Origin of the sequence: Rahnella variigena (assembly GCF_003610915.1) — a bacterium.
GTDB classification, from domain to species: Bacteria; Pseudomonadota; Gammaproteobacteria; order Enterobacterales; family Enterobacteriaceae; genus Rahnella; species Rahnella variigena.
The window spans coordinates 1-115,343 of the sequence record NZ_NSDJ01000001.1 but is presented as its reverse complement, the minus strand read 5'-3'; the positions used below and the strand labels follow the sequence as shown (position 1 = coordinate 115,343).

General features: G+C 51.9%; 101 protein-coding genes, 1 tRNA gene, 6 pseudogenes and 1 riboswitch (1 of these 109 running past the window's edge). Of the genes and pseudogenes, 76 read left to right on the top strand and 32 right to left on the bottom strand.

The features are described from left to right. The 5 genes from CKQ54_RS00530 to gdhA all read left to right on the top strand — a co-directional run. A protein-coding gene (locus tag CKQ54_RS00530) for an AraC family transcriptional regulator (protein WP_120163277.1) crosses the window boundary here: on the top strand, positions 1-798 show its 3' portion. It extends 42 nt beyond the left edge of the window; the window shows 798 of its 840 coding nt (coding positions 43-840); its start codon lies off the left edge, out of view; it ends in the stop codon at positions 796-798. 51 nt (positions 799-849) lie between these two features. Continuing rightward, complete coding sequence (locus CKQ54_RS00525; RefSeq protein WP_113877155.1) at positions 850-1,287, top strand: DUF2000 domain-containing protein; 438 nt, start codon at positions 850-852, stop codon at positions 1,285-1,287. 70 nt (positions 1,288-1,357) lie between these two features. Beyond that, entirely contained in the window at positions 1,358-2,056 is a 699-nt protein-coding gene (locus CKQ54_RS00520) for an acid phosphatase (RefSeq protein ID WP_120163276.1), read from the top strand. Positions 2,057-2,118: 62 nt separating this feature from the next. Continuing rightward, the gene (locus tag CKQ54_RS00515) at positions 2,119-2,604 is read left to right on the top strand and encodes a methylated-DNA--[protein]-cysteine S-methyltransferase (RefSeq protein ID WP_113877157.1); all 486 of its coding nucleotides are present in this window, start codon (positions 2,119-2,121) and stop codon (positions 2,602-2,604) included. Positions 2,605-2,718: 114 nt separating this feature from the next. Then, a complete protein-coding gene (gdhA, locus tag CKQ54_RS00510) occupies positions 2,719-4,062 on the top strand; it encodes an NADP-specific glutamate dehydrogenase (RefSeq protein WP_120163275.1) in 1,344 nt (447 codons plus the stop codon). A gap of 93 nt (positions 4,063-4,155) precedes the next feature. On the opposite strand, the gene CKQ54_RS00505 is transcribed toward gdhA, so the two are convergent. After that, positions 4,156-4,232 (bottom strand) — tRNA-Ile (locus CKQ54_RS00505). Between the two features lie 142 nt (positions 4,233-4,374). Between CKQ54_RS00505 and mug the strand changes: the two genes are divergently transcribed. Beyond that, complete coding sequence (mug, locus tag CKQ54_RS00500; protein WP_120163274.1) at positions 4,375-4,872, top strand: G/U mismatch-specific DNA glycosylase; 498 nt, start codon at positions 4,375-4,377, stop codon at positions 4,870-4,872. 81 nt (positions 4,873-4,953) lie between these two features. On the opposite strand, the gene rpoD is transcribed toward mug, so the two are convergent. The 3 genes from rpoD to rpsU form a co-directional block, all read right to left on the bottom strand. After that, positions 4,954-6,792: an RNA polymerase sigma factor RpoD gene (gene rpoD, locus CKQ54_RS00495; RefSeq protein WP_095923569.1), complete on the bottom strand. Its 1,839-nt coding sequence runs from the start codon at positions 6,790-6,792 to the stop codon at positions 4,954-4,956. Positions 6,793-7,038: 246 nt separating this feature from the next. Continuing rightward, on the bottom strand, positions 7,039-8,787 hold the full coding sequence (gene dnaG / locus CKQ54_RS00490) for a DNA primase (RefSeq protein WP_112286729.1): 1,749 nt from the start codon (positions 8,785-8,787) through the stop codon (positions 7,039-7,041). Between the two features lie 135 nt (positions 8,788-8,922). Further along, positions 8,923-9,138, bottom strand: a complete 216-nt coding sequence (gene rpsU, locus CKQ54_RS00485) for a 30S ribosomal protein S21 (RefSeq protein ID WP_001144069.1) — start codon at positions 9,136-9,138, stop codon at positions 8,923-8,925. 316 nt (positions 9,139-9,454) lie between these two features. Between rpsU and tsaD the strand changes: the two genes are divergently transcribed. Then, positions 9,455-10,468, top strand: coding sequence for a tRNA (adenosine(37)-N6)-threonylcarbamoyltransferase complex transferase subunit TsaD (gene tsaD, locus CKQ54_RS00480; protein ID WP_120163273.1), 1,014 nt, complete (start codon positions 9,455-9,457; stop codon positions 10,466-10,468). A gap of 174 nt (positions 10,469-10,642) precedes the next feature. On the opposite strand, the gene plsY is transcribed toward tsaD, so the two are convergent. Continuing rightward, positions 10,643-11,272, bottom strand: a complete 630-nt coding sequence (plsY, locus tag CKQ54_RS00475; RefSeq protein ID WP_120163272.1) for a glycerol-3-phosphate 1-O-acyltransferase PlsY — start codon at positions 11,270-11,272, stop codon at positions 10,643-10,645. Positions 11,273-11,379: 107 nt separating this feature from the next. Here plsY and folB point away from each other — a divergent pair, with 107 nt between their 5' ends. Continuing rightward, positions 11,380-11,736: a bifunctional dihydroneopterin aldolase/7,8-dihydroneopterin epimerase gene (folB, locus tag CKQ54_RS00470; RefSeq protein ID WP_112286726.1), complete on the top strand. Its 357-nt coding sequence runs from the start codon at positions 11,380-11,382 to the stop codon at positions 11,734-11,736. 186 nt (positions 11,737-11,922) lie between these two features. Further along, positions 11,923-12,747: an undecaprenyl-diphosphate phosphatase gene (gene bacA, locus CKQ54_RS00465; RefSeq protein ID WP_112286837.1), complete on the top strand. Its 825-nt coding sequence runs from the start codon at positions 11,923-11,925 to the stop codon at positions 12,745-12,747. A gap of 88 nt (positions 12,748-12,835) precedes the next feature. Here the strand turns inward: bacA and CKQ54_RS00460 are convergent, their stop codons facing one another. Together CKQ54_RS00460 and CKQ54_RS00455 are read right to left on the bottom strand one after the other, a co-directional pair. Then, positions 12,836-14,071 carry a multifunctional CCA addition/repair protein gene (locus CKQ54_RS00460; protein WP_120163271.1) on the bottom strand — a complete coding sequence of 412 codons (1,236 nt, stop codon included), beginning with the start codon at positions 14,069-14,071 and terminating at the stop codon, positions 12,836-12,838. Positions 14,072-14,202: 131 nt separating this feature from the next. Then, the gene (locus CKQ54_RS00455) at positions 14,203-14,823 is read right to left on the bottom strand and encodes a TIGR04211 family SH3 domain-containing protein (protein ID WP_112286724.1); all 621 of its coding nucleotides are present in this window, start codon (positions 14,821-14,823) and stop codon (positions 14,203-14,205) included. Between the two features lie 299 nt (positions 14,824-15,122). On the opposite strand from CKQ54_RS00455, the gene CKQ54_RS00450 reads away from it, so the two are divergent. From CKQ54_RS00450 to yjeH, 4 genes are all read left to right on the top strand, one after another. After that, positions 15,123-16,430, top strand: coding sequence for a CYTH and CHAD domain-containing protein (locus tag CKQ54_RS00450; RefSeq protein WP_120163270.1), 1,308 nt, complete (start codon positions 15,123-15,125; stop codon positions 16,428-16,430). A 57-nt stretch (positions 16,431-16,487) separates the two neighbouring features. Continuing rightward, a complete protein-coding gene (gene glnE, locus CKQ54_RS00445; protein WP_120163269.1) occupies positions 16,488-19,325 on the top strand; it encodes a bifunctional [glutamate--ammonia ligase]-adenylyl-L-tyrosine phosphorylase/[glutamate--ammonia-ligase] adenylyltransferase in 2,838 nt (945 codons plus the stop codon). An 87-nt stretch (positions 19,326-19,412) separates the two neighbouring features. Beyond that, a complete protein-coding gene (gene hldE, locus CKQ54_RS00440; protein ID WP_112286721.1) occupies positions 19,413-20,840 on the top strand; it encodes a bifunctional D-glycero-beta-D-manno-heptose-7-phosphate kinase/D-glycero-beta-D-manno-heptose 1-phosphate adenylyltransferase HldE in 1,428 nt (475 codons plus the stop codon). 113 nt (positions 20,841-20,953) lie between these two features. Beyond that, positions 20,954-22,204 carry an L-methionine/branched-chain amino acid transporter gene (yjeH, locus tag CKQ54_RS00435; RefSeq protein ID WP_120163268.1) on the top strand — a complete coding sequence of 417 codons (1,251 nt, stop codon included), beginning with the start codon at positions 20,954-20,956 and terminating at the stop codon, positions 22,202-22,204. Between the two features lie 80 nt (positions 22,205-22,284). On the opposite strand, the gene ubiK is transcribed toward yjeH, so the two are convergent. Further along, the gene (gene ubiK, locus CKQ54_RS00430) at positions 22,285-22,557 is read right to left on the bottom strand and encodes a ubiquinone biosynthesis accessory factor UbiK (RefSeq protein WP_101078416.1); all 273 of its coding nucleotides are present in this window, start codon (positions 22,555-22,557) and stop codon (positions 22,285-22,287) included. A 132-nt stretch (positions 22,558-22,689) separates the two neighbouring features. Further along, positions 22,690-22,865: riboswitch (FMN riboswitch) on the top strand. Between the two features lie 134 nt (positions 22,866-22,999). Here ubiK and ribB point away from each other — a divergent pair. Together ribB and ygiD are read left to right on the top strand one after the other, a co-directional pair. Next, complete coding sequence (gene ribB / locus CKQ54_RS00425) at positions 23,000-23,653, top strand: 3,4-dihydroxy-2-butanone-4-phosphate synthase (protein ID WP_113877376.1); 654 nt, start codon at positions 23,000-23,002, stop codon at positions 23,651-23,653. Positions 23,654-23,891: 238 nt separating this feature from the next. Beyond that, the gene (ygiD, locus tag CKQ54_RS00415; protein WP_120163267.1) at positions 23,892-24,680 is read left to right on the top strand and encodes a 4,5-DOPA-extradiol-dioxygenase; all 789 of its coding nucleotides are present in this window, start codon (positions 23,892-23,894) and stop codon (positions 24,678-24,680) included. A 53-nt stretch (positions 24,681-24,733) separates the two neighbouring features. On the opposite strand, the gene CKQ54_RS00410 is transcribed toward ygiD, so the two are convergent. From CKQ54_RS00410 to tolC, 3 genes are all read right to left on the bottom strand, one after another. Then, positions 24,734-25,894 carry a glutathionylspermidine synthase family protein gene (locus tag CKQ54_RS00410; RefSeq protein WP_112286716.1) on the bottom strand — a complete coding sequence of 387 codons (1,161 nt, stop codon included), beginning with the start codon at positions 25,892-25,894 and terminating at the stop codon, positions 24,734-24,736. A 9-nt stretch (positions 25,895-25,903) separates the two neighbouring features. Next, entirely contained in the window at positions 25,904-26,575 is a 672-nt protein-coding gene (locus CKQ54_RS00405; RefSeq protein ID WP_120163266.1) for a DUF1190 family protein, read from the bottom strand. A gap of 185 nt (positions 26,576-26,760) precedes the next feature. Further along, positions 26,761-28,260, bottom strand: a complete 1,500-nt coding sequence (gene tolC, locus CKQ54_RS00400) for an outer membrane channel protein TolC (RefSeq protein ID WP_276320306.1) — start codon at positions 28,258-28,260, stop codon at positions 26,761-26,763. Between the two features lie 224 nt (positions 28,261-28,484). Between tolC and nudF the strand changes: the two genes are divergently transcribed. From nudF to parE, 5 genes are all read left to right on the top strand, one after another. Beyond that, complete coding sequence (nudF, locus tag CKQ54_RS00395; RefSeq protein ID WP_112286713.1) at positions 28,485-29,117, top strand: ADP-ribose diphosphatase; 633 nt, start codon at positions 28,485-28,487, stop codon at positions 29,115-29,117. Continuing rightward, positions 29,117-29,542 carry a DUF1249 family protein gene (locus tag CKQ54_RS00390; RefSeq protein WP_095923552.1) on the top strand — a complete coding sequence of 142 codons (426 nt, stop codon included), beginning with the start codon at positions 29,117-29,119 and terminating at the stop codon, positions 29,540-29,542. Before nudF ends, CKQ54_RS00390 begins: the two co-directional genes overlap by 1 nt. Positions 29,543-29,569: 27 nt before the next feature. Further along, on the top strand, positions 29,570-30,400 hold the full coding sequence (gene cpdA / locus CKQ54_RS00385) for a 3',5'-cyclic-AMP phosphodiesterase (RefSeq protein ID WP_120163265.1): 831 nt from the start codon (positions 29,570-29,572) through the stop codon (positions 30,398-30,400). Beyond that, on the top strand, positions 30,397-30,978 hold the full coding sequence (gene yqiA / locus CKQ54_RS00380; protein ID WP_120163264.1) for an esterase YqiA: 582 nt from the start codon (positions 30,397-30,399) through the stop codon (positions 30,976-30,978). The genes cpdA and yqiA overlap by 4 nt, the downstream gene beginning before the upstream one ends. Before the next feature lie 115 nt (positions 30,979-31,093). Then, on the top strand, positions 31,094-32,989 hold the full coding sequence (gene parE, locus CKQ54_RS00375) for a DNA topoisomerase IV subunit B (RefSeq protein ID WP_112286710.1): 1,896 nt from the start codon (positions 31,094-31,096) through the stop codon (positions 32,987-32,989). An 87-nt stretch (positions 32,990-33,076) separates the two neighbouring features. On the opposite strand, the gene CKQ54_RS00370 is transcribed toward parE, so the two are convergent. Continuing rightward, a complete protein-coding gene (locus CKQ54_RS00370) occupies positions 33,077-33,382 on the bottom strand; it encodes a putative quinol monooxygenase (protein WP_113877380.1) in 306 nt (101 codons plus the stop codon). A gap of 30 nt (positions 33,383-33,412) precedes the next feature. Further along, entirely contained in the window at positions 33,413-34,000 is a 588-nt protein-coding gene (locus CKQ54_RS00365) for an NAD(P)H-dependent oxidoreductase (protein ID WP_112286708.1), read from the bottom strand. Between the two features lie 325 nt (positions 34,001-34,325). On the opposite strand from CKQ54_RS00365, the gene parC reads away from it, so the two are divergent. The 3 genes from parC to ftsP all read left to right on the top strand — a co-directional run bounded on the left by parC (position 34,326) and on the right by ftsP (position 39,054). Then, positions 34,326-36,599 carry a DNA topoisomerase IV subunit A gene (gene parC / locus CKQ54_RS00360; RefSeq protein ID WP_112286707.1) on the top strand — a complete coding sequence of 758 codons (2,274 nt, stop codon included), beginning with the start codon at positions 34,326-34,328 and terminating at the stop codon, positions 36,597-36,599. A gap of 218 nt (positions 36,600-36,817) precedes the next feature. After that, on the top strand, positions 36,818-37,555 hold the full coding sequence (locus CKQ54_RS00355; RefSeq protein WP_112286706.1) for a 1-acylglycerol-3-phosphate O-acyltransferase: 738 nt from the start codon (positions 36,818-36,820) through the stop codon (positions 37,553-37,555). 83 nt (positions 37,556-37,638) lie between these two features. Beyond that, positions 37,639-39,054, top strand: a complete 1,416-nt coding sequence (gene ftsP, locus CKQ54_RS00350) for a cell division protein FtsP (RefSeq protein WP_113877383.1) — start codon at positions 37,639-37,641, stop codon at positions 39,052-39,054. Between the two features lie 64 nt (positions 39,055-39,118). Here ftsP and dkgA read toward each other — a convergent pair whose 3' ends face one another. Further along, positions 39,119-39,943 carry a 2,5-didehydrogluconate reductase DkgA gene (dkgA, locus tag CKQ54_RS00345; RefSeq protein WP_112287747.1) on the bottom strand — a complete coding sequence of 275 codons (825 nt, stop codon included), beginning with the start codon at positions 39,941-39,943 and terminating at the stop codon, positions 39,119-39,121. 127 nt (positions 39,944-40,070) lie between these two features. After that, positions 40,071-41,111, bottom strand: coding sequence for an NADPH-dependent aldehyde reductase Ahr (gene ahr, locus CKQ54_RS00340; RefSeq protein ID WP_113877384.1), 1,041 nt, complete (start codon positions 41,109-41,111; stop codon positions 40,071-40,073). Between the two features lie 305 nt (positions 41,112-41,416). Here ahr and CKQ54_RS00335 point away from each other — a divergent pair, with 305 nt between their 5' ends. Next, positions 41,417-42,352 carry an AraC family transcriptional regulator gene (locus tag CKQ54_RS00335; protein WP_113877385.1) on the top strand — a complete coding sequence of 312 codons (936 nt, stop codon included), beginning with the start codon at positions 41,417-41,419 and terminating at the stop codon, positions 42,350-42,352. Positions 42,353-42,385: 33 nt separating this feature from the next. On the opposite strand, the gene CKQ54_RS00330 is transcribed toward CKQ54_RS00335, so the two are convergent. From CKQ54_RS00330 to CKQ54_RS00310, 5 genes are all read right to left on the bottom strand, one after another. Next, complete coding sequence (locus tag CKQ54_RS00330; RefSeq protein ID WP_112287744.1) at positions 42,386-43,045, bottom strand: DedA family protein; 660 nt, start codon at positions 43,043-43,045, stop codon at positions 42,386-42,388. Positions 43,046-43,259: 214 nt separating this feature from the next. Further along, positions 43,260-44,453 carry a cystathionine beta-lyase gene (gene metC / locus CKQ54_RS00325; protein WP_120163263.1) on the bottom strand — a complete coding sequence of 398 codons (1,194 nt, stop codon included), beginning with the start codon at positions 44,451-44,453 and terminating at the stop codon, positions 43,260-43,262. 190 nt (positions 44,454-44,643) lie between these two features. Beyond that, complete coding sequence (locus CKQ54_RS00320) at positions 44,644-45,936, bottom strand: TRAP transporter large permease (RefSeq protein ID WP_112287742.1); 1,293 nt, start codon at positions 45,934-45,936, stop codon at positions 44,644-44,646. Positions 45,937-45,948: 12 nt separating this feature from the next. Beyond that, entirely contained in the window at positions 45,949-46,461 is a 513-nt protein-coding gene (locus CKQ54_RS00315) for a TRAP transporter small permease (protein WP_120163262.1), read from the bottom strand. 56 nt (positions 46,462-46,517) lie between these two features. Then, positions 46,518-47,495: a TRAP transporter substrate-binding protein gene (locus CKQ54_RS00310; protein WP_120163261.1), complete on the bottom strand. Its 978-nt coding sequence runs from the start codon at positions 47,493-47,495 to the stop codon at positions 46,518-46,520. Positions 47,496-48,016: 521 nt separating this feature from the next. Between CKQ54_RS00310 and exbB the strand changes: the two genes are divergently transcribed. Next, positions 48,017-48,943: a tol-pal system-associated acyl-CoA thioesterase gene (gene exbB / locus CKQ54_RS00305; protein WP_244220245.1), complete on the top strand. Its 927-nt coding sequence runs from the start codon at positions 48,017-48,019 to the stop codon at positions 48,941-48,943. A gap of 9 nt (positions 48,944-48,952) precedes the next feature. Further along, entirely contained in the window at positions 48,953-49,387 is a 435-nt protein-coding gene (exbD, locus tag CKQ54_RS00300) for a TonB system transport protein ExbD (RefSeq protein ID WP_120163259.1), read from the top strand. 71 nt (positions 49,388-49,458) lie between these two features. On the opposite strand, the gene garD is transcribed toward exbD, so the two are convergent. Further along, the gene (garD, locus tag CKQ54_RS00295) at positions 49,459-51,030 is read right to left on the bottom strand and encodes a galactarate dehydratase (RefSeq protein WP_120163258.1); all 1,572 of its coding nucleotides are present in this window, start codon (positions 51,028-51,030) and stop codon (positions 49,459-49,461) included. A 563-nt stretch (positions 51,031-51,593) separates the two neighbouring features. Here garD and CKQ54_RS00290 point away from each other — a divergent pair. The 5 genes and pseudogenes from CKQ54_RS00290 (at position 51,594) to CKQ54_RS00270 (ending at position 57,378) form a co-directional block, all read left to right on the top strand. Further along, positions 51,594-52,940 carry an MFS transporter gene (locus tag CKQ54_RS00290; RefSeq protein ID WP_112287756.1) on the top strand — a complete coding sequence of 449 codons (1,347 nt, stop codon included), beginning with the start codon at positions 51,594-51,596 and terminating at the stop codon, positions 52,938-52,940. A 61-nt stretch (positions 52,941-53,001) separates the two neighbouring features. Then, the gene (gene garL, locus CKQ54_RS00285; RefSeq protein WP_120163257.1) at positions 53,002-53,772 is read left to right on the top strand and encodes a 2-dehydro-3-deoxyglucarate aldolase; all 771 of its coding nucleotides are present in this window, start codon (positions 53,002-53,004) and stop codon (positions 53,770-53,772) included. A 27-nt stretch (positions 53,773-53,799) separates the two neighbouring features. After that, positions 53,800-54,693, top strand: a pseudogene (garR, locus tag CKQ54_RS00280) (2-hydroxy-3-oxopropionate reductase); the annotation flags it as partial. Positions 54,694-54,813: 120 nt separating this feature from the next. Next, the gene (locus CKQ54_RS00275; RefSeq protein ID WP_120163256.1) at positions 54,814-55,953 is read left to right on the top strand and encodes a glycerate kinase; all 1,140 of its coding nucleotides are present in this window, start codon (positions 54,814-54,816) and stop codon (positions 55,951-55,953) included. A gap of 117 nt (positions 55,954-56,070) precedes the next feature. After that, positions 56,071-57,378: an amino acid deaminase gene (locus CKQ54_RS00270; protein ID WP_120163255.1), complete on the top strand. Its 1,308-nt coding sequence runs from the start codon at positions 56,071-56,073 to the stop codon at positions 57,376-57,378. A 54-nt stretch (positions 57,379-57,432) separates the two neighbouring features. On the opposite strand, the pseudogene barA reads toward CKQ54_RS00270, so the two are convergent. Then, positions 57,433-60,158, bottom strand: a pseudogene (barA, locus tag CKQ54_RS00265) (two-component sensor histidine kinase BarA). Between the two features lie 64 nt (positions 60,159-60,222). Here barA and rlmD point away from each other — a divergent pair. From rlmD to eno, 5 genes are all read left to right on the top strand, one after another. Then, positions 60,223-61,593, top strand: coding sequence for a 23S rRNA (uracil(1939)-C(5))-methyltransferase RlmD (gene rlmD / locus CKQ54_RS00260; protein WP_120163254.1), 1,371 nt, complete (start codon positions 60,223-60,225; stop codon positions 61,591-61,593). A gap of 9 nt (positions 61,594-61,602) precedes the next feature. Then, positions 61,603-63,840, top strand: coding sequence for a GTP diphosphokinase (relA, locus tag CKQ54_RS00255; RefSeq protein WP_112287730.1), 2,238 nt, complete (start codon positions 61,603-61,605; stop codon positions 63,838-63,840). 78 nt (positions 63,841-63,918) lie between these two features. Next, positions 63,919-64,722: a nucleoside triphosphate pyrophosphohydrolase gene (gene mazG / locus CKQ54_RS00250; RefSeq protein ID WP_120163253.1), complete on the top strand. Its 804-nt coding sequence runs from the start codon at positions 63,919-63,921 to the stop codon at positions 64,720-64,722. Positions 64,723-65,070: 348 nt separating this feature from the next. Next, positions 65,071-66,708, top strand: coding sequence for a glutamine hydrolyzing CTP synthase (pyrG, locus tag CKQ54_RS00245; RefSeq protein WP_120163252.1), 1,638 nt, complete (start codon positions 65,071-65,073; stop codon positions 66,706-66,708). A 75-nt stretch (positions 66,709-66,783) separates the two neighbouring features. After that, a complete protein-coding gene (gene eno, locus CKQ54_RS00240; protein WP_112287728.1) occupies positions 66,784-68,088 on the top strand; it encodes a phosphopyruvate hydratase in 1,305 nt (434 codons plus the stop codon). Positions 68,089-68,175: 87 nt separating this feature from the next. On the opposite strand, the gene CKQ54_RS00235 is transcribed toward eno, so the two are convergent. Continuing rightward, positions 68,176-68,976 carry a MurR/RpiR family transcriptional regulator gene (locus CKQ54_RS00235; protein WP_208644598.1) on the bottom strand — a complete coding sequence of 267 codons (801 nt, stop codon included), beginning with the start codon at positions 68,974-68,976 and terminating at the stop codon, positions 68,176-68,178. 204 nt (positions 68,977-69,180) lie between these two features. On the opposite strand from CKQ54_RS00235, the gene CKQ54_RS00230 reads away from it, so the two are divergent. The 3 genes from CKQ54_RS00230 (at position 69,181) to queE (ending at position 72,202) form a co-directional block, all read left to right on the top strand. Next, entirely contained in the window at positions 69,181-70,734 is a 1,554-nt protein-coding gene (locus CKQ54_RS00230) for a PTS transporter subunit EIIC (RefSeq protein WP_120163250.1), read from the top strand. Positions 70,735-70,742: 8 nt separating this feature from the next. Beyond that, on the top strand, positions 70,743-71,432 hold the full coding sequence (locus tag CKQ54_RS00225; protein WP_208644597.1) for an N-acetylmannosamine-6-phosphate 2-epimerase: 690 nt from the start codon (positions 70,743-70,745) through the stop codon (positions 71,430-71,432). Between the two features lie 98 nt (positions 71,433-71,530). Continuing rightward, positions 71,531-72,202, top strand: coding sequence for a 7-carboxy-7-deazaguanine synthase QueE (gene queE, locus CKQ54_RS00220; protein WP_120163248.1), 672 nt, complete (start codon positions 71,531-71,533; stop codon positions 72,200-72,202). A 13-nt stretch (positions 72,203-72,215) separates the two neighbouring features. Here the strand turns inward: queE and queD are convergent, their stop codons facing one another. Continuing rightward, positions 72,216-72,575, bottom strand: coding sequence for a 6-carboxytetrahydropterin synthase QueD (queD, locus tag CKQ54_RS00215; protein WP_113877448.1), 360 nt, complete (start codon positions 72,573-72,575; stop codon positions 72,216-72,218). 168 nt (positions 72,576-72,743) lie between these two features. Between queD and CKQ54_RS00210 the strand changes: the two genes are divergently transcribed. From CKQ54_RS00210 to CKQ54_RS00195, 4 genes are all read left to right on the top strand, one after another. Then, positions 72,744-73,751, top strand: a complete 1,008-nt coding sequence (locus tag CKQ54_RS00210) for a hypothetical protein (RefSeq protein ID WP_120163247.1) — start codon at positions 72,744-72,746, stop codon at positions 73,749-73,751. Positions 73,752-74,095: 344 nt separating this feature from the next. After that, positions 74,096-75,898, top strand: coding sequence for an NADPH-dependent assimilatory sulfite reductase flavoprotein subunit (cysJ, locus tag CKQ54_RS00205; RefSeq protein WP_120163246.1), 1,803 nt, complete (start codon positions 74,096-74,098; stop codon positions 75,896-75,898). Positions 75,899-76,043: 145 nt separating this feature from the next. After that, positions 76,044-77,780, top strand: coding sequence for an assimilatory sulfite reductase (NADPH) hemoprotein subunit (cysI, locus tag CKQ54_RS00200; protein WP_120163279.1), 1,737 nt, complete (start codon positions 76,044-76,046; stop codon positions 77,778-77,780). Between the two features lie 24 nt (positions 77,781-77,804). Further along, the gene (locus CKQ54_RS00195; RefSeq protein ID WP_013574005.1) at positions 77,805-78,542 is read left to right on the top strand and encodes a phosphoadenylyl-sulfate reductase; all 738 of its coding nucleotides are present in this window, start codon (positions 77,805-77,807) and stop codon (positions 78,540-78,542) included. A gap of 158 nt (positions 78,543-78,700) precedes the next feature. Here the strand turns inward: CKQ54_RS00195 and CKQ54_RS00190 are convergent, their stop codons facing one another. Next, a complete protein-coding gene (locus CKQ54_RS00190) occupies positions 78,701-79,738 on the bottom strand; it encodes an aminopeptidase (RefSeq protein WP_120163245.1) in 1,038 nt (345 codons plus the stop codon). 251 nt (positions 79,739-79,989) lie between these two features. Here CKQ54_RS00190 and cysG point away from each other — a divergent pair, with 251 nt between their 5' ends. The 13 genes and pseudogenes from cysG to rpoS all read left to right on the top strand — a co-directional run bounded on the left by cysG (position 79,990) and on the right by rpoS (position 91,255). Further along, a complete protein-coding gene (gene cysG / locus CKQ54_RS00185; protein WP_120163244.1) occupies positions 79,990-81,414 on the top strand; it encodes a siroheme synthase CysG in 1,425 nt (474 codons plus the stop codon). A 10-nt stretch (positions 81,415-81,424) separates the two neighbouring features. Beyond that, on the top strand, positions 81,425-82,333 hold the full coding sequence (gene cysD, locus CKQ54_RS00180; RefSeq protein ID WP_112287719.1) for a sulfate adenylyltransferase subunit CysD: 909 nt from the start codon (positions 81,425-81,427) through the stop codon (positions 82,331-82,333). 13 nt (positions 82,334-82,346) lie between these two features. Continuing rightward, positions 82,347-83,774, top strand: coding sequence for a sulfate adenylyltransferase subunit CysN (cysN, locus tag CKQ54_RS00175; protein WP_120163243.1), 1,428 nt, complete (start codon positions 82,347-82,349; stop codon positions 83,772-83,774). 1 nt (position 83,775) lies between these two features. Then, positions 83,776-84,399 carry an adenylyl-sulfate kinase gene (gene cysC, locus CKQ54_RS00170; protein ID WP_113877408.1) on the top strand — a complete coding sequence of 208 codons (624 nt, stop codon included), beginning with the start codon at positions 83,776-83,778 and terminating at the stop codon, positions 84,397-84,399. Between the two features lie 59 nt (positions 84,400-84,458). Next, complete coding sequence (locus CKQ54_RS00165; RefSeq protein ID WP_120163242.1) at positions 84,459-84,839, top strand: DUF3561 family protein; 381 nt, start codon at positions 84,459-84,461, stop codon at positions 84,837-84,839. Positions 84,840-85,006: 167 nt separating this feature from the next. Beyond that, positions 85,007-85,327 carry a cell division protein FtsB gene (gene ftsB / locus CKQ54_RS00160; protein ID WP_112287715.1) on the top strand — a complete coding sequence of 107 codons (321 nt, stop codon included), beginning with the start codon at positions 85,007-85,009 and terminating at the stop codon, positions 85,325-85,327. Positions 85,328-85,329: 2 nt separating this feature from the next. Further along, positions 85,330-86,049, top strand: a complete 720-nt coding sequence (gene ispD / locus CKQ54_RS00155) for a 2-C-methyl-D-erythritol 4-phosphate cytidylyltransferase (RefSeq protein WP_120163241.1) — start codon at positions 85,330-85,332, stop codon at positions 86,047-86,049. Continuing rightward, positions 86,049-86,522 carry a 2-C-methyl-D-erythritol 2,4-cyclodiphosphate synthase gene (gene ispF, locus CKQ54_RS00150; RefSeq protein ID WP_015695903.1) on the top strand — a complete coding sequence of 158 codons (474 nt, stop codon included), beginning with the start codon at positions 86,049-86,051 and terminating at the stop codon, positions 86,520-86,522. The genes ispD and ispF overlap by 1 nt, the downstream gene beginning before the upstream one ends. A 22-nt stretch (positions 86,523-86,544) precedes the next feature. Then, positions 86,545-87,591: a tRNA pseudouridine(13) synthase TruD gene (gene truD / locus CKQ54_RS00145; RefSeq protein WP_165353181.1), complete on the top strand. Its 1,047-nt coding sequence runs from the start codon at positions 86,545-86,547 to the stop codon at positions 87,589-87,591. Continuing rightward, positions 87,572-88,336: a 5'/3'-nucleotidase SurE gene (gene surE, locus CKQ54_RS00140; RefSeq protein WP_166654458.1), complete on the top strand. Its 765-nt coding sequence runs from the start codon at positions 87,572-87,574 to the stop codon at positions 88,334-88,336. The genes truD and surE overlap by 20 nt, the downstream gene beginning before the upstream one ends. Continuing rightward, the gene (locus CKQ54_RS00135) at positions 88,326-88,952 is read left to right on the top strand and encodes a protein-L-isoaspartate(D-aspartate) O-methyltransferase (protein WP_120134251.1); all 627 of its coding nucleotides are present in this window, start codon (positions 88,326-88,328) and stop codon (positions 88,950-88,952) included. The genes surE and CKQ54_RS00135 overlap by 11 nt, the downstream gene beginning before the upstream one ends. A gap of 242 nt (positions 88,953-89,194) precedes the next feature. Then, entirely contained in the window at positions 89,195-90,217 is a 1,023-nt protein-coding gene (nlpD, locus tag CKQ54_RS00130; RefSeq protein WP_120163240.1) for a murein hydrolase activator NlpD, read from the top strand. Positions 90,218-90,268: 51 nt separating this feature from the next. Then, positions 90,269-91,255: pseudogene (gene rpoS, locus CKQ54_RS00125) on the top strand (RNA polymerase sigma factor RpoS). A 111-nt stretch (positions 91,256-91,366) separates the two neighbouring features. Here the strand turns inward: rpoS and mutS are convergent. Then, positions 91,367-93,922, bottom strand: a complete 2,556-nt coding sequence (gene mutS, locus CKQ54_RS00120; protein WP_120163278.1) for a DNA mismatch repair protein MutS — start codon at positions 93,920-93,922, stop codon at positions 91,367-91,369. A gap of 239 nt (positions 93,923-94,161) precedes the next feature. On the opposite strand from mutS, the gene CKQ54_RS00115 reads away from it, so the two are divergent. Continuing rightward, a complete protein-coding gene (locus tag CKQ54_RS00115; protein WP_120163239.1) occupies positions 94,162-95,448 on the top strand; it encodes a tyrosine-type recombinase/integrase in 1,287 nt (428 codons plus the stop codon). Positions 95,449-96,292: 844 nt separating this feature from the next. Here CKQ54_RS00115 and CKQ54_RS00110 read toward each other — a convergent pair. Beyond that, positions 96,293-97,225: a hypothetical protein gene (locus tag CKQ54_RS00110; protein WP_120349655.1), complete on the bottom strand. Its 933-nt coding sequence runs from the start codon at positions 97,223-97,225 to the stop codon at positions 96,293-96,295. A gap of 309 nt (positions 97,226-97,534) precedes the next feature. On the opposite strand from CKQ54_RS00110, the pseudogene CKQ54_RS00105 reads away from it, so the two are divergent. From CKQ54_RS00105 to CKQ54_RS00085, 5 genes and pseudogenes are all read left to right on the top strand, one after another. Next, positions 97,535-98,320: pseudogene (locus tag CKQ54_RS00105) on the top strand (transposase); the annotation flags it as partial. A 304-nt stretch (positions 98,321-98,624) separates the two neighbouring features. Further along, a complete protein-coding gene (locus CKQ54_RS00100) occupies positions 98,625-98,831 on the top strand; it encodes a hypothetical protein (RefSeq protein ID WP_131063905.1) in 207 nt (68 codons plus the stop codon). After that, the gene (locus CKQ54_RS00095) at positions 98,822-99,481 is read left to right on the top strand and encodes a hypothetical protein (protein WP_120163740.1); all 660 of its coding nucleotides are present in this window, start codon (positions 98,822-98,824) and stop codon (positions 99,479-99,481) included. The genes CKQ54_RS00100 and CKQ54_RS00095 overlap by 10 nt, the downstream gene beginning before the upstream one ends. Beyond that, positions 99,478-100,905, top strand: a complete 1,428-nt coding sequence (locus CKQ54_RS00090) for a retron St85 family RNA-directed DNA polymerase (RefSeq protein ID WP_120163741.1) — start codon at positions 99,478-99,480, stop codon at positions 100,903-100,905. Before CKQ54_RS00095 ends, CKQ54_RS00090 begins: the two co-directional genes overlap by 4 nt. A gap of 37 nt (positions 100,906-100,942) precedes the next feature. Continuing rightward, the gene (locus tag CKQ54_RS00085) at positions 100,943-101,578 is read left to right on the top strand and encodes a hypothetical protein (RefSeq protein ID WP_120163742.1); all 636 of its coding nucleotides are present in this window, start codon (positions 100,943-100,945) and stop codon (positions 101,576-101,578) included. 78 nt (positions 101,579-101,656) lie between these two features. Here CKQ54_RS00085 and CKQ54_RS00080 read toward each other — a convergent pair whose 3' ends face one another. Genes CKQ54_RS00080 through CKQ54_RS00070 form a run of 3 tightly spaced genes read right to left on the bottom strand, consistent with a single transcriptional unit; the run spans position 101,657 to position 102,925 of the window. Next, positions 101,657-101,992 (bottom strand): hypothetical protein, encoded by a 336-nt coding sequence (locus tag CKQ54_RS00080; RefSeq protein WP_120163743.1) that lies wholly within the window; start codon positions 101,990-101,992, stop codon positions 101,657-101,659. Positions 101,993-102,023: 31 nt separating this feature from the next. Beyond that, entirely contained in the window at positions 102,024-102,383 is a 360-nt protein-coding gene (locus CKQ54_RS00075; protein ID WP_120163744.1) for an acyl-CoA dehydrogenase, read from the bottom strand. Positions 102,384-102,397: 14 nt separating this feature from the next. Continuing rightward, on the bottom strand, positions 102,398-102,925 hold the full coding sequence (locus CKQ54_RS00070) for a hypothetical protein (RefSeq protein ID WP_120163745.1): 528 nt from the start codon (positions 102,923-102,925) through the stop codon (positions 102,398-102,400). 192 nt (positions 102,926-103,117) lie between these two features. On the opposite strand from CKQ54_RS00070, the gene CKQ54_RS00065 reads away from it, so the two are divergent. The 5 genes from CKQ54_RS00065 to CKQ54_RS00045 all read left to right on the top strand — a co-directional run bounded on the left by CKQ54_RS00065 (position 103,118) and on the right by CKQ54_RS00045 (position 106,164). Continuing rightward, positions 103,118-103,492: a helix-turn-helix domain-containing protein gene (locus CKQ54_RS00065; RefSeq protein WP_120163775.1), complete on the top strand. Its 375-nt coding sequence runs from the start codon at positions 103,118-103,120 to the stop codon at positions 103,490-103,492. 268 nt (positions 103,493-103,760) lie between these two features. After that, positions 103,761-104,153, top strand: coding sequence for a DUF2787 family protein (locus CKQ54_RS00060; RefSeq protein WP_120163746.1), 393 nt, complete (start codon positions 103,761-103,763; stop codon positions 104,151-104,153). A 119-nt stretch (positions 104,154-104,272) separates the two neighbouring features. After that, a complete protein-coding gene (locus CKQ54_RS00055) occupies positions 104,273-104,734 on the top strand; it encodes a hypothetical protein (protein ID WP_120163776.1) in 462 nt (153 codons plus the stop codon). A 1-nt stretch (position 104,735) separates the two neighbouring features. Then, a complete protein-coding gene (gene radC / locus CKQ54_RS00050) occupies positions 104,736-105,188 on the top strand; it encodes a RadC family protein (RefSeq protein ID WP_120163747.1) in 453 nt (150 codons plus the stop codon). A gap of 46 nt (positions 105,189-105,234) precedes the next feature. Beyond that, the gene (locus CKQ54_RS00045; RefSeq protein ID WP_120163748.1) at positions 105,235-106,164 is read left to right on the top strand and encodes a tyrosine-type recombinase/integrase; all 930 of its coding nucleotides are present in this window, start codon (positions 105,235-105,237) and stop codon (positions 106,162-106,164) included. Between the two features lie 42 nt (positions 106,165-106,206). Here the strand turns inward: CKQ54_RS00045 and CKQ54_RS00040 are convergent, their stop codons facing one another. Continuing rightward, the gene (locus CKQ54_RS00040; protein WP_120163749.1) at positions 106,207-106,746 is read right to left on the bottom strand and encodes a hypothetical protein; all 540 of its coding nucleotides are present in this window, start codon (positions 106,744-106,746) and stop codon (positions 106,207-106,209) included. Positions 106,747-107,056: 310 nt separating this feature from the next. Here CKQ54_RS00040 and CKQ54_RS00035 point away from each other — a divergent pair, with 310 nt between their 5' ends. The 4 genes from CKQ54_RS00035 to CKQ54_RS25475 all read left to right on the top strand — a co-directional run bounded on the left by CKQ54_RS00035 (position 107,057) and on the right by CKQ54_RS25475 (position 110,581). Then, positions 107,057-107,257, top strand: coding sequence for a helix-turn-helix transcriptional regulator (locus CKQ54_RS00035; RefSeq protein ID WP_120163750.1), 201 nt, complete (start codon positions 107,057-107,059; stop codon positions 107,255-107,257). A gap of 106 nt (positions 107,258-107,363) precedes the next feature. Continuing rightward, positions 107,364-108,467, top strand: a complete 1,104-nt coding sequence (locus CKQ54_RS00030; protein WP_120163751.1) for a hypothetical protein — start codon at positions 107,364-107,366, stop codon at positions 108,465-108,467. Between the two features lie 691 nt (positions 108,468-109,158). Next, entirely contained in the window at positions 109,159-109,563 is a 405-nt protein-coding gene (locus tag CKQ54_RS25420; RefSeq protein ID WP_147412528.1) for a hypothetical protein, read from the top strand. After that, complete coding sequence (locus tag CKQ54_RS25475; RefSeq protein WP_167459609.1) at positions 109,511-110,581, top strand: hypothetical protein; 1,071 nt, start codon at positions 109,511-109,513, stop codon at positions 110,579-110,581. Before CKQ54_RS25420 ends, CKQ54_RS25475 begins: the two co-directional genes overlap by 53 nt. A gap of 282 nt (positions 110,582-110,863) precedes the next feature. On the opposite strand, the pseudogene CKQ54_RS26030 reads toward CKQ54_RS25475, so the two are convergent. Beyond that, positions 110,864-112,756 (bottom strand): annotated as a pseudogene (locus tag CKQ54_RS26030) (DUF262 domain-containing protein). 28 nt (positions 112,757-112,784) lie between these two features. On the opposite strand from CKQ54_RS26030, the pseudogene CKQ54_RS26070 reads away from it, so the two are divergent. The 5 genes and pseudogenes from CKQ54_RS26070 to CKQ54_RS25705 all read left to right on the top strand — a co-directional run. Next, positions 112,785-113,116, top strand: a pseudogene (locus tag CKQ54_RS26070) (transposase); the annotation flags it as partial. Positions 113,117-113,526: 410 nt separating this feature from the next. Further along, positions 113,527-113,838, top strand: coding sequence for a type I restriction endonuclease (locus CKQ54_RS00010; RefSeq protein WP_167459611.1), 312 nt, complete (start codon positions 113,527-113,529; stop codon positions 113,836-113,838). Between the two features lie 28 nt (positions 113,839-113,866). Further along, on the top strand, positions 113,867-114,760 hold the full coding sequence (locus CKQ54_RS25955) for a DEAD/DEAH box helicase family protein (protein WP_279630487.1): 894 nt from the start codon (positions 113,867-113,869) through the stop codon (positions 114,758-114,760). Further along, positions 114,748-114,906: a hypothetical protein gene (locus CKQ54_RS25950; RefSeq protein ID WP_341868560.1), complete on the top strand. Its 159-nt coding sequence runs from the start codon at positions 114,748-114,750 to the stop codon at positions 114,904-114,906. The genes CKQ54_RS25955 and CKQ54_RS25950 overlap by 13 nt, the downstream gene beginning before the upstream one ends. 226 nt (positions 114,907-115,132) lie before the next feature. Then, on the top strand, positions 115,133-115,343 hold a 211-nt coding region (locus tag CKQ54_RS25705; RefSeq protein WP_244220151.1), incomplete at its 3' end, for a hypothetical protein.

Sequence of the window (115,343 nt, the reverse complement as noted above, 5' to 3'; positions counted from 1 at the left end):
AGCGGGATCGAGACGATCCACGCCCATTTCGAAGGCCATGCTTACGATCCTCACTGGCACGACAGCTATCTGGTCGGCGTTACGCAATACGGATTGCAGCAGTTCAGCTGCCGGCGCCAGAAGCACCAGAGCCTGCCGGGTAAAGTGTTTATGCTCGAACCGGGCGAAATCCACGATGGTGATGCCGTGCAGCCCGGCGGTTTTACTTACCACATGCTGTATCTCGATCCGCAATGGCTGAGCCGCGAACTGGCGGCGCGGCGTGATTCTCTGTCGTCTGCCGGTGATCCGAGTTTCGAAAATACCTTAGCGCAGGATCCGCAGCTGGCGCAGGCGACGTCGCTGGCGTTTCAGGCGTTGCATGGCAAAGAACTGCGCATTGTGCGGCAGACCGCGCTCGACGGATTACTCAGCGCACTGGGCGGACATCTCACCTGGCAACCGCCACGTTTGCAGGGCGAAGCGCCGTGGTCACGTGTGGCGCATCAGGCGCGGGAATATCTGCACGCCCATCTGCACGAGGACATTGGCCTCGAACAACTGGCGGCGGCGACCGGCGAAAGCCGCTTTGTGGTCAGCCGTGCGTTTAAAGCCGAATTTGGATTGCCGCCTCACGCTTATCTTATTCAGCTGAAACTGACCCGCGCCCGCGAAGGGTTAGGGCTGGGGCGCACGCCGGCAGCGGTGGCAGCAGATTTAGGTTTTGCCGATCAGAGTCATCTCGGGCGCTGGTTCCGCCGTGCGTATCAGCTCACGCCCGCGAATTACCGACGTCTGTGCACAAATCTTCCAGATTGAGAAAAAGTGACGGGTTAAGCTCAGATTTCAACTGAACCGGAGCCTGTCACCATGAATACCCCTGCCACAATTTTGCCCTCATCCCCTGAACGCTGCGTTATCGTGATCAACCAGCAACTGGCCGCCGGACACGCCGCCAATGCTGCCGCGGTACTGGCGCTGACGCTCGGACAGCGCCATCCGTCTCTGGTGGGCGCGCCGCTAATTGATGCCGATAACCGGGAACATCCGGGGCTGATCCCGATTGGTATCAGTGTGTTAGTGGCCGATGCTCAGCAACTCACACAACTTCATCAGCATCTGCTTAATGATGATGAAATGGACGGCATTATTTTCCCGGTGGAAGGGCAGCAAACCACTGACTACGCGGCATTTCGTGAAGCGGTATCGGTTGTGCCGACCGACAACCTGCAACTGCTCGGCATCGCGCTGGCGGGGAATAAAAAAGTGGTGCGTAAGCTGACCGGCAAACTGGGATTACTGGGCTGATGCCTGTCATTTAACCGTCACATTTCTTCTCTATTCTCCTGATATTCAAACTAATATCAGGAGTTTCACCGTGCGTAAGTCTCTCGTCGCTCTGCTGCTTTTTACTCTGGGTTCCACCTTTGCTGTTCAGGCTGCCGAAGAAGCCAAGCCGTTTATCACCAGTCAGGAACTGGATCTGACTCAATATCTGCCAGCGCCACCGGCGGATGATTCGGCACAGACCAAAGCTGAACTGAAAGAATTGCTGGAAATTCAGGCCACCCGTACGCCTGAGCAAGAGAAAGCCGCAATTGCCGATGCCGAAGAAAATGTCTGGCGTTTTGCCGATGTGATGGGCCCGGATTTTGATGCCGCGAAACTGCCGAAAACCGCCGCGCTGTTTGAGCGCATTGTGGCGACAGAAGACGTGGTGGACGATCACGCCAAGAAAGCGTTTAACCGTCCGCGTCCTTACATGCTGGATGAACAAATTCATCCGTTGCTGAAAAAATCTAAATCCGGTTCATGGCCTTCCGGTCATTCCACCATCGGTTATCTGATGGCGACGGTGCTGGGTGAAATGGTGCCGGAAAAACGTAACGCGCTGTTCACCCGCGCGGCGGGTTACGCTGAAAATCGTCTGGTGGCCGGTTTCCATTACCGTTCTGATACCGTGATGAGCCGCACCGGCGCGGCGCTGATTGCCCAGAAAATGGCAGAGCAGCCTGATTTCAAGACCGAATTTGACGCGGCAAAAGCCGAACTGCGTACGCAGCTGGGTCTGAAATAATTGTCGTCAGTTCCTGCCTTTCCGGTAAAGTGTGGGCGTAAAACTCGCAAAGGAAGGGACTGATGGAATACAGATTCAAGCGAATGGCATCACCGGTCGGGCTGCTGACGCTGGCGGCAAAAGGCGACAAACTGACCGCCATTTTGTGGGAATGTGAAATCGACGGGCGTGTGCCGTTGGGCGATATGATTGAAGACCCGTCGTTTCCGATCCTGCTGAAAACCGAGCAACAGCTGAACGAATATTTCGCAGGCGAACGTACGTGCTTTGAGCTGGAACTGGATTTCACCGGCACGGAATTTCAGAAAGAAGTCTGGGCGGCGTTGCTGGAAATTCCATTTGGTGAGACGCGCAGTTATGGCGATATTGCCCGCCGTATTGGCCGCCCGAAAGCCGTCCGCGCCGTCGGTGCCGCCAATGGTCGTAACCCGATTTCCATTGTGGCGCCTTGCCATCGTGTCATCGGTGCTTCCGGTAAGTTAACCGGCTTTGCTGGCGGTCTCGATAACAAAGCGTTATTACTCAAGCTGGAAGGGCGCAAATCCTAGGGTTTTAATCGGGTAAATAAATCACTTGATGTCCGCTTGTCAGTCGATGCATAGTCAAAAAATAAGCAGTAAATAAAAAAAGACAACATCACTTACAGACGGAGTTTTAAATCAATGGATCAGATTCAATCCCTCGAACAGTTCTTATCCTCAGTACAACAACGCGACCCGCATCAGGTCGAATTCTCCCAGGCCGTACGTGAAGTTATGACCACGCTATGGCCTTTCCTCGAACAAAATCCGCAATACCGCCGTTCTGCTTTACTCGAACGTCTGGTAGAGCCGGAGCGTGTCATTCAGTTCCGCATCGCGTGGGTGGATGACAAAAATCAGGTGCAGGTGAACCGTGGCTGGCGCGTGCAGTTCAGCTCGGCGATTGGCCCGTATAAAGGCGGCATGCGTTTCCATCCGTCGGTCAATTTATCAATCCTCAAATTCCTCGGTTTTGAGCAGACCTTTAAAAATGCCCTGACCACGTTGCCAATGGGCGGCGGAAAGGGCGGCAGTGATTTCAATCCGAAAGGCAAAAGCGAAGGCGAAATCATGCGTTTCTGTCAGGCGCTGATGCTGGAACTGTACCGTCATCTCGGGCCGGATACCGATGTGCCTGCGGGTGATATCGGCGTCGGCGGGCGTGAAGTCGGGTATATGGCGGGGATGATGAAAAAACTCTCCAACAACACCGCCAGTGTGTTCACCGGCAAAGGGTTGTCGTTTGGCGGCAGTCTGATCCGCCCGGAAGCCACAGGTTATGGCCTGATCTATTTCACTGAATCGATGCTCAAACGCCACGGTCTGGATTTCGAAGGCATGCGCGTGGCGGTATCCGGCTCCGGTAACGTCGCGCAATACGCGATTGAAAAAGCCATGTCACTGGGCGCCCGGGTGATTACGGCGTCAGATTCTAACGGTACTGTCGTCGATGAAGCCGGTTTCACCCCTGAGAAACTGGCGTTGCTGACCGAAATCAAAGCCAGCCGCGACGGGCGTGTGGCCGATTACGCAGAAAAACTCGGGCTGACCTATCTCGAAGGCCAGCAACCGTGGAACGTGCCGGTGGATATCGCGCTGCCTTGCGCCACACAAAATGAACTGGATGCCGATGCGGCACGCGTGCTGATTGCCAATGGCGTGAAAGCCGTCGCCGAAGGCGCGAACATGCCAACCACGATTGAAGCGACCGACTTGTTCACCGACGCGGGCGTGCTTTTCGCGCCGGGCAAAGCGGCGAACGCCGGTGGCGTGGCGACGTCAGGTCTGGAAATGGCGCAGAACGCGGCACGTCTGAGCTGGAAAGCCGAAGAAGTCGATGCGCGTTTACGTCACATCATGCTGGATATCCATCACTCTTGCGTGGAGTACGGCGGTGAAGGTAAACAGACACAGTATGTACGTGGCGCCAATATCGCCGGTTTCGTGAAAGTCGCCGATGCCATGCTGGCGCAGGGCGTGCTCTGATTTTAGTGAGCCACTTTTGAGGCAATTAATTTAGCCAACAAAAAAGCCACTTCTTGCGAAGTGGCTTAATCGACTGAATCTGAAACTAAAATTTGGTGGCCCTTGCTGGACTTGAACCAGCGACCAAGCGATTATGAGTCGCGTGCTCTAACCAACTGAGCTAAAGGGCCGAGGTGCGGGATTATACGGTAAACTCTGCTTACAGGTCTATATGTGTTCGGTTTGTATGCGCGTTTTGTGTGCAGTTCTGGCATGTTGTATTCGCAGACTTTTTTACCGATAACTCCGGTTAATACATCTCAGGAAAGAATAATGATTACAGATATTATCGCCAGGGATCTTTCTGTCGTTTTTTGCGGCATCAATCCTGGTCTATCTACCGCTCATCATGGTTTTCATTTTGCTAATGCCAATAATCGCTTCTGGAAGGTCATCTATCAGGCCGGTTTTACCGCGCGCTTGCTAAAGCCCGAAGAAGAGCAATATTTGCTGGATACGGGTTGTGGCATCACGATGCTGGTTGAGCGCCCGACCGTTGAAGCAACCGAACTGGTACGCGATGAGTTGCGTGAGGGCGGGGCTGTTTTGACGGAGAAAATCGAACGCTATCAGCCGCGCGCACTGGCCGTTTTGGGTAAGCAGGCGTTCAGTAAAGCGTTTGGGATCAGCAAAGTGAACTGGGGGCGTCAGGCGCTGAAAATCGGTGACACAGAGGTCTGGGTGCTGCCTAACCCCAGCGGACTGAACCGTGCGACGTTAGAGGAACTGACCGCCTCTTACCGCGAACTTTACGATGCGCTGAATTCCTGAGCCTAAACTTCAAACAATAAAAAAGCCCCGCCATTTCCAGAGAAAGGCGGGGCTTTTTATTGGCTGACAGCCTGAGGACGATTAATCGTCCAGGAAGCTACGCAGCACTTCGGAGCGGCTTGGGTGGCGCAGTTTACGCAACGCTTTCGCTTCGATCTGACGGATACGTTCACGGGTAACGTCGAACTGTTTGCCCACTTCTTCCAGAGTGTGGTCAGTGTTCATATCGATACCGAAACGCATACGCAGAACTTTCGCTTCACGTGCGGTCAGGCCAGCCAGAACGTCATGCGTCGCAGAACGCAGGCTTTCAGACGTTGCAGAATCCAGTGGCAGCTCGAGGGTTGTATCCTCGATGAAATCGCCCAGATGCGAATCTTCATCGTCGCCGATTGGCGTTTCCATGGAGATTGGCTCTTTAGCAATTTTCAGCACTTTACGGATTTTGTCTTCCGGCATCAGCATACGCTCAGCCAGCTCTTCCGGTGTTGGCTCACGGCCCATCTCTTGCAGCATCTGACGGGAGATACGGTTGAGTTTGTTGATAGTCTCAATCATATGCACCGGGATACGGATGGTACGTGCCTGGTCGGCGATGGAGCGGGTAATAGCCTGACGGATCCACCAGGTCGCATAAGTTGAGAACTTATAACCACGGCGATATTCAAACTTATCAACGGCTTTCATCAGGCCGATGTTACCTTCCTGGATCAGGTCAAGGAATTGCAGACCACGGTTGGTGTATTTCTTGGCGATAGAAATAACCAGACGTAAGTTTGCTTCAACCATCTCTTTCTTCGCGCGACGGGCTTTCGCTTCGCCGATCGACATGCGACGGTTGATGTCTTTAACCTGCTCGATAGTCAGGCCAGTTTCTTCTTCGATCTGACGCAGTTTCATCAGGCCGCGCTGCACGTCTTCGGTGACTTCCTTCAGCTTCTCAGACCATGGTTTACCCATTGCCAGAGCCGCATCGAACCAGGTATCGCTGGTTTCGTTACCGGCGAACAGATTGACGAAGTTTTTCTTCGGCATTTTGCACTGTTCAACGCACACTTTCATGATCAGACGTTCCTGAGCACGTACGCGATCCATCATGGAACGCATGCTGTTAACCAGGAAATCGAACTGTTTTGGCACTAAACGGAACTGTTTGAACACATCGGACAGCTTCAGGATTTCTTCTGCTGCGCTCTTGTGACTACGGCCGTTTTTCTTGATGACCAGACGTGTCGCTTCATGCTGTTCACGCAGTTCGGTGAACTTCTGGCGAGCCAGTTCAGGGTCGATGCTGTTGTCATCTTCAGCGTCGTCGTCTTCATCTTCGTCTTCGTCGTCATCATTCTGCTCTTCAGTGGTCAGTTCAGAACCCACATGAGTCGCAGTTGGTGCGATTTCTTCTTCGGCGTTCGGATCAACAAAACCGGTGATCAGGTCAGACAGACGTACTTCGCCTGCTTCCACACGGTCATATTGCTCTAACAAATAAGTGATAGCTTCAGGATATTCAGCAACGGAGCACTGGACCTGATTGATACCGTCTTCGATACGTTTGGCGATGTCGATTTCGCCTTCACGGGTCAGCAATTCAACGGTACCCATCTCGCGCATATACATACGCACTGGGTCGGTGGTACGGCCAATTTCGGATTCAACGCTGGAAAGTACCTGCGCCGCCGCTTCTGCAGCGTCTTCGTCGGTATCTGGGCGATTTTCGGCCAGCATCAAATCATCGGCGTCCGGAGCTTCTTCAAGAACCTGGATGCCCATGTCGTTAATCATCTGGATGATGTCTTCGATCTGGTCGGAATCGACGATATCTTCCGGCAGATGGTCATTGACCTCAGCATAGGTCAGATAGCCTTGCTCCTTACCACGGGTGACAAGTAGCTTAAGCTGTGACTGCGGGTTTTGCTCCATAAGACGGTATCCACACTTCAGAGTATTTGGGTTGGTGTCGGTCGGGTAACATCGCCAACAATAACGTTAGGGGCGTTTATTGTGCCGCGGCCCACCAGGGCGGCTCTGCGCAGGGCCGTGCCCCGCTTTTTATCGGCACTTAAGCCGTGTTCTGTTTTACCCGTCATACTTCGAGCCGCAGGTGCGTTAGCTGCCTTCCCGTCACTCGAGTTATCCGGGTAAATATATGTTCTTGTTATTAAATTTTTAACTCTTTCTCGCTAACACCTGATTCAGGGAACTCACTTCGGTGCGTTCCTCTGGACTCAGGCCATGCGTCCTGGCTTTTGCAATCAAAGTTTCAAGCCGTTGCTCTAAAATCGAGTCATACAGGCTGGCTAGCGTGGCACGAAATTCCTCTTCGACCATGTCCTCTACGATCATGTGGTTCCATGTCGCCAGAGTTTCAAGTTGTTGGTAGAACTTATTATCGCGATAAAGTTCCAGTAACTGGCCTGTTGTCAGGCCCGGCTGGGCTAAGCAAGTGGTGACTAACTCGCTGAAAAGATCCAGTCCTGGTTGCTTCGCTTGCTCCAAACCTTGCAGCGAGGGTATAAGTGTAGCCAGTTGTGGATTTTGTACCAGTAACCCTATAAGTATACGCATGGTTGTGCGTTTTAGCTGGGGCGCCTGATAGACATTGCTATTTTCTGCCTGTTTAGGCATCAGCTTTTCCAGCTGGCTGTCATCCAAAATCCCGAGCTTATTCCCTAACTGCTGACGCAAATACATCCGTAACGTTTCACCGGGTACCTGGCGGATCAGCGGCAATGCCAGCATGCTCAATTTGGTGCGCCCGTCAGGGCTGCTCAAATCAACCTGCGGCATCAGCGAATCAAACAGGAAAGTGGACAGCGGCATCGCCTGCTCCATTCTTTGTTCGAACGCTTCTTTGCCTTCTTTTCGCACCAGCGTGTCTGGATCTTCGCCGTCGGGTAAAAACATAAAACGCAGCTGGCGACCATCATTAAGATAGGGCAGTGCTGTTTCCAGCGCGCGCCATGCAGCTTCACGTCCCGCCCGGTCGCCGTCGTAACAACAAACGACGTTATCGGTGCTGCGGAACATCAGCTGAATGTGGTCAGCCGTCGTGGACGTACCCAGTGAGGCCACGGCGTAATCAATGCCGAACTGCGCCAGCGCGACAACGTCCATATACCCTTCAACAACCAGCAAACGCGCCGGCGTCGGGTGCTTTAACTGTGCTTCATACAGGCCATACAACTGGCGGCCTTTATGGAAAATTTCGGTTTCCGGCGAGTTGAGGTATTTCGGCGTACCGTCACCCAAAACCCTGCCGCCAAAGGCAATCACGCGGCCACGTTTATCACGAATAGGGAACATCACCCGTTCGCGGAAACGGTCATAGCTGCGGCCATTGTCATTGGTGACTAACATGCCGGCGTCAATCAAAGACGCTTTATCATCGGCATTTTTGCCGAAACGCTTTAATGCGTTGTCCCAGCCCGGAGGGGCGAAACCAATAGCGAAGTGACTGATGACGTCTTCACTCAAACCGCGTCGGGCAAGATATTCCCGTGCGGGGGCACCTGCAGGCTGTTTAAGTGATTGCTGATAGAACTCGCTAAGCGGTGCCATCAACTGGTAGAGGCTTTGACGCTGATGACGCTCCATCTGGCTTGGACCGGTGCCTGCTTCGTACGGCACTTCCAAACCCTGCATTGTCGCCAGTTCCTCAATGCTTTCGACAAACTCAAGCCTGTCATAGTTCATCAGGAAATCGACGGCATTGCCGTGGGCACCACAGCCGAAACAGTGATAAAACTGCTTATCGCCATTTACGGTAAATGAGGGTGTTTTCTCATGGTGGAAAGGGCAGCACGCGTGATAATTTTTACCCTGTTTCTTGAGCTTTACACGTGCGTCGATCAAATCGACGATATCGATGCGAGCCAGCAAGTCATTGATAAATACGCGCGGAATTCTCCCAGCCATAAGCCCCTTACTCACTAGCCTATAAACGAGAACAAGCCGCGCATTCCTTTCGGAAAGCACGGCCTTCGTATGCTACTACGCAGTCTGCGCGTTCTTAATATTGCAAATCACGCGATTTGGGGTTGCCCCCGAAGATTAATACAGACGAGTGCGGCGTGCGTTTTCGCGAGCCAGTTTCTTGGCGTGGCGTTTTACTGCAGATGCTTTAGCGCGTTTACGTTCGGTAGTCGGTTTTTCATAGAATTCACGACGACGAACTTCTGCCAGAACACCTGCTTTTTCGCAGGAACGCTTGAAGCGACGCAGAGCTACGTCGAACGGCTCGTTTTCACGTACTTTAATTACAGGCATGTGCCTCTCACCTCGATAAAATCGGTTTGTTTGCTGATGTTGTACCAGCACATTTCAAAATGGTGCGGAATTTTACTCCAATTCGCCTCGTCTTGTAAAGCATAACGGCAAATTGAAACAGGTGCGTTCAGCAACCCTTCTGCAACATCGTGCGCTCGCTTTTGCGTCGGGCGGCGATTATATACCAATCAATCGAAATTGCTCGACATTAATTGGCTCAGGAAGCAAGGAATTCCCACTCCGGTGCAGCACCCGCTAAGGCTTGTGTGCTAAACTGCGCGCCGCGAGTTAGCGCCAAACTATGATGGAAAGAGTGATGCGAGTACTGGGTATTGAAACGTCCTGCGATGAAACCGGAATTGCAGTTTATGACAGCGAAGCCGGTTTGTTAGCCAACCAACTGTATAGTCAGGTAAAACTGCATGCAGATTACGGCGGCGTGGTGCCAGAACTGGCCTCGCGTGACCATGTGCGCAAAACAATCCCTTTGATTCAGGCCGCGCTGAAAGAAGCCGGGCTGACCGCACAGGACATCGACGGCGTGGCGTATACCGCCGGTCCCGGTCTGGTCGGCGCGTTGCTGGTCGGCGCAACTATCGGCCGTTCTCTGGCGTTTGCCTGGGATGTGCCTGCGGTGCCGGTTCATCATATGGAAGGCCATTTGCTGGCACCGATGCTTGAAGATAATCCGCCTGATTTCCCGTTTGTCGCGCTGCTGGTTTCCGGCGGTCATACGCAGTTAATCAGCGTAACCGGTATTGGCGAATATACCTTACTGGGCGAGTCTATTGATGACGCTGCCGGTGAAGCCTTTGATAAAACGGCAAAATTGCTGGGTCTGGATTATCCGGGTGGCCCGCTGCTGTCAAAAATGGCGGCTCAGGGTGTGGCCGGGCACTTTACATTCCCGCGTCCGATGACCGATCGTCCGGGGCTGGATTTCAGCTTCTCCGGTCTCAAAACGTTCGCCGCCAATACCATTCGTGGCAATGAAAGCGATCCGCAGACGCACGCCGATATCGCCCGCGCTTTTGAAGATGCCGTGGTCGATACGCTGGCGATTAAATGCAAACGCGCGCTGGATCAGACCGGTTTTAAACAGCTCGTCATGGCAGGTGGCGTCAGCGCGAACCGCACATTACGCGCCAAACTTGAAGACGTGATGACCAACCGTGGCGGTAAGGTATTTTATGCCCGACCTGAATTCTGTACCGACAACGGCGCGATGATTGCTTATGCCGGTATGGTGCGGTTGAAAACCGGAGCAACCCCTGATCTTGGCGTGACGGTACGCCCGCGCTGGCCTCTTGCGGAGCTTCCGCCAGTCTGAGCGGGGCTGCGACTGCGTTGCTGCGTCGACCCGAAATGCTCACATACTTGAGTATGCTGCGCTTTCAGGTCTCCTGACGCCTTGTCTCGCTCGCGCTCAGGCTGGCTGAGGCTGAGAAAAACAATAAAAAAACGACCCGCATGAGGTCGTTTTTTTATGTCTGGAATGTACCGGTTATTCGGTCTTATCTTCTTTCGCCGCTTTACGTTTCTTCTTCAGCTTATCCCAGATTTTTCCTTCCTGACCCCGCCACAGACGCTGGATGTTATCGTGATGACGCAACAATATCAGACAGGAAAGCATAGCGACCGGGAAGGTAAATTCTGGCTTGAACCACCAGACGTAAAAAGGTGCGATCAGCGCACTGACAATCGCGCCAAGCGAAGAGTATCCGCTCAGCAGCACGGTCAGCAGCCATGTCCCCATCATCAGCCCGGTTAAGTCCCAGCCGATAGGCGCAATGGCACCGAAAGCAGTTGCCACGCCTTTACCGCCTTTGAAGCGGAAGAATACCGGATAGATGTGACCCAGACAGGCTGCGATAGCGGTCAGCCCAAGGTACATCGGCGGAATATTCAGGCGATAGGCCAGCCAGACAGGCAACATGCCTTTCAGAACATCGAAGATGAGAACAGACGCCGCGGCAAGCCGACCACCCAGCCGCAAGACATTTGTGGCACCGGGATTGCCAGAGCCCGCTGTGCGCGGATCGGGTAACCGGGCTACCCGGCAGACCAGAATCGCACTGGAAATCGAGCCGCAGAGGTAGGCGAAAATAATCATTCCAAGCGCGGTAGCACTCATAAAGCAGTTCCGTCTAATAAGGGTCGTTTTAATCGCAACATCCATGGATAATACGCATTTTCTGCTGGAAGTGGTATCCGGCTGGGTCAAAAACAGAGAATCACGTGATGGATATCGTATTTATTGAGCAACTAAATGTAATCACCACGATTGGCGCTTACGACTGGGAACAGACGATTAAACAGAAACTGGTGTTCGATATCGAAATGGCCTGGGATAACCGAAAATCCGCTGCCAGCGATGATGTGAATGACTGTTTAAGCTATGCGGACGTCAGTGATGCGGTGATTGAACATGTGGCATCGCAAAATTTTGCGCTGGTAGAGCGTGTGGCCGAAGAAGTGGCGACATTGCTGCTGACCCGTTTTAACTCGCCATGGGTGCGGATTAAGCTCAGTAAACCCGGCGCGGTGGCTCAGGCGGCCAATGTCGGCGTGATTATTGAGCGCGGAAAACGAATTTAGTCCGGTTACGGATACAATTTAAAAAATGCTTGTCTATTTAATGTCATATAGAAGCGTTAAAAGGAAAGTCCGGACTACCGGGCTTCCTTTAATGAAGCGGCTCAGCGTGATGCCGCTTTTTTGTTGTCTGTACTTTGAGCTGGTTTCCCCATCCGGGGATATTTTATAGGGTAGGGTGCGATAATGATCGTTGAAAGTCATTCTTTGCTTGTAGCAGCAATTTTGGGTGTTGTTGAAGGGTTGACTGAGTTCTTACCGGTTTCATCTACCGGCCATCTGATCATCGCGGGAAATCTTCTGGGCTTTACCGGTGATACCTCGAAATCATTTGAAGTGGTTATCCAGTTAGGGTCCATTCTGGCCGTGGTAGTGATGTTCTGGCGTCGTTTGTTTGGCATGATTGGCCTGCACTTTGGCAAGCCGCCTGTTCATGAAGGCACGGGTAACCGCCGTCTGAATTTATTGCATATTATTTTAGGGATGATCCCGGCAACGATCCTGGGCTTGCTGCTGCACTCGCAGATTAAGTCCTTGTTTGAGCCGAAATTTGTGATGATTGCACTGGTCGTCGGTGGTGTTTTGCTGATTGCAGCCGAACTGCTGAAACCGAAAAAACCGCGTGCAGAAGGGGTGGATGACATCACTTACCTGCAGGCATTTATGATTGGTGTTTTCCAGTGTCTGGCGCTCTGGCCGGGATTCTCCCGTTCGGGTGCGACCATCAGCGGCGGGATGTTAATGGGCATCAGCCGTTTTGCGGCATCTGAGTTCTCTTTCCTGCTGGCGGTGCCGATGATGATGGGCGCGACAGCGCTGGATCTGTATAAGAGCTACAGCTTCCTGACGCTGGCTGATTTACCGATGTTCGCTACCGGTTTTATCAGCGCATTTATCGTTGCCCTGATTGCTATCAAAACCTTCCTGGCGGTGATTAAACGTATTTCGTTTATTCCGTTCGCCATCTATCGCTTCTTTGTAGCGATCGCGGTGTACTTCGTCTTTATCGCCTGATTTTCGGTTTATTGGCGACAAGAAATACTGGTGAGAAAAAAAGCCCCGGCGCAAAACGCACGGGGCTTTTTTTAATCGTTGATGCGGTCTAAATCGCCGCTTCCTGCGTTTGTTTCCAGTCTGCCAGAGCTTGTGTTCGACGCTTTTTCAGCTCATCGCGGATTTCAATTCCCTGAAAACCTGCATCCAGCACTTCTTTATTGGTAATGCTGTTCGCCACGTTGAAAGCCTCACGGAGATAATCACCTTGCGGATAAGGGTTGTTTTCAAAGGTGGTACGCCCGCGGGCGTCGGCTTCACTGGTCATAATCATCTGCTCAAGCCGCTGTGGTTTACGCCACACGTCGATGGTGTCGAACAGTTTTAACAGGGTTTCCGGACGCAGCTTGTTCACGGTATGGATCAGGTCATGGAACTCTGCGACCAGTTTGGCTAAATCTCTTATATGCGTCGGGACTTTCAGGCGCTGACAAATATTTTCCACCAGTTTCACACCTGCCGGACCGTGGCCGTGATGCGCCGGCCAGAATTGCGGCGGGGTCAGCGCCTTGCCCAAATCATGGCAAAGTGCTGAGAAACGCACATCCACTTCAGGCGTCAGCGTGCTGGCGATTTTCAGCGTCATCAGCGTATGAATACCGGTATCAATTTCCGGATGCCATTTTTCCGGTGCCGGAACGCCAAACAGCGCATCGATTTCAGGGAACAGCACTTTGAGCGCGCCGCAGTCACGCAGCACCTGGAAATAGACCTGGGGATCCTGCGTCTGCAAGGCTTTTTCGGTTTCTTTCCACACACGTTCTGGTGTCAGCGCTTCCAGTTCACCGCTTTCTGCCATTTGCTGCATCAGCGCCTGCGTTTCCGGAGCGACCGTGAAACCTAAATGAGCAAATCGCGCGGCAAAACGGGCGACACGCAACACACGTAGCGGATCTTCACCGAAGGCATCCGAAACGTGACGCAACAGGCGTTGTTCGATATCGCGCTGTCCGTGATAGGGATCGACAAGTTCGCCATCTTTGCTTTTGGCGATCGCATTAATGGTAAGATCACGCCGCATCAGATCCTGTTCCAGCGTGACGTCCGGCGCGGCATAACAGGTGAAACCGTTATAACCGGAACCTGATTTTCGCTCTGTGCGGGCCAGGGCATATTCATCACGAGTGCGGGGGTGCAGGAACACCGGGAAATCTTTCCCGACCTGCTGATAGCCGTTTTCCAGCATGTATTCAGGCGTTGCGCCGACCACTACCCAATCGTGTTCAGACACAGGCAGGTTTAATAAGCTGTCTCGGACTGCGCCGCCGACCAGGTAAATCTCCACGCGATAACTCCTGAAATAGGCCAAAGGGACTCTTTGTTCATCATAGCAAAGTTGGGCTGAAGATTTCCTGATTGATGGAAACACGAAAAGGCACCGAAGTGCCTTATGGAGTTAATCAGGATGTTGAGCTTTTAGCTCATCCAGCGATCTTTCTTCCTGCGACGTGGGATCAGATGTGGCAACAGCAGACCCAGAACCAGACCGACACCCGCGACACCGCCGCCGTACATAAACCATTGCAGAATAATGGTTCTTTGTTTGTCGTCGAGCTGGACATTGACCGCGTCAACTTTCTTCTTCGCCACGATCAGCTGATTTTTCAAATCCTGATTTTCTTTCTTCAGGCCATTGATAATGCCATCGCTGGAAGACACCTTGCTCTGCATTTCCGCAGTGCGCTGGTTCCAGCTGGAATCAATGTTGGTCAGTTTGTCAGTCAGCGTTTTCACCTGTTGTTCCAGATCCGGAACGCGGGTACGCAGGCTCGGCACATTGCTTAACTGATCCAGTGGGATCCAGGCCGTTTTGCCCTTTGAATCAACAATCTCACCATATTTAGTACTGTCGTTAACGCTGCGCAGGGTGACTTCTTCACCGGCATTCAGGGTGCCAACAATGCGATACTGATTACCCGGACCGCTGTGGATATAGGTGATCAAATCGTCGGAGATATAGCGCTTCTCATCAGCGTGAGCGCCCCATGTGATGCTTAAACCAAGCAAAGCGAAACCAATTAGGCGTAATTTCTGCATTATTTCATCGTTTCTTTGTGAATTTAGGGAACGTGAAGTGTGCATCCGTTTAATCAGGATACGTCTTCTGGCAACCGCCTCTGTTGGCCATTGCACTAATTCAGAGTCCAAAAGTTGGTTTCATAGACCAAAAGTTGGGTGACCGATAGTAAGGGCAACAGTGTGACGACGCAATGTATAAACCGGAATGAGAACTATCTTACAATCCCGCAACATGCGGCTTGCGCGCTGTGCTTATGATAGAATTGCAGCGACGCGTTTATCCCTTTTGGCAGCAAAGAATCGGTGTGAAGACTCCTATGACCGTAGAAATAGAATTAAAATTTATCGCCACCCCGGCAGCAATCGCCGAATTACCTTCGCAACTCGCTGGATTTAACTGCGAGCACACCGCGCCTTCGAAACTGACCAACATCTATTTTGAGACTGCGGAAAACTATTTACGTTCGCACGATATTGGCCTGCGTATCCGTGGTTTCGACGATCAGTACGAAATGACCATCAAAACCGGCGGGAAAGTAGTGGGCGGTCTGCATCAGCGCCCTGAATACAATGTCGAGTTGAAAAAACCGGTGCTGAAACTCAGCGCGTTCCCGAAAGATATCTGGCCGGAAGGCTGCAAACCTGCCGCGCTGCAAAAAGAACTGGCACCGTTGTTCCGTACCGATTTCACCCGTGAGAAGTGGGTGATCACTTACGGCGAAAGCGAGATTGAGCTGGGTCTGGATCAGGGTGAAGTGGTGGCCGGTGAGCTTTCTGAAGCACTGGCAGAAATTGAACTGGAACTGAAAAAAGGCAACACCACCGATCTGCTGGCTCTGGCCGCTGAGATTGGCGCGCATGGCGGTTTACGTCAGGGCGGATTCAGCAAAGCCGCTCGGGGTTATCATCTGGCGAAAGGCAATCCGGCGCGTGAAATCAAACCGTTGCCGGTTTTTAAAGCTCAGCCGAAAGCGACCGTGGAACAGGCGATGTCCGCTATGTTCGAGCTGGCACTGGATCACTGGCAATATCATGAAGAGTTGTGGGTGCGTGGCGATAAAACTGCGCGTCTGACCGTGCTACAGGCCGTGGAAACAGTGCGTCAGGTGCTGGTGTTGTTTGGCGGGCTGGTGCCGCGTAAAGCCTCGTCTGAACTGCGTACGCTGCTGACCGATCTGGTTCCTGTGCTGGAGCAGAAATCTGCCGATGCGCAGGAAATCTGTTACAGCGCCAGCTACCTGAAATGCAAGTTAGTGCTTACTTCCTGGCTGGCAACCTCAGGCTGGACGCCTTTCATTGATGACAAATCGGCGAAAAAACTGGAAGGTTCTTTCAAACGCTTTGCCGACATCATGCTGGGCCGTACCGCTGCTGATCTGAAAGAGGCGTTTGCACAGCCGCTGACCGAAGAAGGCTATCGCGACCAGCTGGCGCGTCTGAAGCGTCAGATCATCACCTTCCATTTGCTGGGCGGTGCTTATCCTGAAAAAGACGTTGCCGCGTACATTGCCGGCTGGGCCGATCTGCAACAGGCCATCGTGCAGCAGCAACACGCCTGGGAGGATTCCGCCCGTTCTCATGCGGTAATGATGGATGCATTCTGGTTAAACGGACAACCTCGTTAATAGACTGATAAGCCTGGGCAAATAGCCCGGGCTTTTTTTTGCAAGGAATCTGATTTCATGTTGCCACTTTCTTCTGTTTTGCAAAGTCATGCTCAGAGTCTGCTTGAGCGCTGGCGTGAACATCCTGAAAACCTCCCGCTTCCCGATGATCAACAACTGGCCGTTTTAACCAGCAGTGAATTCGTCACGGACAGTTTGCTGGCGTTTGGGCAGTGGTGGCATGAAATCAATGAAACACCGCCTCAGTCCCAGGAGTGGCAGCTTTATCGCCCGTGGCTGGAAGAAGCACTGACCGGTGTGACGGATGAAAACGGGCTGATGAAAGCACTGCGACTGTTCCGTCGCCGTATTCTCACCCGTATCGCCTGGTCGCAATCGGCGCAAACCAGCGAAGCGAAAGACACGCTGCATCAGCTGAGTGAACTGGCTGAACTGCTGATCGTCAGCGCCCGCGACTGGCTTTACGACGCTTGCTGTCGGGAGTTTGGTACGCCGGTTAATGCTGCTGGAGAACCGCAAAGAATGCTGATCCTCGGGATGGGCAAGCTGGGCGGCGGGGAGCTGAATTTCTCTTCCGATATCGACCTGATTTTTGCCTACCCGGAAAACGGTCAGACCCGCGGCGGGCGACGCGAACTGGATAATGCTCAGTTCTTTACCCGCCTTGGACAGCGGCTGATCAAAGCGCTGGATCAGCCGACCATCGACGGTTTTGTTTACCGTGTCGATATGCGTCTGCGTCCGTTTGGTGACAGCGGCCCGCTGGTGATGAGTTTCCCGGCGCTGGAAGATTATTATCAGGAACAGGGGCGTGACTGGGAACGTTACGCGATGGTGAAGGCACGGCTGATGGGCGGCGCGGAGGATATCAGCAGTCAGGAACTGCGCAAAATGTTGATGCCTTTTGTGTTCCGCCGTTACATCGATTTCAGCGTCATCCAGTCATTACGTAATATGAAAGGGATGATCGCCCGCGAAGTCCGCCGCCGGGGGTTGAAAGACAACATTAAACTCGGCGCAGGCGGCATCCGCGAAATTGAATTTATCGTACAGGTTTTCCAGCTTATCCGCGGCGGGCGTGAACCGGCATTGCAGCAGCGTGCATTGCTGCCGACGTTGCAGGCGCTGGAAAATCTGAGCATCCTGCCGGTCGAGCAGGTGTTGCAACTGCGCAACAGTTATCTTTTTCTGCGTCGTCTGGAAAACCTGTTGCAGGCAATTTCCGATGAACAGACGCAGACTTTGCCTTCCGATCAACTGAATCAGGCGCGTCTGGCCTGGGGAATGGATTACGCCGACTGGTCACAGCTTCTGGATGCAGTGAATGCTCACATGCAGGCCGTGCGTGCGGTGTTTAACGATCTGATTGGAGATGACACGCCTGACTCTGAAGACGATCAGCAACAGGCTCAGTTCAGCAGTTTGTGGATTGATTTGCTGGAGCCTGCCGAACTGGCGCCTCTGGTTCCACTGCTCGATGAAAACGCGCAGCGTCATGTTTTGCAGCAGATTGCCGAGTTTCGTCGTGATGTCGATAAGCGCACTATCGGACCGCGCGGACGCGAGCAACTCGATTTACTGATGCCGCGTCTGCTGGCGCAGGTGTGCACCTATAAAAATGCCGATGTGACACTTCAGCGCCTGATGCAACTGCTGCTCAATATCGTCACGCGGACCACTTATATCGAGCTGCTGGTGGAATATCCCGGTGCGCTCAAACAGTTAATCCGCCTGTGTGCCGCGTCACCGATGGTGGCAACGCAGCTGGCCCGTCATCCGTTACTGCTTGATGAGTTACTCGATCCGCGCACGTTGTATCAGCCGATTGAACTGACCGCCTATCGCGATGAACTGCGTCAGTATCTGATGCGCGTGCCGACAGAAGACGAAGAGCAGCAGCTTGAAGCCGTGCGGCAGTTCAAGCAGGCGCAGCATCTGCGTATCGCCGCCGGGGATATTTCCGGGGCGTTGCCAGTGATGAAAGTCAGCGACCATTTAACCTATCTTGCCGAAGCTATCCTCGACGTGGTGGTGCAGCAGGCGTGGGAACAGATGGTCGCGAAATACGGTCAGCCGACGCATCTTCAGCACCGTGAAGGCCGTGGTTTTGCCGTGATTGGTTACGGAAAACTCGGCGGCTGGGAGCTGGGTTACAGTTCCGATCTGGATCTGGTCTTCCTGCTCGACTGTGCGCCGGAAGTCATGACCGACGGCGAGCGCGTCATCGACGGCCGTCAGTTTTATCTGCGGCTGGCGCAACGCATTATGCATTTATTCAGCACGCGCACATCGTCGGGCATTCTTTATGAAGTTGATGCGCGTCTGCGGCCTTCCGGTGCGTCCGGTATGCTGGTCAGCACCATCGAAGCGTTTGCCGATTATCAGGCCAATGAAGCCTGGACGTGGGAACATCAGGCGCTGGTGCGCGCTCGCGTGGTTTACGGCGATCCGCAACTGACGCAGCAATTTAACGCCACGCGCCGCGATATTTTATGTCGCCAGCGTGATGACGACGGGTTGCGCAAAGAAGTGCGCGAGATGCGCGAGAAAATGTATGCCCATCTCGGCAGTAAAAAGGCTGACCAGTTTGATCTGAAAGCCGATCCGGGTGGCATCACTGATATTGAATTCATTGCACAATATCTGGTCTTACGCTTTGCTCATGACGAGCCAAAGCTGACCCGCTGGTCCGATAATGTGAGGATTTTTGAGCTGATGGCGCAACACGACATCATGCCGGAAGAAGAGGCACGAAATCTGACGCAGGCTTATGTCACGCTGCGCGACGAAATTCATCACCTCGCGTTACAGGAACATAGCGGAAAAGTGGCCGCAGACAGCTTTGCGGCGGAGCGCGCACAAATCCGCGCCAGCTGGGCGAAGTGGCTGGGCTGAGGGTTTTTATTCGGGTAACAGGCGCTTGTGATATTATCCGGCGCATTGAGTTTACCCGATTTGATTTATCTGTTTTGGAGTCTTGGGATGAAAGTGACTTTGCCTGATTTCCACCGTGCCGGCGTGCTGGTGGTCGGTGACGTAATGTTAGACCGCTACTGGTATGGCCCGACCAACCGTATTTCTCCGGAAGCGCCGGTACCGGTCGTGAAGGTGAATACTATTGAGGAACGTCCCGGCGGCGCGGCAAACGTGGCGATGAACATTTCGTCTCTCGGTGCTTCTTCGCGTCTGATCGGCCTGACCGGCGTTGATGACGCGGCACGTGCGCTGAGCGAACGTCTGGCGGAAGTGAAAGTAAACTGCGATTTCGTGGCGTTGCCCTCGCATCCGACTATCACTAAATTGCGTATATTGTCCCGTAACCAGCAGCTGATCCGCCTCGACTTTGAAGAAGGTTTTGAAGGCGTAGATCTCCAGCCGATGCTGACCAAAATCGAACAAGCCTTGCCGCAAAGTGGCGCGCTGGTGCTGTCTGACTACGCCAAAGGCGCGCTGACGGAAGTGCAGAAAATGATCCAGCTGGCGAGAAAAGCCGGCGTGCCGGTGCTGGTGGATCCTAAAGGCTCTGATTTCGAACGTTATCGCGGTGCGACATTGCTGACGCCAAATCTTTCCGAATTCGAAGCCGTTGTCGGCCGTTGCAAAAACGAAGATGAAATCGTCACGCGCGGTATGCAACTGATTGCTGATTTCGAGCTTTCTGCGTTGCTGGTGACCCGTTCTGAGCACGGTATGACGCTGTTGCAGCCGGGCAAAGCGCCTTTCCATATGCCAACGCAGGCGCAGGAAGTGTATGACGTGACCGGTGCCGGTGACACGGTGATCGGTACGCTGGCCGCGGCGCTTGCCGCCGGGAATACGCTGGAAGAATCCTGCTTCCTGGCCAACGCCGCCGCCGGTGTGGTGGTCGGTAAACTCGGTACGTCTACCGTTTCTCCGGTTGAGCTGGAAAATGCTATCGGCGGGCGTTCAGACGTCGGCTTCGGCGTGATGAATGAAGAGCAACTGAAAGCGGCTGTGGCAATGGCCCGTCAGCGCGGCGAAAAAGTTGTAATGACCAATGGCATCTTTGACATCCTCCACGCGGGACATGTTTCTTATCTGGCGAATGCCCGCAAACTCGGCGACCGTCTGATTGTTGCCGTTAACAGCGATGCCTCGACTAAGCGTCTGAAAGGCGAAACCCGTCCGGTGAATGCGCTGCAAAACCGCATGATCGTGCTGGGCGCGCTGGGTGCGGTCGACTGGGTGGTTTCTTTTGATGAAGACACGCCGCAGCGTTTGATCGCCGGGATCTTGCCTGATCTGCTGGTGAAAGGCGGTGACTATAAGCCTGAGCAAATCGCCGGTTGTCAGGAAGTCTGGGCGAATGGCGGCGAAGTGCGCGTGCTGAATTTTGAAGATGGTTTATCTACCACTAAAATCATCAATCAGATTAAAGCTCAGGACTGATTTCCCCATCGTTTATTTGCATGAAAGGGCTTATCTGATAAGCCCTTTTTCTTTTTGATGATGTCGTCAATAACACTAAACGGAAGTGACTTTGCTGTGGGCGGATTAACGTTGTGAGCGGATTAAAACAGGAGTTAAGCCTGGCACAGGGCGTCGGGCTGTTATCTACGTCGCTGCTGGGAACGGGTGTTTTCGCGGTGCCCGCGCTGGCGGCGCAACTGGCGCAAAATGACAGCCTGTGGGCGTGGCCGGTGCTTATCCTGCTGGTGTTTCCTATTGCCATCGGTTTTGCCGCACTCGGACGCCATTTCCCCAGCGCAGGCGGAGCGGCGCATTTTGTCGGCAAAGCTTTCGGTCCCCATATGGCGCGCGTCACCGGCTGGTTATTCCTGTCGGTGATCCCGGTCGGCTTACCCGCCGCGCTGCATATCGCGGCCGGGTTCTGGCAGGCGGCATTTGGCTGGAGCAGTGAAAATCTTCTGCTGGTTCAGCTCGGTACGTTGCTGGTTATCTGGTTTCTCGGTACCCGCAGCGCAGGTTCGAGCGCCAACATCCAGACGCTGATCGCTTTGCTGGTCATCGCGCTGGTGATTGCTATCTGGTGGAAAGGGGGGATTTCCCTGCCTGAAATCCCGTTGCCTGCGATACGTGAGGTTTCACCCGCAAACCTGTTCGATGCACTGGCAGTAATGTTCTGGTGCTTTGTCGGGCTGGAAGCGTTTGCCCATCTGGCGACAGAATTTCGCAATCCGGAACGGGATTTTCCGCGCGCGCTGCTGATTGGCATGCTGGTGGCGGGCGCCGTGTACTGGGGTTGTACGGTCGCTGTGCTGAAATTCCATGCCTGGGGAGAAGGGCGGGAAGCGGGCGCTTCTCTGCCCGGCATCGTCGTGCAACTGTTCGGGCAAAAAGCGCTGTGGGTGGCCTGCATCATTGGCTATCTGGCATGTTTTGCCAGCGTGAATATTTATACCCAAAGCTTTGCCCGGCTGGTGTGGTCGCAGGCTCAGCTCAAGCCGCAAAGTAAGCTGGCGCAGCTTTCTTCTCAGCAGGTGCCGGTCGCGGCGCTCAATCTGGTGGTCGGCAGTTGTATGCTGTTTACCCTGCTGATTTACTGGCTGCATCTGCCATTGGGCGCGCTGATCACTTATGCCAACGGGATTTTCATCCTGATATACCTGCTCTGTATGCTGGCGGGTACGCGACTTTTGAAAGGGCGTTCAAAATGGATGGCGGTGCTGGGTGCCGTGTTGTGCTGCGGATTACTGGCGATGGTCGGCTGGAAAGCATTGTATGCCGTGGTGGTATTTGCTGCGCTTTCGCTGTTATTGCCCCGCGCAAAAACGGTACTCAATACACAATAAGCCGTACCGTACACAGTAAAAAGGCCTGCTTAGCAGGCCTTTTCTGTTACTACTTCAGCAATCCGCGTAACTCGTGCAAATCAGGCCGGATCTTGCGGTTTTTCCGCTTCAGCTTGTTTGCTTTCCAGCGCCGCAAGACGTTGTTCCAGTACGGCCAGCTTTTCGCGGGTGCGCAGTAAAACTTGCGTCTGCACGTCAAACTCTTCGCGATTGACTAAATCCATACGGCTGAACTGCGCCTGTAATACCTGGCGGATTTTCTTTTCGGCATCTTCACCAAACTCACGGATCCCTTTAGGCATAGATTCGTGAACCTGGCGGGCAATTTGTTCAATTTTTTTCGGGTCAATCATGATTATTCCTTTTCTCGAAGGAGGTGCTTTTCCTTAGTGTAATCGCTGACGCCGTTTCTATAAACCTTCAGGGGCACTAATTGGCCAATCCGCAGGATTGCCCTGTACATTTATTGGCGCTATAGTTGTTTTGCTTATTCTCAGGGCGGGGTGAAAGTCCCCACCGGCGGTAAACCACGGAATATCGGAAGGATCATAATCCCTTCCATGTGGAAGCCCGCGAGCGCTCAATCCTTCGGGGTTAGAGGTCAGCAGATCCGGTGTGATTCCGGGGCCGACGGTTAAAGTCCGGATGGGAGAGAGTAACGATTCAAGCCGGGCACAGTATTGCCCGCTGCGTTATTTTTTATAACTGTAGCACGCCATACAGCTGCTTCAGCTAGCCTCCTCAAGACGCCCTGATTCTGGTAATCCACATACAGAACATGAGGTTATTTTTACCATGAATCAGACCCTACTTTCCGAATTCGGTACATCAACTGAACGTGTTGAGCGTGCTCTTGACGCCATGCGTAACGGCGTTGGTGTGTTAGTACTGGATGACGAAGATCGTGAAAACGAAGGCGATTTAATTTTTGCCGCTGAAAACATGACCGTTGAGCAAATGGCGCTGACCATTCGTCACGGCAGCGGAATTGTGTGCCTCACCATGAATGAAGACAGCCGTAAAAAGCTGGATTTGCCCATGATGGTTGAGAACAACTCCAGCCCGTTCCAGACGCCGTTTACCGTGACTATCGAAGCGGTTGAAGGCGTGACTACCGGTGTTTCTGCGGCTGACCGCATCACCACTATCCGTGCGGCAATCAAAGACGGCGCGAAACCTTCTGACCTGAACCGCCCGGGGCATATCTTCCCGCTGCGCGCACAGGCCGGTGGCGTGCTGACCCGTGGTGGTCACACCGAAGCGTCTATCGATCTGGCGACACTGGCAGGCCTGAAGCCTTTCGGCGTGCTGTGTGAACTGACCAATGACGATGGCACCATGGCGCACGCGCCTGAAGTGATTGTGTTTGCCCGTCAGCATAATATGCCGGTCGTGACCATCGCCGATCTGGTGGCTTATCGTCAGGCGCAGACCCGTCAGGCAAGCTGAATGAACGCTGATCGTGCGTAACAAAAAGGCCGCTTATGCGGCCTTTTACTTTTGAATCCTGCAATTTGTCTTTAGCGCAATTTTTCATCATCTTCTTTTGATTTGTCTCATCAAATTTATTGAACATCTCCTTCACGGTTATCCGGCTGTAACCCGCAATCAAAAAGAGTACCGTAATCACATCATGCGGAGGTGCTTAACAGCCCGCTCACCTTTTATTTGCGGTAAGGAATTTATGATGACAACTCAACGTATGCCCGCACTTTTCTTAGGCCACGGCAGCCCGATGAACGTGCTGGAAGACAACACTTATACCCGTGCCTGGCATGCGCTGGGCGAATCATTACAACGACCGAAAGCGATTCTGGCTGTTTCTGCTCACTGGTTTACCCGCGGCACGGCGGTAACGGCGATGGATAATCCGCGCACTATTCATGACTTTGGTGGGTTCCCGCAGGCGTTGTTTGATAAACGTTATCCGGCACCGGGTTCTCCGGCTCTGGCGAAACGGGTTCAGGAATTGCTCAGCCCGGTGAATGTGATGGCCGACACCAGCGAGTGGGGTTTTGACCACGGGACCTGGGGCGTGCTGATCAAGATGTATCCGGATGCCGATATTCCGGTTATCCAGCTGAGTATCGACGGAACGCAACCGCCGGAATATCACTATGAGTTAGGCAAGAAACTGGCTGTTCTGCGTGACGAAGGGGTGATGATTGTCGCCAGCGGAAACGTGGTGCATAACCTGCGGATGGTGAAATGGGATGGTAACGGCGAGCCGTACCCGTGGGCGATTGCGTTTGAGAAATATGTGAAAGATAACCTGAGCTGGAAGGGCGAGGCGAAAGATCATCCTCTGGTGAAGTTTATGGAACATGAGGGCGGCGCGTTATCGAATCCGTCTCCGGATCACTATCTGCCATTGTTATATGTTTTAGGCGCGTGGGATGGTACAGAGCCGATCACACAGCCAACGGACGGGATCGTGATGGGATCGCTTTCTATGCTTTCCGTTCAGGTTGGGTAATCCGGTAAATAAAAAGGATAATGAAAGATCTCATTATCCTTTTTTTAGTTTTTTTATCCGACAATGGTGTGCGGATAAAAACGTGACAGATCCTGCGTGATCAGCGCTTTATCTTCACGAATGCCGATCCCGCAAGGCTGATCGTTGACCAGCCAGCTGCCGATCAGCGTGTAACTGCCTTCAAACACCGGCAACGGATGGAACTGCTGCACAATCATGCCTTCAGCGCCATACGGGCCTTCAACGCTCGCCACTTCCTGACCTTTTTCGATCACTTTGATGTTAGCGCCTTCACGTGAAAACAGTGGTTTCACAACGTAGTGATCCAGCTCCGGATGCGGGTCTTCGGCGAAATAAGCCGGTAACAGATTCGGGTGATCCGGGAACATTTCCCACAGCAACGGAAGCAGGGCTTTATTCGACAGAATCGCTTTCCAGGCCGGTTCCAGCCAGCGGACACCCGCGTCTTCCAGTTTAGTGGCAAACACTTCGCGGAACATGAATTCCCACGGATACAGCTTGAACAGGTTAGAAATCACCTGATCCTGAGTGTCAGTGAATTGTCCGCGTTCGCCCAGACCGATTTCCTCGATGAACAGGAATTCACTGGCCAGTTCAGCTTCCAGCGCGCAGTCCTGCAAATATTGCACGGTACCGCGATCTTCTTCAGTATCCTGGCAGCAGGCGATGTGCAGCAGCGAAAAACCGTGCTGATTTTTCAGCTCAGCAAAACGCTCGATCAGCTTTTCCTGCAAACTGTTGTACTGGTCAGCATCCTGAGTCAGGTTGCCAGCCGCGATTTGATCTTCCAGCCACAGCCACTGGAAGAAGGCCGCTTCGTACAAAGATGTCGGCGTGTCGGCGTTATTTTCCAACAGCTTAGGCGGATTGACACCGTCGTAGGCCAGATCCAGACGCGAATACAGCGAAGGTTGTTGCGTGCGCCATGAACTGCGGACAAAGTCCCAGACGTGCTTTGGGATCTGGAATTTCGCCATCAGTTTGTCGTCGTTCACCACGCGCTCAACCACTTTCAGGCACATCTGGTGGATGTCAGCGGTGGCGTCTTCGATCTCTTCAATCTGCGCCAGTGTGAACTGGTAATACGCATCTTCACACCAGTACGGCTCGCCATACATGGTGTGAAAATTGAAGCCAAACTCCGTGGCTTTTTCGCGCCAGTCCGGACGCTCGTTAATGGCTAAACGTTTCATCTGATTCTCTTAGCCACCCATACTGCGGCCAGGGTTGCGGGTCGCGGCGGAAGAGCTGCGCTGCATCGAGGTTTGTTTGGCTACGCTGTCGCCGAAACCGCCACGGGTGATGGTGTTGGTGACGGCAGGTTTTGGTGCCATCGCCGTTTTCGGTACGTTCATGGTACGTCCGCCAGCAGTGGCAGGGCCGTAGTTTTTACCGGTTGCATCGACGAATTTGCCGTTCGCCGGGCTGGCCGGATTTTTTGAGCTGAACAGCGGCTGTTGCGCGTAGCCGCCGCCGCCCATCATGCGTCCCATCATGTAGCCTGCCATCAGGGGCATCCACATGCTGCCGCCGCTGCTCTGGTTTTCAGCCGTGGCCACGCCCGCCTGAGCCGGAGCCTGAGTACACTGGCCTTCGCCAAATTCAGCGATACAGTCTTCACGGCTGGCATATTTTGGCGCGGTTTTAGCGGCTTCCTGTTTAGCAGCATCATAAGCGGCGACACATTGTGCGCTGCCGGACGGATTGGCTTTCGAGCAGTCGTCCGCATTCTGATACAGAGAAACTGTTTCGTCGGTTTTCTCGCAGCCGGCCAGCATAAAGACCGCACTGACTGCCAGAGCGACAGGAGTGATTCGAGAGCTACGCCATGATTTACGGAAGGTAGCTAAGTTGACTTGTTGTGTCCGTTTCATCGTTCTTATCCCATGTGTAGGGCTTTTTCGCCCTTTCCCAGTAGGGCCTAAGAATAGGGGAAAGTTGGTTAATGTTAAAGCAGCGACAGGCAATTGTTACGAGACTTTACAGAGCGGCGTGATACAGGCAAAAAAAAGCAGCCTTTTCAGGCTGCCTTAGGGGAAATGCGGAGGGCTTTTCAGGATCAGTTCTGGAAAGGATTGCCGCTTTTCCTGGTGGTGTTAGCAGAGGTCGTTGCACTGGCTTGTTGAGCGCGTGGTGCAGGTGCTGCTGCAGTTTTGTTACCGTAACCGTCTGCCGCTGCATCCTGGTCTGGCGTTTCCGGCGCAACCTGATCAGGCGCTGTCGGAACCGGTTTACCCAGAGCACCGTTCAGTGCCAGCAGGTCGCTTTCGTTCAGTGTACCCAGCGCGGACTTGATGTTCAGCTGGTTGATCAGGTACGTGTAACGTGCGCTGGAAAGCTGTTGTTTGGCGTTATACAACGTGGTGGTCGCATCCAGCACATCAACGATGGTACGTGTACCCACCTGATAACCGGCTTCCATCGCATCTAAAGAACTCTGAGCAGAAACAACGGCTTGTTTATACGCGTTGATGCTGCTGATTGAGGCAGAGATGTTGTTGAAGGAAGAACGAACGGTCTGAACAACGCTGCGGTGCGCGCTTTCCAGTTGTTCGCTGGCGCCAACGAAGTTGTACTGAGCTTGTTTGACCTGAGAGGTCACAGAACCGCCGCTGTACAGTGGCAGGGAGAAGCTCAGACCAATTTTGTTCTGGCCCGCATCGGCATCCTGGTAGCTTGAAGAACCCCCGGTTTTGTCGCCGTGGTACTTGGTATTGCTGATGCCGGTAGAGGCAGTCAGATCCACCGTTGGCATGTGACCGGTTTCCGCATAACGGATTTGCTCACGTGCCAGATCCTGTGACAGACGCGCAGACAGCAAGCTCAGGTTGCGGCTTTCTGCTTCTTTCAACAGCGTCGCGACCGGTTGCGGACGCGTGGTGTTGAAGTTGTCAACATTCAGGGAAGACAGTTGCGGATAATACATACCGGTCACCTGACGCAGGGATTCCAGTGCGTTATCCAGGTTATTACGGGCAGTCACTTCGTTCGCCAACACGGTGTCGTATTGTGAACGGGCGTTCTGCACGTCGGTGATGGCAACCAGACCCACGTTAAAACGCTGAGTGGTTTGATCCAGCTGGCGGTAAATTGCCTGTTTCTGCGCTTCGGTATAAGAGAGTGAATCGATCGCACTCAAAACGTTGAAATAAGCCGTTGCGGAATTCAGGATCAATGATTGCTGATCAGTCTGATATGACACATCCTGAATACCGGCAGTTTTTTCCTGCAAAGTCAGGGCGCGCCATTTTGACATATCAAAAATGGTCTGCGTTAATTGCAGGCTGGCGCTGCCAACATCGCTGTTAACGCCATTGGCATCACGGTAGCCATTGGTATATCCATAATCCGCACCCAATCCGAGTTGCGGTAATAAAGGACTGCGGCTTTCGTTGATTTTTTCGAATGCAGCATCCCGGTCAGCAGCAGATTTGCGCAGGTCCGGGTTACTTGTCCTGGCTTGCTGATAGACCTGCATCAGGTTTTCGGCCTGGCTTATCGTACTGAAGCCGCCCAGGCTGAGTCCGATGAGAAGGGGGAGCAGTTTCTTCATTTGCATTCCTTGTTGTGCAGCAATGTTGTTATGTATGGTGGCGCAGTCAAATTACCAATAGACGCGGATTCTAGCAGAGTCAGGCTAGCGGGGCGGTTGGCTTAACGTGCCTTCCCGACTGAATGAGCCTAAATCTATCACAAACAACCTTGATTATTATTAACGCATTTTCATCAAATTGACCTCAAAGGGCGATAAATTACCTTTAAGAGGCATTAAGGAAACATTCAATGTCTTCATTTAAACGGTCACCGGTTACTTTCGGTAAAGATGATGTAGAAATTATTGCACGTGAGACGCGATATAAAGGTTTTTTTTCTATTATTGCATATCGGTTTCGCCATCGGCTGTTTAATGGGGAAATGAGCGGGGAAGTTGTGCGCGAAGTTTTCGAGCGCGGACATGCCGCCGTGCTATTACCTTATGATCCGCAACGGGATGAAGTGGTGCTGATTGAGCAGATCCGTATCCCCGCACTGGATTCAAGTGATACCCCTTGGCTCCTGGAGATGGTCGCCGGTATCATTGAAGAGGGCGAGACAGTCGAAGATGTCGCCCGCCGCGAAGCACTCGAGGAAGCGAACATTGTGGTGAAGCGCTGCAAACCGGCTCTGAATTACCTGGCAAGTCCGGGCGGAACCAGCGAGCGTCTTTCCATTATGGTCGGCGAAGTCGATGCCACGACGGCAGAAGGAATTCACGGTCTGGAAGCAGAGAATGAAGACATCCGGGTACATGTAGTCAGCCGGGAACAGGCTTACCGCTGGGTGGAAGAAGGAGCGATAGACAATGCGGCGTCAGTGATTGCCCTGCAATGGCTGCAGCTGCACCATGAATCCCTGAGAAAAGAGTGGGCCAACTAATGATTAAGCGCTATACCCCTGATTTCCCTGAAATGATGAGATTGTGCGAAACCAATTTCGCACAATTGCGCCGTTTAATGCCACGCACCGATGAGCCTGGTGAAACCGTGACATATCAGGTGAGTAGCGCGACGTATTGCCTGACGATCCTCGAATCAACGCGTTATACCTCGCTGGTGGAAATCAAACAGACGGCGCCGGCTGTCAGTTACTGGAGTCTGCCTTCGCTCACCGTTCGCCTGTATCACGATGCGATGGTGGCTGAAGTGTGTGCAAGTCAGCAGATCTTTCGTTTCAAAGCACGCTATGATTACCCGAATAAAAAGTTGCATCAGCGTGATGAAAAGCATCAAATTAACCAGTTCCTTGCGGACTGGCTGCGTTATTGCCTTGCGCATGGAGCGATGGCAATTCCGGTTTGTTAGACAGACTTCAACAACAAAGGAAACGATTTGGAAAGCCTGTTTACACTGCCTTTGGTGAATGGGGCCAAAGTCAGGATTCTACAAATTACTGATACCCATCTCTTTGCCGGTGAAGATGAAACGTTGTTAGGCGTGAATACGTTTAACAGCTATCGGGCAGTGCTGGACGCAATCAAAGCCCAGCAGCGCGAAGTCGATATTATCGCGGCAACCGGTGACCTGGCGCAGGATCAGTCCGTGGAAGCCTACCATCAGTTTGCGCGCGGCATCTGTGAACTGACGGCGCCTTGCGTCTGGCTGCCCGGCAACCATGATTTCCAGCCGGCGATGGTCAATGCCTTGCAGGATGCGGGTATTAGCCCTTCCAAGCATGTTCTCCTCGGTGAACATTGGCAAATTGTCCTGCTTGATACACAGGTCTTCGGCGTGCCTCACGGCGAGCTGAGCGAATATCAGCTGGAATGGCTGGTGCGCTGCCTGGATGCTTATCCGGATCGTTTTACATTGCTGATGCTCCATCATCATCCGCTGCCTTCCGGCTGTACGTGGCTGGATCAGCACAGCCTGCGCAATGCGCATATGCTGGCGAACACGCTGGTGAATTACCCGAAAGTGAATACGCTTTTGTGCGGACATATTCATCAGGAACTGGATCTCGACTGGTATGGCCGTCGTCTTTACGCGACGCCGTCAACCTGCGTACAGTTCAAACCGCATTGCACGAATTTCACGATTGATACTGTTGCGCCGGGCTGGCGCTATCTCGATTTGTATCCGGATGGCCGCGTGGAGACTGAAGTCTTCCGTCTGGAAACCAGCGAGTTTCATCCTGACACGGATTCGGACGGCTACGAATGAACACCTTACTTTACCTGCACGGATTCAACAGTTCTCCCAACTCGGCGAAAGCGACGGCGTTGAAAAACTGGCTGGCGGTCAATCATCCCCATATTGATATGGTTGTCCCGCAGTTACCGCCTTATCCGGCCGATGCGGCTGAACAACTTGAGAGTCTGGTGATCAGCAATGCGGGTAAAAAGCTGGGGATTGTCGGCTCGTCACTCGGCGGGTATTACGCGACCTGGTTGTCGCAATGTTTTGCCGTGCCTGCGGTGGTGGTGAACCCTGCGGTGAAGCCGTATGAGCTGCTGATCGACTTCCTCGGGCAAAACGAGAACCCCTACACCGGACAACAATATGTGTTAGAGTCACGCCACGTTTACGATCTGAAAGTGATGCAGGTCGAACCGCTGGAGTCACCGGATTTACTCTGGTTGCTGCAGCAAACGGGCGATGAAATTCTCGATTACCGTCAGGCTGTGGCGTATTACACCACCTGTCGCCAGACGGTCGAACCCGGAGGAAATCATGCATTTGTCGGCTTTGAGCGTTATTTTTCGCCGATTGTAGATTTCCTTGAGCTGGCCGCAGACTAACATCGTCAGGGTGATTTTATCCCCGGATTAATCGCGTCTGCTTGCTGCCAGTGCTGCTACCCGCCCAAATACTGTATCGTTAGCCCACAAACCTATGAGCCACGAATAATCAACGATGAGCCAATCAACTTATAACGCGGATTCCATAGAGGTCCTCAGCGGACTCGAACCGGTGCGCCGCCGTCCGGGCATGTATACCGATACCACCCGGCCAAACCATCTCGGCCAGGAAGTTATTGATAACAGCGTGGATGAGGCATTAGCCGGCCACGCGAAACGCATCGAAGTGATCCTTCACGAAGACCAGTCTCTTGAAGTCATTGATGATGGACGTGGTATGCCCGTGGATATCCACGCAGAAGAAGGCGTCCCGGCAGTTGAACTGATTTTCTGCCGTCTGCACGCAGGCGGTAAATTCTCGAATAAAAACTACCAGTTCTCCGGCGGCCTGCACGGCGTAGGGATCTCGGTGGTCAACGCCTTGTCTAAACGCGTCGAAGTGGCGGTAAAACGCGGCGGCGAAGTGTATGAAATGGCGTTTGAGAACGGCGATAAAGTGCAGGATTTGCACGTGACCGGCACCTGCGGTAAACGCAATACCGGAACCAGCGTACATTTCTGGCCAGATGGCAGCTTCTTCGACAGCCCGCGTTTTTCGGTCAGCCGCCTCAGCCATTTGCTGAAAGCCAAAGCCGTACTGTGTCCTGGCGTAGAAATTCTGTTCAAAGACAAAGTGAATAACACCGAGCAACGCTGGTGTTATGAAGACGGTCTGACTGACTACCTGATGGAAGCCGTCAATGGCCTGATCACTTTGCCTGAAAAAGCCTTTGTCGGTAATTTTGCCGGTGATACTGAAGCTGTAGACTGGGCGCTGTTGTGGCTGCCGGAAGGCGGCGAACTGCTGACTGAAAGCTATGTCAACCTGATCCCGACCATGCAGGGCGGTACGCACGTCAACGGTCTGCGTCAGGGGCTGCTCGACGCCATGCGTGAGTTCTGCGAGTTCCGCAATATCCTGCCGCGCGGCGTGAAGCTGTCTGCGGAAGATATCTGGGAACGCTGCGCCTATGTGCTGTCAGTAAAAATGCAGGATCCGCAATTCGCCGGTCAGACCAAAGAACGTCTGTCTTCGCGCCAGTGTGCAGCGTTTGTTTCCGGCGTGGTGAAAGATGCGTTCAGTCTGTGGCTGAACCAGAACGTTCAGGCGGCAGAACAGCTGGCTGAACTGTGCATTTCCAGCGCTCAGCGTCGTCTGCGCGCAGCGAAAAAAGTCGTGCGTAAGAAACTGACCAGCGGCCCTGCGCTGCCGGGCAAACTGGCGGACTGTACGTCGCAGGATCTGAACATGACCGAACTGTTCCTGGTGGAAGGGGATTCCGCAGGCGGTTCTGCCAAACAGGCACGTGATCGTGAATATCAGGCGATCATGCCGCTCAAAGGTAAGATCTTAAACACGTGGGAAGTCTCTTCCGATGAAGTGCTGGCTTCGCAGGAAGTGCACGACATTTCCGTGGCGATCGGTATCGATCCGGACAGCGAAGATCTGACCCAGCTGCGTTACGGCAAGATCTGTATCCTTGCGGATGCGGACTCCGACGGCTTACATATCGCCACGCTGCTGTGCGCATTGTTTGTCCGTCACTTCCGGTCCCTGGTGCGTGGTGGTCATGTGTATGTGGCGATGCCGCCTTTATACCGTATCGATCTGGGCAAAGAAGTGTTCTACGCGCTGGATGAGCAGGAAAAAGAAGGCGTGCTGGATCAGCTGAAACGCAAGAAAGGCAAACCGAACGTACAGCGCTTTAAAGGTCTGGGTGAAATGAACCCGCTCCAACTGCGCGAAACCACGCTGGATCCGAATACCCGTCGTCTGGTGCAACTGACAATCGATGAAGAGGATATCGATCAGACGCTGCGCATGATGGATATGTTGCTGGCCAAGAAGCGTTCAGAAGATCGCCGTAACTGGTTGCAGGAAAAAGGCGACACTGCCGAACTGGACGTCTGATCCTTTTCATTTCGCTGCACCCATAAAAAATGCCGGACGCTTCACAGCTCCGGCATTTTTGTTTTCTGAACTGCGCAGGTCTTACGACTACGCTTTCTCAATAATATGGATCACCACATCCAGCACGTCGGCTTTGATGTTTTCGCGGTGCTTGTCCATATGTTCAGCCTGCTGATGCGCTTCAAGATGCGCCAGGCTTTCCCAGTCTTCCAGCATAAAGATGGAATCAGGTACGGTTTTACGCCACGGGATCTGACCGTTGAAATCAACGTAAGGCTCGTAACGGTGGCAGCCTTTTTCAGCCAGAACGTCCGGCAGCAGGGCGGTGATTTTTTCCAAAACCGAATCGCGGCGGCCTGGTTTTACTTTGATTTCAGCAATAACAGTGATCATAAAAACCTCTTTCCCGGGTGACCTTAAACCTTAAGCCTGACCGAATACATTTTCAAGGTGAGCACGGTAGCGCGCAAAATCACCTTCCACATCAGGCTGTTTAATCACGTCGTTACACATAAAGGTTGGCAGCGTATCGAGGCCGATAAACTGGTTGGCCTTGTGTTGTGCCAGATAAACGCCGTCAACGCCGACGCCGTGGAAGAACTGTTCTTTATCTTCGAATGCTTCCAGAGGCGCGTTCCAGGTCACGGACAGCATGTAGCATTTGCCATGCAGCAGGCCACCGGACCCGTATTTTTTCGATTCATCAGAACGGGTACGGCCATCGCTGGCGTACAGTTTGCCGTGGCCTTCAGTGAACACTTCATCGATGTATTTTTTCAGCGTCCATGGCATCCCCATCCACCAGCCCGGCTGCTGATAAATAATGGCATCTGCCCACAGATAGCTTTCGATTTCGGTTTGCACGTCATAACCGTCTTCCAGCACGGTCACACGCACGTCGTGGCCTTTGTCGCGCAGGAAGCTGGTTGCGACTTCAGTCAGGCTGTTGTTCAGTGCGCCTTTGGAATGGGCAAATGTTTTGCCGGCATTGATAATCAGGATATTGCTCATGGAGTTCCCTTAAATAGAATTCTGGTGGTCAGGCTGTTATCACGTAGTGTACTTAACTCTGCCCCGCAGAAAAATGTGATATTGCGCACAAGACTATTGACTCAGATGCAATAATGGAAGAAACAGCACGGCAATTTAGCCATTTTATTGCGGAATAACTGTTTAAAAAGAAGGCATAAACACAGCAACTGTGACAGCCATACGGCAGATGATGTACTATCGCGAACATCATTGCCTCGTGTAAGCCGCCTTACTATGCGCCAGCGGGTGCAAGCTTCCTTAATTTCCAAAACGATAACGCCACGGGTCTGAGGATTAAACATCAATGAGCGAAATGACTCATGACGGAACAGAGCGTTTAGCCCTGCACACGTTTACTGAGAACGCCTATCTCAACTATTCCATGTACGTCATCATGGACCGCGCGCTGCCGTTTATCGGTGACGGGCTCAAACCGGTACAGCGCCGTATTATTTATGCGATGTCCGAGCTGGGCCTGAGTAATAACGCCAAATTCAAAAAATCCGCGCGTACCGTCGGTGACGTGCTGGGTAAATACCATCCGCATGGCGACAGCGCCTGTTACGAAGCGATGGTGCTGATGGCGCAGCCTTTCTCTTACCGTTATCCGCTGGTTGACGGGCAAGGGAACTGGGGGGCGCCGGATGATCCGAAATCCTTCGCTGCGATGCGTTATACCGAATCGCGTCTGTCGAAATATGCCGACGTTCTGTTACGTGAATTAGGGCAGGGGACGGTTGATTACGTACCGAACTTTGACGGCACCATGCAGGAGCCGAAAATGCTGCCTGCGCGTCTGCCGAATATTCTGCTCAATGGCACCACCGGCATTGCGGTCGGGATGGCGACGGATATTCCGCCGCATAACATCCGTGAAGTGGCTGCCGCTGCGGTCGCGTTGCTGGAAAAACCGAACAGCTCGCTGGAAGATTTGCTGGAATTCGTTCAGGGGCCAGATTTCCCGACCGAAGCCGAAATCATTACGCCACGCAATGAAATCCGCAAAATGTACGAATCGGGCAAAGGCTCGGTGCGTATGCGTGCGGTCTGGCACAAAGAAGATGGCAGCGCGGTGATCACCGCGTTACCGCATCAGGTGTCCGGTGCGAAAGTGCTGGAACAAATTGCCAACCAGATGCGTGCCAAAAAGCTGCCGATGGTCGAAGATCTGCGTGACGAATCCGATCACGAGAACCCGACGCGTCTGGTGGTGGTTCCGCGTTCTAACCGTATCGACCTTGATCAGGTGATGAATCACCTGTTCGCGACCACGGATCTGGAACGCAGCTACCGCATCAACATGAATATGATCGGCCTTGATCACCGTCCTCAGGTGAAAGGGTTGCTGGAAATTCTGACCGAATGGCTGGTTTATCGTCGCGATACCGTACGCCGTCGTCTGAATTACCGCCTCGATAAAGTGCTGAAACGTCTGCATATCCTCGAGGGTTTGCTGACGGCGTTCCTGAATATTGATGAAGTTATTCACATCATCCGTAGCGAAGACGAGCCAAAACCGGTGCTGATGCAGCGTTTTGAGCTGTCTGATACTCAGGCAGAAGCGATTCTCGAGTTGAAATTACGTCATTTGGCGAAACTCGAAGAAACCAAGATCCGCGGTGAGCAGGATGAACTGGCGAAAGAGCGCGATCAGCTGCAGGCGCTGCTGGCCTCTGAACGCAAACTCAGCACACTGATCCGCAAAGAAATTCAGGCTGATGCTGAAGCCTTTGGTGACGAGCGTCGTTCGCCGATCACTGAACGCGAAGAAGCTAAAGCGATGAGCGAGCACGATTTCATTCCGTCTGAGCCGGTCACGATTGTGTTGTCCGAATCTGGCTGGGTGCGCAGTGCTAAAGGTCATGACATTGATGCTTCCGGCCTGAGCTACAAAGCCGGCGACAGTTTCCGTGCTGCAGCGAAAGGCAAGAGCAATCAGCCGGTGGTGTTTATGGATTCCACCGGGCGCAGTTACGCGCTGGATCCGACCACGTTGCCATCGGCGCGCGGCCAGGGTGAACCACTGACCGGTAAACTGACGCCGCCGCCGGGCGCGACCATTGAACACGTGCTGATGGCTGCCGACGATCAGAAGTTACTGATGGCTTCCGATGCCGGTTACGGTTTCGTCTGTACCTTCAATGATTTAGTGGCGCGCAACCGTGCCGGTAAAGCGATGATCACCTTGCCGGAAAATGCGAAAGCGTTCCCGCCAATGGAGTTGCATGGCGCTGATGATATGTTGCTGTCGATCACTGCCGCGGGCCGGATGCTGATGTTCCCGGTGGCTGATTTGCCTCAGTTGTCGAAAGGCAAAGGTAACAAAATTGTTTCAATCCCTTCTGCGCAAGCAGCAAGTGGTGAAGATAAACTACAATGGCTGCTGGTGTTGCCACCGCAAACATCAGTTACCCTGCACGTGGGTAAACGTAAGCTGGTTCTGCGTCCGGAAGATTTGCAGAAATTCCGTGCTGAACGTGGCCGCAAGGGAACCCTGCTGCCACGCGGGCTGCAACGTATCGATCGGGTTGAAGTCGATGCGCCTGTGCGCACCGGTGGTGGTGACAGCGAAGAATAAAATGGCTGTAACTTCTTAACAGACAGGGCACATTTGTGCCCTGAACTCGTTTGAGAGGTTTGCAGCGGCCTGAGACTGTTGTGCAGTGCAAAGATTTTACATTTGTATCAATAAAACCGTTGTGCCCTGCTGAATGAGGCTTGAGAATAGTTCACCTCACAGGGAGCGAAACTGCACAGGTTTCTTACTGGCTTCGGCTGTAGTTTTAAGAGGATGTTATGTTATTTATTTTGCGTCTGATTATCGTGGTGGTTTACTCGATTCTGGTCTCTGTTTTTGGTTGTATTTATTGTCTTTTCAGTCCGCGTAACCCGAAACATGTGTCGACTTTCGGTAAGCTGTTTGGTCGTCTGGCACCGGTATTTGGCCTTCGTGTTGAACAACGTATTCCTGCAGAAGCAGTGAATAACGGCAACTGTATTTATATTGCCAACCATCAGAACAATTATGACATGGTGACGGCTTCGTCCGTCGTCATGCCAGGAACGGTGACCGTCGGCAAGAAAAGCCTGGCCTGGATCCCGTTCTTTGGTCAGCTTTACTGGCTGACGGGCAACCTGCTGATTGACCGAGATAATCGCGCCAAAGCGCACGGTACCATTTCTCAGGTCGTGACCCAGATTAAGAAAAAGAATCTGTCGATCTGGATGTTCCCGGAAGGGACCCGCAGCCGTGGCCGTGGCCTGATGCCATTTAAAACCGGCGCTTTCCATGCTGCCATTGCTGCCGGCGTGCCGATTGTGCCGATCTGCGTATCGAACACCAGTAACAAGGTGAAGTTAAATCGCTGGTCAAACGGTCTGGTGATTGTTGAGATGCTGCCGCCAATCGACACCAGCGGTTATACCAAAGAGCGCCTGCGTGAGTTGTCCGAGCATTGCCGTCAGATCATGGCGGACAAAATTGCTGAGCTGGATGCCGAAGTGGCGCAGCGCGAAGCCGCCGCAAAAAAATAAAATTCAGTTGATGCCATTTTTCCCGCTGCCATTGATGGCGGCGGATTCTACACAGTTCCTGATTTTGTTTTCATGGAGAAGATATGTCACTCAGTCGTCGCTCGTTCCTGCAAGCCTCCGGCGTGGCTCTTGCCGCAGGTGCTCTGCCATTAAAAGCAGAAGCGAGTGGTTCGCAACCTGTATTGCCCGTTCCGCCGTTGCTCGAATCGCGTCGCGGACAACCCCTGTTTCTGACTTTGCAGGCTGCTCACTGGTCATTCCTGGGTGGCGCAAAAGCACCGGTCTGGGGCATCAATGGCATGTATCTTGGCCCGACGGTCAAAGTACACAGCGGTGATGACGTAAAACTGATTTACAGCAACCGTCTGGCAGAAGCTGTTTCTATGACCGTCAGCGGTCTGCTTGAACCGGGCACCTTAACCGGTGGCGCCGCGCGTCTGATGCAGCCGGGCGTTGACTGGTCTCCGGTATTGCCTATTCGTCAGGCGGCGGCGACCTGCTGGTATCACGCCAATACCCCGAACCGCATGGCACCGCACGTTTATAACGGTTTAGCGGGGATGTGGATTGTCGAGGACGAAGTCAGCAAGAATCTGCCGTTACCGAATCATTACGGCGTGGATGACTTCCCGATCATCATTCAGGACAAGCGTCTGGATGGGTTCGGCGTGCCGCAATACGACACACCGGCTTCCGGCGGATTCTTTGGCGATACCATGCTGGTGAATGGCGTGCAAAGCCCGTTCGTTGAAGTTTCACGTGGCTGGGTGCGTCTGCGTTTACTCAATGCCTCGAATGCGCGCCGTTACGAACTGAGCATGACCGATAACCGCGCGTTCCACGTTGTCGGTTCCGATCTCGGTTTCCTGCCTGCGCCAATGACGGTAAAACGTCTTTCTCTCGGGCCGGGCGAGCGCCGCGAAGTGCTGGTGGATATGTCGCAGGGCGAAGAAGTGTCGATTACTGCCGGTGAAGCCGCAGGCGTGATGGACAGACTGCGCGGCCTGTTCGAACCTTCAAGCATTCTGGTTTCTACCATCGTGCTGACCCTGAAACCGACCGGCCTGCTGCCGCTGGTGACGGATAATCTGCCGATGCGTTTGCTGGCCGATCAGATCCTGACCGGCAACGTCGTCCGTACCCGTGACCTGCGCTTAGGCGACAGTGAACCGGGGATCAACGGCGCGCTGTGGGATATCAACCGTATTGATCTGACTGCGCAGCAAGGCACGTGGGAACGCTGGACGGTGCATGCGGATTTACCGCAGACGTTCCATGTTGAAGGGGTGTCCTTCCTGGTTAAAAGCGTTAATGGCGCCGCGCCGCTGGTGGAAGATGCCGGATTCAAAGATACCGTTTGGGTCGATGGAGATGTCGAACTGCTGGTGTATTTCAATCAGCCTTCTTATGAGCACTTCCCGTTCGTCTACCGCAGTGGCGCGCTGGAACTGGCCGATCGCGGCTCAGCGGCCAATATGCTGGTACAGCCTTCGATGTAAGCGTCATTCGCACAATAAAAAACCCGCCGAGGCGGGTTTTTGTTTTTCTGCACTCTGAAACGGCTTACAGATCTTTTTCCGGATCCGGCCCCAGACGCTGCTCTTTATCCAGCTTGGTGACTTCCGCCAGTTCTTCCTTCTCCAGTTTGAAATCAAACACGTCGAAGTTTTCGCGGATGCGTTTTGGTGTTACCGATTTCGGGATAACAATCAGCCCGTTATCCAAGTGCCAGCGGATAACAATCTGCGCAGGCGTCTTGTCGTATTTTTCCGCCAGTTTCTGGATCAGCGGCTGATCAAACACGCCTTCGCCGCCTTGTGCCAGCGGGCTCCAGGATTCGGTGGCGATGGTGTGTGTGGCGTTCCAGGCATGCAGCTGGCGCTGTTGCATCAGCGGGTGAAGCTCAATCTGATTCACGACAGGGAAAATGCCGGTTTCATCTTTCAGCTTCTGCAAATGTTGCAGCGGGAAATTACACACGCCGATGCTTTTCGCCAGACCTTGTTCTTTCAGTTTCAGCAGCGCTTTCCAGGCATCGACGTAATGCCCCTGAGCCGGTTGCGGCCAGTGGATCAGGTATAAATCGACATAATCGGTTTTCAGCTTTTTAAGGCTGGTTTCCAGCGCCTGTGGTGCGTTCAGCTGATCGTCATTCCACAGTTTGGTGGTGATAAACAGCTCTTCGCGAGGCACCAGATTGGCGGCAATTGCTTCGCCGACGCCTTCCTCATTTTTGTAGATGGCGGCGGTATCAATATGACGATAACCGGTTTCGATCGCCGTTTTTACCGCGCTGGTGGCTTCCTGATTACTGGCTTTCCATACGCCAAGTCCTAACTGAGGCATCAGATTGCCATCGTGAAGTTTGATGATGGGTTGCGTTGCCATGAGTTTCTCCTTTCAGGGCAGAGTACCCGCCGCAGAGGACGGGCACCGTGTAGGGATTGACGTTAAGTCTAGTAAACGAAACGGCATCTTGCTGAGCAGGCTACGTATATTCAGACACGGAAGATGCCTAGGCGTTCATATCCAGCACTACGCGATAGCGCGCTTTCCCTTCATGCAGATGCTCTACGGCATCATTGATTTTGCTCAGCGGGAAGTGCTCAACCTGCGGCGTGATGTCATGACGTGCGCAGAACGCCAGCATATCAGCCAGGCGGGAAGGGGAACCGGTCGGTGAACCGGAAACCTCAGCCTGTTTGCTGATCAGCGCCATCACATGCAGCGGTACCGCTTCCGGTACCACGCCGACAAAGTGCAGACGGCCTTTCGGTGCCAGCGCGCCAATAATGGCGTCCCAGTCCAGCGAGGCATTGGCGGTGACCATAATGAAGTCCAGCTGACCGGCGATTTTCTTCAGTTCATCACTGTCACGGGTAGCAATAACGCGGTGCGCACCGAGTGAAACCGCTTCGTCACGTTTCGCCAGCGATGACGTAAACGCAGTGACTTCGCAGCCCCAGGCATTCAGGAAGCGCAGCGCCATGTGACCTAAACCGCCGATGCCAATCACGCCAACGCGATGAGTCGGCAGCACGCCAAACTGCAACAGCGGGTTAAAGACGGTAATACCGCCACAGAACAACGGACCGGCGCTGGTGATATCCACGCCTTCCGGCAGCGGAATAGCCCACGCCCAGTGGCTGCGGATCTTGTCCGCGAAACCGCCATGATGGCCGATGATGGTGGCTTCCACGTCATGACAAAGGTGCTGATCGCCGGACATACAAGGGTGACAGTGCATACAGCTGCCACGGTTCCAGCCCACGCCGACAATCTGGCCGACTTTCAGCCCTTTGTTCTGCGCATGATTACCAATCTTGACGATTTTGCCGACCACTTCATGGCCCGGAACAAACGGATACTGCGTGATGCCCCAGTCATTATTGAGCATCGACAGATCCGAATGGCAAACGCCGCAATAATCAATGGCGACTTCAATTTCTTCGTCGCCAATCGGGCCCGCGTCGAAAGCAAACGCTTCGAGTGGCTGGTTCGGGCCGGCAGCGGCCCAGGCGTTAAAGGTATTTTCAGCAGCAACAGGTGCAGACATACAATCCTCCGAACTCTTGGTTAGACGAATAATGAATTGAAATAAGGAGTTATCAGAAAAAAAGAATCGGTGACCGAAGGTCGCTCACGATCAGCGAATGAAAAGTGCGTCCATACAGACTAGCAGTTCATCGCATTTATGCAGGTGTGTCCCCCTGCGGAAGGCGACATTAACTGTAAGAGAAAATGGGCAGCAGCATGATGCCCATTTCTGCCAGAGTCTTGCCTGTTTCTGCTTGTCTCTGTAGGAACGCAGGAGGTTATGGCAGAATCAGTGCCAGTTTAGTGAATATGTGGAGCGAAATAATGGAAAACGTGAACAGCCTGTGCGCCCGCATGGCGGCAAGAGTCGCCCGGCTCAGTGGTGATAAAAATCTCGTGCCGTCGGCGGTTCCGCAGGTGACGCTGATGTACACCACACGTTACCATCCGCGTCAGCCGGTTTTGTACAATCCCGGCATTGTTATCCTTTTTCAGGGACGAAAAGTCGGTTATCTGGGCAAGAAAACCTTCTCTTACGATCCGCACAATTATCTGATGCTGACCGTTCCGCTGCCTTTCGAATGTGAAACCTTCAGCAGCCCCGAAGAGCCGCTGGCCGGTATTCAGATCAGCATTGATAACCTGATGTTGCAAGATCTGCTGATGGATATGGGCGACGAAAGCATGGTGCGTCAGAAAGAATCGTCAACAGGCATCAACTCCGGCGTGCTGGATGGCGATATTCTTTGTGCGACCGAGCGCCTGCTGGATGTGATGGATAAGCCGCTGCACGCCCGTATTCTGGGGCCTAAAATTATCCGCGAAATCCTGTTCTTTATTCTGACCAGCGAGAACGGCGGCGCGCTCCAGGCGCTGGTTAATCGTCATACCCATTTCAGCCAGATTGCCAAATCCCTGCGCCGTATTGAGGCACAGTACGCCGACAATCTCAGCGTGGAAACGCTGGCCAGTGAAGTGAACATGAGTATTTCGGCGTTTCACCATAACTTCAAAGCCGTGACCAGCACGTCGCCGCTGCAGTATCTGAAAACCTATCGCCTGCACCGTGCGCGTACCTTGATGATTTATGATGGCGTGAAAGCCAGCGTGGCGGCATTACAGGTGGGGTATGAAAGCGCGTCCCAGTTCAGCCGGGAGTTCAAACGCTATTTTGGCGTCACGCCGAGTGATGAGATGGCGCGTCTGCGCGAAGGGAGTTCCGGTGTGCTGGCGTTAACGGACGTGGCATTTAAGGCCTGAACCGGTCTTTTTACAAAGGATTTCAGAAAGGGCTCAGAAACGGCATTTCCGTTTTTTCCAGATAACCAGCACCGCGCCAGCCAGACCGACGACCAGCAACAGAACCGGTAAAATCATCAGTCCCGCCATGACCTGATCTTCATGGCGTTTAACAATCGGAATGTGGCTCAGTGCGAAGCCCAGAGAAATCACCACACCCACCCACAATATGGCACTCAGCCAGTTAAAGAACTGGAAACGGGCATTGTTGAGGCCGGAAATCCCAGCCATTGTCGGTAACAGTGTCCGCACGAAAGCCAGAAAACGCCCGACAAGCAGCGCCATCAGCCCGTGCTGAATAAACATCTGATGCGCTCGCTGGTGATAATGCGCCGGAAGCTGTAACAGCCAGCCTTTGACCAGTTTGGTGTGACCCAGCCAGCGTCCCTGAATATAACTCAGCCAGCAGCCGAGGCTCGCGGCCGTCACCAGAATAATCAGGGTAGGGACGAAGCTCATGACGCCTTTGGCAATCAGCGCGCCGGTCAGCAGCAGCAGGCTGTCACCGGGCAGGAAAGAGGCAGGTAATAAGCCGTTTTCCAGAAACAGCGTGGCAAACAGGACGGCATAAATGACCCAGAGGAGATTCGGGTCGGCGAGCATACTGAAATCATGCTGCCAGAGCGCATGAAAAATGTCGCAAAGCACTGCCATATTCTGTCCTGTTTCTGTTCATTAAAAACTGTCGCCTGCCAGTGTAACGCGGATCGATGTCGGATATGTTGATCTGAGGACACTGTAAAAAAGACAGAAGGCTCCGGCATCAGTCGCCCGGAGCTCTAAAGAGCTTACAGATTATTATCATTTTGCGAATGAATATCCGCCACTTACCTTACCGATCTGCGCGTTATGTCGCAATCTCTGTGGCTCAGGAAGTCGTTATCCGTTCAAAAGCCGTTGAAAGATCGGCAATCAGATCGTCACAGTTTTCCAGCCCGATATGCAGACGCACCAGCGTACCGGTAAAATCGACGGTTTCCGCCGGGCGGATAGCCTGAATTTCTTCAGGCTGATTGGCCAGAACCAGCGATTCAAAGCCGCCCCACGAATACGCCATGCTGAAATGCTCGAAGTGGTCGAGATAGTCAGAAAGCTGTTGTTTGCTCAGGCGCTGTTTCAGCACAAAAGAGAACAGGCCACAGCTGCCGGTGAAATCCCGCTTCCAGAATTCATGGCCTTTGCTGCCGGGCAATGCCGGATGATTGACCAATGCCACTTCCGGACGCTCCGCCAGCCACTGTGCGATGCGGATACTGCTTTCTGCATGCTGTTTCAGCCGCACGCCCATGGTGCGCAGCCCGCGGCTGGCGACATACGCGGTATCAGCATCGACCATTTGCCCCATCAAATAGGAATGTTCACGTAACTGCGCCCAGCAACGTTCATTAGAAACGGCGGTGCCAATCATCGCATCAGAATGACCGACGATATATTTGGTGCCTGCCTGAATCGAAATATCGATATCAAATTCCAGCGCTTTAAACAGAATGCCCGCCGCCCAGGTGTTATCGATCATGATGACAACGTCCGGATTTACTGCGCGCACCGCTTTCACCATCGCCGGGATATCCGGGACTTCCATGGTGATAGAACCCGGCGACTCGAGGAATACCACTTTGGTATCCGGCTGCATCAGCGAACCTAACTCAGCACCGATATTGGCAGGAAAATAGGTGGTGGAAACACCGAGTTTCTTCAGCACTTTTTCACAGAAATCCTGCGTCGGTTCGTAAGATGAACCGGCCACCAGAATGTGGTCCCCGCTGCTGACAAAGGAAAGCACCGCGTTACTGACTGCCGCCGCACCGCACGGATACAGCGCGCACCCCGCGCCGCCTTCCAGTTCAACCATCGCTTCCTGTAGCGAGAAATGCGTCAGGGTGCCGCGGCGTCCGTAAAACAGCTCGCCGTTAGCACGGTTGGCGGTGGCGTGTTTTTTATCCGCGACGGTTTCAAAGACCAAAGATGACGCGCGCTGAATGACCGCATTCACGGAGCCTTGCGTGAACTTCTTGTCCCGTCCGGCGCTGACCAGCGCGGTTTCAATTTTTTTAGACGTCATAATCCGTATTTCACCCTGTTACGTTGCGCGGCATGCACCAGCATCCGCCGATATGTCATTAACTTAACATGATGAATTTCAGGGATCAGGCTTTTGGCGGGTGGATGAGAAAATTTCAGCAGCCCGCGCCCGTTTCACAGAAAAAAAAGCCCGTCGTGACGACGGGCAAGGGAGAAACGAGTTTTGGGTATCAGCCGGTATAAACGCCAAACAGTTTGGGCAGGAACAGCGAAATGGTCGGGATATAGGTCACCAGCATCAGCACCACGAACAGCACGCAGTAGAACGGCATCATGGCTTTCACCACTTTCTCAATGCTCTGTTTACTCACCGCACTGGCGACAAACAGCACCGAGCCGACCGGCGGGGTGATCAGCCCGATCCCCAGATTCACCAGCATGATCATGCCGAAATGCACCGGATCAATGCCGAGTGATAACACCACTGGCAACAGCACTGGCGTCAGGATCAGAATGATCGGTGCCATGTCCATCAGCGTGCCGATCAGCAACAGCATGATGTTGATCCACATGAGAATCACGTACTTGTTATCGGAGATCGAGGTGAAGAATTCGGTGATGCGCATCGGCAACTGCATGTAGGTCATCACTGCGCCAAAGCTGGCGGCAAAGCCTATCAGGATCATGACGATGCTGACGGTTTTCACCGTGCGGTACATGAGTTTTGGCAGCTCGCTCCACTTGTAATCGCGGTAGATAAACATGGTGACGAAGAATGACCACAGACAGGCAATCGCCGCTGATTCCGTTGCGGTAAATACTCCGCTGAGAATACCGCCCATGATGATGACGACGGTCATCAGCCCCCACAGCGTGTCGATGAAAATCTTCAGCGCCTGACGGAACGGCACGCGTTCACCTTTTGGATAACCGCGTTTGTGCGCAAACACCACGCACATCACCATCAGTGTCAGGCTGAGCAGTAAACCGGGCAGAATACCGGCGATGAACAGCGCGGCAATCGACACCGTGCCGCCGGTCGCCAGTGAATAAATCACCGAATTATGGCTGGGTGGCGTGAGGATCGCCTGCACCGAGCCGCTGGCGGTCACCGCTGCCGCAAAGTCACGCGGATAACCTTTCTTCTCCATTTCAGGGATCATCACCGAGCCGATCGACGCCGTGTCTGCTACCGAGGATCCGGAAATCGCGCCAAAAAAGGTCGAGGCTACGATATTCACCAGCGACAGTCCGCCGCGGATAAACCCGACAAAGATGTAGGCAAAACTGACCAGCCTGCGGGCGATCCCTCCTTCGGCCATGATCGCGCCCGCCAGAATAAAGAACGGTATAGCCAGCAGAGAGAACTTATTCACGCCGTTGGTCAGCTGGATCATCAGCGCTTCAAACGGCAGGTCAATCCACCAGGCTCCCGCCAGTGCGCTCAGCCCGACGGCGTAAGCGACCGGCACGCCAATCGCCAGCATCACCGCCAGCGTTAACAACAAGATTAATGCATCCATAACAGGCTCCGGTCAGGCGTCAGAATTGCCCAGCATCACTACAGGCCGCTGGTGCTGCGGGCCGGCAACGATCTGCTCAATGATGAATAACAGCGTCAGCGCAGAACCTATGGGCAACGGCAGATAGGTCTGTCCGGCGGTCAGCAGCGGGAATTCCGCCACCGGCTGTTGCCAGAGTTCGCTGCACAATTGCAGGCTGTACCAGAAAATAAACACGCTGATCGCCAGCATCATCAGGTCAGCCAGCAGGGCGGAGAATTTTTTCAGCGCAGGCGGCAGACGGTCGGTGACCATCGCCACCACAATGTGCGAACCGGCGCGGTAACTGACGGCGGCACCGATAAAGGTGAACGTCACCATGCACATAATCGCAATCGGCTCCGGCCACGACAGGGCGCTGTTCATCACGTAGCGGGCGAAGATCCCAACCGGGATCACCGCGACCATCAGCAGTAACGCAATACCGGCGAGCCACATCGCGCAGCGGTAAAGAATGTCCATCAGGGTGTGATAACTCGAGACCATAAATCCCCCGGCGAAAGATCATAAAGAGGCAGCCCGCAGGCTGCCGGAGTCAGGGTTTACTGAACGTCAGCGATTTGCTGCATCAGTTCCTGATGGTCTTTGCCGAATTCATCGCGCACGGATTGCGTGGCTTTGACATAAGTCGCAGGGTCGATCTCCTGGAATTTCACGCCGCCTGCTTTCATCGTTGCCAGCGCTTTCTCGTTATAGGCTTTCCACAGTTCGCGTTGCTCGTCCTGTGCTTCCTTCGCCAGTTTGAGGATTAACTGCTGGTCTTCCGGTTTCAGTTTGTCCCATTTCACTTTTGAATACAGGAACAGCTCCGGAATGATGAAGTGACGGCTGTAGGTGTAGTTTTTTACCACCGGCAGATAGTTGTGGGCGACAAACGTCGGTGGGTTGTTTTCGGTACCGTCGATAACCCCGGTCTGCATGCCGCTGAACACTTCACTGACGCCCATCGCCACCGGGTTTGCGCCCATGGCTTTCAGCGTCGCCAGTGCAATCGGGCTGCCTTGTACGCGGATTTTCATGCCGTGCAAATCTTCCGGTTTCACCACCGGCTCTTTGGTGATCAGGTTGCGCGTGCCGCCGTCCATCCAGCCGAGGAACACCAGACGGGAGTTCGGATTGTTGGTGATTTTGTCGCCGATTTCTTTGCCAATCTGACCGTCGAGCACTTTGTGCATGTGGTCTTCATCGCGGAATATATAGGGCAGGGTGAAGACGTTTATCTCCGGTAAAATCGAGGCAACCGGCGTCATCGATACGCGGATAATATCCAGCGCGCCAAGCTGTGCCTGTTCAATTTCCTGCTTTTCATCCCCCAGAACACCGCCCGGGAACGTTTTGATTTCGAGGCGTCCGTCCGTTTGCTTTTGCAGCTTTTCGCCCATGTGCTGAACGGCGACGACGTTCGGATAGCCTTGCGGATGCACATCGGCGGCCTTCAGCGTTTGTGCGGATACACCCGCGGTAAATAAGAGGGTCGCGGAACTCAGGCAAAGGCTGAGAAGTGCTTTTTGCATTTTCATCAGTTTGTCTCCAGGGTACTCAGTAAGGGAAAGATAAATGAGAGCAAGTGTTGATCAGAGCCAACGGAAGGTCCGGCCTGTTCATTATGAAATAGGTGTAAATAAGCTTTTAAATTATAGGGATACAAGACGTGCCGGTATGCGGTCTTCGCCTGAGTAAGCACCTTATCCTATTTTTTACTGCGCGGTATTTGAGCGTTATCACAAACTCGCAACAAATGTAAAAAGGTGTTACTTAATATTTAAAACGTTGTTTTGACTTAGATAGTGATGCTCAGGTGATTGATTTACCGCGTGATTTTTATAGAAACTGTGACGCAGGTTAAATTGTTCATCCCTTGTGCAAACACGAAAAACCTTGTCGTCTGTCAATGACACGCCAGCCTCCAGGCGCGACAATGTAAATAATAATGAGAACGACTATCAATTAGGCCTTTTTCTTTGATATCATTCGGCGTTATTCATTCCTTCTACACACTGATTCTGGCTGGAGGCGACGCGTGAAAACGGCTCGCAATAAGATGAAAGAGGCGACCTCATTACTGATGTCGTTGATGTTGGTTGCTGGCTTAAGCGGCAACGCGATGGCTGCACCTGCGACGCCGGCTGGACAAGCCGTCAATTCTGCAGCATCTCAACCGGCAGCGGCGGATGCCCCTGCACCGGCGACCAGTGATGCAACGCCAGCACCGGTAATGCAACCGGCCCCGACCGAAGCGACGCCTGTTATTCCTACCGATTTGTCTGTTATGGGCATGTATCATCACGCTGATGCGGTGGTGAAAACCGTCATGATTGGCCTGCTGCTGGCCTCTGTCGTCACCTGGGCGTTGCTGTTCAGCAAAGGTGCTGAAGTGTTCACTGGCAAACGCCGTATGCGCCGCGAATTTGATGCGCTGTCTTCTGTCCGTACACTGGATGAGGCCGCTGAACAGGCAGAAAGCTTCGCCGCCAGCAGCATCAGCGCGCAGATGATCCGCGATGCACAGAATGAGCTCGAGCTGTCAGCAGGTTCCACCGACAACAACGGGATTAAAGAGCGTACTGGTTTCCGCCTTGAGCGCCGCGTCAGCGCTGCCGGTCGTTACATGGGCCGTGGCAACGGTATTCTGGCGACTATCGGGGCAATCTCTCCGTTCGTCGGCCTTTTCGGTACTGTGTGGGGCATCATGAACAGCTTCATCGGTATCGCGCAAACGCAAACCACTAACCTGGCTGTCGTGGCACCGGGCATCGCAGAAGCCTTGCTGGCGACCGCTGTCGGTCTGGTTGCAGCGATTCCTGCCGTAGTTATCTACAATATTTTCGCCCGTACCATTACCTCTTACCGTCATCAGGTTGGCGATGTAGCGGCGCAGATTATTCTGTTGCAGGGTCGTGATTTGGATCTGGCTGCCAGCAAAGGCGATGCGCCACGCGGTCAGACAGGTCAGTTACGCGTAGGGTAAGAACAGATTATGGCTATTCGGTTAAACGACGATATCGACGAAAGCGGTGAAATGCATGACATCAACGTCACGCCTTTCATCGACGTCATGCTGGTATTGCTGATCATCTTCATGGTGGCCGCGCCGCTGGCGACCGTGGATGTGCGGGTTGATTTACCCGCCTCTACGGCGAAACAGCAGCCGCGTCCGGAGAAACCGATCTTCCTGTCGGTGAAAGCAGACAAACAGCTGTTCCTCGGCGACACGCCGGTCAACAGCGATAATCTGACCTCGATGCTGGATCAACGTACTCAGGGCAATAAGCAGAGCACGATTTTCTTCCGTGCGGATAAGACAGTGGATTACGAAACGCTGATGAAAGTGATGGATAACCTGCGTAAAGCCGGTTACCTGAAAGTCGGACTGGTTGGCGCTGAACAAACCGGTACCGCTGCGGCGCAGTAAGTTTTCCTCCCGATCAGACGCACAAAAAAGGCCAGCGATGCTGGCCTTTCGTTTATCTGTAAAACCGAAACTCAGGTCACCGGCGCCGGGTTAAACACCGCCAGCGCATTATGGATGCCCCAGGTGTCTGACCAGGTTTTCTTGCGCCCGCTGGCGATATCGAGAATGAAGTGGAACAACTCCCAGCCCACATCTTCGATAGTCGCGTCGCCGGTCGCAATCGTACCGGCGTTGATGTCCATCAGATCGTGCCAGCGGTTAGCCAGCGTGGTGCGGGTCGCCATTTTAATCACCGGCACCGCCAGCAGGCCGTAAGGCGTACCGCGTCCGGTGGTAAAGACCTGCACGGTAATCCCGGATGCCAGTTGCTGTGTTCCGCAGACAAAATCACTGGCAGGCGTGGCAGCGTAGATCAGGCCTTTTTTGGTCGGACGCTGACCCGGAGACAATACTTCTGAAATTGCGCTGGTGCCAGATTTTGCAATCGAGCCGAGCGCTTTTTCCACCACGTTGGCCAGACCGCCTTTTTTGTTACCCGGAGACGGGTTGGCGCTGCGGTCGGTTTGTCCCATCGACAGATAATCATCGTACCAGGCCATTTCTTCCAGCAGGCGTTTACCCACTTCGACATCCGCAGCGCGCGGCGTCAGTAAGTGGATGGCGTCGCGCACTTCAGTCACTTCCGAGAACATTACGGTTGCACCGCAGCGCACCAGCAGGTCTGATGCGTAACCGACTGCCGGGTTAGCCGTCACGCCGGAGAAGGCGTCGCTGCCGCCACATTGCGTACCCACGACCAGATCAGACGCCGGACAGGTTTCGCGCTGACGGCGGTTCAGGCGCTCAAGATGGAATTGTGCAACGGTGAGGATATCGTCCACCATCGACTGGAAGCCGACGTGCTGTTCATCCTGCAAACGGACGATATGCGTGTCGTCGAGGGAAATTGCCTGCACATCCGGCGTGCCTTCCAGCAGGCGCTCGGGTTGCAGCTTTTCACAGCCCAGACCGACCACCATCACTTCGCCGCCAAAGTTCGGGTTCAGCGCCAGATTGTGGATAGTGCGGATCGGCACCACCGCCGCGGGGGCGTTAATCGCCACGCCGCAGCCGTAGAGATGGTTCAGCGCCACGACGCCATCGACGTTAGGGAATTTCGGCAGTAAATCACGCTCGATGATTTTGACCACGTAATCCACCACGCCCGCCACACAATGCACGCTGGTGGTAATACCGAGCAGATTTTTAGTGCCTACGCTGCCGTCGTCGTTGCGATAACCTTCAAAGGTATAGCCTTCCAGCGGCGGTAAGGCTGGGGGAACGCGGGTGGCCAGCGGCAGGCTGTTAAGCTCCGGTGCGACCGGCAGATCCACCAGGGATTCGTCAATCCAGCCGCCCTGTGCGATGTCACGCACCGCATAGCCGATGACTTCACCATAACGAATAATATCGCCACCCTGGGCAATCGGTTCTAAGGCAACTTTATGACCTTGCGGAATATGCTCAATTAATTCCAGACCATTAGAAAATCGGGTGCCGGCTTTTAAACCGTTATCGTTCACAATAATAGCAACGTTATCGCTTTCATGAACCTTAATGAAAAGTGCTTCGGTTGCATGTTCTTTATCTTTATTACGTGACATAACTGTCTCCGCGTTTATTAAACATCCCGGAACAAAAGGCTCCGGTTAATTCTCTGAAGTTGACGCTTAACGACGTTTCTCAAAAACATGCTCTGTAATACAGGGTATGACGCTCATTATAAGACAGACTTCCACGAACCTCATTGTGCAACTGACCAGCTTTTTACCGGTTTAACATCATTCTGTGGGGCAGGTGACAGAATAAATGTGATGGATATCACCCTTTGATTTGAGCGGTTATCAGCGCGAGATATTCTGTGATTCTCCTCCCACACCGATGTGTGGATGCAAAAGAATAGTCACAATTATCTGCTATATTCTTGGGCGAATGCACAGTGTTATTTCGGGGCCTCTTTTTTATACTGTATTAGCCCTCTGAAGGTGACGTTTTAAGTAATACAGGTAAATTTCGTACAAAGATTAATAAAGGATTAATTCGCCAGATCGTATAAATGCTTCTTATAAAGGAACTATAGGGTAAATAACGCCGAGGAATGGCGGGCGTTATTTTAGCAGCGGTGAATTACCTGAATGAATTTTTCAATATTACAACGAAGGTCACCATGAATATTCAATCTCAGTCACGGACAATCGCGCAAACTAAGGTACGAACACATATTCGTTACTACATTTTGCTGATTATCTTTTTAATCACGGCGGTGAACTATGCCGACCGTGCAACGCTTTCCATTGCAGGCACCGAGGTCGCGCGCGAGCTGGGCCTGGATGCTGCGGATATGGGGCAAATCTTTGCGGCATTCGGCTGGGCATATCTGATTATGCAGTTGCCGGGCGGATGGTTGCTGGACAAGTTCGGTTCGAAGAAAGTTTATACCTACAGTCTGTTTTTCTGGTCGCTGTTCACCTTACTGCAAGGCTTTGTTGGCTGGTTCCCGCTGGCGTATGGCGCACTGACGCTGTTTATCCTGCGCTTTATGCTGGGTTTCTCCGAAGCGCCTTCCTTCCCGGCAAACGCCCGCATTGTCGCGGCCTGGTTCCCGACCACCGAGCGCGGCACCGCGTCGGCAATTTTTAACTCCGCACAATATTTCTCGCTGGCGCTGTTCTCTCCGTTACTCGGCTGGCTGACCTACGCCTGGGGCTGGGAACATGTCTTTATCGTCATGGGCGTGATTGGTTTTGTGCTGACGCTGGTGTGGATCAAATTTATCCATAACCCGCCGGAACATCCGCATATTTCCAAAAGCGAGCTGGAGTTTCTGAAAGACGGCGGCGCGGTGGTGGATATCGACCACAAGAAAACCGACAGTGCGAAAAATGGTCCGAAATGGAGCTACGTTCGTCAGATGTTGAGCAGCCGCATGATGCTGGGGATCTTCTTCGGGCAGTATTTCATTAACAGTATTACGTGGTTCTTCCTGACCTGGTTCCCGATTTATCTGGTTCAGGAAAAGGGCATGTCTATTCTTAAAGTGGGGATGATTGCCGCAATTCCGGCATTGTGCGGTTTTGCCGGCGGTGTGCTGGGGGGCGTGTTCTCAGATTTCCTGATTAAACGCGGTTTCTCGCTGACCGTGGCACGTAAAATTCCTATCGTGCTGGGCATGTTGTTAGCTACCAGCATCATCTTGTGTAACTACACCGACAACAACGCGCTGGTCGTCACCCTGATGGCGCTGGCGTTCTTCGGCAAAGGCTTTGGTGCGCTGGGCTGGCCGGTGATTGCCGATACCGCCCCGAAAGAAGTCATTGGCCTGTGCGGCGGCATCTTCAACGTTTTCGGAAACGTTGCCTCCATCGTGACGCCGCTGGTGATCGGCTACATGGTAAAAGGGCTGCACTCTTTCAATATGGCATTAATTTTTGTGGGCTGTTCAGCACTGATGGCGATGCTTTGCTATCTGCTGGTGGTCGGCGAGATCAAACGTCTGGAACTTAAGAAACAGTAAATTTTGATGCGGGCACGCCGGATTTTCCGGCTCTGCCCCTGGATGAGGTCAGATATCAGATATGAGTAATCAAATGATTCCAAATCGCTTTCGCCAGGACTTACTGCAAGGAAAAACGCTGATTGGTTGCTGGTCAGCGCTGTGCAGCCCGATCACCACCGAAGTGCTCGGCGTGGCGGGTTTTGACTGGCTGTTGCTCGATGGTGAACACGCGCCGAATGATGTCACCACTTTTGTACCGCAGCTGATGGCGCTGAAAGGCAGCCGCAGCGCGCCGGTGGTGCGTCCGCAGTTTAATGATCCGGTGGTGATTAAGCGCCTGCTGGATATCGGTTTCTACAACTTCCTGATCCCGTTTGTGGAAACGCAGGAACAGGCAGAACTGGCGGTGGCATCAACACGTTATCCGCCAGCAGGCATCCGTGGCGTATCGGTTTCGCATCGCAGCAACATGTTCGGCACCGTGCCGGATTACTTCACCAGCATCAACGACAACATTGCGGTGATGGTGCAAATCGAAAGTCAGCAGGGCGTCGATAATCTTGATGCGATTGCCGCCGTTGACGGTATCGACGGGATTTTCGTCGGCCCGAGCGATCTGGCCGCAGGCATGGGGCATCTCGGCAACGCCGGACACCCTGACGTGCAGGCCGCTATCCGTCACATCTTTGCGCGTGCAAAAGCACACGGCAAACCGAGCGGCATTCTGGCACCGGTTGAAGCGGATGCCCGTCGCTATCTGGAATGGGGCGCGACGTTCGTGGCGGTCGGCAGTGATTTAGGCGTTTTCCGTGCAGGGACTCAGGCGCTGTGTGATCGCTTCACCAAGTGATCCGCTCTCAAACATCAATATAAAGAGGATACCCGAATGAAAATTGGCTTTATTGGTTTAGGCATCATGGGCAAGCCTATGAGCAAAAACCTGCTGAAAGCAGGTTACGAGCTGGTGGTGATGGATCGCAATCAGGATACCGTCGGTGAAATTGTGAAACTCGGCGCAACAGCGGCAGATACCCCAAAAGCAGTGGCGGCGGTTTCTGATGTGATCATCACCATGCTGCCAAACTCGCCGCAGGTGAAAGAGGTGGCGCTGGGCGAAAATGGTCTGATTGAAGGCGCGCGTCCGGGCACTATTTTCATCGACATGAGTTCTATTGCACCGCTGGCGAGCCGTGAAATCAGTGAAGCGCTGGCCGCTAAGCAAATCGCGATGCTCGATGCGCCGGTTTCCGGTGGCGAACCGAAAGCCATCGACGGCACCATGTCAGTGATGGTCGGCGGTGACAAAGCGGTGTTCGATAAATGCTATGAAATCATGAAATCCATGGCGGGTTCTGTGGTGCATACCGGTGATATCGGTGCAGGCAACGTCACCAAACTGGCGAATCAGGTGATCGTGGCGCTGAATATTGCGGCCATGTCTGAAGCGCTGGTGCTGGCGACCAAAGCGGGCGTGGATCCTGATTTAGTTTTCCAGGCTATTCGTGGCGGACTGGCAGGCAGCACCGTGCTGGAAGCGAAAGCGCCGATGGTGATGGATCGCAACTTCAAACCGGGCTTCCGAATTGATTTGCACATCAAAGATTTAGCTAACGCACTGGACACCTCACACGGCGTTGGTGCGCAACTGCCTCTGACCTCGCTGGTCATGGAAATGATGCAGGCACTGAAAGCGGATGGTCACGGACAATCTGACCATAGCGCCATTGCACGCTATTATGAAACCTTAGCGAAGGTTGAAGTTACCCGTTAGTCTGCGGCGGCAACGTGACCCTGAGTTAATGCTCGTTTCGCGTTGCCCTTCAGGCAGGATGCAAAACTGACAGGACGCTTTTCCACATCGGCGCGTGCAGTTTATGAAGGTAATGACTTTATGAAAATAGTGATCGCACCGGATTCATACAAAGAAAGTTTGTCTGCTTTGGATGTGGCAAAAGCCATCGAAAGTGGTTTTCGTGAGATTTTCCCTGAGGCGGAGTACGTCAAACTGCCGGTTGCCGATGGCGGCGAAGGCACGGTTGAGGCGATGGTGGCCGCCACCGGAGGCCGCGTCGTTAAAGTGAATGTCACCGGGCCGCTGGGAAAACCGATCGAGGCGTTCTTCGGGTTATCAGGTGATGAGAAAATCGCTTTCATCGAAATGGCGGCGGCCAGCGGGCTGGAAAGCGTTCCGCCTGCGCAACGTAATCCGCTGAAAACCACCTCTTACGGCACCGGCGAACTGATCCATTCCGCGCTGGACCATGGCGTGAAGCACTGCATCATCGGCATTGGCGGCAGTGCGACCAATGACGGCGGCGCGGGGATGATGCAGGCGCTAGGCGCGAAGCTGCTGACCAGAGAGGGCAAGCCGATTGGTCAGGGCGGCGGTGAGCTGGAAAAACTGCATCACATTGATATCAGCGGTCTGGATCCGCGGATCAAAAAATGTCGCTTTGAGGTGGCGTGTGACGTGACCAATCCGCTGACCGGAAAAGACGGGGCGTCTGCTATTTTCGGTCCGCAAAAAGGCGCGACACCGGAAATGATCGAACAGCTCGACGGCTATCTGCATCATTATGCGCAAGTGATTAAAAAGGATCTGGGCATTGATGTTGAACACGTTCCTGGTGCTGGCGCTGCGGGCGGTATGGGTGCGGCACTTTACGGATTCTGCCATGCGGAATTACGTCAGGGGATCGAGATAGTCACCGATGCGCTGGGGCTGGATGAGCTGGTGAAAGACGCCACGCTGGTGATCACCGGCGAAGGGCGTATCGACAGCCAGAGCATCAACGGTAAAGTGCCGATTGGTGTGGCGCGGGTGGCGAAACGCTATAACAAACCGGTGATTGGGATTGCGGGCAGCCTGACAAAAGATGTGGATGTGGTTTATGACCACGGGCTGGACGCCGTTTTCAGTGTGCTTTACAGCGTTTGTACACTCGATGACGCGCTGAAAAACGCCGCGGACAACCTGCGTAAATCCGCACGAAATATTGCCGCGACCATTAAATTATCGCAAAAACTTTAACTCACAGCAGTCAGGATAAAAAACCGGTGTTCAGGCCCAGCCTGCGCCGGTTTTTGTATTTTATTTGTGGCGGTTTTACGTTAGGTTTTAAAGACATTCGCCAATGAGAAAACACGTATGTCAGAGATTGATTTTTCACAGCAGCCGGTAAACACCCTGACCAAAGGGCTGGGGCCGCTGAGTGCCGGTGCGCGTAAGAGCGATATCCGCGGGCAAGGCTGGAATATTCTGCGTGAAGACGTCAGCCTGCCGGTGGCGGTGCTGCTCGAAGAGAGAGTCGAACATAATCTTTCCTGGATGCGCGAATTCATTCAGCGTTATCAGCTGAAACTGGCACCGCATGGCAAAACTACCATGAGCCCTGAGCTGTATCAGATGCAGCTGGAGTTTGGTGCGTGGGGGATCACGCTGGCGACTGCGCCGCAGGTTAATGCAGCATTCGCGCATGGCGTGCGCAAAGTGATTATGGCCAACCAGCTGGTCGGCAAAGGCAATATGGCGATGATCGCCGGGCTGATGCGTGAAGACCCGGCTTTCGATTTCACCTGCATTGTGGATTCAGCGGACAACGCCGATGCGCTCGGGCATTACTTTGCCAGTCAGCAGCTGACACTGCGCGTGATGTTTGAATACGGCATTGCGGGCGGTCGCACGGGCATCCGTACCGATGAACAGGAAGCTGACGTGCTGGCGGCGGTGAAACGCTGGCCGCAGTCGCTGGCGCTGGTCGGTGTCGAGCTTTACGAAGGTGTCAGTAATGACGAGGCGGTGATCCGCGGCTTTCTGCGCCACGTTATGACCCGCACGCAAGTGCTGGCACAGGCCGGAGAATTTGCCGAACCGCAGGTGATTTTAACCGGTGCCGGTTCCGCCTGGTTCGATGTGGTGGCAGAAGAACTGACCCGCGAAGACACGCATCTTGATGCTGAAAAACGTTATACCCTCGATATCATCCTGCGTTCCGGTTGCTACGTGACACACGACGTCGGTGCGTATCAGGCGGCGCTTGAGCGTATGCAAACCAGCAATCCGGTGGCGCGCGAGATGAACAGCAGTTTACAGCCCGCGTTGCAGGTCTGGGCGGCGGTGCAATCGTTGCCGGAGCCGGGCAGGGCGATTATCGCTTTCGGTAAGCGTGATGCCGGTTATGACGCGGGATACCCGAAAGCCGCCGGGCATTTCCGTCCGCGTAGCGCCACGCAGGCGGGATACACCACGGTGGTGCCTGCGCCGGAAGACTGGAAGGTGTTCGCGATGATGGATCAGCACGCATTTATGTCGATACCGGAAAACGCTGACCTGAAAGTCGGTGACATGCTGGTCTTTGATATCAGCCACCCTTGCCTGACGTTCGACAAATGGCGGCAGCTGCTGCTGGTCAATGAGCAGTGGGATGTGACCGGTGCGGTGACGACCTGGTTCTGACGAGACGAAAACGCCCGGACGATGCCGGGCGTTACTCTTTTACCGTATTATTTTCTACTTGGGTAAATAGGCCAGCGCGGCGCGCTTCACGTTGTCTATTTCATCAAGCAGTTCAAACCATTCAGGTTCGAGTGTTTCCACGCTGACGCCCTGTCGCAACTGTTGTTCAATGTAGAAACACAGCTGTTTCAGACGCGGTACGCCGCTGTAACTGCAACTGCCGTGCAGTTTGTGAATAAGCGCCAAAATGTCGTCGTCCGGTTCGCCCCGCGTTACCGCCTCCACGCGTTCAGCCACCTGTGGCAGGAATTCGACCAGCATTTGCAGTAAATCCTGCGCCAGCGCCACTTTATTGGCCGACTGACTCAGCGCCAGTTGCCAGTCGAGCGTGCTGATCGGCGCGAGGGATTCTCCGGACTGCAACGGAGAGTCCAGCTGCGCCTGATGAGTCTGATGCCGTGACAGCACGTTTTTCAGCATACTTTCATCAATCGGTTTAGACAGATAATCGTCCATGCCCAGTTTCAGCAATTGCTCGCGTTCGCCACGACCGGCGTTTTGGCATGGCGCGCCATCTGATGAATGATTTCACTGGCGCGGATACCGTCGATATCCGGCATCTGAATATCCATCAGAATGATGTCGAGGTCCGTATGACGCGCGACTTCAATCGCTTCTTCACCGCTGTGACACAGCACGGTGGTTTCCACTAATTCTTCCAGCAGCGCGCCAATCAGTTTGAGGTTGGCCGGATTATCATCCACCGCCATTGCGGTCAGCGGCAGACGCGACGTTTTGTTCTCATCATTGTTAATCACCCGCACCGACGCCTGCTGTTCTTTGAGCAATAACGGCAGTAAACGGATGCTCGACATCGGTTTAATCAGACAAGCCTCGACGCCGCGCCGTTTCAGCTCTTCGGCATCCACCTGGAACTGGCTTGGCAGTGCCAGCAACAGATGCTGTGTCATGCTGAACACTCTTTGCAGTTTGCCGTCGTAATCGGACAGCGTCACATCGGGGTTCACCGGAATACTGCACAGCATAATGTCGTAATGGGTTTCCGGAAGCGCTGCAATTGTCGTGCGGTGCGTGACATCCAGCGGCGTGGCTTGCAGGATTTCCATCGTGGCTTTTGCTGCCGCCGGATTGGCTTCGACATACGCCAGACGTTTACCTTCAAGATGACTCATGGAAACCGGCGTGATGTGGCGGTTTTCATTCAGCTCAAGGGTGACGTGGAACCAGAACGTCGAGCCGCGGTTGATCTGGCTGTAGAAACTGATATCGCCGCCCATTTCTTTAACCAGACGCTGGGTGATGACCAGCCCTAATCCGGTGCCGCCGTGACGGCGTGAAATGCTGGCGTCTGCCTGACGGAAAGCCTGGAACAACTGCGACTGCTGACGCTCGGAAATCCCGATGCCGGTGTCGTGAATTTGCACTTCCAGTTCAACCTGCAAATTGTTCTGAGAACGCAGTTCCACGTTGATATCAATATTGCCGGTTTCGGTGAATTTAATCGCATTTCCAAGCAAGTTAGTTACCACTTGCTGCATCCGCATCGGATCGCCCAGCACGTTTTCCGGCACATTGTTGTGGACGTTGAGCGTCAGTTCCAGCCCTTTATCGTGGGCGGTATGCGCCAGCAAAATCACCACTTCATCGAGCATTTCACGCAGCGAGAACGGAATATGCTCCAGCACCAGTTTGCCGGCTTCCAGTTTTGAGAAGTCCAGCACGTCATTAATGATGGTCAGCAGATGATTAGCGGAACGTTCAATGGTTTGCAGATAATCCGCCTGCGTTGGCGACAGCGGGGTTTTCAGCGTCTGACGGGTAAAGCCAATTACGCCGTTGAGCGGCGTACGCAGCTCGTGGGACATATTGGCCAGGAATTCGGATTTGATACGCGCCGCTTCCTGCGCACGCTTTTTCGCCAGATCCAGCTCGACGTTCTGGATTTCCATCTGCTCGAGAGTTTCGCGCAGATCTGACGTCGCCTGATCGATGTTCTGCTGCACTTCTTCGTGATACGCCGTCAGCGACATTGCCATCGAGTTAATGCCGTTTTTCAACATGCTCAGTTCGCCCGGCATGTTGCCTTCCACGCGGCTGTCGAGCTGCCCGCGGCGGATACGGTCAACGGTATTCACCATATTGCGGATAGGGCCGGTGACATCGCGCATCAGGCGATAGGCGAACAGGGTGGCGATCCCCAGACACAACAACAGCAACATGGTGGAAACAAACGCTTCCTGATATTGCGCCAGTTTGACCGAGCGTAAATCCAGCTCAATGGCGATGTAACCTAACTGATGATTCGGTGACGCGCTGAAAGAATCATCGTCGGCTTCCGTGTGGTTTTCGGCCTGAATGGGCGTGCGTAAAATCAGCACATCACCGGAGCGTTCCTTGGTGAGTTCACGGGGAATATCCTCAACGCGTTTGACCTGCAACGGACTGCCGTCGTGCTGCGTTGTGGAACTGGCAAACAGTTTATTGTCGCCATCATACACGCTGATGCTGCGCACAATATCCGAATGATTGCGGTGCAGGCGGCTGATCAGGCGCTGAACCGGTTGGCGTTCACGGAACGTCATGCCATATTCGCTCGCGACCGCCAGAGGCTCGATAATACTGGCTCCGGCTTGCGTCAGCTGATTCTGCAATTCGTTGTAGCGATGGACCACAAAGAAGGTGCTGAGCAGCAAACCGATCATTAATGTCGGTGCCAGAATCAGGATCATCATCCTTGCGCGAAGGCTATATTTGGTCATGGGGTTCCAATGTGGGAGAATTAGCTCCAGCTAAGCTTAATAAACCAGCGTGTAATCGACAATAATGGCTCAATTCTACTCTCCGAACCGCCGCGTGACGACCCGGCAAACGATAACTGTGACCGCGACCGACCTTGATGCTTTCGGGCAGGGTGTGGCGCGCCACAACGGCAAAGCCGTGTTTGTCAGTGGTTTACTGCCCGGTGAACAGGCAGAAGTCACTTTAACAGAAGATAAAAGTAAGTACGCCAAAGGGCGGCTGAAACGTTTGCTGACCACCAGCGCCGATCGTGTGAAACCGGTTTGCCCGCACTATTCGGTCTGCGGCGGTTGTCAGCAACAACATGCCAGTGAGGCGCTGCAACAGAGCAGTAAATCGGCATCACTGCTGCGCCTGATTTCGCGGGAAACCGGCGTTCATGCGGATCCTCAGCCGGTGATTGCCGGCCCGCAATACGGTTATCGCCGTCGCGCGCGTCTGGGATTACAAATCGCCGGCGTTAAACCGGGGCGTAAAGCGGGAACGGCGAACGGTCCGCTGGTGATGGGTTTCCGTCAGGAAGGTTCGAACGATCTGGTGGCCATCACCAAATGTCCTGTCCTGCGGCCTGAACTGGAGCAACTGCTGGTGCCGGTGCAGGAATGTCTGTCGTCGTTGTCGGCGGCAAAACGTCTCGGGCATCTGGAACTGGTGCTGGCCGATAACGGCCCGCTGCTGGTGCTGCGCCACCTTGATCCGCTCAGTGAAGCCGATCGTACGCGCCTGACCGCCTTTGCCGCACAACATCAGCTGACGATTTTCCTGGCGCCTGACAGCGATACGGTGGAACGTTTATGCGGTGAAACACCTTATTATCAGATTGACGGCCTGAATCTGAAATTTGGTCCGCGCGATTTTATTCAGGTGAATGACGCGGTTAACCAGCAAATGGTGGCACAGGCCTTGCAATGGCTGGAACTGACGCCCGAAGATCGCGTGCTGGATTTGTTCTGCGGGATGGGGAATTTCACTCTTCCGCTGGCAAAAAGAGCTAAGCAGGTTGTCGGCGTCGAAGGTGTTGCTACACTGGTGGCGAATGGGCAAGATAATGCCCGAAATAATGGCTTAGAAAATGCCTCTTTCTTCCACGAGAATCTGGAAGATGATGTCAGTAAACAACCCTGGGCGGCGCAAGGCTTCAATAAAATCTTGCTGGATCCGGCCCGGGGCGGCGCTGCTGGCGTGATGGCGCATATCGTTAAGCTGGCCCCGGCGCGTGTGGTGTATGTGTCATGCAACCCCACAACATTGGCGCGGGACAGTAAAATTTTGTTGGAGGCGGGCTATCGATTGGCTCAGGTACGTATGCTGGATATGTTTCCGCACACCGGGCACCTTGAATCGATGGCTCTGTTTATCAACCCGTCTGACACAGGCGTTGTGTCAGAAACGTAGGGAGAGGGTATGGTTGCGGTAAGAAGTGCACATCTGAACACAGCTGGCGAGTTCGCACTCGACGACTGGATCAACAGTTTAGGACTGTCCAGCCAGCAATCATGTGAGCGTTTAGCCGAAACCTGGCGCTACTGCGAGCAACAAACGCAGGGCCATCCTGACGCCTCGCTGCTGCTGTGGCGCGGCCTCGAGATGGTTGAAATCCTCTCGACCCTCAGTATGGATAACGACAGTATGCGCGCGGCGCTGCTGTTCCCGCTGGTTGATGACGGCATCATTGATGAAGATACCCTGACCCAACAGTTCGGCAAAGGCATCACCGATCTGGTGCACGGCGTGCGCGATATGGACGCCATCCGCCAGCTGAAAGCCACGCAAAATGACTCCATGGCCTCCGAGCAGGTGGACAACGTCCGCCGTATGCTGCTGGCGATGGTGGAAGATTTCCGCTGCGTGGTGCTGAAACTTGCCGAACGAATCGCGCACCTGCGCGAAGTGAAAGATGCGCCGGAAGAAGAACGCGTTCTGGCGGCGAAAGAATGTACCAATATCTACGCGCCGCTGGCCAACCGTCTGGGTATCGGTCAGCTGAAATGGGAACTGGAAGATTTCTGCTTCCGTTATCTGCATCCTGACGAATACAAACGCATCGCCAAACTGCTGCACGAACGTCGTATCGACCGTGAGCAGTACATCGACGATTTTGTCTCGACGGTTAAAAATGCGATGGCGGAAGAGGGCATCAAAGTTGATGTTTATGGCCGCCCGAAACATATCTACAGCATCTGGCGCAAGATGCAGAAAAAATCCCTGTCCTTCGACGAACTCTTCGACGTGCGCGCTGTGCGTATCGTGGTGGAACGTTTGCAGGATTGCTACGCTGCCTTAGGGATTGTGCACACCCATTTCCGCCATCTGCCGGATGAGTTTGACGATTACGTCGCCAACCCGAAACCGAACGGTTATCAGTCGATTCACACCGTGGTGTTAGGGCCTCGCGGTAAAACGCTGGAAGTGCAGATCCGTACCCGCCAGATGCATGAAGATGCCGAACTGGGCGTCGCCGCGCACTGGAAATACAAAGAAGGTACTGCCGTGGCCGGTGGCCGCAGCGGTGGTTACGAAGGCCGCATTGCGTGGCTGCGCAAACTTATCGCGTGGCAGGAAGAAATGGCCGATTCGGGCGAAATGCTCGACGAAGTGCGCAGCCAGGTCTTTGACGATCGCGTGTACGTGTTTACGCCAAAAGGCGACGTTATCGATCTGCCGATGGGCTCCACGCCGCTCGACTTCGCGTATCACATTCACAGCGATGTCGGTCACCGGTGTATCGGGGCGAAAATTGGCGGGCGTATCGTGCCGTTTACCTACCAGTTGCAGATGGGCGATCAGATTGAAATCATCACCCAGAAGCACGCGAACCCAAGCCGTGACTGGCTGAACCCGAGTCTCGGTTACGTCACGACCAGCCGCGGGCGTTCGAAAATCCAAAACTGGTTCCGTAAACAGGATCGCGATAAGAACATTATTGCCGGTAAACAAATCCTCGATGACGAGCTGGACAGACTGGATATTAGCATCAAAGATGCCGAGAAACTGCTGCTGCCACGCTACAACGTCAACTCGCTGGATGAAGTGCTGGCGGCCATCGGTAACGGCGATATCCGCATCAATCAGATGGTCAACTTCCTGCAATCTCAGTTGAAAAAGCCGAGTGCGGAAGAACTGGATAAAGAAGCGCTGCGCCAGCTGACGCAGAAAACCACGCCACCGCCAACGCGTACCAAAGACAATGGTCGCGTCGTCGTCGAAGGCGTCGGTAATCTGATGCACCACATTGCGCGTTGCTGCCAGCCGATTCCGGGTGACGAAATCGTCGGTTACATCACTCAGGGTCGCGGGATTTCAATCCACCGTGCCGACTGTGATCAGCTGGAAGATTTACGCTCGAATGCGCCGGAACGCGTGGTCGATGCCGTGTGGGGCGAAAGCTACTCCAGCGGTTATTCGCTGGTAGTGCGCGTGGTGGCCAACGACCGCAGCGGCCTGCTGCGTGATATCACCACCATTCTGGCTAACGAGAAAGTGAACGTGCTTGGCGTTGCCAGCCGCAGCGACACACGTCAGCAACTGGCGACTATCGATATGGATATCGAAATCTACAACCCGCAGGTTCTGGGACGCGTGATCGCCAAACTGAACCAGTTGCCGGATGTGATTGAAGCCAAGCGACTTCACGGCAGCTGATCAAACGCTTATAAGGCCCGCCAGTCGGGCCTTTTCTTTTATGTTTTTGACTCCTCTATTTTAAAACGGACAGATCCCATGACCGATTCTTCTTTGCAACGCCTGCTCACCATTATGAAAACCCTGCGTGATCCTCAAGCCGGTTGCCCGTGGGATAAAGAGCAAACTTTTGACACCATTGCCCCGTACACGCTGGAAGAAACCTACGAAGTGATGGACGCCATCGCCCGCAAAGATTACGACGATGTGCGCGACGAACTGGGTGATCTGCTGTTTCAGGTGGTGTTCTACGCGCAAATGGGCAGCGAGCAGGGTCTGTTTGAGTTTGATGACATCTGCAATGCCATTTCAGACAAATTAGAGCGCCGCCATCCGCAAATTTTTGGCACTGAAGCGGCGTGGTCAAAAGACGCCAGCAGCAAAGATGTGCTGGTGAAATGGGAAGCGCGTAAGGCGCAGGAGCGGGCGGAGAAATCCCTGCATTCGGCGCTGGATGACATTCCTTCCGCACTGCCTGCGCTGATGAAAGCGCACAAAATTCAGAAACGCTGTTCGAATGTCGGGTTCGACTGGACCACGCTCGGGCCGGTGCTCGACAAAGTGTATGAAGAAATCGACGAAGTGATGTTTGAAGCGCGTCAGGCCGTCATCGACGAAGAAAAGCTCGGTGAGGAAATCGGTGATCTGCTGTTCGCGACAGTGAATCTTTCCCGTCATTTGGGCCATAAAGCCGAAGATGCGCTACAGGCCGCTAACCGCAAGTTTGAGCGTCGTTTCCGGCACGTTGAAGAGATTATCCGCGGGAAAGGCTTAAACATGGAAGAAGCTACACTTGAGCAGATGGAAGACGCCTGGCAGCAGGTGAAAAAATCGGAAGCCTGAGTTAGCTCTCCGACTTTGATCGGAAACAAGATCTGAATCTGCTGAAACGGTTAAGCTCATTGTCATTCAGTGCTTAACCGGCTGATCTGAGAGCAGTAAAGTTCAACAAATTGATATCTAAGATGTTTTAGTGGTTCATGCGAGCAACTCAGCACTTTTCTGAAGTTAACTGATTGTTTTTGAAAGAATGAGAGAAAAGGGTTGGCAGGGTTAACCCTTCTGAACTGACGCTAAGGAAAACGATGATGGACAGCAAAACGTTTATTTGTGGCGCACACAAGGTTCCGGTATACTGTTTTCCCGTCTTGGTTACTCCATCATCTTTAAACCTAACCTCTCAGGTTCAGCATGACAACTAATTATATTTTTGTGACCGGCGGGGTCGTATCCTCTCTGGGTAAAGGCATTGCCGCAGCCTCACTGGCGGCTATTCTCGAAGCCCGTGGCCTCAACGTGACCATCATGAAACTGGACCCGTATATCAACGTGGATCCGGGTACGATGAGCCCAACTCAACACGGCGAAGTCTTCGTTACCGAAGATGGCGCTGAAACCGATCTCGATCTGGGTCACTACGAGCGTTTCATCCGCACCAAGATGACCCGCCACAACAACTTCACCACGGGCCGTATTTATTCCGACGTGCTGCGCAAAGAGCGCCGTGGCGATTATCTCGGTGCAACCATTCAGGTTATCCCGCACATCACCAACAACATCAAAGAACGCATCATTGAAGGCGGCGAAGGCCACGATGTCGTGCTGGTTGAAATTGGCGGTACTGTCGGTGATATCGAATCCCTGCCGTTCCTGGAAGCAATTCGTCAGATGGCAGTGGAAGTGGGCCGCGAGCACACGTTGTACATGCACCTGACGCTGGTGCCTTACATGGCTGCTGCCGGTGAAGTGAAAACCAAACCGACCCAGCACTCTGTAAAAGAACTGCTGTCTATCGGTATCCAGCCAGACGTGCTGATCTGCCGTTCAGACCGCGCAGTACCAGCCAACGAACGTGCGAAAATTGCACTGTTCTGTAACGTGCCGGAAAAAGCAGTTATTTCTCTTAAAGATGTTGATTCCATTTATAAAATCCCGGCCCTATTGAAATCTCAGGGTCTCGACGACTATATTTGTAAACGTTTCAGCATCAACGCGCCGGAAGCTAACTTGTCCGAATGGGAACAGGTTGTTTACGAAGAAGCCAATCCGGGCGGCGAAGTCACCATCGGTATGGTCGGTAAATACATTGAGCTGCCAGATGCCTATAAATCTGTGATTGAAGCGCTCAAACACGGCGGCCTGAAAAATCGTCTGACCGTGAACATTAAACTTATCGACTCTCAGGATGTCGAAACCCGTGGTGTCGAAGTGCTGAAAGGCCTGGACGCAATTCTTATCCCGGGCGGCTTCGGCTACCGTGGTGTAGAAGGGAAAGTAGCGACGGCGCGCTATGCACGTGAAAACAACATCCCTTATCTGGGCATTTGTCTGGGTATGCAGGTTGCACTGATTGAGTTCGCCCGTAACGTTGCGGGTATGGAGAACGCCAACTCCACCGAATTTGTGCCAGACTGTAAGTTCCCGGTGGTCGCACTTATCACCGAATGGCGTGATGAAGAAGGTAACGTCGAAGTACGTTCCGAAGACAGTGATTTAGGCGGTACCATGCGTGTAGGCGGGCAGCAATGCCACCTGAACGACGGTAGCCTGGTTCGTGAGATGTACGGCGAGCCGACAATAGTTGAACGCCATCGTCACCGTTACGAAGTGAACAATATGCTGCTCAAACAAATCGAAGCCGCAGGTTTACGCGTAGCCGGTCGCTCTGGCGATAAGCAACTGGTGGAAATCATCGAGCTGCCTAACCATCCGTGGTTTGTGGCTTGCCAGTTCCATCCAGAATTTACGTCAACGCCGCGTGATGGTCATCCGTTGTTTGCAGGCTTTGTGAAGGCTGCCGGTGAGTATCAGAAGCGTCAGGTAAAATAAAATACCGGGGAAGAGATGCGCCATTGGCGCATCTCTTGTCTGAAGCTTTAGTTAACTTGTACTGAGGAAATCTTAATGTCTAAAATCGTTAAAGTTATCGGCCGTGAAATCATCGACTCCCGTGGTAACCCGACCGTAGAAGCTGAAGTTCATCTGGAAGGTGGTTTTGTTGGTCTGGCTGCTGCGCCATCTGGTGCTTCTACCGGTTCCCGCGAAGCGCTGGAACTGCGTGACGGTGACAAATCCCGTTTCCTGGGCAAAGGCGTACTGAAAGCCGTTGCTGCGGTTAACGGTCCTATTGCTCAGGCTGTAACCGGTAAAGACGCGAAAGACCAGGCTAACATCGATAAAATCATGATCGACCTGGACGGTACTGAAAACAAATCTAACTTCGGTGCTAACGCGATTCTGGCTGTTTCCCTGGCTGCTGCTAAAGCGGCTGCTGCTTCTAAAGGTCTGCCACTGTACGCTCACATCGCAGAACTGAACGGCACCCCAGGCAAATACTCTATGCCACTGCCTATGATGAACATCATCAACGGCGGCGAACACGCTGATAACAACGTTGATATTCAAGAGTTCATGATCCAGCCTGTTGGCGCTAAAACGCTGAAAGAAGCCATCCGTATGGGTTCTGAAGTGTTCCACACCCTGGCTAAAGTTCTGAAATCTAAAGGCATGGGTACTGCTGTTGGTGACGAAGGTGGCTACGCGCCAAACCTGGGTTCTAACGCAGAAGCTCTGGCTGTTATCGCTGAAGCGGTTAAAGCTGCTGGCTATGAACTGGGTAAAGACATCACTCTGGCGATGGACTGTGCGGCATCTGAGTTCTACAAAGATGGCAAATACGTTCTGGCTGGCGAAGGCAACAAAGCGTTCACTTCTGAAGAGTTCACTCACTTCCTGGAAGACCTGACTAAACAGTACCCAATCGTTTCTATCGAAGACGGTCTGGACGAGTCTGACTGGACTGGCTTTGCTTACCAGACTAAAGTTCTGGGCGACAAAATCCAGCTGGTAGGTGACGATCTGTTCGTTACCAACACCAAGATCCTGAAAGAAGGTATCGACAAAGGCATCGTTAACTCCATCCTGATCAAATTCAACCAGATCGGTTCTCTGACCGAAACTCTGGCTGCGATCAAAATGGCGAAAGACGCTGGCTACACTGCCGTTATCTCTCACCGTTCAGGCGAAACTGAAGATGCGACCATCGCTGACCTGGCTGTTGGTACTGCTGCTGGCCAGATCAAAACCGGTTCTATGAGCCGTTCTGATCGTGTTGCTAAATACAACCAGCTGATCCGTATCGAAGAAGCGCTGGCGGCTGCGGGTACTCCTGCTCCGTTCAACGGTCTGAAAGAAGTTAAAGGTCAGTAATTACTGCCCGTAACGCTTTCTTAAAAAACCCGCTCCGGCGGGTTTTTTTATGTCCGCAATTCAGGGAAAGATGCGGATGTCACCGGCTTACAGCAATAAAGAAAGCGTGGCGCTCGCACTGTGCTCGCTGGCCTGCAGATAATCCGGGGAGTGCGTTAACAGCTGATTGATCAGTAATTCCACCAGTAACATCCCGCCAACTTTTGATGTCAGTAATCCCGCCGTCAGCGGGCCCTCGGGTTTGGCGGCTACCAGTAAAATATCGGCCAGCGAGGAAAGCGGACTGCGCAGCGTATTGCTGATGCCGATAACCGTTGTGCCCTGACGCTTTGCCAGCGCGGCGGCGTGCAATACATCTTTCGTTGAACCTGAGCTGGAAATCACCACCACAATATCCCGGTCGTCCAGACTCACGGCATTCATCGCCGCGCGGTGCATATCGGCGAAACACTGCGACGTTTTGCCCAGACGCAGCAATTTATAGCCCAGATAGTCCGCGACGATCGCGCTGGCCGCGACACCATACACCTGAACGGAGCGCGCGTTATGGATGTGCGATGCCGCGTCCGCCAGCACCTGACGGTCGAGCAGTTTTCCGGTATCACGCAGCGCGGTGATGCTGTCTTCAATCAGCGTCTGAACGTCGTCATTTCCTTCTGCCGCCGGTGACGACGGATTTTGCCTCGTCTCCAGCGCCAGGCCCATCTTAAATTCGGTAAACCCTTTGCAACCCAGCTGGCGACAAAGCCGCGTGACGCTGGCTTCACTGGTATCACTCTCACGCGCCAGCTCAGTGATGGTCAGGTAAAGCACGCGCTGGGGCTGCTCCAGTACATAGCTGCCCAGTTTATGCAGAGTCGGACTGTAATTCTCCAGCCCCTGACGCATTCGCAGTAACAGCGTGCCTGTTTCCTTGGTCTGACTCACTCGGCTCTCCTCAGAATAATTGACCTGACTAGTTTGGCTGATGTGACGCAGTTAACGCCAGAAGAATTCCGTATGGATAACGCCGTGCATTTGATGGTAATTATTATTTTAATTATATAGTGTGGTGAAAATAATTATCACAACAACACAACGCGGAGTCATCTCATGTCGATATTTAATGGTTCAGGGGGCGGGGCATGGTTCGAAAGAGCCCAGAAGTTTGGCAAGTCATTCATGTTGCCCATCGCTATTTTGCCTGCAGCCGGATTGCTGCTGGGAATTGGCGGGGCGCTTTCTAACCCTAATACGCTGGCGGCGTATCCGTTTTTAAATATCCCGGTCTTGCAGGCGATATTCACCGTCATGGCCAGTGCAGGTTCGATCGTCTTTGCCAATCTGGCCGTGCTGTTTGCCGTTGGCGTCGCCGTCGGACTGGCGCGCAGTGATAAAGGAACTGCGGGCTTGTCCGCGTTGCTCGGCTATCTGGTGATGAACGCCACCATCAACGCCATCCTGATCCTCAAAGGGCAGCTTGCCACGACTAATCTCAGTGCCGCAGGACAGGGAATGGCGCTGGGCATCCAGACGCTGGAAACCGGCGTGTTCGGCGGCGTGGTGATTGGGCTCGTGACGTGGTGGCTGCATCAGCGCTATAACAAAATCGAATTACCGCAGTTTCTCGGCTTTTTTGGCGGTTCCCGCTTTGTGCCGATCATCAGCTCCGTCGCGGCTATTGTCGTCGGAGCGGTAATGTTCTTCATCTGGCCACACTTCCAGAAAGTGATTTTTGGCATGGGCGGGCTGGTGGATGCGACGGGATACCTCGGCACCTTCATTTACGGTTTTGTGCTGCGTATGCTTGGCCCGTTCGGCCTGCATCATATTTTTTATCTGCCTTTCTGGACCACCGCACTCGGTGGCACCGAAGTGGTCAACGGACATCTGGTGGAAGGCACGCAGCGGATCTTCTTTGCCCAGCTGGCAGACCCCAATACGCAGCAGTTTTATATCGGCACTTCACGGTTTATGTCCGGGCGCTTCATTACCATGATGTTTGGTCTGGTGGGCGCGTGTCTGGCGATGTATCACACGGCGCGGCCTGAGAATAAAAAGCGCGTCGCCGGGCTGCTGCTGTCGGCGGCACTGACTTCCTTCCTGACCGGGATCACCGAACCCATCGAGTTTTCGTTCCTGTTTGTCGCGCCGATGCTGTATGTCCTGCATGCGGTGTTCGACGGTCTGGCGTTCATGATTGCCCACATTTTGCAGATCACCATCGGACAGACTTTCTCCGGCGGCTTTATCGATTTCATCCTGTTCGGGGTTTTACAGGGCGAAAGCAAAACGCACTGGATGTACGTCCCGCTGGTCGGTGTGCCGTGGTTTGCCCTTTATTACTTCTCTTTCCGTTATCTCATCAGGCGCTTCAACTTCAAAACGCCGGGACGTGATGAGGCTGACGTTCAGCAGGATAGCGTGGTGACCGATCGCGCCGGACTCATTATCGACGCACTCGGCGGGGCGGCAAATATCGCGGAGCTGGATTGCTGTGCAACGCGGTTGCGCATCAGCGTCCATCAGGCCGCCGGAATCGATGAAAACAAGCTGAAATCGAGCGGGGCGCGAGCCGTGCTGATACGCGGAAACGGCATTCAGGTCATTTACGGACCGCACGTGACGATTATTAAAAATGAAATTGAGGAGATGTTGGGAGTATGAATCAGTCAATGTTAACGACCGTCAGGGGACAGTTGATCGTGTCCTGTCAGGCGCTGGATGACGAACCGCTGCACAGCGATTTTATTATGAGCCGCATGGCGCTTGCTGCCCAGCAGGGCGGCGCCGCGGGGATCCGCGCGAACAGTGTTGCTGATGTAAAAGCCATTCGCGCCACCGTTCCGCTGCCGGTTATCGGCATCATCAAGCGGGATTATCCGGCAAGCGATGTCTATATCACCGCGACCCTGAAGGAAGTACGCGAGCTGATGGCTGTCGCGCCAGAGATGATCGCGATGGATGCCACGTTCCATCAGCGTCCGGGGGAATTGCAACTTGCGGCGCTGGTGCAACACATTCGTAAAGAGTTTCCGTCCCTGCTGCTGATGGCGGATATCTCGACCTTAGAAGAAGCACAAAACGCACAGGCTTTAGGCTTTGATTGTATCGGTACAACATTGCACGGCTATACTCAGGAAACGCAGGGCAGCAAACTCTGGCATGACGATTTCGCCTTCCTGCGACAGGTGCTGGCGCAGTGCACGACGCCGGTCATTGCCGAGGGAAGCGTGGATACACCAGAAATGGCGGCGCGATGTTTAGCGCTCGGGGCGCATGCTGTCGTGGTCGGCGGGGCAATTACCCGCCCGCAGCAGATCACGCAACGCTTTACTGACGCCATCCGCTCTTTGCGCTCATAAACATTTTTGCACACACTCCCGTTGCGGCCTGTATTTGGCGCAGCGGCTGTTGTCTGCGATAATGCGCGCTGATTTTTTTAGAGATGACTGAGAAACTGATGCAGTACCCGATTAATGCGATGTTCGAAACCCTGCAAGGGGAAGGCTATTTTACCGGCGTGCCGGCGATTTTCGTTCGCCTGCAAGGCTGTCCTGTGGGTTGCAGCTGGTGCGATACCAAACATACTTGGGATAAAATTGCCGATCGGGAAGTCGATATGCAGCGCATTCTGGTCAAAACCGAAGAGAGTGATGCCTGGGGCAATGCCACGTCCGAACAACTGCTCGAGGTGATCGCGCAGCAAGGCTACACCGCGCGTCACGTGGTGATCACCGGCGGCGAGCCATGCATTTACGATCTGACTGAACTGACGTCATTGCTGGAAAAGAACGGTTTCAGCTGCCAGATTGAAACCAGCGGCACGCATGAAGTCCGTTGCTCAGTAAATACCTGGGTGACCGTTTCCCCGAAAGTGAATATGCGTGGCGGGTACGACATTTTGCCGCAGGCACTGAAGCGTGCTGATGAAGTGAAGCATCCGGTGGCGCGTCAGCGTGATATCGACGCTCTGGATGCCCTGCTGGAAACCCTGACTGACAGCAAAGCGCGGATTATTGCCCTGCAGCCAATCAGTCAAAAAGAAGAAGCCACCAGACTGTGCATTGCGACCTGCATTGCAAGGAACTGGCGGCTTTCAATGCAGACACATAAGTATCTCAACATTGCATAAGAGATATGCTGAGTTAGCCTTTATATACGCAACCTGCTGTGCAGGTTTCTTTGACGCGCACGGCGCTGAGCAGTGGCAGCTTAGGTTTCATCTCGTTCCAGATCCACGCGGCCAGCACTTCGCTGGTCGGGTTTTCTAAGCCCGGAATGTCGTTCAGATTATAGTGATCGAGACGATCCAGAGTCGGATTAAACGCGGCTTTCAGATCGGCGAAATCCATCACCCAGCCGGTATGCGGATCCACTTCACCGGTGATTTCTAAACGAACGGTGAAAGAGTGGCCATGCAACCGTCCGCATTTATGCCCGGCAGGCACATGCGGTAAATGGTGGGCGGCTTCGAACTGAAAATCTTTAAATAATGTGGTGGTCATGAGGCGGTCTCGTTGCTCGAAAAAACGCGGCATAGTACCGGAATACCGGCTTACGTGCCATGACTTAACTGCGCTTTTCTTCACCAAATCCTGACTTTTACTCTCTTTACTCCGCCCGCATTGCTGGCATACAGTGAGCCGGTAGAAACTAACCTGTTGAGATAGTGAATGATTACTGTGCTTCGTTGCGCTGTTCTGGCGCTGTTGTTCTCTGCCAGCGTGCAGGCTGAAACTACGGCACCCGCTCAGGATGCTGCGCCGGCTCTGGCCAAACCGGCGCCCGCTGTGGCGAAAGCCTCTGTCGCCAAAGCGCCGGCAGGCAAAACCCCTCTGGTTTTCCCGCAGGGGTCGGGCGTGATGCATATTCCTCTGGCGGGCGGTAAAAAGCCGCTGGACGTTTTCACCTATCAGCCTGTCGGTGCCGATGAAACCACGCCGGTGGTGATGGTGATGACGGGCGTGGATCGTAACGCTGCCACCTACCGGAATGACTGGATGACCGTTGCCGATCAGTATCATTTGCGCGTGGTCGTGCCGCATTTCAGCGAGCAGGATTTCCCCGGCGCTGCGGGCTATAACCTCGGTAATCTGACCGACAGCAAAACCCATCATCGTTTGCCGAAATCTCAGTGGGCGTTCAGCATTGTCGATAACGTGTTTACCACGCTGCAAAAGCAGGGCATCACTCAGCAGAAGCAATATTATCTGTTTGGCAACAGCGCGGGCTGCCAGTTTGTCCATCGTATGCTGACGTTGTTGCCGGAGCCGAATGTCAAAGCGGCGGTCTGTGCGGCGGCAGGCTGGTGGACGCTACCGGATACCGATCAGCGCTGGCCTTACGGTCTGCGTGAAGCGCCGGTCGCGGTCAGTCAGCAGCAACTGAATGATTACTTCGCCAAACCGGTGCTGATTGCCGTGGGCGCTGAGGACGATGATCCGGAAAACCGCCTGCTGCGTAAATCCAAACAGGCAATGGCGCAGGGCACCAACCGTCTGGAGCGCGCCGAAAGCTATAGCTATTTCACCACGTCGCAGCAACGCGCCGAACAGAACAACACGCCGTTTAACTGGCACTTTATGGACCTGTCAGATGTCGGCCACAGCGGCAGTAAAATGTCGGTGTTTGCCGCAGGGCAGTTTGCCTGGTTTGAGCAGCACAACGCTTTCCATCTCTGAAAACGTCTGTGCGAAAGCCTGCCTGAAAAAAATTCATCACCCCGCTCCGGCGGGGTTTTTCTTTATTCGTCCGCGACTTGGCGATGAATAAATAAACTGATGAGATTTTTTTTAGCGATTTCAGTACGATAAAAATCACTGCTTACCACTTTTTTAGATAGAACTTACCTCTAAATCCTCTTAGTCATTTTGGTTATTTATTATTTCCATCACTTCTTTAATTGTTATTATCCGGCTCGTTAACCTACATCTTCTAAAAGGTCTTTCCCGCGCGTACTCACACCGAATAAGCCGCCGGAGGCCGGATTGATGACTTGCTTCTGCATAAGGGAATTCGTACCGCGATGACGACTCAGGCACCTCCAATTTCACTGCTCCCGCTGACCCCCGAGCAAATGGCCCGCCTTCAATCGGCGATAGGTGATTATTCGCCGACTCAGATGGCCTGGTTGTCCGGCTATTTCTGGGGAATGGTCAATCAGCAACCGGGCGCAGTGGCCGCTCCGGCACCGGTGCAGGTTTCCGCGTCGGTCACCCTGATTTCTGCTTCGCAAACCGGTAACGCCCGTCGTGTCGCGGAACAGTTACGCGATGATCTGACGGCTGCGAAAATTAACGTCAACCTGGTGAATGCCGGTGACTATAAATTCAAACAAATTGGTCAGGAAAAGCTGCTGCTGATCGTGGCCTCCACGCAGGGCGAAGGCGAACAGGCTGAAGAAGCGGTCGCGTTGCATAAATTCCTGCAATCCAAAAAAGCCCCGCAAATGAAAGACACTGCTTTTGCGGTGTTTGCACTGGGCGACACGTCCTACGAATTCTTCTGTCAGGCGGGTAAAGACTTTGATACCCGTCTGGGCGAGCTGGGTGCAGAACGTCTGTTAGATCGCGTTGATGCCGATGTGGAATATAAAGAAGCCGCTGAAAACTGGCGTAAGCGCATTGTCGATGTACTGAAACAGCGCGTTCCGGCTGATGCTGGCGCACAACCCGCGCCGACGCTGGCGGGCAGTGTCAATCAGGTCGACAGCAGCCCTTACACCAAAGAAGCGCCGCTGACGGCCACGCTTTCTGTTAACCAGAAAATTACCGGCCGTGATTCTGACAAAGATGTGCGTCATCTGGAAATCGAACTCGGTGATTCCGGCCTGCGTTACCAGCCGGGCGATGCGCTGGGGATCTGGTTTGAAAACGATCCGCAACTGGTGCAGGAAATCGTCGAGCTGCTGTGGCTGAAAGGCGATGAAATCGTTGAAGTGAACGATAAAAAACTGTCACTTTCAGAGGCGCTGCAACACCACATCGAACTGACCCAGAACACCACGCCGATTATCGAGAAATACGCCGCGCTTTGCCGCGACGAACATCTGACCGGTCTGCTGGCGGATAAACCTGCGTTGCAGCAATACGCGCAGACCGTGCCGTTTGCCGACATGGTACGCCGTGCGCCGACTGAGCTGGATGCCCAGCAACTGGTGGATTTACTGCGTCCGCTGACGCCGCGTCTGTATTCGATTGCTTCTTCACAGGCGGAAACCGAATCTGAAGTGCACATTACGGTGGGCGTGGTGCGTTACGACATCGACGGGCGTGCGCGTACCGGCGGCGCTTCCGGCTATCTGGCCGACCGTCTGGAAGAAGACGGCGAAGTGAAAGTCTTCATCGAACATAACGACAACTTCCGCCTGCCGGCCAGTCCGGAAACACCGGTTATTATGATCGGACCCGGCACCGGCATCGCGCCATTCCGCGCGTTCATGCAGCAGCGTGATAACGACGGCGCCACCGGCAAAAACTGGCTGTTCTTCGGCAACCCGCACTTTACCGATGATTTCCTGTATCAGGTCGAGTGGCAGCGTTACGTGAAAGACGGCCTGCTGACCCATATCTCTCTGGCATGGTCACGCGATCAGGCAGAAAAAGTGTACGTACAGGACAAACTGCGTGAGCAGGGTGCGGAAGTCTGGCAGTGGTTGCAGGAAGGCGCGCACGTGTATGTCTGCGGCGATGCCAACCGTATGGCGAAAGACGTAGAGCAGGCGTTACTGGAAATCATCGCCGAATACGGTGTGATGGATCTGGAAACTGCCGACGAATATCTCAGTGAATTACGTCTTGATCGCCGTTACCAGCGCGACGTCTACTAATGCCCTGCATCCTTCTAATTGCAGGGGCGTTGGCTTCCTTCAGTCACCCGAATCACTGACTTGAGTCAGCTCATCGGGATTCCTTCAGTTGCCGCCTGCCTGCAACTCGAATGATTTTGGGCATAAAGTTATGAGTGAAAAAATTATGAGCAACAAGTTGTGGAGTGAACTCAATCCCGGTCCGGGCCCGCTGATCGTCGATGCCCCGCTGGCTGACGCCGAACGCCTGAAGAAGGAAAGTAATTTCCTGCGCGGCACCATCACTGAGGATTTAAAAGACGGTCTGACCGGTGGCTTCAACGGAGATAACTTCCTGTTGATCCGCTTCCACGGCATGTATCAGCAGGATGACCGTGATATCCGTGCGGAACGCGCTGAGCAAAAGCTGGAACCGCGTCATGCCATGATGTTGCGTTGCCGTTTGCCGGGCGGCGTGATGACGCCTGCGCAGTGGCTAGGCATCGATAAATTTGCTGAAGACAGCACGCTGTACGGCAGCATCCGTATTACTAACCGTCAGACTTTCCAGTTCCACGGCATTCTGAAACCGAACGTAAAACCGGTGCATCAGTTGCTGAATAAACTCGGTCTGGATGCACTGGCGACCGCCAACGACGTTAACCGTAACGTGTTGTGTACCTCGAATCCGGTGGAGTCTGAACTGCATCAGGAAGCGTATCAGTGGGCGAAGAAAATCTCCGAACACCTGCTGCCACGCACCCGCGCTTACGCCGAAGTCTGGCTGGATCAGGAAAAAGTCGAAACCACCGACGAAGAACCGATTTTGGGCGCGACCTATCTGCCGCGTAAATTCAAAACGACGGTGGTTATTCCTCCGCAGAATGATGTGGACCTGCACGCCAACGACCTGAACTTTGTGGCGATTGCCGATAACGGCAAACTGGTCGGCTTCAACGTGCTGGTCGGCGGCGGGCTTTCTATCGCGCACGGCGATAAAGCCACTTACGCACGTACTGCCAGCGAGCTGGGCTTTATTCCGCTGGAGAACACGCTGGCCGTCGCCGAAGCCGTGGTCACCACGCAGCGCGACTGGGGTAACCGTACCAACCGTAAAAACGCTAAAACCAAATACACGCTGGAACGCGTCGGCGTGCCGGTATTCAAAGCCGAAGTTGAAAAACGCGCAGGCATTCAGTTTGGCGATGTTCGTCCTTACGAATTTACCGGTCGCGGTGATCGCATCGGCTGGGTGAAAGGTATCGACAAACAATGGCACCTGACGCTGTTTATCGAGAATGGCCGTATTCTTGATTATCCGGGCAAACCGCTGAAAACCGGACTGGCAGAAATTGCTAAGATCCATAAAGGCGATTTCAGGCTTACTGCTAACCAGAACCTGATCGTGGCCGGTGTCGCTGAAAAAGACAAAGACGCGATCGAAACCCTGGCGCGTAATCACGGCCTGATTGACGACGGCGTCACCGAGCAGCGTAAAAACTCGATGGCCTGCGTGTCATATCCGACCTGCCCGCTGGCGATGGCGGAAGCGGAACGTTTCCTGCCTGAGTTTGTGACCAAAGTAGAAGGCATCATGCACGGTCACGGCGTGGGCGATGAACACATTGTTCTGCGTGTGACCGGTTGTCCGAACGGCTGCGGCCGTGCGTTGCTGGCTGAAATTGGTCTGGTGGGTAAAGCGATGAACCGCTACAACCTGCACCTCGGCGGTAACCGCGCCGGAACACGTATTCCGCGCATGTACCGCGAAAACATTTCTGATGCTGAGATCCTGAGCATCATTGACGAACTGGTCGGTCGCTGGTCGAAAGAGCGCGAAACCGGTGAAGGCTTTGGTGACTTCGTGATCCGCGCCGGGATCATTAAGCCGGTGCTGGATCCTGCACGCGACTTTTATGACTAAGCGCGATAACCGACTGGAGGCAATATGAGTTTGCTGAATCTTACTCTGGCTGAACTGAACGAACTGCCGAAGTCCGGACAATCTATGGCGCTGGCGGAAATTAACGTCAGCCTGGAAAAACTGTCCGCGCAGGAGCGTGTGCAATGGGCGCTGGAAAATATGCCCGGCGAATTCGCGCTGTCTTCCAGCTTCGGCATCCAGGCGGCGGTCTGTCTGCACTTAGTCACTCAGCAGAAACCGGACATTCCGGTGATCCTGACCGATACCGGTTATCTGTTCCCGGAAACCTATCAGTTCATCGATACGTTAACCGAACAGCTGAACCTGAATTTGCAGGTATTCCGCGCGGAACATTCTGCGGCGTGGCAGGAAGCGCGTTACGGCAAACTGTGGGAGCAGGGCGTCGAAGGCATCGAGAAGTACAATCACATCAACAAAGTCGAGCCGATGAATCGTGCGATTCAGACGCTCGGCGTGCAGACCTGGTTCGCCGGTCTGCGGCGCGAGCAATCCGGCAGCCGTGCGCATCTGCCGGTGCTGGCGGTGCAACGCGGTGTGTTTAAAATCCTGCCGATCATTGACTGGGACAACCGTCAGATCTTCCGCTATCTGCAAGACAACGGCCTGAGCTATCACCCGCTGTGGGATCAGGGCTACCTTTCCGTCGGTGACACGCACACCACGAAGAAGTGGGAAGAAGGGATGAAAGAAGAAGACACGCGCTTCTTTGGGCTTAAACGCGAGTGCGGCCTGCACGAATAAATCCCCGTCATACTTCGGGTTGCAGATGCGTTGGCTGCGCGCTCTTACCCCGGTCACATAGTAATCTATGCCCCCGGGGATGCGTTTACTTGCCGCCTTCCTGCAATCCGAATTATTTAGGGGATTCCAGATAAGAGTCCCCTAAATTATCCTCTTAATCAGGCGTGTTTCGCCGGTTTCGCCAGATCCTTCAGCAGCGGGAATAACACTTTCACCGTATCCCGTGAGCGTTTTTCAATGCGTCCCGGCAGGGCTTTATCCAGATATTGCAGATTGTCGAACTGGCTCTGATAACGCGTGGTGCCCAGCGGGAAGTGGCTGGTGATCGCGCGTTGTTGCACGCCGTCTTTCTTACCGAGCGCAAAGTTGGTCGCGGTGACATTCAGCAGCGGCAGACGCGCGTCATCCAGCGCTTTGATGCCATCGCAGCAATGTGCGCCTTCATGACTTTCTGCCGGAATGCCCAGACTGCGCGCAATATTCAGCGCCCGCACGCGGGTCAGTTTTGCCACCGCCACGGAAGTGTTCGCACCACTGTTGAAATACAACCGGTCGCCGGTAATAAGCGAACTCAGGTTAATCACCAGCAGGGTATTTTTCTTCTCTTCAGCACTCATCCGGTTCACGAAGTCTTCCGCGCCTTTTGTGCCGGTTTCTTCCGCGCTGAGCGCCACGAAACGCAGGCTGTAATGCGTCGGGATGGCCTGCATGCGTTCGGCCAGCTCAAGCATCACACCGACGCCTGAGGCGTTGTCATCGACACCCTGCAAGGTCAAACCGCCGAGATTGTGATTGGTATCGCTGTCGCTTTGCGGCACATAAGTATCGAAATGCGCCATTACGATGATTTGCTGCGGGACTTCACCGGCGCGTGCGGCAATCACTGACGTGGCGTGAATATTCCGCCAGTCCTTTTTGCCCGCGCTACTGGTGTAAAGATAACGGGTATCGAATCCGCGTAAATCGCTCTTATACCCTAATTTGGTGAACTGCTGATTCAGATATTCCGCGGCGATAAGTTCAGCCGGGCTGCCGGCCATGCGCCCCGGGAAATAGGTCGCGATATGGCGGATTTGCTGACTGGCGATGAAGCCCATTGCCGGAAGCGGGGCGGAAGCCGCCAGCGCATGACCCAAACCGGCACAGCTCAGGCTCAGCGCCAGCAGTGTCCGCGTCATGCGTGAAAAAGAAAACATAGCCAAAAATCCTTATTTACTGGTCAAAACGACCGGAAGGCAATCAAACAACAGGCCGCGTATGGCGGTCTTTCTGGTGCATACAGTATGCGATTCTCTGGGCGATTAGACAATTTCCCGTTATCCCAAACCGCTCTTTTTGTCGGGCTATATTCCATTTAGTAACTAATCATTCCTTTTCGTCATTTCAGATCAATTATTCCCTGCACGTATAGTTTGTTTATTAATTCTGATAATCATTTAAGGCTTTTGTGGACTATCTACCAATATTTGCCGACCTCAAACAACGCCCTGTGCTGATTGTGGGTGGTGGCGAAGTCGCTGCTCGCAAAATCGATCTTCTCCTGCGGGCGGGTGCGCAAGTACGGATAGTCGCACAGGCACTTTCTCCCGAGCTGGAACAACGCAGACAGGCCGCTGAAGTCAGCTGGTCAGCTCAGGCGTTTTTGCCGGAACAACTCGACGATGTGTTTCTGGTGATTGCCGCCACTGACGATGCTGCGCTGAATGCTGAAGTGTTTGAGCAGGCGAACCTGCGCCATGTGCTGGCTAACGTGGTTGACGATCAGCCGAAGTGCTCTTTCATTTTCCCTTCAATTGTCGACCGTTCGCCGATTGTCGTGGCGATTTCTTCCAGCGGTAAAGCGCCGGTGCTGGCCAGAATGCTGCGTGAAAAGCTGGAAACGTTGCTGCCGAACAGCCTCGGGCAAATGGCCGATATCGCCGGACGCTGGCGTGAAAACGTGAAAGCGCAGTTCAGTTCGATGCGCGCGCGTCGCCGTTTCTGGGAACACGCGTTCGCCGGACGTTTCGCCAGCCTCGCGTCTGCGGGAAAGCTCGCAGAAGCTGAACAGGCGTTGCAACAACAGTTAGAAAACGCGGAAGACATCTCGCATAACGGTAATGTCACGCTGGTCGGTGCCGGGCCGGGTGATGCAGGATTGCTCACCTTACGCGGGTTGCAGGTGATGCAGCAGGCTGATGTGGTGCTTTACGACTATCTGGTCAGCGAAGAAGTGCTGGATCTGGTGCGTCGTGATGCGGACAAGATTTGTGTCGGTAAACGTGCGGGCAGCCATTCTGTCGCGCAGGAAGAAACTAACCGTCTGCTGGTCGAACTGGCGCAGCAGGGGAAGAAAGTCGTCCGCCTTAAAGGCGGTGACCCGTTTATTTTCGGCCGCGGCGGCGAAGAATTACAGGCGGTGCAGGCCGCTGGCATTCCTTTCCAGGTGGTGCCGGGCGTGACCGCAGCGGCGGGTGCAACGGCTTACGCCGGGATCCCGCTGACGCACCGCGACCACGCGCAGAGCGTCATATTTGTCACAGGACATTGCCGCCCGGAAAACAACGGCGTGCAGTGGGAGACTCTGGCGAAAGGCCAGCAAACATTGGCGATTTACATGGGCACGCTCAAAGCGGCTGAAATCAGCCAGCAACTGATCGCTCATGGTCGCGCAGCGAATACGCCCGTTGCCGTTATCGGACGGGGAACGCGTTCTGACCAGCAGGTGCTGACCGGAACACTCGATAATCTTGAACATCTGGCTCAACAGGCGCCGGCGCCGGCGTTACTGGTGATTGGTGAAGTGGTTTCGCTTCATCAGCAACTGGCCTGGTTTGGGCATCATCCTGAGACTGACGGCACCCAACGCCCGTCGGTTGTGAATTTGGCTTAAAGGATCTGTTATGGACGAAAAACGACTGACTCATTTGCGGCAACTGGAGGCGGAGAGTATCCATATCATCCGTGAAGTGGCTGCTGAATTCGCCAACCCGGTGATGATGTATTCCATCGGGAAAGACTCCTCGGTGATGCTGCATCTGGCACGCAAAGCCTTCTTCCCGGGCACCTTGCCGTTCCCGCTGCTGCACGTGGATACCGGCTGGAAATTCCGTGAAATGTACGAATTCCGTGACCGCACGGCGAAGAACTACGGTTTCGAGCTGATTGTGCATAAGAACCCGGAAGGCGTGGCGATGGGCATTAACCCGTTCGTTCACGGCAGCGCCAAACACACCGATATCATGAAAACCGAAGGGCTGAAGCAGGCGCTGAGCAAACACGGTTTTGATGCGGCTTTCGGCGGTGCTCGCCGTGACGAAGAAAAATCCCGCGCCAAAGAGCGTATTTATTCGTTCCGCGACCGCTTCCACCGCTGGGATCCGAAAAACCAGCGCCCTGAGCTGTGGCACAACTACAACGGCCAGATCAACAAAGGCGAAAGCATCCGCGTGTTCCCGCTCTCCAACTGGACTGAGCTGGATATCTGGCAGTACATCTATCTGGAAAACATCGAGATCGTTCCGCTGTATCTGGCCGCACCGCGTCCGGTGCTGGAGCGCGACGGTATGCTGCTGATGGTGGATGACGATCGTATTGATCTGCAACCGGGCGAAGTGATCGAGAAGAAAATGGTGCGTTTCCGCACATTAGGTTGCTGGCCGCTGACCGGTGCCGTCGAATCCGAAGCGCAATCGCTGCCGGAGATCATCGAAGAAATGCTGGTGTCGACCACCAGTGAACGTCAGGGACGCGCGATCGACCGTGATCAGGCCGGTTCGATGGAACTGAAAAAGCGTCAAGGGTACTTCTGAGGAGCCGCAGCTAATGAATAACGCAATTGCACAACAAATCGCGGAGCAGGGCGGCGTCGAAGCTTACCTGCACGCTCAGCAACACAAAAGCCTGCTGCGCTTTCTGACCTGTGGCAGCGTCGATGACGGCAAAAGTACCTTGATCGGACGCCTGCTGCATGACACCCGTCAGATCTACGAAGATCAGCTGTCTTCTTTGCACAACGACAGCAAGCGCCACGGCACGCAGGGCGAGAAACTGGATCTGGCTTTGCTGGTAGACGGCTTACAGGCTGAACGCGAGCAGGGCATTACCATCGACGTGGCTTACCGTTATTTCTCCACCGAGAAACGTAAGTTTATTATCGCCGACACGCCGGGGCATGAGCAGTACACCCGTAATATGGCGACCGGTGCATCGACCTGTGATCTGGCGATCTTACTGATCGACGCCCGTAAAGGCGTGCTGGATCAAACCCGCCGCCACAGCTTCATTGCGACATTGCTCGGGATCCGCCATCTGGTAGTGGCCGTCAACAAAATGGATCTGGTGGATTACAGCGAAACAGTTTACGAGCAGTTTAAACAGGATTATCTGGATTTCGCTCAGCAACTGCCGACCGATCTGGACATCAAATTTGTGCCGCTCTCTGCGCTGGAAGGCGATAACGTCGCCACGCCAGGCGAGAAAATGAGCTGGTACACCGGCCCGACGCTGCTCGACGTGCTGGAAACGGTCAACATCATCAACATCCGTGAACAGCAGCCGATGCGTTTTCCGGTGCAGTATGTGAACCGTCCAAACCTCGATTTCCGCGGTTATGCCGGTACGCTGGCGTCCGGTTCCGTGCGTGTCGGTCAGAAAATCAAAGTGCTGCCTTCAGGTGTGGAATCCACCGTGGCGCGCATTGTGACTTTCGATGGCGATTTGCAGGAAGCCTGGGCAGGCGAGGCGATTACGCTGGTGCTGGCCGATGAACGCGATATCAGCCGTGGCGACACGCTGGTGGATGCACAAGAAACCGTTAAGCCGGTGCAGAACGCCAAAGTTGACGTGGTGTGGATGGCGGAACAGCCACTGAGTGTCGGCCAGAGTTACGACATCAAAGTCGGCGGCAAGAAAGCCCGCGCGCGGGTGGAAAACATCGAATATCAGGTGGAAATCAACTCGCTGACGCAGCGTGTGGTGGAAAACCTGCCGCTCAACGGCATCGGCCTGGTCGAACTGGCCTTTGACGAGCCGCTGGTGCTGGATAACTACCAGAGTAATGCGGTCACCGGTGGCATGATCTTTATTGATCGCCTGACTAACGTCACCGTCGGTGCCGGTCTGGTGCGCGAAGCGGTTGAACAGGTTTATCATGAATCGGATAAATACAGCGCGTTTGAGCTGGAACTGAACAGTCTGGTGCGTCGTCACTTCCCGCACTGGGGCGCGCGCGACCTGCTGGGTGGCAAATAAGATGGCGTCACAAGAGAGCACTTTGTTAAAAGATGAGAATGTTGTCTGGCATCCGCACGCGGTTACGCGTGCAGATCGCGAAAAACAGCATGGCCATCGCGGTGCCGTATTGTGGTTCACCGGGCTTTCGGGCTCGGGGAAATCCACCGTCGCTGGCGCGCTGGAGCAGGCGCTGCATGCACAGGGCGTGAGCACGTATCTTCTCGATGGCGATAACGTCCGCCACGGGTTGTGCCGTGATCTGGGCTTCACTGACGATGACCGTCGTGAAAACATCCGTCGCGTGGGTGAAGTAGCAAAACTGATGGTGGATGCCGGACAGGTCGTGCTGACTGCGTTTATCTCGCCGCACCGCGCCGAGCGTGACATGGTGCGTGATTTGCTGGAAGACGGTCAGTTTATCGAAGTGTTTGTGGATACGCCGCTGGCTATCTGTGAGGCGCGGGATCCGAAAGGTTTGTACAAGAAAGCCCGTGCGGGTGAACTGAAAAACTTCACCGGTATTGACTCCGAATATCAGCCGCCACAGACGCCGGATGTGCATCTTGATGGTGAACAATTGGTAACACATTTGGTCCCTCAATTATTAGATGTGATGCGCCAGCGCGCTATTATCAATCCCTGAATGTTGCCGGCCAAACGCCACAGAGCGTGCCGGTTTACACTGAAATACAGGGATCACCTATGCAGGCTTTACTCAGCAGACTTGTCAGCCGGATCCGCGAAGATCGTACCGGGGAAATCAGCCCCCGGACACGCGTGCTGGTGCCGGCAACCGACAGCTCAGACACCGAAGATCCTTCCTACTCCATGCAGGGCGGATTCATCGGGTTTGTCTTCTACTGGCTGGCGTTTGCGATCCCTTTTCTGGTTTATGGTTCCAACACCCTGTTTTTCCTGCTCTACACCTGGCCGTTCTTCCTGGCGCTGATGCCGGTTTCCGTCCTGATAGGCATTGCGTTCAGCACGTTCTTTGGCGGTGCCTGGTTTAAAACCTCTCTGGCCAGCGCGGTCTGCGTTATCGGCATGTTCTGGACAGTCTTCTCTTTCCTGTCTGGCTGGTGACTTTTCCTGGCGTTTTTCCCTGCAAATTCCCTTCACGATGTAACCCATTGTGTCATTCTCACCCTTAATTGCGTGCGTAAGTCTGATTCTCACCGGCATTTACCCTGCCACAGTGGAGTCAGAGGGAAAGTTGTGGGATGATTGTCCGGCTTTTTTAGGGGGCGGGGATGGGCAAACTAACACTGCTTTTACTGATTTTACTTGGCTGGCTACAGTATTCGCTGTGGCTGGGTAAGAATGGTATTCACGATTATGTTCGTGTAAACGATGATGTTCAGGTGCAGCAAGGTAATAACGGCAAACTGAAATCACGTAATGATCAACTTTTCGCAGAAATCGACGATTTAAACGGCGGTCAGGAAGCGATCGAAGAACGCGCACGCAACGAACTGGGCATGATTAAACCCGGCGAGACTTTCTATCGTCTGGTGCCTGACAACAAACGTGCGCCGGGCAGCACCGTTTCGCAAAACAACCTGAATCAATAGCCATGAGTCATACCGCTGTTTCCCTTCCAGAGGTCATTGCCGTGTTACCGGCTGCCGGAATTGGCAGCCGTATGCAGGCAGAATGCCCCAAGCAATACCTTTCTGTTGGCGGTAAAACGCTGATAGAACATTCCATTCGCGCTTTGCTGCAAAGTGGCAGAGTCAGCCTGGTTATCGTGGCGTTAAGCCCGCACGACACGCAGTTCGCCGAACTTCCCATTGCCCGTGATCCGCGGATCCGCGTGGTGGCCGGCGGGGCTGAACGCGCTGAATCGGTCATGGCCGGACTGGACGTCGCCGGTGACCGTGGCTGGGTGCTGGTGCATGACGCCGCACGCCCGTGTTTGCATCCCGATGACCTCAGTAATTTGCTGGCGATTTCCGCCACCAGCAAAGTCGGCGGCATCCTCGCCGCCCCGGTGCGTGACACCATGAAACGCGGCGAACCCGGTGTCGCGGCAATTGCGCATACAGTCGATCGTCAGGATCTCTGGCACGCGCTGACGCCACAATTTTTCCCGCTCGAATTACTGAAAACCTGCCTGCGCCGTGCCCTCAATGAAGGTGCAGTGGTCACAGATGAAGCTTCTGCAATGGAATATTGCGGGTTTCATCCTATGCTGATCCCGGCACGGGCCGATAATATTAAAGTCACCCGGCCCGAAGATCTGGCGCTGGCAGAATTCTATCTAACCCGCTTATCCCAGGAGGAGAACGCATAATGCGTATCGGTCACGGTTTTGATGTACATAAGTTTGGCGGCGAAGGCCCGCTGGTGATCGGTGGTGTGCGTATCCCTTATCCGCAGGGTTTACTGGCGCATTCTGACGGCGATGTCGCGCTGCACGCGGCCACTGACGCATTGCTCGGTGCTGCTGCGCTGGGTGACATCGGCAAATTGTTCCCGGATACCGATCCGGCATTTAAAGGCGCTGACAGCCGTGAACTGCTGCGTGAAGCTTATCGCCGTATCCGTGCGAAGGGCTACAAGCTGGGCAATCTGGATATCACCATCATTGCACAGGCACCGAAAATGGCGCCGCACATCCCGCAGATGCGCGTGTTTCTGGCCGAAGATTTGCAGTGCCATATGGATGACGTCAACGTAAAAGCCACCACCACTGAACAGCTGGGCTTCACCGGTCGCGGCGAAGGTATCGCCTGCGAAGCCGTTGCCCTGCTGATTAAGGAATGATGTTGTGGAAGATTACCGCATGATAGATATGTCACGTCTCACCTGGTTACTGGGCGAACCTGTTGCCACCGGCCAGCTGAAAGCCAATCCGGAAGACTTTATCGTCGAAGAGGATCTGGGCTTTGAGCCGGACGGAGAAGGTGAACATCTGTTGGTGCGGATCCGCAAAAATGGCTGCAACACCCAATTTGTTGCCGAGCAGCTGGCGCGGTTTGCCAAAGTGCATCCGCGCGACGTCAGTTATGCCGGTCTCAAGGACCGTCATGCAGTCACCGAACAATGGTTTTGCCTGCATCTGCCGGGCAAGGCTGATCCAGATTTAAGCCAGTTTGACCTCGAAGGCTGCGAAGTGGTCCGCGCCTCACGTCATCGCAAAAAAATGCGTATCGGCACGCTGAAAGGTAATGCGTTTACGCTGGTGCTGCGCCAGATAAGCGATATCGCGGATGTTGAAGCACGTCTGGAAAAAATCACCCAACAGGGCGTACCGAACTATTTCGGCACCCAGCGGTTTGGTCGTGGCGGCAATAATCTGGTGCAGGCGAAACGCTGGGCAACCAACGAAGCCCGTCCGAAAGAACGCGCTAAACGCAGCTTCTATCTTTCCGCCAGCCGCAGCGCGATGTTCAATATCGTCGCCAGCCAGCGTCTGGCCGATGGCACCGTGCGTCAGCCGATGCTGGGCGATGCCCTGCAACTGAGCGGACGCGGCAGCTGGTTTGTGGCGAAAGCCGAAGAGTTTGAATCGCTGCAACCTCGTGTTGAAAGCGGTGAACTGCTGGTGACGGCACCTTTACCCGGTGACGGCCCGCTGGGCACGCTGGAAGATGCAGAAGCGTTCGAGCAAACCTGTCTCAGCGACCAGACGGATTTGCTGTCACTGCTCAAACGTGAACGGGTGGAACCTGCGCGTCGTGCCATTATGCTGCAACCTTTGCAGATGCAATGGCAGCGCTGGGATGACGTCACTCTGGAACTCAAATTCTGGTTACCGGCCGGCAGTTATGCCACCAGCGTGGTGCGTGAACTGATGAATCTGGATGAAACTGATGCGGATATTACTGAGTAACGACGACGGCGTACTGGCTCCGGGCATTCAGGCGCTGGCGTCCGCGCTGCGTGAGTTTGCCGACGTGAAGCTGGTGGCCCCTGACCGTAACCGCAGCGGCGCATCGAACGCGCTGACGCTGGACGGCCCGTTGCGTATTCAGTCTTACCCCAACGGCGATACTGCCGTGATTAATGGCACGCCGACCGACTGCGTGTACCTTGGCGTCAATACGCTGATGCGTCCGAAGCCGGATATCGTGGTCTCCGGCATTAACGCCGGACCGAATCTGGGCGACGACGTGATTTACTCCGGCACCGTTGCTGCCGCCATGGAAGGCCGTCATCTGGGCTTTCCTGCGCTGGCGGTCTCGCTGGACGGTCATCAGCATTACGACACGGCGGCGATCATCACTTGTCGCATTCTCAGGGCGCTGGCGCGTGAGCCTTTGCGTACTGGCAAAATTCTGAATATTAACGTCCCGGATCTGCCGCTTTCGCAGATTAAAGGGATCAAAGTGACGCGTTGCGGTAGCCGTCATCCGGCTGAGCAGGTATTTTGTCAGCAGGATCCGCGTGGTCAGGACTTGTACTGGATTGGCCCGCCGGGCGATAAATTTGATGTCGCACCTGACACTGATTTTGCCGCTGTCGCGCAAGGTTATGTTTCAGTGACGCCACTTCAGGTGGATTTAACTGCCTATGCGGCTCAGGATGTCGTGGTCTCATGGTTGGAAAAGGCCGGGGTGAGCGCGAATGGTGAATAAGCCGATGTACAACCTGCTGGAACAGCTGCGCCAGCAGGGCATTCATGATGAAAAACTGCTGCATGCCATTGAGTCCGTGCCGCGAGAGCGGTTCGTCGATGAGGCATTTCAGCATAAAGCTTACGAAAACACTGCGTTGCCGATTGGTTCCGGCCAGACCATTTCTCAGCCCTATACGGTGGCGAGAATGACTGAGCTGCTGCGCCTTGAGCCGTCTTCACGCGTGCTGGAAATTGGCACCGGTTCGGGCTATCAGACCGCGATTCTGGCGCATCTGGTGGAGCATGTTTTCTCGGTCGAGCGCATCAAGGGATTGCAGTGGCAGGCGAAAAGACGCCTCAAGCAACTCGATTTGCATAACGTCTCCACCCGTCATGGTGACGGCTGGCAGGGCTGGCCTTCGCGCGGCCCGTTTGACGCTATTATTGTCACCGCCGCCCCCCCTGAAATACCTCAAGATTTACTGCAACAACTCGATGATGGCGGTGTATTAATTCTGCCCGTGGGCGAAGAGAATCAGACACTGCAACGGATCACCCGTCGTGGTGATGAGTTTGTCGCCGAAAACATCGAAGCCGTTCGTTTTGTCCCGCTGGTGAAAGGCGAGCTTGCCTGAAACCGGCGGTGTGCAGGTGCCTTCAGGACTAACCCCTTAAAATTTAAATACAACTGTTATATGGTGCTGTACTGGCGATGTTGATAGCATCCACTACAGTTTTTTATGGCACAGCGGCATTCAGGCAACGTCCTGAATGCGCATGTTGCCTGCCCGCACCGTGTCAGGTGACACGAAAAGCGCCAGCTGGCGCGGTGTGCGCGGTTAAAGAGATATTCTGAGATTGCCGTAACGGGGGAAATATGAGCACGGGAAGCCCAATAAAAACACTAAGCCGCATTGCAGTGTGTACTTTTATCAGTGCCTGGATGGCGGGATGTTCGAACAATTCAACGACATCTGCACCTATCAGCAGCGTTAATGGCGGCGGAAACAGTGGCAACAGTAGTCAGAATACTCTGAATTCCAATCCGCAAATGGCACCCGCCGTGGGGTCTGGCGGACACATTGTGTACAACCGCAGCTACAACTCCATCCCTAAAGGAAGTTACAGCGGCAGCACCTATCAGGTGAAGCGTGGCGACACCCTGTTCTACATTGCGTGGATCACCGGCAATGACTTCCGTGACCTGGCCGCGCGCAACAATATCCCTGCGCCATACAGCCTCGAAGTCGGGCAGACAGTCCAGATAAATAACGTCTCTTCTGCGGCCAGTACCAGCAGCGCGCCAGTGGTTACCGATGCCACAAATGGCGGTGTTCCTAAAGTACCAACCGGAGGAATGCTTGCAGGTTCTGTGGTTGCATCTCAACCAACTACCACGTATTCTGATTCTTCTGGTAAACAGAATGTAGGTAAGATGTTGCCTTCATCAGGTGCAGTTACTACCACCACAACACCTGTTGCTGTAGCCAGCACTCCCGTCGCCACGTCAACAAATAATGGCGGTCCGGTTTCCTCCTGGAAATGGCCGACTGACGGGAAAATTATCGATAATTTCTCAGCTTCTGAAGGGGGAAATAAGGGGATCGATATTGCTGGTTCGCGTGGACAATCTGTCGTAGCAACCGCCTCGGGGCGTGTGGTTTACGCGGGTAATGCTCTTCGCGGTTACGGTAATCTGATCATCATTAAACACAATGATGATTACCTGAGCGCCTATGCACATAACGATACAATGCTGGTCCGGGAACAACAAGAAGTGCAGGCGGGACAAAAAATAGCGACTATGGGTAGCACCGGAACCAGTTCAGTAAGATTGCATTTTGAAATTCGTTACAAGGGGAAATCCGTAAACCCGCTGCGTTATCTTCCGCAGCGATAAATCGGGGCAGAGCATTGATTCTGCCCTCGGGACCACGGGTAGGAGCAGCTTATGAGTCAGAATACGCTGAAAGTTAACGAGTTACATGATGATGTAGATTTCGATGAGAACAGCGCTGAAGCCTTTGACGAGAAAGCATTAGTCGAAGAGACTGCCGACAACGATGCTGAAGAAGAATTGTTGTCGCAGGCTGTAAGCCAGAGAGTGCTGGACGCCACTCAACTGTACCTCGGTGAAATCGGTTATTCCCCTCTGCTTACCGCATAAGAGGAAGTTTATTTCGCACGACGCGCGCTGCGGGGAGATGTTCCTTCCCGCCGCCGTATGATTGAAAGTAACCTGCGTTTGGTGGTTAAGATTGCCCGCCGCTACAGTAATCGCGGTCTGGCACTGCTGGATTTGATCGAGGAAGGCAACCTGGGTCTGATCCGTGCGGTTGAAAAATTCGACCCTGAGCGCGGTTTCCGTTTCTCTACCTATGCAACATGGTGGATCCGTCAGACAATCGAACGGGCGATCATGAATCAAACCCGTACTATTCGTCTGCCGATTCACATCGTTAAAGAACTGAACGTTTACCTGCGTACTGCACGTGAACTTGCACATAAACTGGACCATGAACCGAGCGCTGAAGAGATTGCTGAGCAACTCGACAAGCCGGTACATGACGTCAGCCGTATGTTGCGCCTGAATGAACGCATCACTTCTGTAGACACCCCGTTAGGTGGTGACTCAGAGAAAGCGTTGTTAGATATTCTGGCGGATGAAAAAGACAACGGCCCGGAAGACACCACACAAGACGACGATATGAAACAGAGTATCGTTAAGTGGTTATTCGAGTTGAATGCAAAACAGCGTGAAGTACTGGCGCGTCGTTTCGGCCTGTTGGGCTATGAAGCGGCAACGCTGGAAGATGTGGGCCGCGAAATTGGCCTGACACGTGAACGTGTTCGTCAGATTCAGGTAGAAGGTTTGCGTCGCCTGCGTGAAATCCTGCAGGGGCAAGGCCTGAGCATTGAAGCATTGTTCCGCGAATAAACAACGTGTCAGACAGTGACTGCATCATGCAGTATCTGCAAGAACGGAAAATAAAAACGGTGGGTTAATCCCCACCGTTTTTTTATGCACGCTGATCGGGCCAGCAGACGCTTACACCATATCTTTCAGACGATAGATCCACTCCAGCGCCTGACGTGGCGACAATGAATCCGCATCGAGAGCCTCCAGGGCTTCCACCGCCGGAGACACTTCTTCGGTCAGTAATGCCAGCTGCGGACCATCAACTTTGCTGGCAGCGGCGTTGTTCGACAACGTTTCCAGCTCTTTCAGTTTCTGGCGCGCACGCTTAATCACATCACGCGGAACACCGGCCAGTGCAGCCACAGCCAGACCGTAGCTTTTGCTGGCCGCGCCGTCCTGCACGCTGTGCATAAAGGCAATGGTGTCGCCGTGTTCGATAGCATCCAGATGCACGTTGACCGTGCCTTCCATTTTTTCCGGCAGGGTGGTCAGCTCGAAATAATGGGTGGCGAACAACGTCATGGCTTTAATACGACTGGCGAGGTTTTCCGCACACGCCCAGGCCAGTGACAGACCATCGTAGGTTGACGTCCCGCGTCCGATTTCATCCATCAGCACCAGACTGTTTTCGGTCGCATTGTGCAGGATATTCGCCGTCTCGGTCATTTCCACCATGAAGGTCGAACGCCCGGAAGCCAGATCGTCCGCTGCACCGACGCGGGTGAAGATGCGATCCACCGGCCCGATGACGGCAGTCTCAGCGGGAACATAGCTGCCGATATGCGCCATCAGAACAATCAGCGCCGCCTGACGCATATAGGTACTTTTACCGCCCATGTTTGGACCGGTGATGATCAGCATCCGTCGCGCCGGAGACATGTTCAGCGGGTTGGAGATAAAGGGTTCGCTCAGCACCTGCTCAACCACCGGATGGCGACCGCCGGTAATATTAATACCCGGCTTTTCACTCATGGTCGGGCAAGCGTAATTGAGCGTGTAAGCACGTTCCGCCAGATTGCTCAGCACATCCAGTTCGGCCAGTGCGCTGGCACTTTGCTGCAACGCAGACAGATGCGGCATCAGCAGGTCGAACAGCTCTTCATACAGCGCTTTTTCCAGAGACAGCGCTTTGCCTTTGGAGGTCAGTACTTTGTCTTCGTATTCTTTCAGCTCAGGAATGATGTAGCGCTCGGCATTTTTCAGCGTCTGGCGACGGACGTAATGAATCGGCACCAGATGGCTCTGACCGCGGCTGACCTGAATGTAATAACCGTGAACGCCGTTGAAACCGACTTTCAGCGTATCCAGCCCCAGCTTTTCACGTTCGCGGATCTCCAGACGATCGAGATAATCCGTCGCACCGTCTGCCAGCGCACGCCATTCATCCAGCTCAGCGTTGTAGCCCGGCGCGATTACGCCACCGTCACGCACCAGAACTGGCGGGCTTTCGATCACGGCGCGTTCAAGCAGTTCCACCAGTTCGGTAAAGTCACCGGTTTGCTCCACCAGCGTTTTCACATGAGCGGCTTCGGTTCCCTGCAAGATCTCGCGGATTTCCGGCAGTTGCTGCATGGCGTGACGCATACGGGCCAGGTCACGCGGACGTGCGCTGCGCAGTGCCAGACGTGCCAGAATACGTTCGAGATCGCCGACCTGACGCAGCACCGGCTGTAAATCGGCGGTGATATCCTGCAACGCACCAATCGCCTGCTGGCGATGCGTCAGCAGTTTGATATCGCGGCTCGGCATGTGGATCCAGCGTTTGAGCATACGGCTGCCCATCGGCGTCACCGCCTGATCAAGCACCGCGGCCAGCGTGTTTTCGACGCCACCGGCCAGATTTTGCGTCAGTTCCAGATTACGGCGGGTGGCCGCATCCATAATAATGCCGTCCTGCTGGCGTTCCATGGTGACACCACGGATATGCGGCAGGGCAGTGCGCTGGGTATCTTTTACATATTGCAGCAGACAACCGGCAGCACGCAGCGCCTGAGCCGCCTGCTCAACGCCAAAGCCGCTTAAATCGCGGGTACCAAATTGCAGATTGAGCTGCTGCTTCGCGGTTTCCAGCTCAAATTCCCACATCGGACGGCGACGCAATCCGCGACGGGAAGAGATAAGCTGCATGGCTTCAAAACTTTCCGGATACAGCAATTCCGCCGGATTGGTACGCTGCAATTCCGCTGCCATGGTTTCCAGATCGTCGGGCTGAGCCACACGGAAACGGCCGGAGCTGATATCCAGCGTCGCATACCCAAATCCACGGCCGTCCTGCCAGATAGCCGCCAGCAGGTTGTCATGGCGCTCGCTCAGCAACGCTTCATCGCTGACGGTGCCGGGCGTGACAATACGCACGACTTTACGCTCAACCGGCCCTTTGCTCAGCGCCGGGTCGCCAATCTGTTCGGCGATCGCGACGGATTCACCGAGCTGCACCAGTTTCGCCAGATAGCCTTCCACCGCATGATAAGGCACGCCCGCCATCGGGATCGGCTCACCGGCAGAAGCACCGCGTTTGGTCAGGGAGATGTCCATCAGCTGCGATGCGCGTTTCGCATCGTCATAAAACAGTTCGTAGAAGTCGCCCATGCGATAGAACAGCAGAACCTCCGGGTTCTCTGCTTTGAGACGCAGATACTGCTGCATCATGGGGGTGTGTGAATCTAAATTCTTATTGTCAATCATAGACATAATTTGTTTATTCCATTGAATTTAAAGTAAATTGTGATTTTAGTTATTATCATTAAGTATCACGTTGTCTCATAAAAAATCACCAAAACCCGCGTGTAAGTGTAGGTCAAAGTGTAGGTTGTTATGTAGGTTATGGTATAATTGTAATCAATAAACGGACAACCTACACTTGGTAAGAAAGGCTGGATTTTAGCCTAATTAAGTCAAGTGGTTAGCCATAAAATGGATCTTATATGACGGATAAACCAGCAGGCAAACCTTTGTCATCCAAAGCGGTCGAAATGATGAAGCCTGGGGACAAAAACAAAGCCGATACGGGTGAAAACCGGGGCTTGCGTGTGACTTGCGGCGCTTCTGGAATCAAGACCTTTTTCTACCGCTATACTAGCCCAGTGACCAATAAGCTGTCACAGGTAAAAATTGGATGCTTCCCGCAAACCTCGCTTGCAATGGCCCGTATGAAGTTGCAAGAACTCAAACTGCTCAGAAGTGAAGGGCGCTGTCCGGCGTCTGAACTGAAAGATGAGAAAAAACGATTATTAGAAGAGAGTCAAAAACCGAAAGCGGCAGTGCTGACGATTGAAGGTTTGGTTGAGCTGTACCTGACTGAGCGGATTGAGGATCGTAAAACGAATGATGGGAAGATCATTCCCGGAGCCAGAAAGCCGAAAGGGCAGGCCGAGGTCCGTCGTACTCTCTATGGTGACGCCGTTAAAAGCTTAGGGACAAGAAATGCTGCTGAGATTACGCGCCAGGATGTCATCAATTTAATTAATGGCATTGTAGCCCGTGGCGCACCCGTACAGGCCGGTAATGTTCTAAGGGAACTTTCACTCGCATATGAGTTTGCAATTGGCCTTGGGCGCTTTGATGACAGTTTTGCGAATCCAGCGTTGTTAGCAAAATCCAGCTTACGACAGACCAGAATCAAGCTCACAAATCGACGTGGAACACGAGTACTGAGTGAGGACGAGCTTGCAAAATTCCTTAAATGGCTTCCGGGTTCGGCTTACACGCCAACGATCAAAAACGTGTTACGTCTGACTCTCTGGACCGGTTGCCGTACCGGTGAAGTCTGCAATATGGCATGGAAGGATGTTGATCTTGAAAAAGGCACCATTCATCTGCGGGAAACCAAGACCGGGGTAGAGCGCTACGTTCAATTATCCGAGCAGGCAATCGACTTTCTCAAAATACTACGACTTACCTCTGACAAATATCTGTTTCCTTCGCAAGCCACTAAGAAGCCAATCCAGCAGAAGTATCTAACTGAAAACTCATGGCGTTTACGTGAAAGCGGCCAAATGCTTAATATACCTCATTGGACGCCGCACGATCTGCGTCGTACAGTACGAACGGGGTTATCTCGTTTGCAGTGTCCAAATGAGGTAGCAGAGGCTGTATTGGGGCATACACGTGGTGGTGTTGAAGGGATTTATAATTTGTATAAGTATGATGCTGAGTGCCGGAAGTGGTTGCAGGTATGGGCGGATTACTTGGAAAGAATAGTGAAAATCTAGTTAAAGAAAGCGCCTTATGAGTACTGAAATTCCATAAGGCGCGACTGAAAACTCGGTTGGTAGCCTTGTTAACAGCTGTGGTGAATTGTTCCTAGCCCATAAATTGTACACACCGAAAGCTGTGTTTGCAAAAAAGCTTGCTTAATGAGCATAAACAATTATCATCTCTAGCGGTAGGAATAAGAGTTCACTACATAATTGCACCGATGGAAACCGAGATAATGTCATATTTAAACTGTGGCTAGCACATAGCAGGTTAGAGGTGGCATTTATATTTCATATAGTTCTAATTGAGCTTTTGATCTAATGACTGATCGTTGCTTATCATAACTAAATGTTTGATGTAGCAAGTGAAGTCCATCTCGCCTAGTTGTAGCAGGTGGTGCTGGCAATGCCCCCATCTTGGTGCGTGGTGAATTGTTCCTAGCGGGATATGCAGCGGTTATAGGCAATTCAAGGGTACCCCGTTGCTAGTCATGCTCCTAATAAAAGGAGCTAGTTATGATGTCAATTATTATCGGCATACTTAACCTGATCGCTGCCGTGCTTCAGCTGATTCAGCAGTTCTATTCTTAGTAATAGTTCTGATAGGTGAAGGGACCTTTTAACCAAAGGTCCTGGATCCTAACCTTATACAATCCGAATGTGGAAATCCAAGTTTAAACATTCTTCTAGAGTAACTCTGTGGTTGTGAAATATTATTTCATGCTGTATGAAAATTAATTTCTTAATTACACATTTGTATTTCATATTGGATCAATAATGGTATTATAATAAATAAACTAGGCTTTTAATTAAATAAGCCTAGTTTATATTTGGAATAGGTAGTGTTGATTAAAGTGAATTAGTTATTTTCACAAGCTTCAAAGGCGGGTGATGAATTGTTAAGCATTTTGAAAGGGTTCGCAGAAGAATATTTTTTAATTACCTCATCGGAGATGGTTGTCAATCTATTTATATTTCCTTTGCATAAACTGAGGGCGATTAAGTCGTTAGTCATGCTTTTTAATAGATTAACGTCGGATAAAAGCCAATATTTATGGCTATTCTCAAAAACATCTAACGATGAGTTTCCTAGGAATAAATTGCTCAAATCGTGATTGTGTCCCTCATTCATTTCAAATAAGATAAAATCGAAGAAGTCAGTTAAATAAGAATATAGTAAATTAATTTGCAGGGTGAAGTAGTAATCTGCAAAATTAATATTGTTATTATATATGTTCGTATACATATAATTTGGCGTAACTATGTCATCCAAATTAAGTGTGTAAGCCTGAAAACAGAAACGACTACCGACATCGCTGCTATTAATGAAGAATGGGTTTATTGTTATTCCTCCATGAGTTATCTTATTTCTTATTTTATTGATCTCTCTGTACCATTTTAAATGGAGGTTATCAAATTCACCAGCATATTTTTTAAACCTTTGTTCAAGATAGTCATATTTATTGATGTTTTTTTCTTTTTTATTTTTAAAAACAAGCATGTCAGCAATTTGATATGATATATCCCATACTGTACTGATTTTAAAATAGCAGTATTCGATTAGGTTAGAACCAATTACACCGGTTTTATCATATTTTTTTATAAAGTCAGAATCTTTTTGCAATTTATCAATATTAACTACAGAGTAAAAAAGTTTTTTAAAGTGAGTTGGGAGGTTTTTCATATAAAATTGAATATCATGATTTTCTATTTTATCAGGGGCATACTTATTAAGATAAATTATTAATTTAAACATAGGGTTGTTAATATGTTGCGCTTCAAAATCAAACATGCATAATATCTCCATTGCTTTTTTATCACTTTAATGCTAATGCAGAGAAATGTCAAATCGGTATTTACCGATTGCTTATTGTTTTTTTATAGAGAATTATGATATTTATTATATAATTTCCTTTTAGAGTATTGTTGTTTTTTAGTGATCTTTTCATGATGGTTTTTTAATTAAAATAGCATGCCCTGTATAGGCAATATTATTCAAGAGGGTTATTTTACAAGGCGGTGATGTAAGTATTCTGGAAAATGAACCATTCACTTTTAGAGATCTTTCGACATACTAATTATCTCCCCTGAGAAGATCGCCATGCGTAAGGCCCGATTCACCGAACGCCAGATCATTGCCGTTCTGAAGTCCGTCGAAGCAGGACGCACTGTCAAGGATCTCTGCTGTTAAGCCGGTATCTCTGAAGCCTCGTACTACAACTGGAAAGCAAAATATAGCGGTATGGAAGCCTCTGATATCAAAAAGATTAAAGACCTAGAATATGAAAACCGCAGGCTGAAACATATGTTTGCCGACCAGATCCTCGAGTGCCGGGCACTGGAAGACGTTATTGAAAAAAGCTTTAAAACTTGCGATAAAGCGTGAATACGTCAGCTACGTGACCGCACAGTTTTCGATGAGTATACGCCAGGTATGCAGGACTTTATCGCTGAGCAGGACTGTATTTCGTTACCAGCCGGATGCGCGACGGAATGAGCCGGTGATGTGCGGCAAACGCTTACGGACCTTCAACGTGGTGGACGATTTTGACCGCGCAGCACTGGCGATAGAAATCGACCTGAATATCCTGGCCCAACGGATCGTGAGGGTACTGGGCAGGATAGTGGTAAACCATGGATATTCGTTGAAGATGCGGATGGATAATCTTCCAGAACTTGTGTCTTTGACGCTGGCGAAATAGGCTAAAGACCATGGTGTGCCGCTGGAATTTATTAAGCTAGGTAGGTCAACACAGATTGCGTTTGTCGAACCGTACAATCTTACAACCGGACAGAAATCTTGGGTTTTTACCTATTAAGGACACTGAATGAAGCAAGGGAAATCACTGAACGCTGGCTGATGGAATATAACAACGAGCGGCCTCATTAATCCCTGTATAACTTGACGCCGGAAGAGTACCGGCTGATGGCTGAAAAGGAAAAGTGCGTGGAGCTAAAACGGGTCTATTTGCACCATTTATCTAATGACTATATCGGGTCATATCACCGGATATGTATAATAAATACATTATTTACAATTTGATATCGGGAAATGAAAACTGAGTAACTTATTGAAAGTAAAGGGGTAATTTTCTTGTGGATAGGGTTTGGTACAGTTTGGTACTTTGCTGTATCATATCAGCATCGGTGCCGCGCGGCAGAATATTTACTATATCTGGAACCTTTTAGTTATGGCTAAAGTAAAAAGTAACAGACAGCAAGGGGGCATTACTGCTGGTAAGGTTAATGCAAAAAATATAAATATTGATAATAATAAAACTCAAGTAATGAAAAAAAACAGCTCAACTAATAAAATTATCATTTTTCTTGGGGTTATATCTTCTATAATTACTGTTGGTGTTTTTATTTTTGATGGATTCACCAAATTATGGCAATAAAAGATGAGGTGGCGGTTGAATCAGACTCTCAGAGTGGAGGTATAACAGCTGGTAAAATACATGCTGATGTAATTAATCATAATATTACTAATATTCATTATGGTACGCTGCCCACCGAAATATTATTAGAAGCAGAGGGTATAATTGCGAAAGAAGGGGAGGAACGTGAGTATAAAATTCTTCTTTGTCCATGTTCTGAAAGCGATTTAAATATCTTGAATGTATATAAGGAATTGAAAGGGGAACTTATAAAACAGGGTTTTATTCTCTACGAGAGTTCCCCTGAGTTCTATGAAGACTCATCATACTGGCATTTAGATGAGGCTAATTTTATAGTTAATAAAAATTGTAGTTCAATAATCATCTTTCTCGGAGATAATAAGACTCTTAGCCAGTTGTCATTATTTACTTTTTTGTTAAGTCATAAGGATATGAAATTAAATGAATTGGATATCTGTATAGTTTCAATCGCTGATACTAATGAAAGATATTTCATGGATGGATGCCTTTTATATGCAAATGATAATATACCAAAGAGGTATGATATAAAGTATTTGCAAGACAATGGTGTACAGGAAATAGTGACGTATTTAGTAAGGAAAAGAAGTGTTTATAATAATTCTGGTAGAGGTAAAAGGAAACTAAAATGACACTTTCTATTCGCAGAGATATATTGAGTTGGGCTATTGCAGTTATACAACCTGCCACTATTAGCGATATTTATAATTTTTTGACATCAGTTTTAAAAGATAAAGATGCAATGCCATCTCGTGATGCTATTGTGATTGAAGTTTTAGCATTGATAGAACTTAATGATATAGCTAGGGTTTCCCAAAAGCCAACGCGATATAGCATTACCGCGAAAGGTAATAATCGGTTAAATAAAAGACTAAGGCATTTAAGGGATAGAATGCGATTGTTTTTGCTTAAGAATGCTTATCGTGGTAGTCTTAAACAGCCATCAGCAATTTTCGATGAGGAAACGAATGATGTTTCGTCATTCATACGTAAAGCTGTTGAAATTAAAGATGCACAGCGACCAAACAGCAGTTTGGTCGCCGACCAAACTGCTGTTTGGTCGCTGGTCTCTGAGCAATTTTCTATTGGTCCGAACGAAGTTGCTGATGGCGTCCCTTTGATACCCACATTTTATTCTTTTGATGCTAATTATTTCGATGGTGAACTTCGAAGTGTTGTTGATTTAAGCGAAGCGATCGGAATATCAATTAGACTTATCACATCGATTGTGAAAAATAAGCAGAAGCATTATCGCACCTTTCCAGTTATTAAAAAATCTGGTGGGGAGCGGGTGATTGATGCACCCAGAACCTTTCTGAAGGTTATACAAAGATGGTTGTCAGATTTTTTATTAAATAAATTACCTGTTCACGATTTCTGTTTTTCATATAAGAAAGGTCAGTCAATAAGACACAATGCACAAATTCATGTCGGTAAAAAATTTGTTCTGAATATAGATGTTAAGGATTTTTTTGGATCTATAACTAAAAAAATGATCTTTACTGCTTTAATTGAAAATGGTTTTGAAAATAAACTTGCTAAAATTGTTTCTGAACTCTGCACATATAATGATAGATTACCGCAAGGCGCTCCTAGTAGTCCTATCTTAAGTAATTCAATTCTTTACAAAATGGATTGTTTTTTAACTGAGCAGGGTGTGTTATTTGATTACAATTATTCAAGATATGCTGATGATATAACCATCAGTTCAAATGATCGGCTGACTATGGAACTTGGAAGAGAAACTATATTTAGGTGTCTAAATGAGAGTGGTTTTGATATTAATGACGGGAAAACACGGGTTGCTGCAACTAATTCTCGACAAATAGTAACTGGTTTAGTAGTTAATAAAAAAGTGCAGCCTACTAGGGCGTACAGAAGAAAAGTAAGAGCTATGTTTGATCATGCGAAAAAGAATCCAGGTAGCTTCACGGATAGATATAATGTGTTGACAGGGTGTTTTTATTATTTAGCGAGTTTTGGCTGTATTAGTCACTCGAAAATTAATGAATACGAAAATACACTATCTTTATTAAAAGAGCTTGCTAAGAGATGATTTTTTTCGAGTTTAAATAACAATGGTGAATTGTTTTATGCTAAAACCTAATATCAAAGATATTCATGATTACCTCAATAATAAAAATGGGCTTGTAGTTCATTTCTCTGGGTGCCCTAAAGGGGGCGGCCCTGGTGTCAAACTATATCCAAATGATCTTCTACAAGTGATTAGTAATAATGCTAACGGTGGGGTGTCGTGTTCATTAATTGTTCCTGGTGACTCATACAACAAGAGTTCCGCAATTGGAACAGTTGGTTTAATTATTGATTTTAATAGTGATGGTTTGAAAGCAGTTTCTCCAAGCGATTGTGGTAGCGATGTTATAGATGGTATTCGCCGAGCAGAAGAAAAGGGTATTTCATTGGATGACATTAATAATTCCTTAATATCTCGATTGAATTACAATGAATGGGTGATCGTTCCATCTAAAATATTAGGTGTTTTTGTTTTCACAGTTGAAGATATTATAGTGTGGGGGGATTGTCAGGCTTTGGATGAACATAATGATGTGGCTGATAGCTACCTTTTCAATAAATATATAGATATTCAGCAGGTTAGTCAGGATTTTATCAATGAGGATGTTTTTTCTTTTATTGATGGTTCTATTGCAAAACTGGATCGTGATAGTATGGAATTTGTAAGGGTCGATGGTAATGAGTTTTATAAATAATAAATATGCTTTTCTACTTTTTAATATGTCGTTGGACTCACGCCATGCCAATCACTGGCGTGAGTAGGCTACATGTGATTATAGGCCCGATACATTTATATAGAACTGACCTCTACCTTCATCAGTTTTCTGAATCCGGTAGGTGATTGGCAGTGAGTCTTTCAGATCAGGTTTTGTGAACGTTAAATCAGCCGCACACTGATAAACGTCAAGCTCTGATTGATGGCTTATTGTTCTGACATTTTCAACAGAAATCAGCACATCCTTATCCAGTGTCATGCCCTTCTCGATTGTCTTTTTGGCAATATCTACGACAAGATTTTTTGCATCGTCACTACTACATTTTGGCGTTTTCTCGCCGCAACCAGCCAGCAAACCAGCAGCTATTAATACCAGAAGTATTGCTCTTTTCATCTAGGGTCCCTTCGTTAATTAACGATATTTTTTACTTCTTATTAAATAGACCATCCATTGTGCCTGTCGCGGAAGCACCACAGTAATCTTCGCAACCACGAGTCATAACGCTGGCCTTGCCGTTATTCAGCTCACTAATTACTGCAACACACTGGCTGGTATTGTCATTCCAGACCCAGCGGCGCTTCTGGCTTTCTCCAGCAGCTATTTGCTGTGCTGTCCCCTCCATATTGCATACGCCCGAAGCATCCCCCGTTGAGGCATTAATGTTGAATTCAGCATTGTCCTTTCCCGGATTCAGGGTTAGAACCGCTCCGGGTTTTACGTACTGCTCTGCTGCGACAGGTAACGTTATGGCTGCCATCAATAAGGCCAACAGTTTTCTGTTCATTATTTAATTCCCTGCTAAGTGATACGGATGTTTTTGGTGATTTTCCCCAGTGCCAGCGGTCTGCGTTTTTCCACAAAGAAATAAACGACGTTGAATGCGGACTTGCGATGATTCCCTCGACCAAGAGAGGGCCAGTTGCGGAAAGATTCGATCTGTTCTTCTGAGTAGGGCGTGTCAGAGAAGTCAAACAGCACAAGCAAGGCTTTGCCGTCGTGCTTCATTAATTTCTTTACTTCTGTACTGTTGACGGTTGCGGAGACATTGGAACGTGCCGCAGTTGGTTTACGTACTGCAAACTCAACGGCTACATCATCAATGACAAAATCGATGTAACCGTGCCCGGATACAGTTCCTGGCAGTTTGCTTTTTACTTCTGGTGATACGTTATCTGCAAACCAACCCAGCAAATAGCAACGTACCAGAGGCAGTAATTCCCGCTCGCTACATTCGTTCAGACGCAGTGTTTTGACAAATTCTCGACGATAAAGAGAGCTGAACAAGTACTCAATGCAATCTGTTATCTCAGTAATGGTGGTTGCCACAATGCTCTCCTTTTTGTCCACCTTTGTGCTGCTTCTCAACTGAGTGGGCTTCCAACCAAGCTTAGTTGAACGGTAGCAGTTATTTTTTTGTCTATAAATGACTTAATGGTTAATTTTATGTCCATTAGTGATGTTCATGCAAGAGTAAAAAAGCCCCAGAATTCCTTTTATGGACGTTCTGGAGATAAAATGATGGTTAAACTGATGGCAGATTCAGCTGATAAGCTGGTAGGGCAGCGTATTCAGACCAGACGTAAAGAAGCAGGGCTAACTGCTGCCGATCTTGCAGAGACGATCGATATCTCTCAACAACAGCTTTCCCGCTATGAACGCGGAACAAATAAGATTAATATTGCTCACTTAGTCAAAATCGCCGTTGCTTTAAAAACTCCAATAAGTTGGTTCTTTATTGATTGTATGGAGGATTTAAATGTTTCTGATATCCCGATTAACTATGCCACTGGGCTTGACGTTGAATTAAAACAGCGTCTCGAGCAAGTCTGGAATAAACTAGATAACCCTAAGAGGAAAAGCTTAATTATGTTTTTAGATGCGTTTATAAAATAACAACCAAATTGGTTTCTGAGTGAAACTATTTGCATTAAAAGCATGCACCTGGTAAAATAACATTGCTGGATAGTGTCATATTGTCCAGTAGCTGATACAAACTGATTGCCAACTTAGCATTTCATTTTATTATCCCATCCTGATGGGAGGACGTCTATCGTCTAAAGAGTTAGTATGGGCAATGGTCAATTATTGGTTTTTATCATCAATTCAAATGCATATTTACCGGAATAAAACGATGAGCGTTATCCGTCAGGAAGGGCTAGCTATGCCCGTCGATCAGGAATTAATCAATATCATATTAAATGGAGTGGGAAATCCACCGCCGCATAAAGCCAAAATTACAGCCGTCAGTCTGTTATTTAAAGACCTGAGTTACAGCGCGAAAAAGGGCGGCTACCATCCTGTCGAAATACGGCTTATTTCTCGCAATGACGAATGGTATTTTGATTACATCACCGACTTCAGTTATATGGGGGTTGTATACCCCGAACTGGAAAAGGAAATTGATATCAGCTGGAGTCAGCAATATGTCTTTCTTGCTTATGTTGGTGACCTGCCTGTTAACGCCGGAAGGGAGCTGTTTAAACTCTGGCAATCCAACTTTATTCAGTATCACGCCATGAACGTCTACACCATTACCGTCCTGTGGGAAAGCTAATCCCTCTGCACTAACTATCACTACTTTATGGGGAATTATCTGTGACTGATAACAGAGGTATACGTGCGTCTCAACAGGGCGAACTGGACTGTCTTTGCGGTGCTTATTGCATGGTTAACATGCTGAGCTGGCTGTTTGACGGCAGGGTGAAACGACGCCCGTTAATGAACCGGCTTATTCAGACTTATCAGCAACGCTGGCCTTTGCATGAATGGCTGACTGAAGGGATCGAAGAAAACCGTTTAGACTGGCTGATGGCGCAGGTGTTGCAGAAAGGACATTACAGCCGCCAGTTCCCGGTTGAAATCACCAAACCCTTTGCAGGGAAGCGAGGGTTATCAGACGGGCGACTTTTCAGGGAAATGCAGCGGTTTCTTGACGTCACTGACTATTCCCGCTTGATTATGCTCAGCGACCAGTTTCACTGGTCTCTTCTGGTCAAAATAGATGAAGAAACGCTCTGCTTCTTCGACAGTAACGGGCGAACCACCATGCCCCGTAAAGCTTTCTCCCTGCGTACTGGCGTAACCCGCCGCCAGCTGTTTCCAGACGCCATTTACTTCATTGAACGGGAGTTCTGACGTGACCATGTTTACTCAGCGTGAAACCCGTATCCTCGACCAGGCGCGTGACATTATCAATAGATACTACCAGCGTGGGGCTCAACTATGTTCCCCTGATGATGTACGGCGGTGTGTGATGGTTGAGCTGGCACCGCTTGAACATGAAGAGTTTGGCATCATCCTGCTCGATAATAAGAATCAGCTGCTGCACAAGGAAATTCTGTTCAGGGGTACGTTAAACTCGGTCAGCGTTCACCCCCGTGAAGTTATCAAACGCGTACTGAAACATAACGCCGCCGCAGTCATCCTTGTCCACAACCACCCCAGCGGCGAGCCTGAACCCAGCCGTTGCGATATCAAGTTGACCAAAAAGCTTCAGGAGCTGCTGGAAATGCTGGATGTCCGGTTGCTTGACCACTTTATCGTGGCGGGAACTGAAACGGTGTCAATGGCTGAACGGGGACTGGTGTGATGCTGAAAGTTACCTGGTTTAATGTACGTTATTGCGGGTTACGTTCATGAGCAGGACAGCGTTATGTCAGGTCGTGCCTATGGTGCAAACAACCGTGTTTGATGCGTATATTGGCGGTCTGGCTCCTTCGGGGCGAAGAGGTATCATCAGCCTGTTAAACCGTAGCGCCAGCATACTTAAACGCGGTGTTGATGCAGCAGACTATCCGTGGGAACAACTCAACTACGCCGCCGTCGCTAAAGTACGTGCGGCATTATTGGATGACGGTTACGCCGTGTCGTCGGTCAACATGGCGCTGTCAGCGCTCCGGGGCGTGGCACAGACGGCCTTTAATCTCAATTGTATGAATGCCGAAACGCTGGCCCGTATCAGGTCTGTTAAGCGCGTGAGCGGCGATATCCAGCGTAAGGGAAGGGCGTTAGACAGGCAGGAAATCCAGGCGCTGATTCAGGCCGCTAAACAGCATCCGCAGCATGTACGGCGCTACCGTGATGTCGCTATTGTGCTGACACTCTGCGGAACGGGCCTGCGGGCCGGTGAACTGCTTAAACTTGAGCGCCGGGACTATGACAATGGTGTTCTCACGGTCAGTCAGGGGAAGGGGCGAAAATACCGTGAAATTCATGTGGCGGATGCGGTGGACAAGGCCATACGCATATGGCTGAAAGTCAGCGCAAACGAAGCTGAAAACGCACTGTTCAGCCGTATTCAGCGCAACGGTAAGGTCACCACCCAGCCGCTGACAACAACCGGGTTAATGGGTATCCTGGAGCAGTTGCAACAAACGTCAGGCATTGTCCGTTTTACCCCACATGATATGCGGCGCACCTTCATTACCCGTTTACTGGAGCAGGGCGTAGATATCAACACCGTCCGCCAGCTGGCAGGCCACAGCGACATATCCACCACGACGCGCTATGACTATCGTGATGGTGGCATGAAAGCCAAAGCATCGCAGCGATTGCGGTGCTGGTAAAATGATGGCGTTTATCGGTGATTGGGCCTGAATATATTGAACCTACTTAGCGTTTCTTTTAGTGTTTTTCTCATTTGATTCAATTATTTTTATAACAAGAGCTGTGTCGGAAAACGTTTCAATATCGTCTTTTTTCCACTTTCCTGATTCAACAACTATTTTACCGCTTTTATCATCAAAATACGGTATGCGGGTGCCAGCCTTGTTGAGCTGTCTGGCTATTACATCAGCAGGCTTTCCTTGAAAGTTAGCCTGCCATATCTTGTTATAAGTATTGTATGCCAACTCAGAGTTTTCATGTTCGTAAGCCAAGAGATTATCTATGTAGTACTGGTTAACCAGTTCAGCTATGACCGAGCTTCGTTTCTCTGCGGCATTGTGTTCCTTACGACTTATCGCTGTTTTTTTAGCAATCATCTCCAGTCGCGCTTTGGTCTCTTCCAGCATATGGATGGGTACAATCTTTCCAAACTTTTTTGCTACTAATTCCCTTCTTTTTTTCTGCCTCATTTTGTCGAGGTTCTTTTCCCTTTCTTTTTTCTCCTGCGCTGGTTGCTGCGAAATCATATCGTCATTTGGCATGAGTACATCTCCTGAAATTGAACAAGGATCTTACGAGCTAAATATTCCCAGCTGATTCCATGATTATCACGGTCTACTGGTATCACAATCGGTGTTTTGCATAAGTGATTACTGCAAACACTTCTCCTGGGTAGCAACATCGTGATTATCACGAGAAATAGAATCATCCCATGATAATCACGATTCTTCAATACACAAAAACGACCTTAATTCGTGATTATCACGAAAAAAAGTCTGGTTTGTACGAAAAAATACGGTTTTTGTGGTTGTAAATAGCAGCGCTCCTGAAACAGCTCAAAGGAGCAAAAGCATGAACACCAACCGTATTCTCCGCAAAAAAGAAGTTCTTCATTTAACCGGAATTTCGTCAGCCACGCTCTATAGGCTTATCGAAAAAGGAGATTTTAAGGCAGGGAAAAAATTGACCGGCGATGGTGGACGCGCAGTGGGCTGGGGACTCAATGACGTACTGGAGTGGATTCAGTCACGCGGTATCAACGCGCAAGTCTAAGCGCATGTGTAACCCTCACATAGCCCCCAACGAACCCTATAGAGGGCATAGCAATATCAATGGTACTTCCTCTTGTTGGTGGGCTACTGGCCACCGGGAAAAGATTATGATGAAAACATTTAATAGAGAACGTGTTGATTCACTGGGATACGCCGTATCACTGGAATGCAGTAACGTAGGACAGCAATGTTATGGACATTTCGACAAGATTGCCTGGGTAACTGACCTGTTCGACAAGCATGAAAATCAGGTGATGGTAGATCGCTTATTTCAGCTTGAATCAGACGATACTTATCAGGTCAGGTTTCGCCCCGCAGGCAAGGATGAGTGCGATAGTCTCTACCGCTGGGTAATTGAAATCCGTCTAGCAAACAAGTCTAAACATCACCCAGTTCTACTGATGATCTACTTTGGACCAACAAACAAGAAACGCGGTGCCGTGCGAATGGAATTAAGCCCCCAACACTATCTAGCTGAACAGATAAGCGACTTATTCATTTGGTTGGGGCGCAAAAGCCGTATTGGTAAATATCTGTACCAGGGGTTGCGTAACTCATGGGTCACGACCATCCATTACGCGCTGGATGTGATGGGGATGAAGCTGCATGACTTTCTGATTGGTCTTGCCAAAGTTCATGATGGTGATTTCAATGATCCTTATGGCAAGCAGGAGGGTATGCGGCTAGGGGCTACCACCGTCGTAGCTTCGATATACGAAAAAGTGAACGCCCCTGAGTTAAGCCTTGAAGAACGTCGGGCAACAGCTCAGCTAACACTGGATGAAAGCCAGCATGAGTGTTTTTTACGTCTGGAGCTGCGTCTGTCTCCAGGTAAGCAGAAACTGATGCTGAGTAACCTGTCGCAAATGGAGAATTTGGTGTCACGTTTGGCATTCTATGACCGTAAGCTAATCAGGGATCGCAAGCTGGATCCAGACTTTGCCAAACGGTTGAAACGTATGACTGTCCCCCGTGCTCGTAAAACGTTCCGTCCGGCCAGTGAGTTGAATGGCAGGGCTGTTAGTCCGAGCAAAGAGGCAGCTAAAAAACGAGTAGATAAGGTGATGAAAAGGTATCTGGTGGACTTGTTTGATGCAGAGGCTATCTGGCATAAACTTCCACTGGTTGTCGAGAAGCTGGGTATTTTGGGACAGCCGCAGTATTGGCAACCTGACATCCGTAAAAAATGGCTTAAATCTCGCGGGAAATAAGCGCCATGGCGTTGCGGCAGGGATGCTGCATCCTCATCTGTGAGTTGTTCAACGGCAAGCCTAAAAAGGTCAGGAGAAAATTAAATCTGGGAAATGACCGTCTTTTGACCGTCCAACGTTGTCGGATTTTGCTGTGGCTAACCGTCCAACGTTGTCGGATTTTGCTGTGGCTAACCGGCTAACTACAGGTACGGTTTAACCTGAAATCAGCACCTCGTACAATGGTAGGGCAAAATCGGCGATGGCTTTCCCTGATTCTGACATTGGTAAGTAGCTGCGTTTTTTATCAAAGTTGAGGTTTCAAAAGAAATTAAATTCAGAAAATAACATGTGGCTACAACCGCTGTTGAATATTACCGGGAGAGAGTTACACCGCTTAATAACCGGTAAAGTTTTACGTATCCGCTAATCCCATTCTGGCTAAGCTGATATTTATTCGCTACTTGCCTCTACAGGGTATATACACGTGTCTATTATGCTCTGTATACACTCTATCTCTATATTATGGTATATGTGTCATTACATACTATAGCCATTATCCAGTATCAGCTATCATGAGGCTCCAGCCTCCAATATATCATCTGATAATAACCATCTGAGCCTTGTTGGGTTCACGTAAGGTTTTGAGTAATTCAGTTGTAAATAAATGGGGTCAGAGCATGGTGCTTTGATTTTTATATACAGGTGAATTATGAAGCCATACATTACGCACGACAATATTCTTGTGACAAATTCAACGTTGGATTATTTCAAGAAAGTTGTTTTCAGTGTTCCTTATAATGGTGCGCCAAGCTTAAAGCGTCCATTTTATCGTAATATTGCAGTGTTTCTCCAGCATGTTATATGTGTTGCTACCTGTAGCCGTAAAAACAGGAGAAAAGCAAAGATTAAGGCAAATAATAAATGGTCTTATTCTGTGCCAGTACCATTTGAGCTGGGTAGGGAGAAACTTCCCGGTGTATTTAAGAAAAGTGGGCCGACCCATGAGCGTGCAATGGAGGCGCTGGCAGGTGTGGGAATCATTAAACTAACCGGGTATTCCAATGCTAAAAGTTCATGCCGGGAGTACGCTGTTTCTCAACGTTTTTTTGCGTAAGTTGTTTGGCAACGACCGCGAGGCATACCTTAGCCGTAAGGATCGCTACCATTATCTGACTGACATTTTCACCAAGTGTAAAAGTTACTCATTAGATGAACTGATTGGGATTGCCATTGAACGCGGTCAGCATGCTAAACATAAACAGTCTAAACGCGATATCCCAAACGTTGCCTTCAGGGAGCGCGTAGTCGATGTATGGAACAGCCTTGAACCGCTAGAAATCAATCTGGAGGCACTGCTGGATTACTATAACGAGAATCCCACCAAGAAGAACAAAATATTCATTTTCAACTTCCTGTCGCGACTGGCTGAAACAGGTGTGGATCTTGTGAAGGAGTCACCGTTAACGGTTTCTTACAGGCAGTCGTATAAGACTGCGTACATTGGTGGGCGATCCTTTGAGATTGGCACTGGCTTTCAAAGTCTGCCTTCTGGCATGAAGTGGGCGTGTCTGGCACGTGGTGCTAATTATGACATTAAGGGATGTCAGCTCGAGATACTACGACATGAGCTGTTGAGTATTGGCATTTCGGCCGAGTCTCTGAAAGTGCTGGAAACTCAATATATCTGCCGAGTATTGCGTGTCGCTGAGGAGCTGGTGAAGCAATTCAGGTTTTCCAGCGTATTCAATGCCGGGTTCGTTTCATTATCGCTAAAGTCCAGTACCCGACGCCTGTTGAACCGTGGGCTAGGTAAGGCAGAAGCTAAACGAGTGCTGAAACGATGGAAACGCCTTCTGAAAACTTTACGGCTAGATCTGGCTTTACTGCTAGATCATTACGAAAGTACAGCGAAAACCAACCGTTACGGTAAATGTGTTACCAATGCAGTAGGGCAACCCTTCAACATTACTTATAAAGATCTGAAGAAGGGTAAACGTTGGAAGTCAGATGTCATGCGCCGGAAGTTGTTATCGCACATGTTACAGGGGCTGGAAAGTCAGGCTGTGTACGATTATGTTGCCACCCATAAGGGGTGTTTGCGCATTGGAGCACGATGGGTTTGTTTCATATGAAGAGGTTACTGACTGGTCCCATCCATACCTTTTAATTGAGAAAAAACATTAAGGGAGCTACTCAGTAAAACTCTGGCTCTTAGATGATGTGCGTAAGCTATGAGATAAGGCCAGTCGACGATGATTGAGGGGTAAACGTCAATATTCACTGGCAAAGAGCTAAATCCAGTCCAACTTTAAAACAGTGTTGCCAACTGAAATGAGGGCATTCAACTCGCATAGTTGAATGTCGGTTCTTGACAGTAAGAGCCGACATAGAGTTACGTAGGACGAAAATGATGATTAATCGACTTTCGACCACACCCTCATTGCAGCATTTCCCAACAACTCACCCCGGGAAAAGATCTTATCCTCATCCCATTTATCCAGAATTATCAATGGTATGTTCAAGCGTAGGCTAGTATGGGTAATAAGACCATCCCGTTTCTTAAGAAATGCAGAGTGTTGGACCGAACGATTTACGCTGAGGTTAAGCAAGGTCAGATTTCCCAGTGTAGCGATCGCTTGTTGCCGCTTCCAGACAAGCAGTTGCTCGTGTGTTAGCTCTGCACCGGCCAAAACAATCTGATTCACCGCAGTAGCGTCTGAATCTGTCACGGTATGTCCGTCTTCAAGAGGCCAATGCAGAAACCAGTTTTGAGGCATTAGATGATCAATATCGAGACTGGAGAGATTTGGAACCACCGGCTCCTCAGTCTTCACCTGACGGCGAAGTTCTCCCTCAAGTTCGGTCAGCATTGAGCGAATCTTCTGTGCATCGAGCCTGCCTGGGTAAAGTCGTGCAGTAGTACAGGCATTAAGAAACTCTGAGTCAGTGGGCCAACGTGCGGCTTCACCATTAAGGCTATTAAGGGTGCTGCGCAACTCAGCACTGGAAATGCTGGTTTTAGCCAAAATGACGCAAAACATTCATAAACACGTTGTTATAGTTCTTTGGAGTCAGGCCACACACCGCTCTTCTCACTACAAACGAGACAAGATTCGTTGTACATGGCGGCCTTTTTCAGTATCAGGAATGCTAGCGACTTGAGATGAGTAACGCAAGAGGATAAATCGTGGTCATGTCATAGGCGGCGATGCGACGACCAAAGCATGCAATAGGAGTTGTGCCCACTCCACCAATCCAGTTCTTTATATTGCAAAGCATATCGATTGAGAAGTTCGACCTGCTGATCAGCTCGGCGTGATGACGATTCCTTGCCTACATAGTCACGATACTCATTGTAAAGGCGAGACAGGTCTACTTCACGTTGCTTTTCTGCTTGTAGCGTGGAGTGAATTAGCCACTCTAAACGAGGTTTGTTGATGCGACCACGGCGTTGTTTTTCTGTCCAGTACGGGGTTTTCGAACGGTTTCCAATCATTTTCATACAATGCAGCGGCATCAACATTATCATGCTCTGGCACGCATAAAAATATAGTTACGGATAAGATCCGTCGCATGAAGCTCAGCCCACGGCCATTCAATGTCTCAAAAATGATTTGAGCGTCATCCTCTGCCTCAAGAGATATACTGACCAGTTTCAGGTCTGTTAGGACAGCTTCAATCAGCGCGATAGCATTTTCTTGTAAGGAGTGACCTTCCGCGCTAATCCATTTAATAAAGGCATGACTAAAGAACCATAACGCCTCCAGTGAAGGAGGATGGTTAAAATGCTTACGCAGTGTGCCATGTAACGTGAAGCTATCAGGGAATACCTTGCGGAGATCATCAACATGGTCAACGTTAAGGCTTTGAATAAAATGAGATTGATCACGAAATGTCGGCCATAACTTAAAGCGTTCAACCTCTTTATTTCGCATTGTTGCTTCGTTTGTATTTTTCAGACACGGCAATACAAGCATTTCTAAATCGGAAGATCAATTGCACGAAGAGCCAGTCGGATAGACGCAAGAATGTATTGAAGGGTAGTTAATCGTTGCTGACCATCAATGATATGCAGGGTATCAACACCAGCAAACCGCTCTTAGTTTGTGGTTCAAGTACCACTGCACCAAGGAAATGGGGGGTTGGTTTATACCTGATAAACGGGCCTGTGCTTTTTCGGTGATATCCTCCAGTAAGGCGGACCACTGATTTCGTTGTGTCCATACGTATGCACGTTGGTAGAAGGGAACGCAGTATTGGCGGCGATCCTGAAAGATTTGCTGGACATTTAGCGTCTCGGATTTCATGGTTTACCTATATCTTGAATAGTACAAAATTGAATCGGTTAAATTGGTTGTTGACCACGACTCTAACATTTCAGATGTTGCCATTCGCCTTGATATCACAACGCACAGTCTTTATGCCTGGAGGTAAAGTTCGGCGCTGATTCTTCTGCTAACAAAGTCCGTTCAGACGCCCTACAAGAGAGCTTAGGGCTTCAGGAGGAGTTGAGCGGGTTAGGGACAAACGGGACATATTAAAAAAGCTGCGGGCGTACTTCGCGAAACTATCCTACAGACGAACGCCTTTATCCATCGCAATAAACGTGTAGGGATGTACGGCGGCTCTGTAGGGGAGTAGGGCTGGATGCGCATCCGGATGATTTTATGCATCTTTTCAGTAGTCAGATTCATGCCGCATAATTCTGACCTGAAGCTATCGCTGGGAATGTAAGCACCTCGACTGCTTTTTGAAGATCAGGAATTATGGGCATGATCTGACAAATTGTGTATGTCACTACCCCCAAAAAATATCAGATTATATCGCGAGTATTATCGTTGCGAGTTAAGCGCAACAAATTTACTCGGGCAGCTAACAGGGAAGGTGTAACATAGACGCTAATCAAACAGGCATTGTTGCCAGCCGTTCTGGGATTGTGGAGCGCAGCATGGCCTGAGACGCGATAAAAACCAAAAACAGGAAACATGATGAAATTCACAGAAGATACACGGGTAAAAATCCCGTCATCCTCCCTGATACGGTTGGGATACCACTACCTGTCCTTGAAAGAACAAGTTTGGACAAAGAAACTAACATTTTCCCTAACCTCTTCACCGCTGCGATTGGCAGAATAAACCCCGGGATCGCACCCGATGATATCGGACGGCTGTTAAAAGATCTCACGCTGCTTCTCGACAACGACGACTTGGGTCGCGCCTTCTTCGAAAAACTTAGCGACCGTTCTGGCATCAAACTGATTGACTTCGATAACTTCAACAACAACAGTTTCCATGTCGTCACCGAACTGACCTGTGAAAACGGCGATGAAGAGTTCCGCCCTGACATCACGCTCCTGATTAACGGCATGCCGTTAATTTTATTGAAGTGAAAAAAGCCTAACAACCGCGAAGGCATCTTTGCAGAGCGCAACCGCATCAAACGAGCGCTTTAAGAACCCCAAATTCAAGCGCTTCGCCAATATCACCCAGTTCATGATCTTCTCCAACAACATGGAGTATGACGACAGCGATCCGGAGCCGGTCCAAGGGGCATTCTACGCTAGCAGTTCTTACAGTAACCCGGTATTCAACTACTTCCGCGAAGAAGAACTTTTCAACCTGACCAATTTACTAAAAACACTGTCAGAAGAAACAGAAATCGCGGTTCTGAAAGATAACAATCTTGAAGTAATCCGCACTAACCCGGAATATCAGACCAACAAAGATCACAACCGACCAACTAACCGTCTCTGCACCGCGCTGTTGAGCCGGGATCGGCTGGCATTTATCCTGCGCTATGCGCTAGTGTACGTCGCTGAACAAGGCGGTATCCAGAAACACATCATGCGCTATCCGCAGCTCTTCGCCACCAAAGCAATTGAGCGCAAACTTAACGCTGGCGTGAAAAAAGGCATCATCTGGCACACCCAGGGCAGCGGAAAAACCGCGCTGGCTTATTACAACGTGCGCTCCCTGACAGATTACTTCCAGAATCAGCAGGTGATCCCTAAGTTCTACTTTATTGTTGATCGTTTGGATCTGCTCCAGCAGGCGCAGCGCGAATTTACTGCCCGTAACTTAATCGTTCACCTTATCGACTCACGCGAAGCTTTCACGCGTGACATCAAGGCGTCACAGGCTCTACATAACCATCATGGCAGAGCGGAAATCACCGTCGTCAACATCCAGAAATTCCGCGATGACCCGGACGTCGTCACCACCAAAGACTACGACATCAACATCCAGCGAGTTTACTTCCTCGATGAAGTCCACCGCAGCTACAACCCAAAGGGAGCTTCCTGGCAAACTTAAGCCAGTCGGACACCAACGCCATCAAAATTGGCCTGACCGGTACGCCTCTGCTGGGAACGGACTACAACTCCCGCGATCTCTTCGGCGACTACATACACAAATATTACTACAACGCCTCCATTGCCGATGGCTACACGCTGCGCTGATTCGCGAAGAAATCGCCACCAACTACCGGATGGTCCTGCAACAGGCGCTAAAAGATGTGGAAGTCAGAATGGGCGATGTGGATCGCAAATACATCTATGCTCATCCCAGTTTCGTCAAACCGATGCTGAACTACATCGTTACCGACTTTGCTAAAAGCAGGGCGCGCTGAATGATGACACCATCGGAGGCATGGTGATTTGCGACAGCTCTGAACAGGCCAAACAGATGTTTGAGTTATTCAACACTGACTTCGCCGAATCGCCCACCGTCGCCGATGAATTAACAGAAGAAATGCCTGTATTACAGGCCGCAGAACCCGCTGCCGTTTACCAGAGCCACGCCAGAGAAACGCGGAAAATCAAACGCGCCGCTTTAATCCTGCACGACGTCGGCAGTAAGCAGGAACGCAAAGAGTGGGTGGAGCAATTCAAGGCGG

Coding starts and splice junctions, on each gene's coding strand:
- CKQ54_RS00525 (WP_113877155.1), top strand. CDS start 850: ATGAATACCCCTGCCACAATTTTGCCCTCATCCCCTGAACGCTGCGTT.
- CKQ54_RS00515 (WP_113877157.1), top strand. CDS start 2,119: ATGGAATACAGATTCAAGCGAATGGCATCACCGGTCGGGCTGCTGACG.
- gdhA (WP_120163275.1), top strand. CDS start 2,719: ATGGATCAGATTCAATCCCTCGAACAGTTCTTATCCTCAGTACAACAA.
- mug (WP_120163274.1), top strand. CDS start 4,375: ATGATTACAGATATTATCGCCAGGGATCTTTCTGTCGTTTTTTGCGGC.
- rpoD (WP_095923569.1), bottom strand. CDS start 6,792: ATGGAGCAAAACCCGCAGTCACAGCTTAAGCTACTTGTCACCCGTGGT.
- dnaG (WP_112286729.1), bottom strand. CDS start 8,787: ATGGCTGGGAGAATTCCGCGCGTATTTATCAATGACTTGCTGGCTCGC.
- rpsU (WP_001144069.1), bottom strand. CDS start 9,138: ATGCCTGTAATTAAAGTACGTGAAAACGAGCCGTTCGACGTAGCTCTG.
- tsaD (WP_120163273.1), top strand. CDS start 9,455: ATGCGAGTACTGGGTATTGAAACGTCCTGCGATGAAACCGGAATTGCA.
- plsY (WP_120163272.1), bottom strand. CDS start 11,272: ATGAGTGCTACCGCGCTTGGAATGATTATTTTCGCCTACCTCTGCGGC.
- folB (WP_112286726.1), top strand. CDS start 11,380: ATGGATATCGTATTTATTGAGCAACTAAATGTAATCACCACGATTGGC.
- CKQ54_RS00455 (WP_112286724.1), bottom strand. CDS start 14,823: ATGCAGAAATTACGCCTAATTGGTTTCGCTTTGCTTGGTTTAAGCATC.
- CKQ54_RS00450 (WP_120163270.1), top strand. CDS start 15,123: ATGACCGTAGAAATAGAATTAAAATTTATCGCCACCCCGGCAGCAATC.
- glnE (WP_120163269.1), top strand. CDS start 16,488: ATGTTGCCACTTTCTTCTGTTTTGCAAAGTCATGCTCAGAGTCTGCTT.
- hldE (WP_112286721.1), top strand. CDS start 19,413: ATGAAAGTGACTTTGCCTGATTTCCACCGTGCCGGCGTGCTGGTGGTC.
- ubiK (WP_101078416.1), bottom strand. CDS start 22,557: ATGATTGACCCGAAAAAAATTGAACAAATTGCCCGCCAGGTTCACGAA.
- ribB (WP_113877376.1), top strand. CDS start 23,000: ATGAATCAGACCCTACTTTCCGAATTCGGTACATCAACTGAACGTGTT.
- ygiD (WP_120163267.1), top strand. CDS start 23,892: ATGACAACTCAACGTATGCCCGCACTTTTCTTAGGCCACGGCAGCCCG.
- CKQ54_RS00410 (WP_112286716.1), bottom strand. CDS start 25,894: ATGAAACGTTTAGCCATTAACGAGCGTCCGGACTGGCGCGAAAAAGCC.
- CKQ54_RS00405 (WP_120163266.1), bottom strand. CDS start 26,575: ATGAAACGGACACAACAAGTCAACTTAGCTACCTTCCGTAAATCATGG.
- tolC (WP_276320306.1), bottom strand. CDS start 28,260: ATGCAAATGAAGAAACTGCTCCCCCTTCTCATCGGACTCAGCCTGGGC.
- nudF (WP_112286713.1), top strand. CDS start 28,485: ATGTCTTCATTTAAACGGTCACCGGTTACTTTCGGTAAAGATGATGTA.
- CKQ54_RS00390 (WP_095923552.1), top strand. CDS start 29,117: ATGATTAAGCGCTATACCCCTGATTTCCCTGAAATGATGAGATTGTGC.
- yqiA (WP_120163264.1), top strand. CDS start 30,397: ATGAACACCTTACTTTACCTGCACGGATTCAACAGTTCTCCCAACTCG.
- parE (WP_112286710.1), top strand. CDS start 31,094: ATGAGCCAATCAACTTATAACGCGGATTCCATAGAGGTCCTCAGCGGA.
- CKQ54_RS00370 (WP_113877380.1), bottom strand. CDS start 33,382: ATGATCACTGTTATTGCTGAAATCAAAGTAAAACCAGGCCGCCGCGAT.
- CKQ54_RS00365 (WP_112286708.1), bottom strand. CDS start 34,000: ATGAGCAATATCCTGATTATCAATGCCGGCAAAACATTTGCCCATTCC.
- parC (WP_112286707.1), top strand. CDS start 34,326: ATGAGCGAAATGACTCATGACGGAACAGAGCGTTTAGCCCTGCACACG.
- CKQ54_RS00355 (WP_112286706.1), top strand. CDS start 36,818: ATGTTATTTATTTTGCGTCTGATTATCGTGGTGGTTTACTCGATTCTG.
- ftsP (WP_113877383.1), top strand. CDS start 37,639: ATGTCACTCAGTCGTCGCTCGTTCCTGCAAGCCTCCGGCGTGGCTCTT.
- dkgA (WP_112287747.1), bottom strand. CDS start 39,943: ATGGCAACGCAACCCATCATCAAACTTCACGATGGCAATCTGATGCCT.
- ahr (WP_113877384.1), bottom strand. CDS start 41,111: ATGTCTGCACCTGTTGCTGCTGAAAATACCTTTAACGCCTGGGCCGCT.
- CKQ54_RS00335 (WP_113877385.1), top strand. CDS start 41,417: ATGGAAAACGTGAACAGCCTGTGCGCCCGCATGGCGGCAAGAGTCGCC.
- CKQ54_RS00330 (WP_112287744.1), bottom strand. CDS start 43,045: ATGGCAGTGCTTTGCGACATTTTTCATGCGCTCTGGCAGCATGATTTC.
- metC (WP_120163263.1), bottom strand. CDS start 44,453: ATGACGTCTAAAAAAATTGAAACCGCGCTGGTCAGCGCCGGACGGGAC.
- CKQ54_RS00320 (WP_112287742.1), bottom strand. CDS start 45,936: ATGGATGCATTAATCTTGTTGTTAACGCTGGCGGTGATGCTGGCGATT.
- CKQ54_RS00315 (WP_120163262.1), bottom strand. CDS start 46,461: ATGGTCTCGAGTTATCACACCCTGATGGACATTCTTTACCGCTGCGCG.
- CKQ54_RS00310 (WP_120163261.1), bottom strand. CDS start 47,495: ATGAAAATGCAAAAAGCACTTCTCAGCCTTTGCCTGAGTTCCGCGACC.
- exbB (WP_244220245.1), top strand. CDS start 48,017: ATGAAAGAGGCGACCTCATTACTGATGTCGTTGATGTTGGTTGCTGGC.
- exbD (WP_120163259.1), top strand. CDS start 48,953: ATGGCTATTCGGTTAAACGACGATATCGACGAAAGCGGTGAAATGCAT.
- garD (WP_120163258.1), bottom strand. CDS start 51,030: ATGTCACGTAATAAAGATAAAGAACATGCAACCGAAGCACTTTTCATT.
- CKQ54_RS00290 (WP_112287756.1), top strand. CDS start 51,594: ATGAATATTCAATCTCAGTCACGGACAATCGCGCAAACTAAGGTACGA.
- garL (WP_120163257.1), top strand. CDS start 53,002: ATGAGTAATCAAATGATTCCAAATCGCTTTCGCCAGGACTTACTGCAA.
- CKQ54_RS00275 (WP_120163256.1), top strand. CDS start 54,814: ATGAAAATAGTGATCGCACCGGATTCATACAAAGAAAGTTTGTCTGCT.
- CKQ54_RS00270 (WP_120163255.1), top strand. CDS start 56,071: ATGTCAGAGATTGATTTTTCACAGCAGCCGGTAAACACCCTGACCAAA.
- rlmD (WP_120163254.1), top strand. CDS start 60,223: ATGGCTCAATTCTACTCTCCGAACCGCCGCGTGACGACCCGGCAAACG.
- relA (WP_112287730.1), top strand. CDS start 61,603: ATGGTTGCGGTAAGAAGTGCACATCTGAACACAGCTGGCGAGTTCGCA.
- mazG (WP_120163253.1), top strand. CDS start 63,919: ATGACCGATTCTTCTTTGCAACGCCTGCTCACCATTATGAAAACCCTG.
- pyrG (WP_120163252.1), top strand. CDS start 65,071: ATGACAACTAATTATATTTTTGTGACCGGCGGGGTCGTATCCTCTCTG.
- eno (WP_112287728.1), top strand. CDS start 66,784: ATGTCTAAAATCGTTAAAGTTATCGGCCGTGAAATCATCGACTCCCGT.
- CKQ54_RS00235 (WP_208644598.1), bottom strand. CDS start 68,976: ATGCGTCAGGGGCTGGAGAATTACAGTCCGACTCTGCATAAACTGGGC.
- CKQ54_RS00230 (WP_120163250.1), top strand. CDS start 69,181: ATGTCGATATTTAATGGTTCAGGGGGCGGGGCATGGTTCGAAAGAGCC.
- CKQ54_RS00225 (WP_208644597.1), top strand. CDS start 70,743: ATGTTAACGACCGTCAGGGGACAGTTGATCGTGTCCTGTCAGGCGCTG.
- queE (WP_120163248.1), top strand. CDS start 71,531: ATGCAGTACCCGATTAATGCGATGTTCGAAACCCTGCAAGGGGAAGGC.
- queD (WP_113877448.1), bottom strand. CDS start 72,575: ATGACCACCACATTATTTAAAGATTTTCAGTTCGAAGCCGCCCACCAT.
- CKQ54_RS00210 (WP_120163247.1), top strand. CDS start 72,744: ATGATTACTGTGCTTCGTTGCGCTGTTCTGGCGCTGTTGTTCTCTGCC.
- cysJ (WP_120163246.1), top strand. CDS start 74,096: ATGACGACTCAGGCACCTCCAATTTCACTGCTCCCGCTGACCCCCGAG.
- cysI (WP_120163279.1), top strand. CDS start 76,044: ATGAGCAACAAGTTGTGGAGTGAACTCAATCCCGGTCCGGGCCCGCTG.
- CKQ54_RS00195 (WP_013574005.1), top strand. CDS start 77,805: ATGAGTTTGCTGAATCTTACTCTGGCTGAACTGAACGAACTGCCGAAG.
- CKQ54_RS00190 (WP_120163245.1), bottom strand. CDS start 79,738: ATGTTTTCTTTTTCACGCATGACGCGGACACTGCTGGCGCTGAGCCTG.
- cysD (WP_112287719.1), top strand. CDS start 81,425: ATGGACGAAAAACGACTGACTCATTTGCGGCAACTGGAGGCGGAGAGT.
- cysN (WP_120163243.1), top strand. CDS start 82,347: ATGAATAACGCAATTGCACAACAAATCGCGGAGCAGGGCGGCGTCGAA.
- cysC (WP_113877408.1), top strand. CDS start 83,776: ATGGCGTCACAAGAGAGCACTTTGTTAAAAGATGAGAATGTTGTCTGG.
- CKQ54_RS00165 (WP_120163242.1), top strand. CDS start 84,459: ATGCAGGCTTTACTCAGCAGACTTGTCAGCCGGATCCGCGAAGATCGT.
- ftsB (WP_112287715.1), top strand. CDS start 85,007: ATGGGCAAACTAACACTGCTTTTACTGATTTTACTTGGCTGGCTACAG.
- ispD (WP_120163241.1), top strand. CDS start 85,330: ATGAGTCATACCGCTGTTTCCCTTCCAGAGGTCATTGCCGTGTTACCG.
- ispF (WP_015695903.1), top strand. CDS start 86,049: ATGCGTATCGGTCACGGTTTTGATGTACATAAGTTTGGCGGCGAAGGC.
- surE (WP_166654458.1), top strand. CDS start 87,572: ATGCGGATATTACTGAGTAACGACGACGGCGTACTGGCTCCGGGCATT.
- CKQ54_RS00135 (WP_120134251.1), top strand. CDS start 88,326: ATGGTGAATAAGCCGATGTACAACCTGCTGGAACAGCTGCGCCAGCAG.
- nlpD (WP_120163240.1), top strand. CDS start 89,195: ATGAGCACGGGAAGCCCAATAAAAACACTAAGCCGCATTGCAGTGTGT.
- mutS (WP_120163278.1), bottom strand. CDS start 93,922: ATGATTGACAATAAGAATTTAGATTCACACACCCCCATGATGCAGCAG.
- CKQ54_RS00115 (WP_120163239.1), top strand. CDS start 94,162: ATGACGGATAAACCAGCAGGCAAACCTTTGTCATCCAAAGCGGTCGAA.
- CKQ54_RS00110 (WP_120349655.1), bottom strand. CDS start 97,225: ATGTTTGATTTTGAAGCGCAACATATTAACAACCCTATGTTTAAATTA.
- CKQ54_RS00100 (WP_131063905.1), top strand. CDS start 98,625: ATGGCTAAAGTAAAAAGTAACAGACAGCAAGGGGGCATTACTGCTGGT.
- CKQ54_RS00095 (WP_120163740.1), top strand. CDS start 98,822: ATGGCAATAAAAGATGAGGTGGCGGTTGAATCAGACTCTCAGAGTGGA.
- CKQ54_RS00090 (WP_120163741.1), top strand. CDS start 99,478: ATGACACTTTCTATTCGCAGAGATATATTGAGTTGGGCTATTGCAGTT.
- CKQ54_RS00085 (WP_120163742.1), top strand. CDS start 100,943: ATGCTAAAACCTAATATCAAAGATATTCATGATTACCTCAATAATAAA.
- CKQ54_RS00080 (WP_120163743.1), bottom strand. CDS start 101,992: ATGAAAAGAGCAATACTTCTGGTATTAATAGCTGCTGGTTTGCTGGCT.
- CKQ54_RS00075 (WP_120163744.1), bottom strand. CDS start 102,383: ATGAACAGAAAACTGTTGGCCTTATTGATGGCAGCCATAACGTTACCT.
- CKQ54_RS00065 (WP_120163775.1), top strand. CDS start 103,118: ATGGTTAAACTGATGGCAGATTCAGCTGATAAGCTGGTAGGGCAGCGT.
- CKQ54_RS00060 (WP_120163746.1), top strand. CDS start 103,761: ATGCCCGTCGATCAGGAATTAATCAATATCATATTAAATGGAGTGGGA.
- CKQ54_RS00055 (WP_120163776.1), top strand. CDS start 104,273: ATGCTGAGCTGGCTGTTTGACGGCAGGGTGAAACGACGCCCGTTAATG.
- CKQ54_RS00045 (WP_120163748.1), top strand. CDS start 105,235: ATGAGCAGGACAGCGTTATGTCAGGTCGTGCCTATGGTGCAAACAACC.
- CKQ54_RS00040 (WP_120163749.1), bottom strand. CDS start 106,746: ATGCCAAATGACGATATGATTTCGCAGCAACCAGCGCAGGAGAAAAAA.
- CKQ54_RS00035 (WP_120163750.1), top strand. CDS start 107,057: ATGAACACCAACCGTATTCTCCGCAAAAAAGAAGTTCTTCATTTAACC.
- CKQ54_RS00030 (WP_120163751.1), top strand. CDS start 107,364: ATGATGAAAACATTTAATAGAGAACGTGTTGATTCACTGGGATACGCC.
- CKQ54_RS25420 (WP_147412528.1), top strand. CDS start 109,159: ATGAAGCCATACATTACGCACGACAATATTCTTGTGACAAATTCAACG.
- CKQ54_RS25475 (WP_167459609.1), top strand. CDS start 109,511: ATGCTAAAAGTTCATGCCGGGAGTACGCTGTTTCTCAACGTTTTTTTG.